This is a genomic window from Rheinheimera soli, from assembly GCF_031457405.1.
GTDB classification, from domain to species: Bacteria; Pseudomonadota; Gammaproteobacteria; order Enterobacterales; family Alteromonadaceae; genus Pararheinheimera; species Pararheinheimera soli_A.
This window is the reverse complement of sequence record NZ_JAVDWR010000001.1, coordinates 692,059-805,505: the sequence shown is the minus strand read 5'-3', so window position 1 is coordinate 805,505 and position 113,447 is coordinate 692,059. Positions and strand designations below refer to the sequence as shown.

Genomic DNA, 113,447 nt, shown 5'->3' with positions numbered 1-113,447 from the left:
CACTTTACGAATAGCGCTGACCATTTCTGCAGGGGCAGCATTTTTGGAGATAAAACCTGAAGCGCCTAATTGCATCACTTTGGTTGGAACCGGCTCTTCGCAGGAGACAGATAACGCCAGAATTTTGATTTCAGGGCAATAATGCAAAATACGTTTAGTCGCCGTCATACCGCCCATACCAGGCATATTCATGTCCATCAGCACCACGTCTGGTTCCTGATGACGACAAAATTGGATTGCAGCTTCACCGGAAATAGCTTCACCTATGACCTTAATGCCACGTTCGTCCATTAGTATACGACTGATGCCGGTCCGAACCAGCTCGTGATCATCCACTAATAACACATTAATCAATTTGATATCTCCGCGACCAGGTTAACTATTCCAGTCTAGCTGGGTTATGTCCGAGCATAAAGCAGAGACAGGATAAAGCTCAAGCACTTCATAAGCGAATGCGATAAGTAACATGGAATTTTTATGTGTGAAACAGAAAAGCTATATAAAGCAATGAGATATAGAGGCTCGTAATATAAAAAAACCACCTTGATGGTGGTTTTAATGGCGGAGGGGGAGAGATTCGAACTCTCGGAAGGCTATTAACCTTCGCCGGTTTTCAAGACCGGTGCATTAAACCGCTCTGCCACCCCTCCGCGTTGGACGTCATATTAGGGGGCCCGCCTTTTTTTGTAAAGTGCTTTTCTATCGCTTTTAATCCGTTTGCTCAGCATTTGTGCAAAGTGGTCAATTTTTCACAATTTTCTTCACCTTTCAGCGGTATTCAAAGCGAAATAACTGCGTGGATACAGATTAAACCGAACAAAACCTGACAGCCCCGCCGCTGTTGATTACAATAGCAACACAACAGATCAGGACCTTCTCTGTCATGAACAAAAAACGAATTTATGTCGCCTACACAGGCGGTACTATAGGTATGCAGCAATCCAGCAATGGTTTTGTACCTGTGCCCGGCTTTTTATCCGATACGGTCAAAAGCATGCCGGAATTTTACCGCTCAGAAATGCCGGAATTTGATATCCACGAATACCATCCGGTGATTGACTCTTCCGATATGACACCAGCGCACTGGCTGGAAATTGCCACTGATATTCAAAGCCATTATGCCGACTACGATGGTTTTGTGGTGTTGCATGGCACTGATACTATGGCCTACACCGCCTCTGCTTTATCTTTTATGCTGGAAGATTTGGCTAAGCCCGTCATAGTCACTGGCTCGCAAATTCCGCTGGCACAATTGCGCTCTGACGGTCAGGTAAATTTATTGAATGCGCTCTATCTGGCGGCTTATTACCCTATAGCCGAAGTGGCGCTGTTTTTTAACAATAAACTCTTTCGCGGTAACAGAGCTACCAAGGCTGATGCCGATGGTTTTGATGCCTTTGCATCTCCGAACTTTTCACCGCTGATTGAAGCTGGTATTCATATCAATTTAGTGGCTGGCCATCTGGCCTCTACTGCTGTGACCAAAGCTTTAAAGATTGCACAAATTACCCCTCAGCCGATCAGCGTCGTGACTTTGTATCCGGGCATCAGTGCGGATGTGATCAGAAACATGGCTGCAGCTCCTATCAAAGCCCTGATTATTAAATCTTATGGTGTCGGCAATGCTCCACAACAACCAGAACTGCTGGAAGCCTTAACAGAAGCCTCTAAGCGTGGCACCATTATTGTCAACTGTACTCAGTGTTTTAAAGGCAAAGTGAATATGGGCGGTTATGCCACAGGCAACGCCCTGCGAGAGTGCGGTGTGATCAGTGGTTACGATATGACACTGGAAGCCACCTTAACTAAACTGCATTATTTACTCAGCCAGCCTTTAAGCACTGAGCAAGTAAGGTTATTTATGCAACAAAGTTTGCGTGGTGAATTGACACTGTAAAAGACCCGTCTTTTACAAAGACAAAAAAAAGCCAGCTTGCGCTGGCTTTTTTTCATCTACATTTTTGTTAAGTTAAACAAGAGTTATGCAAACACCACTCGTAAACGCTCCACTAAGCCCTGCTCTTCTGCTTTGACAGCGCCAAAACTTAACCAGCGTTTTAACAATGCATCCACTGTCAGACTATGACCCGAATTGTGTTTGTCCGATAATAACTGCAACTGCACCTGGGCTTTATCAGCAGCGACACAGTCTTTGCCACTGATCAGTTCTATCGCAGTCGTCAGTTGAGCACGAGTCAACTGGGATTCATTGCCTTTGGCAAAGTCTTCACGAAAACGAGCTGGTATAGATTCAGCCGTTACATCAGACTGAGCCAAAGCGTCAAACAACTGCTGATAACTGGCATTAAAAGCGGATTGCTCTAATGTTTCCAGTTTGTGCTGCAGCTCTGTGAATAACTGCTGTTTTTGCTGCAATAACGCTGACTTAGCCGGCACATCCAACGCTTTTAACGCGCTTTGAGCGGCATGCAGTTCTGCTGCTGTGCTTGCCTGTGCAGCTTGTTGTGTTACTTCAGTGAATTGGGCTTCGGTCTGTTGTTGCTGCTCTGACCATTGCTGGTCTTGCTGCTGTTTTGCCGCAGTTTTATTGGCAAAAATCTGATCGCAAACCACTCGGAATTGTGACCATAACTGCTGGTCAGTTTTACCGGCAAAACCAATCTGTTTCCAGTCTTGTTGTAACTTCTTAGCTCCAGCTACCGCTTCATCCACAGACAAGGTCAGCAGCAACTGCGCTTTTTCAACTAACTGTTGTTTTTCTGCAAGGTTTTGTTCATGTTGACCACGAACCCTGGCCTTGAGCTGATCCACCAGCGTCTTAAACTGAGCAGCCAATTCTTTATAAAGCGCAGATTCTGTTGGACCACTTTCACGCCAGCTTTTTTGCAATGCCGTCAGTTGACTGTCAAAGCCTTTATCCAGAGGTTGATCCAACAAGGCGGTTAAATCGGCCAGAATCTGCTGTTTAATCACAGCATTTTGCTTACGTTGCTCATCCTGTGCAGCGAAATAATCGCGGCATGGTGCAAAAGCCTGCTCACAGGCCAGGTTAAACGCCTGATTCAGCTCCTGCTCTACTGCTTCATCAGCACGGCCTAAGGTCTGCCAGGTGGCACGAGCTAACTTCACCTGCTCTGCTCTTTGTGGTGCTTCAACATCAGTGGCTTCAGCCAAAGCCTGCATTTGTGCGACCAACTCTTGTTTGCGAGGCGTAGCTATATAGTTTTGTAACTCATTGAGTTGCTGCAGTTGCTGCTCTGCGGCCTGGAAATCTTTAGCCAGTTGTTGCTGCTGAGCTGGTGTTAATTCAGCGAAACTTTGTTGAATGCCTTTAAACAATCCAAACAATACTTTATAGCGCCCTGCTTCATATAAACGACGAAACTCAGCAAGTTTAGAACGAACAGATTTCAGATTTTTATCTGCCTGACCGGCAAAACCTGTCATCAGATCCTGCCACTGTGCGTTGAGTTGTTGCTGCGCTTCCGCCAGGCTGTCAGGCAACATAGCACCTAAGGTCTTACGGCCTTTATTCCATTCCTGCTGCCATTGCTGATATTTAGCTTCGATCTGTTGAAACTGGGTCGTATCTGTTGGAAGTGCTGCTGAAGACCAGTCTGCCAATAAACGGGTCAGTTTAAACAGTTGCTCAGCCTGAGCCGGCAGTTGTTGCAACTGGCGCTCAAAAGCCGTCACTGCTTTTTGCAAACTGGTTTTTACTGGTGCCGCTAAATCACTTTGTGAGACGTGCTGTAACAAGCTTGTCGCCTTTGCAGCCAAGGGATCGGTTTCATCCAACCGGCCTTCTGACATCAGTTGTGCTAACTCTTGTTGCAAGGCTTGCAGCTCTGTTTCAAGCTGTTGCTGCTGCTGTTTTAAGGCCGCCAGTTTTTGTTGTTGAGCCAGCTGCTGTTGCTGCTCTTTCAACAAAGGTGCCCAGGCAGCTTCAGTGAGCAATTTTATTTTATTAAACTTTTGCGTCAGTTCAGCTGCATCATCCAACAAAGCGAGATCAGACTGAGCTGAGTCCCATTCCTGTTGGTATTGCTGCCATTTTTGCTGCATCTGGGTTAAATCACCACGTTCACGCACAGCGTTTAATTTTGCCAGCAGCAGGTTGATCACTTTACGTACCTGAACTGGCTTGTCTTTGGCTTGCTGAAGCTCTTGGAGTTGCAGCTTTAATTCACTGGCCAAAGGCTCAGCCAATTGTTTACTGAGCTTTTCCAGTTGTTTTTGATCGGTAATCAAAGCCAATAGCTGACGCTTTTGCTCCAGATTTAACAGGTCTTGCTGCAAGTTGGCTAACACCAGTTCGTTTTTTTTCAGCCGCATCAGCAGCGAAAAACGAATATCAGTATCGACTTCTGTCAGAGCTAATTTTTCTAAAATACTGCTTCTGTGACATTCTTCAATAAACTGACGTTTTAATGGCGCAGAGATGCGATTTTCCAGCACCATTTGTACCAACTGGCTTTCAGCATACTGCTTTAAACGTTCGGCGTTATCCTGCTTGCTGGCTTGCCACCATAAAGAAAACTCATTGAGTTTTTCCAAAGCTGCACGGCGTACCGCTTCATGGCCATCATTAAAAGCCAGCTCGTGCAAAATTTCTTTGTTTTGAGCGTCCACATTTAAGCCGGCAATAGCTTGTTGCCGCACTGCAGCGTCTTTGTGTTGCCATTTAGGTGCAAACCAACGTTTAAAGATCATCATGCGCAAACCTTGCTATCGAAGAGTCCTGAGGGAATTGTTTTTTCATTTCAGCTTTGGATTTAACCACCATCTGACCATCTGCCCCTATGGTATAGGGCTCAGTGGATTTGAGTACATAGGCCTGATAAGCCATCACCAGTTGCTGAGTATGAGCTTTTTGCATATCGGAAAGAGCAACACCATCGGCCCAACGACCCGTGGCTACTGTATCTAACAAGGATTGATAGGTATCAGGCGACATCGCCAGCACAAGAGCTTTGAAATCCATATTACTTTTTTCGCTTCAGATAAATCAGGCGGGCTCTGGCGTAAATATACCAAAGAAAACCACCAGCAATCATGCCTTGGGACACCATGGTTTCGTAACCATCCGGCTCTAAAGCCCAAAAATACAAAAAACAGAAACCAGCTAAAAACAGGATCAAGGCCAGCATGGACTGATTGAGTGCACTCTGAACTTTTTTATCCTGTGCTTCAATGGCTAAGTGATGTTTTCTTTCCGCAGTCATACCGCTTAAATCCAACTGACAATGCTGGCAGGTCTGACTTTTATCCGAAATCTTTTTACCACAACGTGGGCAGGAAATAATTGCCATAGTAAAACCCTCTGAAAGTTATGGCGCACTATAAAGCAAAAGAACAAGTTTGCAAGCCAGCTCAGGCTGACCTGCATCTTCTGTAGACAGGGTTTGTTTACCGCAGTTGGTCAACCACAGCTCGTATCGCCACCAGGCTATCCTGCCCCAGTTTCATTGACCGCACATCAGACCAGCCATAAGCCAGATCTGGCAAATTAGCATTGTCTTTAAATGGCATTTCAAGGGTGTAAGACAAGCACTTAAACTGCTCTGCCACCCAGGTGGACGCTATGGTCAAATTCGCCTGACCCGGTGCATCCAGCTCATAACCAAATTCAGTCTGAAACTCTGGAGTGACTAACAACATTGCATCTTTAAAGCTGGTCTCTAACTGCTGCATTTTGGCATTGTACGAAGGCACACCTTCAGCCCCTGCAACAAAGTTGTACGGCAGATTTTCATCACCATGCACATCCAGCAGCATATCAACCCCAGTCTCCAGCATCTGTTGACGTACTAAATAGACTTCCGGGCTTTTTTCCATACTTGGCGTTTGCCATTCACGGTTTAAGTTCACACCAGCGGCGTTGGTACGCAAATGACCACGAACGCTGCCATCAGGGTTCATATTTGGCACTATGTAAAACACAGCTTTTTCCAGCAAAGTGCGGGCAACGCCGTCATCTTCATCCAGCAGTCTGTCTAATAAACCTTCAACAAACCATTCGGCCATAGACTCGCCGGGATGTTGGCGGGCTGTGATCCATATTTTTTTCTTGCCATCCGCAGGTTCGCCCACCACCAGCATACTCATATCACGACCGTCTAAGGTTTCACCCAACTCAACAATTTGGGCCATACCAGAGCTTTGGGCCTGATGCAGTAAGTCCATATGACGTTCGTAGCTGTAAGGCGCAAAATACGCAAAGTACACTGATTCAGCTTCAGGGTAATGAGTGATCACCAGCTCGTCATTAACCAGTTGGGTTTCCACTCTGAACCAGTTTTCTCTATCGTAAGATGCCACAGCCTGATAGCCTTTCCAGCCATCCGGATAAGCAGAGTCTTTGACATTAACGATGCGAATAGTGTGAGGTTCAGTACTTTGAGAATGCAAACGGAAATGGAACCATTGGTAGAAGTCTGAGTTGTGGTCTTTGCGGATCGCCAGCTGAATATCGGCAGGATGTTCGGCTTTGATCACTTCAATATTACCGCTGTCAAAATTACAGGTAATTTTCATAACATATCCACTTGGTTGAGTGACAGATGCTGCCTCAAGGCAGTCTTAACGGACCGGCATCATAACATTAAATTTCTTACTGTTCAGCCGAAGCTACAGATTTGGCCACCTTAAATAATCAAAAAGGCCGCACTAAGGCGGCCTGCTTTGAGATCAATGTCTACTTGTTGACTGGCAACGTTGGGTATTTTATTCCGGCCATTTCGTTCATAACGCGAATCACCTGAGTGCTGTAGCCAAACTCGTTGTCGTACCATACGTACAGTACACAGCGATCATCCTGCACTATAGTGGCTTGTGAATCGACCACACCAGCGTAACGTGAACCCACCAAATCGCTGGATACAATTTCAGTCGAGCTGGTGAAATCAATCTGATCTTGCAATTCTGAGAACAAGGCTACTTTTTGCAGGTAGTTGTTCAGCTCGTCACGGTTGGTTTCTTTGTTCAGGTTTAATGACAAAATCGCCATAGAGACGTTAGGTGTTGGCACCCGAATGGCATTTCCGGTCAGCTTGCCTTTAAGTTCAGGCAGGGCTTTAGCCACAGCGCTGGCAGCGCCGGTCGACGTAATGACCATATTCAGTGGCGCAGCACGACCACGACGTTCAGCTTTGTGGTAGTTGTCGATTAAGTTCTGATCGTTGGTGTACGAATGCACAGTTTCAACATGACCATTTTTGATGCCAAACTCATCGTTTAAGGCTTTTAATACAGGTGTAATGGCATTGGTCGTACAGCTGGCTGCAGAGACAATACGGTCTTCCGGCTGGATCATGTTATGGTTCACGCCATAGACCACGTTGTGAACGTCACCTTTTGCAGGGGCTGTTAACAGAACTTTGGCTGCACCTTTGGATTTAAAGTGAATAGACAATTCTTTATCGTCTTTCCAAATACCGGTGTTATCCACGACTAAAGCGTCATGAATGCCGTACTGGGTGTAATCCACCAATTCAGGAGAGTCGGCATAAATTACTTTAATAAAAGTACCGTTAGCTTTAATACCAACGTTTTCTTCATCCACCGTAATACTGCCGTTAAATGGGCCATGGATAGAATCACGACGCAGCAGACTGGCGCGTTTTTCTAAATCACCTTTACGGCCGCCACGCACAACAATGGCACGTAAGCGTAACTTGCTGCTTGGACCTGAACGTTCCAGCATCAGACGGGCTAATAAACGGCCAATACGGCCAAAACCGTACAATACGACGTCTACCGGCTTAATTTGATCGCCATGGTGTAATATTTCAGACAGCTGACTATCTAAATACTGCTGTAAAGTCTGACCTTCACCGGCATTTTTGTATAAATAAGCAAAGGCCAGTTTACCAATATCGACGCGGCCTGGAGCCAGTTCCATTTTGGAAATGGCTTCTAAAAGCGGAAAACTTTCTCTTAAACGCAGCTTCTGATGTTCAAAGCGTTCTACTGTTTTATGAGCCTTGATGATATCAATGGTCGTTGCATTGACCAGAGGACGGCCGTAAACCACAACTTCAATGCCTTTATTACGGTACAAACGACCTATAATAGGTTGCATGTTCTCAGCGTATTCCTGACGTTCCTGCCAGCTGCGTTGATACTGTTCTTCGTGTGATAGAGTCATGGTTTCGCCTTTTACGTCTTGTAGGTTCAGAGGTGTGCCTGTGGTCATCGCCACATTGAGGCAGGCGCATTGTAATTGAACATGTAATACTACGACAACAATTACAAAAAGATTTTTTCTGAATTCTTCGTTATGCTGAAGGCAGACAGAACTGATGAGATGTGTATGAAATACCTGTTGTTACTATTAACTGCCCTGTTACTGAGTGCCTGCTCCGAAGGCGAGCTGACCTTGCGTGCTGTCTGCGACAAAGAGCCGGGCTTGTGTACCGACCTGAATGACGACTCCCACTGCAATTTTCAGCGCCGTGATTTGATTATGCAACGCTTTGAAGAAAAGCGCCTGCCGTCGGACAAAAACAAATATCAGTTGCTGCTGGATTTTGAAAAGTATTCAAAATGTATCGAACTGGCTGCTGGTATTGAGCATATTAAACTCAAAGAAAAAACCAGCACCCGCATGGTTGGTTACCTGACAAGCTTGAGAGAAATCAAACGCTTAAGCAACGAGACAGTCAGTTCAGACGATCCACATCTGTTGTATTATCACTGGTCACGCAATAAAAGTGACAGTCATCTGCAACGTTTTTTACTGGCGGAACAAAATAACGAGCTGGAAACCCCACAGCTGCAAATGGCATTGGTCAGTTATTACAGTAAAAGAGACAGAGAAAAAAGCATCCAGTTGTTACATCACGCTTTATCGCTCTATCCACCCAATCCAAAGGTCGATCCGGAGATTTATGCGTCTTTAACCAGTATGTTTTACAAAAAGAAAGACTATGCCAGTTCCTACCATTGGGCCTTGTTGGCACAAAAAAGTGGTGCTTTTAATGTGGAATTGCAGGAGTTGAAAATTTATCTGGAACAAGCACAGCTTGATCACAAAAAAATAAAAGAAACAGCTGAACATACCTTAGCTCAGCTGCAACTTGGGCATTTTACTCCGCCGAAATTTTAAGGTCCGGATTAAATAACAAAGACACAGAATTCACACAATAACGTTGCCCGGTAGGTGCCGGGCCATCATCAAACACATGACCTAAATGTGCGTCACAATGCTGGCATAAAATCTCAATCCGATTCATACCATGGGACAGATCCCTTTCGTATTTGACCTGTCCTTTGATGGCTTTACTGAATGAAGGCCAGCCGCAGCCTGAATCAAATTTATCTGCAGAATCAAACAACGGCTGCTGACAACAGACGCAGTGGTAACAGCCTGTGTCTTTGTTATGCAACAAAGTACCGCTAAAAGGGTATTCAGTGCCTTTTTGTCGTGTCACTCTGTACTGCTCATCAGATAACTGCTCGCGCCACTCTTGCTCAGTTTTATTCATTCGCTCCCCCTGGCTGTCGACCAATTAAAAAGCTCCTTCCGGAGCTTTTTAATTTACTTAACTTTTTGCATCGGCCTGTCGGTATGACTCCAGTCCACATGAAAAGTTTTACCTTTGGCTTTATCTGTACGCTCAAAGGTATGAGCGCCAAAGTAGTCCCGTTGTCCTTGCAGCAGGTTGGCAGGCAACACTGCGGTGCGGTACGAGTCGTAATAACTCAATGCAGAACTTAATGCAGACACAGGAATGCCCGTCATAGCGGCTTCGGCCACAGCACGGCGCCAGTTCATCTGATTCACAGAGATTTGTTTTGCAAAAAACGGGTCCAGCAATAAATTCTGTAAATCGTCATTACGCTCATAAGCGTCGGTAATAGACTGTAAAAACACAGCACGGATAATGCAGCCAGCACGCCAGATCTTGGCTATTTCAGCAAAGTTCAACTGCCAGCCATGTTCTGCCGCCGCTGTTTTCATTAAATCAAAACCCTGGGCATAAACACAGATTTTGGCGCAGTAGAGCGCATCATGCAGCTGTTTAATCATCAGCTCAGCGCTTTGGCTGGTGCAATGCTCACGCACCGGACCTGCCAGCAAAGTAGAAGCCAGCACACGCTGATCTTTTAAGGTTGACATGGACCGGGCAAATACAGCTTCAGCTATAGTAGGCGCAGGGCAACCTAACTCCAGACTACTGACCGCAGTCCAGAGACCTGTGCCTTTCTGACCAGCTTTATCCAGAATGACGTCCACCAAAGGCAAACCTGTTTCTGAATCTTTGGTCGCCAGCACTTCAGCACTGATTTCCATCAGGTAGCTGTTTAAAATGCCCTGATTCCACTCTTTAAACACTTTAGACACTTGTTCTGCACTCATGCCAAGCGCATCACGCATCACCTGATACACTTCACAAATCAGCTGCATATCGGCGTATTCAATGCCGTTGTGTACCATTTTGACGTAATGACCTGAGCCGCCCGGCCCAATATAGGTGGCACAAGGTTCGCCTTCAGTGACAGGGTTGCCTGGTTCATGGCGCTCAAGCGGACGACCTGTTGCAGGATCCACTTTAGCGGCAATAGCACGCCAGATAGGCTCAATACGAGTCCAGGCATATGGATCACCACTTGGCATCAGGGACGGGCCAAAACGGGCGCCCACTTCACCACCAGAAACCGCAGTGCTGAAGAAAATAAATTTCCCTTCGTAATGTTTTTCACGACGCACTGTATCAGTCCACAGACTGTTGCCTGTATCGACAATGATATCGTCCGCCTGAATACCTGCGTCAATCAATTTTAAACAGACATCATCTACAGGTTTGCCAGCTGGCACAGATAAAATAACTAAATGAGGAGAAGATAAACGCGACAGAAGTTCTGTATAAGAGCTGCAGCTGATCACCCGGGCCGGTTTGTCGCCCCGCTCGGCTTTGTCCTGCGCTATAACAGCTTCCAGTTTTTTATGGTCTAAATCAAAAGCGGCAACCCGATAACCGTGATCAGCCAGATTCAAAATGAGGTTTTTCCCCATTACACCTGCGCCGACAAAACCTATATCACATAATACGGATGTCTCAGACATTTGATTTTCCTTTTAAAATCCGGCACTGCAAAAGTGGCCGCGATTATACTGGAAAACTATGGATAAAGAAAAAGCTCAACTGAAAAAACTCAGGTCCAGATGGATAAAGATCGCTCGCTCTGCAGATAACGGGTTCTGGTTGCTGCTTTTTCCAGCATCTCACCGGTTTCAAATTGAGTATCAAGCAACAACTGCCAGCTTTTTTTAGGTAGTTCGACCTGCAGCGGATGATCACTGGCGTTAATAATGACCAGCATGGCCTGATGATCTTTTAAATGCTCTATCACAAACACACAGTTGGTTTTGTACGGATCTGTCCAGTGTTCGTCTTGTTTGACACTGCCATCCGCCAGATACCAGCTGACCTGATGTTTATCGCCATGTAATTGATACTGATCGTCCAGCAAAGACAATTGCTGTAAACAACTGAACGTCTGGCGCAGCTGAATCATCTTTTTAACAAAAATCAGAAACTGCGTGGCCTGATAATCCAGTTGCCAGTGCAGCCAGCTGATCTCATTGTCCTGACAATAAGCATTATTGTTGCCTTGCTGAGTATGGCTGAGTTCGTCCCCGCCTAACCAATGCACTATGCCCTGACTAAGCATCAGGCTGGCGACCAGATTACGTTTATGCTGAAACCGTTTCTGCAAAATGTCGGCATCGCTGCTAGGGCCTTCAACCCCATAATTCAGACTCAAATTATGGCCGTGGCCATCGCGATTTTGCTCCGCATTCAGCCAGTTGTGTTTATCCTGATAACACACCATGTCCTGCAAGGTAAAACCATCGTGGTAACTGATGTAATTTACGCTGCAACAGGCGGGTTTATGATGTTTTTGGAAAATGTCACGTGACCCCAGCAAACGAGTGGCAAATTGGGGCAACTGTCCAGGGTCTTGTCGCCAAAACGAGCGAAACGTATCACGGCATTTGTCGTTCAGTTCTGACCAATGTGCCGGGAATTGTCCCAGCTGGTAACCAAAAGGCCCTAAATCCCAGGGTTCAGCAATCAGCTTCACCTGACTTAACACTGGATCCTGGGCTATTACCTGCAAAAAGGTGGCGTAGGCATCAAAACGTTTATGTTCGCGGGCTAAAGTGACGGCCAAATCAAAGCGGAAACCATCCACCTGCATTTCTGTTGCCCAATAACGCAAGGCATCCAGCACCAGACGTTGAGTGACAGGATGGGCCACATTCAGCGTATTGCCACAGCCGCTGTAATTGCAGTTTTGCTGGTAGTCGGTAATGTCGGCATGATTTTCAAACAGATAGTAATGTCTATTAGCTAAGCCTCTGAAACTTAACCGATAATCCTCAGCTTCTGCGGTATGGTTAAACACCACATCCAGAATAACTTCAAGCCCATTCTGATGATAAGTGCGCACCAGTTCTTTAAATTCAGTGACGGCATCATCCACCTGATAGCGGGCATCAGGTGCAAAAAAGTTAATAGGGTTATAACCCCAATAATTCGTCAGCTTCAGCTTTTCTAAACGGGGTTCACTCATAAAGCTGGCCACAGGCAACAGCTGTACTGTGGTAATACCTAAGTCTTTTAAATGCTGGATCACTGCCGGATGACACATGCCCTGGTATTTGCCACGCAGCGCCTCAGGCACGTCCGGGTGCAATCTGGTCAGCCCTTTGACATGAGCTTCATAAATAATGGTTTTCTCGCGGGGTATCGCGGGTTTTTTACTGTTTTGCCAGTCAAACTGCGGCGATGCCAACACGCCTTTGGGTACCATATAGTGGCTATGAACCTGATACAAGCGCTCATTCCAGACCAAAGCCCGGTTCAGTTGTTTGGCATAAGGGTCTATTAATAATCTGTTACGGTCAAACACCAGACCTGAACTTGCCTGACAGACCCCTGCGGCTCGCAGGCCATACAAAGTACCAGCTTTAATGCCTTCGACGTGCAGATGCCAGACGTCGCCGGTACGGGCAAAAAACTCAATTTCTGCCAAAGGTTCTTCAGTGTCGGGACAAAACAAACATAACCAGAGCGAAGAGGCATCCGGCGCGTAAACTGAGAAATTCCAGCTATGTGCAGCGGTCTGACTTGGACCTGGAGGATAAGCAGTACCTGTACTACTTATCCATTCGGAATGTTGCTCTGGTTTTGTACTCACGATGTTTTACGTCTCAGATAAAGGGTCGACAAAGGCGGTAAGTCCAATTGCACCATATAATTTAAGCCAAAAGCAGCGGCTGGCAACGCTGGTAAATATTCGCCGACCGGATAATTACTACCCCAATAATATTCGCTGTCCGTATTGAGGATCACTTCGTATTCGCCCTGCTCTGCTACAGACAGCAGGAAGCTGCTTCGGGGCACTGGAGTAAAGTTACTGACCACATACACAGCCTGACCTTGTTGGTCCATTCGGTAGAAACTTAAAGTGCTGTGCTCAGCATCCTGATAATTAATCCAGCGGAAGCCTTGTGGGTCATGATCCAGTTGATGCAATGGTGTACAGGCTTTATAGGTCAGGTTTAAATCGCGGAACAGTTGCTGCACCCCTTTGTGTTTTTCAAAAGACAATAAGAACCAGGGCAGTTGTTGATTGTGATCCCACTCAGTGCCCTGACCAAACTCATTGCCCATAAAATTCAGTTTTTTACCAGGATGGGCAAACATAAAGGCGTAATAAGCCCTTAAATTAGCGGCTTGCTGCCATTCATCCCCAGGCATTTTATTGAGAAGACTGCCTTTACCATGCACCACTTCGTCATGGGATAAGGGCAAAATAAAGTTTTCGTTAAAAGCATACACCATAGAAAAAGTTAAATCGTTATGGTGAAACTTGCGATAAGCCGGATCTTTGCTGATATAACGCAGGCTGTCATTCATCCAGCCCATATTCCATTTAAAGCCAAAACCCAAACCGCCCAAATCCACAGGCCGGGTGACGCCGTTAAAAGAAGTCGACTCTTCAGCAATCATCATGGCTTTAGGGTACTGGCTGTACACTTCGTTATTCAGCCAGCGCAATAAACTGATCGCTTCATAATTATGATTGCCGCCATCTATATTGGGCACCCATTCACCTTCGCGGCGGGAATAATCCAGATACAGCATAGAAGCCACTGCATCCACCCTCAGTGCGTCAACATGGAAATAATCCAGCCAAAACAAGGCACTGGCGACCAAAAACTGTCGCACTGGATCTTTGCCGTAGTCGTAAATGCAGGAATTCCAGTCCGGATGCCAGCCACGACGTGGATCTTCGTATTCGTATAAATGGCTGCCATCAAAACGGGCCAGGCCATGGGCATCTTCAGGGAAATGCGCCGGAACCCAATCTAAAATCACGCCTATTCCGGCCTGATGGCAGGCATCAACAAAGGCTTTAAATTGATCGGGGGTACCAAAACGCGAAGTCGCAGCAAATAAGCCCAAAGGCTGGTAACCCCAGGAGCCTGAATACGGATGCTCCATCACAGGGAGCAATTCAATATGGGTATAGCCCATATCCAGCACATAAGGAATAAGTTCAAGCGCCAGTTCGTTGTAGCTCAGAGGCTCGCCATGCTGATTGTGTTTCCACGAACCAGGATGCAACTCATAAATACTCATCGGCTGATGATAAGGGTCAAAATGACGCTCTTGCCATTGCTGATCCAGCCACTGGTATTTACTGTGGTCGTACACTAAAGAAGCATGAGACGGATACTGTTCAGCAGCAAAAGCCAGCGGATCCGCTTTGTGTGGCAATAAATTACCAAAAGCATCTTTGATTTCAAATTTATAGCGTACACCAGCGCCCACTTCCGGCATCACCAGGACCCAATGGCCACATTCAGTGCGCTGCATCGGATGACGACGACCATCCCATTGATTCATGTCACCAATCAGGCTGACACTGGACGCATTAGGCGCAAACACCGCAAAACGGGTCGCATTCAGTTTCTTTTTACCCAGATTGAGTTCAACTAACTGGGCACCCAGCTGTTTATACAGGTTTTCCGGCTTGCTGCTGACAAAATGCACAGCGTAGTAGGCTTCATCCTGGAACTGATAAGGGTCAATCAGCATGTAACTATGATGATGAGGAGTTTCTATCTGAAAATAGTAAGGGCTGGCTTTACGTTTTGTGGGTAACTCCAGCTCAAATAAACCATGTAATGCAGACACAGCTGTCATCACACCTAAAGATTTGCGGCTGGCAAAATCAAACACTTCCACCTTGGCGGCGTCGGGTAAGTAAGCCCGGATCATTAAACCTTTGCTTATCCCCTTCTGCCAGGACAATACAGAAAAGGGAGAAGAGCAACTGACAGAAGCTAACTGAGTTACGGACATGAACTATCCTTTTGATTTTTTTACCGTCTTGGTTTCTAAGATAACAAATTACACTAAAACTGCCACGAGGTTATGACAGTTTTCTCAGTGAATGATATGAAGCCGCAGCTCTGAAGCTTTTCTACGGCTTTCATATCCCTGTTGAAGGCCCGTTAGCTGCGGCGCAAACGGGTCAGCTCTTGCAGCAACTGATTGACGTTCTGTTGCTGTGCAAGTTGCTCCAGCGTCATGGACAATTTGCGTCGCCAGTTCGGGTATTCATCACTGGTACCCGGAATATTTACAGGCTCTGTCATTTCCATCCAGTCTTCCAGCTGCAAACACAACAGCTGGCTGGAGCCTTTAGCGACATGGCGCTGAATGGCATAACTCAGTTCTGTGCTCATTCCCACCTGATCGACATTTTGGCTAAAGTTAGGGTCCAGCATCTGATGACCATGCAAAGAATCTAAAATCTTTTGCTTGTCTTCGTGGCGGGACTGGAACAAAGCCGGTAACTGATGATCCTGATACAAGCCTACTGTTTTACCTAAGTTCAAATCGCCACAATGCCAGTAGCCTATTAAGGTTGGCATGTCATGGGTCGTCAAAGTGGCCATCGCCTGCACCGGATAGTGCGCAGGTGACACAAAACCACCATCTTCTGCTTTTTCAAAGAAAAACACCCGGTACGAATACATACCGTATTCAGCCAGTATTTCACGAATGCCATCCGGTACTGTGCCTAAGTCTTCCCCTATCACCACCACCTGGTGGCGCTGCGACTCCAGCGCCAGAATACCTAACAGCTCCTGAATCGGATAATAGATATAAGCGCCTTCACCTGCACTTTGCGCACCTTTAGGTACCCACCACAAACGCAATAAAGCCATCACGTGGTCAATACGCAAAGCGCCCGAATTTTGCATATTAGCGCGGAACAAATCGATCATAGGGCGATAGGCTTGCTGGAACATCTGGTAAGGCAACATAGGAGGCAAACCCCAGTTTTGGCCTTTAGGTCCTAAAATATCAGGTGGAGCCCCTACGCTGGCATCACGGCAATACAACTCCGGGTTGCCCCAAATTTCAGTAGAAGCTTCACTGACACCTACAGCTAAATCACGGTACAAGCCCAATAACATGCCCTGCTCTTTGGCAAAAGCCTGAGCTTTAGCCAGCTGTTCGCGGGCAATAAATTGCAGATAACAATAAAAATCCAGTTCATGCTCGTGCTCTTTGGCAAAAGCCAGCACTTCTTCACTGTCAGGTCTTTGCCAGGCTTCAGGCCATACAGGCCAGCCCCATGCATTGCTGTCTTTTTGGATCAAATGGGCATGAATTGCATCGTAAAGCGCCAACTGTAATAAACTTTCACCAGATTGTTGTTTAAATACAGAAAAAGCCTGCGCAAGTTCAGGATGTTCAGCCTGATGCTCAGTAAACCATTGATACAATGCTTTGAGCACTGGCAGCTTCAAACGGGTTACGGCAGTGTAATCCACCCAGTCCGCTGCACGGGCAGCTTCGAGTTGTTGCTTAAATCCCGGTGCACTAATCAGTTGTTTTACTTGCTGGCAATGCTCATAACCGACCATTTCCGGTACGGCTAAATAGATAATATTTAACCAGCGGCGAGATGAAGGACTATAAGGACTGGCGGATTCCGGCATAGCAGGATAGAGCGCATGTATTGGGTTTAAGCCAACAAAGTCAGCGCCTTGTTTGGCCAAATGCCCAAGCAGAAACCGCAGATCGGCGAAGTCACCCACACCCCAGTTTTGCTCTGAACGTACGCAATACAATTGGACGGACAGGCCCCACTGCTTTTGTGTTCTGAACTCAGCAGGCTGGAAACAACTGGATGGCGTAATGATCAGTGATTGAACAAACTCCAGCTCGCCTATAGTCAGGCTTAAACTGTGGTAACCCTGTTCCAGTAAAACTGGCAAAGTCCATTGATATTGTTGATATTCTTCACCATCAAACACCATCACCTGATTTAAGTCTGCATCTTCTGTGGCTGTAACGGTAAAATGATGTGTTTTGCCCTGTTCAGTGGTCAGTACCAGCTCTAAAGCGGTATTGGCGAGCACTATAGGCAACTTCAATTGGATTTGTGTATCCTGCCCGGATTTTTGCACCGAGACCGGATCCAATAGTTGCTCCCAATGGTCTTGCTGACGTTCCAATAATTGCTCACGGGCAAGAGCGTCATTATCCACAGCAAAACCCTGGGCTGCCAATAAGGTTAATAAGTTTTGCTCTGCGACTTCTGATTGATTGCCCCATGCGTCGGTAAATTGTGTTTCTATGCCAGTGAAGGCAATCAGATCAGAAAGTAATTGTTTGTCCATAAAGGCTCCAGCGACCGGCTTTTTGCTCAGAAAAGTAAATGGTTAGGGAAAATTAACTACCACAGTCTACTCCAGATTCAAGACCCGGATTAAGAAAATACGAATGCATAACTTTTTTGCACTTGAAAAGAATGACAAAAAATGTAATTTTATTACAGAATTAAATTACAGTCTGGGGATAGGTTATGACAATTCGTGTAGCAATTAATGGTTTTGGCCGCATTGGCCGCAACGTTTTACGCGCTTTATATGAGTCAAAGAAAAATTATGACATCAAAGTTGTAGCCATTAACGATTTAGGCGATGCCGCTATTAATGCTCATTTACTGAAGTACGATACGGCACACGGCATCTTTTTTGCTGACGTAGAGCACTCAGACAAAGCAATTTTTGTAAATAAAGATGAAATTCTGACCTTAAGTGAGCGTAGCCCGGCAAATCTGCCTTGGGACGAACTGAATATTGATGTAGTACTGGAATGTACCGGCCTCTTTACCAATCGTCAGACGGCTGGTGCACATTTAACAGCTGGCGCTAAAAAAGTCATTATCTCTGCTCCGGCCAAAGATGTGGATGCGACTGTAGTCTATGGTGTAAACCATGATGTCATCACCAAAGACATGACTATTATCTCTAACGCTTCATGCACCACCAACTGTTTATCTCCTATAGCCAAGCCGTTAAACGATGCCCTGGGCATTGAATCAGGTTTAATGACCACTATTCACGCTTATACCAACGATCAGCGCTTAAGTGATGTCTATCACACCGACGTACGTCGTGCCCGTGCAGCGGCCATGTCGATGATCCCAACTCAGACTGGCGCAGCAGCAGCAGTAGGTTTAGTAGTACCAGAGCTGAAAGGTAAATTTGACGGTTTAGCGGTACGTGTACCAACACTAAACGTGTCTTTAGTGGATTTATCTTTTATTGCCGGTCGTAATACCACGGTAGAAGAAGTCAATGACATTATCCGTAAGGCTGCAGCGCAAAGCCCTATGAATCAGGTGTTAGCTGTAAACGATTTACCACTGGTGTCCGTCGACTTTAACCACAACCCTATGTCCTCTATTTTTGATGCCAGCGAAACCCGTGTAAACGGCCGCCTGGTGAAAGTAATGGCCTGGTATGACAATGAGTGGGGTTTCAGTAACCGTATGCTGGATAACACTGTTGAACTGATGAAACATAGTCAGTAACCTTGTGCTGAAGATCATTGAGGCGGCTTTTTAGCCGCCTTTTCTTTCCGTCGAATCTGAGGCTATCGAATGAACAGCATTACTGCACAATCAGGTTTTGCCCACTTAGATGACTTACCCTGTTATGTATTAAGCTGTGGTCAGGCTAAAGCTGTGATCAGTAGCTATGGCGCTCATCTGCTTTCTTATCAGCCCAAAGCTGGCACCGAAGTGATGTATCTGTCTCCGGAAGCTGAGTGGCGAAATAACAGCCCTATTCGTGGTGGAGTGCCAGTGTGTTGGCCCTGGTTTGGCCCTGTAGCGACAGAACTTAATCCTGAACAGCAAAAATTACCTAATCATGGTGTAGTGCGTACTGAACTCTGGCAGGTTGTTAAGCAGTCAGTCACTGAAACGGCAGTCAGTATCCAGCTGCAGATAAAAACAGAAGCTTTGCCTTATTCCAACGCCCCTTCTTCTCTAAGCTTAACCTTAGAGTTAACCGAAGCAGCATTATCCCTGACACTAAGTTCAGACCAGGGTTTACAGCAAGCCGCATTACATAGCTATTTTTGCGTGGATTCAGTGCATCAGGTTGCAGTCAGCACTTTGGCCGGAGCTTATCTGGACAAAGTCAGAGGTGGTGCTCTATGTGTACAACAGCAGCCTGAACTGAAGTTCTCTGAAGAAGTAGACAGAGTCTATCTGGATACAGTCGGTGAATTAGCCTTAAAGCAGGGAAACAATACTGTGCTGATCACCCAGCAAGGACAGGACGCCAGCGTATTGTGGAATCCATGGACAGAAAAAGCAGCAGCATTAAAAGATTTACCTGACCTGGCCTATCTGGATTTTGTTTGTGTTGAAACAGCACGCCTGAGCCTGAACAACACAGCGCCTTTGCAACTGGTGCAACAAATCCGTTATCTGGGCTAGTCAGGCCAGCTGGAATAAAAAGGTAATAACAATACTTTTTCACCTTGGGTGGCATGAAGCAATATCAGGTGCAATTGCCATTTCATCCGGGGCTGGCTGCACGCACCCAACACCATTTCGGCCACATACTGCTGCTGTTGCCCCGCCACAGCTTTAAACAGCAGAGGTATAGTGCCCATACTCATCGACACTCCAACCACTTTTGCTTCTTTGATCTGCCAGCCTTCGGACAATTGCACAGACCAGGTGAGTAACTCTTCAACCGGAGCCTGGCCCGGGCTTAAACTCAGGCTGACCTGATCATCCTGATGCAATTGTAAAATAGCAGCAGCTTCAGTCGGTTTTTTATCAGAACAGCCCATCAGGCAAAGTAAATAAACTGCCAGTACCACTAATCTCATCTGACCATTTTCCGTAGATAATCTGTAGCCAGTGTACCTTCAGGCAGCTATCAAACGCAAAACACTGCTGCAATTGGTTATTTTGCGACCAGCAATATTGTTCTACATCATAAAACAGGCTGTTTTGCCTATCTTTTCAGAGGCAAAACTCGTATTATTTCGCCCCAAAATGGTTAAGGGTATAGCCGCTTTGAAACGAGCGAAGGCTGCTACACTGTTAATCAACAAAAAGAAGGGTCACCTAAGGGTGAAATTTTAATCACTAGCAATAAACTGCAGCGGAACTCAACATGAGCCAGACCAAATCGTTAAATGTTGACTACAACTATACCGTTGTCCGCCTCTTTGCCGTCACCACAGTATTGTGGGGTATTGTCGGTATGGTGGTGGGTGTATTACTTGCGGCGCAACTCTATTGGCCCGCACTTAATTTTGACACGGCATGGTTAACATATAGTCGTCTTCGTCCTCTTCACACTAATGCGGTAATCTTCGCATTTGGTACCAGTGCTCTGTTTGCCACCTCTTATTACGTGGTACAGCGGACTTGTCAGGTCAGGCTTTTTGCCGAAAAACTGGCGATGTTTACTTTTGTCGGTTGGCAAATTGTCATTATCGCTGCAGCTATTACTTTGCCTTTGGGCATTAGTCAGAGCAAAGAATATGCCGAGCTGGAATGGCCTATTGATATTCTGATCACCCTGGTTTGGGTTTCTTACGGTATTGTGTTTTTTGGCACTTTAGTCAAACGAAACACCAGCCACATTTACGTAGCGAACTGGTTCTATGGCGCCTTTATTATCACTGTTGCAGCCTTGCATATCGTCAACAGCATGGTGATCCCTGTGTCGCTGTTTAAATCCTACTCTGTGTATGCAGGTGCAGTGGATGCAATGGTGCAGTGGTGGTATGGTCATAACGCTGTAGGTTTCTTATTAACAGCGGGTTTCCTGGGTATGATGTATTACTTCGTACCAAAACAAGCTGGCCGTCCAGTTTACTCCTACCGTTTATCTGTAGTGCATTTTTGGGCACTGATTGCGTTATACATCTGGGCTGGTTCTCACCACTTGCACTACACTGCCCTGCCAGACTGGACTCAGTCTGTAGGTATGGTGATGTCAGTCATTCTGTTTGTTCCAAGCTGGGGTGGCATGATCAACGGTATCATGACGCTGTCTGGTGCCTGGCATAAGCTGAAAACCGACCCTATCTTACGTTTCCTGATTGTGTCCTTGTCTTTCTACGGCATGTCGACTTTCGAAGGTCCGATGATGGCGATTAAGTCCGTAAATGCGCTGTCGCATTACACCGACTGGACTATAGGTCACGTTCACTCTGGTGCTTTAGGCTGGGTTGCAATGATCTCTATAGGTGCTATGTATCACCTGATCCCTGCAGTATTTAATCAGGGCCGGATGTACAGCATTAAGCTGATTAACACCCACTTCTGGTTACATACTATTGGTGTGGTTCTTTACATAGTTGCAATGTGGATCAGCGGTATTATGCAAGGCATGATGTGGCGTGCAGTCAACACTGACGGTACTTTGACCTACAGCTTTGTACAAAGCTTAGAAGCATCCTACCCGTTCTACCTGATGCGCTTTATTGGTGGTTGTTTCGTCGTCGTCGGTATGCTGATTATGGCCTATAACGTTGTGAAAACTATCAGAGCAAAAGATGGCGCTCTGGAACCAATAGCTGAAGCAGCGTAAGGAGCTTATTGTGTCTAAGAACTATCATGAAATATTCGAGAAAAGCGCTGGCTGGTTAGCCATAGGCACTGTGGTTGCCATCAGTTTTGGTACTCTGGTTGAAATCACTCCTTTGCTGTTTTCCAAAGAAACAACCGAACCTGTCGACGGTTTAAAGCCATACACTGCACTGCAGCTGGAAGGTCGGGACATTTTCATTCGTGAAGGTTGCACCAACTGTCACAGCCAGATGATCCGTCCTTTCCGCCATGAAGTGGAACGTTACGGTCACTATTCTGTGGCTGGTGAAAGCGTATGGGAACACCCGTTCCTGTGGGGTTCTAAGCGTACTGGTCCTGATTTGGCCCGTGTGGGTGGTCGTTACAGTGACGACTGGCATCATGCCCATTTAATGGACCCTCGCTCTGTTGTGCCTCAGTCCAACATGCCAGCTTACCCATGGCTGGATGAAAATCTGTTAGATGGTGAGTTAACTCCGAAGAAGATGGAAATCTTTAACAAGTTAACCAAAGGCAAAATGCATGCAGACGATGAAGATGGTGTGATGTATTCAGCCGAAGAAATTGCAGCAGCAACTGATTCAGTCAAGGGTAAAACAGAGATGCAGGCGTTAATTGCATATCTGCAATCCCTTGGCACGGCGTTGAAGTAACCATTATGGATATAGCAACCCTACACAGTATTTTCACCGTGCTAGTGTTTGTAGGTTTTATTGGTCTTTTGGTCTGGCTTTTTGTGTTAAAACGCAGGCCAGACTTTGATGAACAGGCTAATTTGCCTTTTGCAGACGACCAGAAACCAAAACAACAACAGAAACAGGAGTCGGATCATGAGTAGCTTTTGGAGCTATTGGATCATTATCTTAACAATAGCGTGTATCGTATTTTGCGCCGTCATTCTGACCTGGAACTTAAAAAACCATGTTGGTGTGAAAGAAGGCGAATCAACGGGTCATGATTTTGATGGCATTGAGGAGATTAACAACCCGCTGCCAAAATGGTGGACCTATATGTTTTATGCCACCTTAATCTGGTCGGTCTATTACTTTGCGGCCTACCCTGGTCTTGGCAACTACAAAGGCTTTTTAGACTGGACCAGTTCAAATCAGGGCATTAAAAACCTGGCTGAATCCAAAGCCGCTGTGGAGCAAAACAGACTGGAAGGTAAAAACGTACAGCTGGACCGCGAATATGCAGCTGCCAACGAAACATACGCCAAAGAGTTTGCCAAATACACTAACCGCGACATTATGGATTTGGCTTATGATCCGGAAGCCTTGAAAATTGGCCAGCGTTTGTTCCTGCAAAACTGTGCTCAGTGTCATGGTTCAGATGCCCGTGGTCAGCGTGGCTACCCTAACCTGACGGATGATGACTGGCTGTACGGTGGTACACCAGACAAAATCAAGGAAACTCTGCTGTACGGTCGTAAAGCCGCTATGCCAGGTTGGGGTGATGCTTTAGGTGAACAAGGCATTAAAGAAATGACAGCTTATGTGTTAAGCCTGTCAGGTCGTAAGGTAAATGATAAAGACGCTGCTGCAGGTAAAACCAAATTTGGCATGTGTGCGGCTTGTCATGGTGTTGATGGTAAAGGCAGCTTAGCCCATAACCTGCCATTTGGTGCACCTAACCTGACAGACAATGTCTGGTTATACGGTGGTTCAGTTGGCGCAGTGGAAGAAAGTCTGGTCAAAGGCCGAAACGGTGAAATGCCAGCGTTCAAAGAGATTTTAGGTGAAGAGAAAATTCATATTATTTCTGCCTATGTCTACCGTTTATCTCGTCCTGAAGAGAGCAGCAAGTAGTTTATTCTGCTGCTCAACTGTAAAATAAGCCCCGCCTTGTGGGGCTTATTGCTATCTGAAAGAGGAAGACCTGATGTTGCATGATACAAAACCCTGGTACAAACAGTTCTGGCCCTGGTTACTACTGGCCTTCCCCATCGTATCCTTTGTTAAAGGCGGCCATACCATCTATATCATGCAGCAAAGTAATCCGGACTTGGTGGTGGACGACTACTACAAAGAAGGCCGCGCCATTAATATGAATCTGGCGAAGTACCGTGAAGCCGAGTTGCGTAACTTAGATGCCAGTACACTGATTGCCGCCAATCAGGTGATAGTGCGGTTTGAACAAAATAAAACCTTAGGTCAGCATCTGACACTGGAGTTTTTCCACAATACGATAGCGGCCAATGACTTTATTGTGACGGCAGAACGTAGCGGCGAGAATCTTTATGTCGCCACTTTACCCAAACTTATAGAGGGTAAATGGAATCTGGTGGTGTCGGATGAACACAAAGACTGGAAGCTTAGAGCCACAACTATGCTGCCTCAATTGGGTGAATTTAAACTGGGATATTAACAGTGCCGTATTCAGGTTGTTTTCACTGCAATGAAGTTATTCCCAAAGGTTCAGCTTTTAGTCTCGAGATAGAGCAACAACAGAGACAGTTCTGCTGCCCTGGTTGTCTGGCCGTGGCTGAAACTATTATCGATCAGGGGCTGAGCGATTATTATAAATTCCGTACCGCCCCTGCCAGTAAAGCTCAGCTTGTGCCTGATCAGCTGCAACTCGTTAGTTACGACAGTGCCGAAGTGCTCGCTGATCTGACTCAAAACAAAGATGAGCAGACACAAATTGAGTTATCCATCAGCGGTATCAGCTGTGCAGCCTGTGCCTGGCTGATTGAAAAGCAACTGAAAAAAAATCCTGCGGTCAAAACCGTCAGCGTCAATTCCAGTACAGCCCGCTGTACCGTCAGTTGGGATGTGAAGCAGCTTAAACTCAGCGACATTCTTAACAGCATCAACCAGTTAGGCTATCAGGCCGCACCTTTTATGGCGGATCAGGAAGAAGCTGTTCAGCAAGCCGAATTACGCCGGTTTTTAAAACGTCTGGCCGTGTCCGGCATTATGAGTATGCAGGTAATGATGCTGGCCTTTGGCCTGTATTTTGGCGAATACACCGGCATAGAACCCCAATTTGAAGGTTATTTGCGCTGGATCAGCCTGCTGCTAACCACCCCTGTGGTGTTTTACAGCGCCAAACCTTTTACTTTAAGTGCCTGGCGGGCAATCAAAGGGCGCGAGCTGAATATGGATGTGCCAGTAACACTGGCCGTGTTTTATACCTTTATCGCGTCGGCTTACGCCACCTTATTTGGCATAGGTGAAGTTTATTTTGAATCAGTCTGTATGTTTGTGTTTTTGCTGCAGCTCGGTAAATTTTTTGAATTCCGCGCCAGAGCGCAGGCGCGTGCGGCGACCGGAAATTTATTAAAAATCATGCCGGTATCAGCCAGACTAGTGAAAGGTGATGAACTCATTCCTACCTCGGCCCGTCGTTTGGAAGCAGGACAGGTTATTTTAGTGCAGGCCGGTGAAACCATTGCCGCTGACGGTGTTGTATTGTCGGGCGAAAGTTCGGTGGACGAGTCCATGCTCACCGGCGAATACAAGGCGGTCAGCAAGGCTGTTGGCGACACTGTGATGGCCGGCAGCATTAATCATGACGGCGTACTGAAAGTGACAGTGCATCAGGCTCTGGCTTCGTCCCGTTTAGGCCAAATCATTAATCTGCAACAACAGACTCTGAACCAAAAACCACAAATTGTTGAAAAAACCACTCAACTTGCACGCTTTTTTATTCAGCGTTTATTGGTGATTGCGCTTGGTACTTTTTTAGTCTGGTACTTCTGGCTGGATCAGGAAAGAGCCTTTTGGGTCACCTTATCCGTGCTGGTGGCCACCTGCCCTTGCGCTTTAACCCTGGCCACCCCTACTGCAATTACCTGTGCTTTGGCGCGCTTAAACCGCAAAGGCATTTTGATAAAAAACCAGCAAGTGCTGGAAATTTTGCCGCAGCTGACTTCGGTGTTCCTTGATAAAACCGGCAGTCTGACTCAGGGCCGTTTTAGTATTTTACGCTCTCAACTGCATAACACCTTCTATGACGAAGCCAGTTTGTTAGCGCTGATTGCCCGTATTGAAACCTACTCCGAGCACCCTATAGCTCACGCCTTCAGCTCTTATCTGAGCACAGAGATCAAAGTTGAGCAGGTCCAGGTGCATGTCGGCTCTGGTTTATCAGCCTTGTGGCGACAAGATGATGGATCTTCTGTGGAGGTGAAAGTAGGCAGCACGGCTTTTTGTGCTGTTCAGGACCAGACAGCTGCTGCCGTCTGCTGCACTATCAATAATCAGTTGGTGTTATCGGTGGAACTTTCGGATGCGCTTCGCCCCGAAGTGCCTGCCCTTATCAGTGCTTTAAAACAACGGGGTTTAACCTTGTCTATGCTGACAGGTGACTCTTCTGCTCAGGTCGAAGAAGTGCAGCACCAACTGCAGTTTGATCAGGTATTTAAAGGCTGCAGCCCGGAGCAAAAAGTAGAACATATCCAGCAGGCGGTCACTCAGGGTGATAAAGTGCTGATGCTGGGCGACGGTATTAACGACAGCCCTTGTTTTCATGCCGCCCATGTTTCAGTGGCATTAGATTCAGGCACAGATTTATCAAAAAATCAGGCCGATGTGGTCTTGCTGCATAATGATTTACATTTAGTGCAGCAATTGATTGAAGGGGCTGTGCTTGCGCAGCGTATTGTGAAGCAAAATCTGTGGTGGGCTGTGGGTTATAATCTGGTGATTATTCCTTTAGCTGTAGCAGGTTTTGTCTCACCTTATATAGCCGTGATTGGCATGTCATTCAGTTCTATTTTAGTGGTATCTAACTCACTGAGGTTACTCAAACCATGAGTATTATTTATGTACTGATCCCTATCGCCATACTTTTTGTCTGCATTGGCCTTGGCATCTTTTTTTGGGCTGTACGTAGCCGCCAGTTTGATGATTTAAACAAAGAAGGCATGAGCATTTTGTTTGAAGAAAAAAAACAAAACAGCACCCAAACCGATAAGGACAAACAACCTCCACAATGAACGCCGAACTTGCGGTAAACCTTTTTGCCGCTTTGAGCATAGGTTTTTTAGGCAGCAGTCATTGCCTGGTGATGTGTGGTGGTATAGCCAGCGCATTGCAGCTGTCCATGCCAGGGCTGAGTCTGATGCAGCAACTGAAACTGCAACTGATGCTCAGCCTCGGCCGTTTAACCACCTATAGCCTGTTGGGCGCATTGACAGGGGCTTTTGGCGCAGCCCTGTTGGTCAAACTGGGTATTAGTTTATTCTGGCTAAAACTGCTTGCCGGCATACTGTTGCTGCTGATGGCTTTTTATGTGGCCCGCTTGTGGTTTGCTTTGACTGTACTGGAAAAGTTTGGCTCGGCCTTGTGGCGTAAAGTTCAGCCTGTTGCTAAAACCCTGTTACCTCTTGATAGCAGCGCCAAAGCCTTAGCTTATGGTCTATGTTGGGGATTTTTACCTTGTGGTCTGGTGTACAGCAGTTTAGGCTGGAGTCTGGCCAGTGGCAGCGCCGTTCAGGGTGCTTTGCTGATGCTGGCTTTTGGTCTGGGAACTTTACCCGCCATGCTGGCGGTGGGCAGTTTCGCCCGCCAGTTAAGCCAGTTTAAAAACAATACACTGATCAGAGCCAGCGCCGCTTGTCTACTGGCGTTTTATGCGTTGTACACTATAGCTATTGCATTAGCTCCACGACTTTTCTAAGCTGGGAAAGTTGCTACAAAGGAATATGTATGTCCGGTTCAAATTTAAGTTGCCAACATTGCGGTTTTAGTCAGTTATGTCTGCCTTTCAGCCTTAATAACGCTGAACTGGACAGTCTGGACGATATTATCGAACGAAAAAAGCCTTTGCACAAAGGCGACTTTTTGATTGAAGCAGGCACTGCTTTGCATTCTCTGTATGCCGTGCGTAGCGGATCTTTTAAGACTTTTACTTTAACCGAATCAGGCGAAGAACAAATTACCGGCTTTCACCTGCCTGGTGATGTCATAGGTTTTGATGCAATAGGCGAGCAGCAGCATCCCAGCTTTGCTCAGGCGCTTGAGACCGCTATGGTGTGTGAAATCCCTTATAGTCAGATGGACCATCTGATGGGCCAGTTACCGAAGCTGCGTCAGCAAATGATGCGGCTGATGAGTCAGGATATCAGCGGTGATCAGCAAATGTTGTTATTACTGAACCGAAAAAACGCCGAAGAAAAGCTGGCTGCCTTTTTAACCAATCTGGCGCAACGTTTTGCCAACAGAGGTTTTTCGAAAAAAGAGTTCCGTTTAAGCATGACCCGTGGCGAAATAGGCAATTATTTAGGCCTGACTGTTGAAACTATTAGTCGTTTATTAGGTCGATTCCATAAGGACGATTTAATACAGGTGGATGGAAAACTGATTAGCATCAGTGATCCGGACGCTTTAAGCAAACTGGCTGGTGGCTCCGCTATCGCACGCTGATCATACAAATCATTGATCTGGCACAAGGAATTATCAGCCTACCTTCGCTACCTTGGCTACACTTACAGGGTAAGCCTTAGCTTAGCAGGAGCAAGATATGACCTTATATCCCAAAGTATTGGTAGTACTGGACCCATCAGTGCTGGAACAAAAAGCACTGAACCGGGCCGTTGAACTGGCCAAACTACAAGACTGCCAACTGACGGCCTTTTTATCCATTTACGATTTTTCTTACGAAATGACCACCATGTTGTCCGGTGAAGAACGCGAGTCCATGCGTCAGGCCGTGATCAATGACCGCGAACTCTGGATCAGTGAACTGGTAGCCGAACATCAGGAACAAGGCCTGAAGATTGATATTCAGGTGGTGTGGCACAACAGGCCTTTCGAAGCCATAGTGCAGGCTGTTTTAGAAAAAGAATACGACCTGGTGATTAAAGGCACTCATGATCACGATGTGCTGAAATCCATGATATTTACCCCAACCGACTGGCATATTTTGCGTAAATGCCCTTGCCCTGTCTTGCTGGTGAAAGATCATGACTGGCCAGAGCATGGCAATATAGTGGCAGCAGTGAATGCAGGCAGTGAGCAGAGCCATCACAGCTCACTGAATCAACGTATTATTCAGCAATCAAAACAACTGGCCGCTTTGCTAAATGGCAAAGTTCAGTTGGTGAACGCCTTCCCTGGCACTCCGGTGAACATCGCCATTGAAATTCCTGAATTTAATCCACAGGAATACAATCAGACCATGAAAACCCATCATCTGGAGTCAGTGCAAAAATTGGCGCTGGAATTTGAACTGCCCACAATTCAAACTCATGTGCTTGAAGGTATGCCTGAAGATGTGATCCCAAAAATGGCGCAGCAACTTGATGCTGAAATGGTGGTGATTGGCACTATAGGCCGTACCGGATTGTCTGCAGCCATTATCGGCAATACAGCTGAACACGTAATAGACAGGCTCGATTGTGATGTCCTGGCAGTCAAACCTGCTGGTTTTGTTTGCCCACTGGCAAAACATTAAATTCCCACAGCTTCAAAGTTATACCTAAGGCTATAAAGGCGGCGTGTAGTTGGTTATACTACGCGCCATTTTTATTTAGGGTCGTTGTTTTATGTCACATGCAGAGCAAGCCAAAGCACAATATAACCTGAACAAATTACACAAACGCCTGCGCCGTGGCGTAGGTCAGGCTATTGCCGACTTTAATATGATTGAAGAAGGCGACAAAGTGATGGTGTGTTTGTCCGGTGGCAAAGACAGCTACACTCTGCTGGACATACTGCTGAATCTGCAACAATCCGCCCCTATCCATTTTTCTATAGTGGCAGTGAATCTGGATCAGAAACAACCTGGCTTTCCTGCTGATGTATTACCCAATTATTTAAGCCATATTGGCGTTGATTTTCAGATAGTGACTGAAGACACCTACTCCATAGTGAAAGACAAAATTCCGGAAGGAAAAACCACCTGCTCTTTATGTTCCCGCCTGCGTCGTGGCATTTTATACCGCACAGCCAAAGAGTTAGGCGCTACTAAAATTGCATTAGGCCATCACCGTGACGACATGATTGAAACTATGTTTCTGAATATGTTCTACGGCGGAAAAATGAAGTCTATGCCGGCTAAACTTATCAGTGACAACGGCGAGCATATCGTCATTCGTCCTTTGGCCTATTGCCGCGAAAAAGACATTGAAAAATACTCTGTAGCCCGTCAGTTCCCCATCATTCCTTGTAACTTATGTGGCTCGCAGGATGGTTTACAGCGTCAGGTGGTCAAAGAAATGCTGCAGGACTGGGACAAACGTTTCCCTGGCCGTATCGAAACCATGTTCCAGGCCATGCAGAACATTGTGCCTTCTCATATGATTGACAAAAACTTGTTTGATTTTGCCGGCATCAGCAAAGACAGCCCTTTGCCTGCAGAAGGTGATATGGCGTTTGATAAACCTGAAGTACCTAAAGTACCAGTAGGTTTAATCCAGGATGAAGACGAAACAGCAACTGCTACGGTGCAATTTGTCGAACTACTGTAGGGGATGGGCTTGTCCCATCCCGTCTCAAATTCCAAACCAATACCAAACGGAGCTTGCCCCGCCCGTCTAAAACATTTAGCGCTTATTAAATTCATCAAAGAGCAGCATCAGTTGCTCTTTTTCATTCGGGTAACCACTTTGTAGTAACAGCTCCATCACCACTTCAGCTGTGCATAAAGCCCCTTCTTTTTGATTGCGTCTGAGTCTGTAGGCGGAAGGCGTATCCGGTTTGATGCCAAGCCGATAACAAGAGCGCAGATAAGGGCTTTGCCTGAGCATTTTGGCGGCTTCCTGCCAGGTTGCGTCCAGCAACAGCCAATGTTTGACAGCTTCAGAGCGACGCAAGGCAAGACGTTCAAGCCCAGCTGTATTCACAGCATGATACTGACCTTGTTGCAGCAAATAACAGGCCACTGGCGCTTCAGGCTTCATGAGGTCCGGTGATAATGGATAAACTAAGCCAAGTTCTTGCTGAGCTGATAAATCCAACAGCAGTGCATTGGGCTCTTTACGCTGCCACTCAATCAATTCAACCCTGATCTTCACAGATGCGGCTAAAGCCTGGATCACTAAAGCACCGGTATTGGTCGTTTTATGCATCTCCCTGCTGTGGGTCAGCAGATAAAGTACCAGCTCCGGCATCTGATTTAAGGTTGCTGTAATAAAGGCGTGGCGTGATCCGGCACTTTAGAAAACTCTACTGTTGCATTGTCAGCCAAACTGGCTGCTAATTGAATACGACAACGATGTTGTTCACACAGCAGTTGCTGCTGAACAGTTGCATCTGCACTTTGCGCCATCACTTCGGTGGTAAAATGCAGGGTTAAACCACGAACATCAGGTAACCAGTATTTACCCAGTCCGGCCAATGAATCCAGAAGCTCGTCAAACTGACTTTGTAACTTACGCAGTTGCGCAACAGTCGCCTGTTGTGGCACCGGTATTTTGCTGCGCAGCTTAAAGTTTAAATCGCAGGACTCGGCGCCTTCTGGTTGCTTCAATATAATTAAAGCTTTACGGCGATTGAGCAGATCATCATAAGGTAAAATCAGCTCGCCATTGTTGGCGATAGTTAAAGGTGCCTCTGAAATGTCTGTAGTAATCATCGCTTTATCTACCACACAAGTTTCATTGGTTCCTGCTTTTTGCAGCATAAAGGCCAGTGTAATATCACTGAACTCCACCTTTTCGCTTTTTTTCATCCGGGCATAAAAGCCATCGTAATTAAATACGGTATCAGCTAAAGCTGAACCACTAAAAATAACCAGCGCGCTGGCCAGAACATAAAATTTCATTATTAGCTGTCGATATGTTTAGTATTGGCTTTGAGCATGGTATGGATTTCGTTGACATAATCCTGACCACGCTCTGAATACCGGATCAACCCTGTCACCAGATGGTGTCCGGCTACTTCGCCTTCAGCGCGGCGTTTTGCCCTGATTTGACGTAAATCTTCATACACATAAAAGGTGTTGAGGTTGTAAAAGTAACTGTTAATAGCTGCAGCGACATCAGGAAATACCGCTACCTCATGGTATTTACCTGCACTGCGCTTTTGCGGCACCACACCACAGCCCGCTCTGAAACACCACTGACCAAAAAAATTATAGGCTTCCAGAGCAAAGCGGCTTGTGCCCCAACCTGATTCTTTGGCCGCCTGAATAAGCACTAAATCTGCCGGTATGGCATCCACCCGGCTTAACAACAAACGAAAGCCTTCGGCATCAACCTCGGGGTAATCCAGCTTAAATTCGTCGTACAGGCTGTAAATAAAAGCATATTCTTCAACTGTAAGTTCTTGCTGCTGATGTTTTTGTTGCACATCCTGAATATGCTGGCGAATATGCAGCAAACGGGCGTTTTCTCGCTCAATAAAAGGCATTAAATAGTCAAAAAAAGCTTTTTTCTTTTTGACCACATCTTTGTACTGTTCAAAGTCTGGCACCGGCAACAATTCAGGCATAGCCACAGGATAAGCCAGTCGTTTTAACAGCTTGCGTTGATCAGCTGCATCCAGAGCCTCTAACTTTGACGGCATTTGCCAGTCGGCTAAAGCAGCTATATCTTCAACAGGAGCTGGTTTTAGCCATGGGTAAGCGGCGGCATACAGCACGACAGCCCATAACACTAACCAAAAACTCAATTCTGTTTTTTTCATGCGATACCCTGATTTCGCCTTTATCCGATCCTGTCACTGAGTGAGCAAAACCATAATGGTGCGTATTCTAACCAGATCCGTTGGTAGTTTCGACCACAAAATGGCCTGCATAATTAGACAACCCACAGAGATAAAACATAATTCATTGTTTTTATAGGAAAATTTAGTTGGCAAGAAAACTGCATAATCCGCTACAACTATGAAAAAAGGAGAATAACATGCGTCAACTTACTTTAATTTCTGCTCTGGTTATGGCTTTATCTGCAACAACAGCAATGGCTGATGATGTCAAAGTGCTGGAAAAAACTATAGATGCAAAACACTTGACCAGGCTGGTACTGGACGTTCCTGTCGGCGAAATTAATGTCAAAGTAGCGGAAGGAACTGAAATCAGCTTAGTGGTAGAGGTAGAAGCTGACAAAAACTGGTTAGGCCGCAGCAGCGATATATCAGACGCCAGCATCAACCTGCGTGAAAAAGGTTCAACGCTGCAACTGAAGGTCGATCTGGAAGATGACGACAATGTAAAACAAAGCTGGACAGTAAAAATGCCGGCTGAAATGGCGGCAGCATTCAATTTAGGTGTAGGTTCAGTGGACCTGAAGGATCTGACTTCGGATATCAAAGTGGATGTCGGTGTAGGTGATATAGACATCAAAGTTGACACCAGCTTATACGCGTCCATCAAACTGGATGCCGGTGTAGGTGACACCTCGATCAAAGGTGGTAAAGGCCGCTATCAGCAGGAACGCGTATTGATCACCAGTTCAAGCAAGCTGGATGGTTCAGGCAAAGCTAAACTCGAAGCTAATGTAGGTGTGGGTGATATTGACGTGCGCGACAACCAATAATTGCTCCGCTAAGGCGCTTTATCTACCCTAAGTAATTGGAGTTGCAGCAAGGCAGCAAGTGACAGAGACCCCAGGAGCATAGTTGTTCCTATGTGTCTATGGATTGAGGCGGATGCTCGCCAGAAGGCAAAGTTCATCCGCTAAAACATGTGACTGGGGCGAGGAGCGCAGCCAACACAGCTGCGGCTTCAAGTACAACGGGTATGGATCCAATTGGGTGTAAAGTGCCAATATGTTGCAAGAGCCTGCTTGAAATCAAAAAAACTGGTTAAAGGCAAAGAGTCACCGCTGATACAAGCGTAAGTAAAGCGGTGACAGTTGTTCTTCAATAAGTCGTACTGCTGATAACTGTAAATCTGTTCAATAGCCCTGTTGGCCGCTATTTCTGAGCCTATGATCTCACCTGAAGTTGTGGTGGCGAAAATCAGTTCGGCGCCAGAGCGGTCAGCTAAAAATCGCTGAAAAGATAAAGAACGCACTAAACCAGAGCCTGCCAGTTCAACAATCTGCCCTTCCCCTATATAAATACCTGTGTGCTCAAAAAACTGAAAAATTTCGCAGCCAACCACAGCACCAACGGGGATAGTTCGAAGACTTGTCATAAAGCTCCTGATTTTGCCGCTTTTTTTTGCAATCATACTTGCAAAAGACGTCTGGGCGTGTAAAAAGGTGTAAGCAAAGATATTCAATGAAAACAATAGACGGAGACACAAGGATAGCGGTATGAAACCAATAGAGCGCTCGACAAAATTAGATGGGGTTTGTTATGACATTCGGGGTCCGGTGGCTCGTGAAGCCAAACGGATGGAAGAAGAAGGTCAGCGTATTTTAAAGCTCAATATTGGTAATCCCGCGCCTTTTGGTTTTGAAGCGCCGGATGAAATTTTAAAACACGTGATCCACAACCTGCCCACAGCTCAGGGCTATAGCGACTCACAGGGTATTTATCCTGCCCGTGTTGCAGTGGCGCAGTATTATCAGCAGCGTGGCATTTTAGGTGCAGATGCGGATGACGTGTATATAGGCAATGGCGTGTCAGAGCTTATTCTGATGTCGTTACAGGCACTTTTAAACAATGGCGATGAGGTGTTGATCCCCTCCCCTGATTACCCGCTCTGGACTGCCGCTGTGAATCTGGCCGGCGGCAACGCTGTGCATTACCGCTGTGATGAACAATCAGACTGGTTTCCTGATTTAGCCGACATTCGCGCCAAAATCAGTAAAAAAACCAAAGCTCTGGTGTTGATTAACCCAAATAACCCGACAGGTGCTGTGTATTCCAAAGCCTTTTTGTTGGATCTGCTGGCTATTGCCCGTGAGCATAAGCTGGTGGTATTGAGTGATGAAATTTACGACAAGATTTTGTACGACGGTGCAGAGCATGTCACTACAGCTTCGTTAGCAGACGACTTATTTATGCTGACTTTTGGTGGCTTATCGAAAAACTACCGTATTGCTGGTTTTAGAGTCGGCTGGATTTTATTATCCGGTGCTAAACATTTAGCCAAACACTATGTGGAAGGCTTAAATATTCTGGCGTCTATGCGCCTCTGTGCCAACGTGCCTTGCCAGCATGCAGTACAAACGGCCTTAGGTGGCTATCAGAGCATCAACGAGCTGATCATACCGGGCGGTCGCTTGTACGACCAGATGGATTTAGCCCACAAACTGGTGACCAGTATTGATGGCATTAGCTGTGTACGACCTAAAGGCGCTATGTACTTGTTTCCTAAACTGGATCGTAAAAAGTTTAAAATTAAAGACGATGAGTTACTGGTGCTGGATTTTTTACGTCAGCATAAAGTATTGCTGGTGCATGGCCGCGCTTTTAACTGGCCAGAACCGGATCATTTCCGCATTGTGTTTTTACCCCATAAAGAACAGCTGGAAATGGCGATTGGCCGCTTAGCACAGTTTTTACCGGGCTATCAACAGTAGTAAAAGGCAATAATGATTACCGATAAAAATACCAGCCACTTTTTCGCTCATCTGTTCCGGATGAAGCTGATTAACAGATGGCCGCTGATGCGTAACGTCAACACCGAAAATGTAGCAGAACACAGCCATCAGGTGGCTGTGGTGGCTCATATGCTGGCGCTGATCCGCCGTGAAGTATTTGCAGGTGAAGTGCAACCCGAACGCGTGGCGACACTGGCGTTGTTTCACGATGCCAGTGAAGTGCTGACCGGTGATTTACCTACACCTGTGAAGTACTTTAACGCCCAAATTGCACAGGAATACAAAAAGATAGAACGTATTGCCGAGCAGAAGCTGCTGTCGATGTTGCCGGAGAAATTACAGCCTTTTTATCAGTCTTTGCTGCTGTCAGAGCAGTATTCGGCGGATGAAAAGCTGCTGGTCAAAGCGGCTGATACGCTTTGCGCTTATGTCAAAACTCTGGAAGAACTGTCCGCAGGTAATCATGAGTTTGTGCTGGCGAAAAAGCGACTTGAGAGCGTACTTGAAGGCTACGCTTTACCAGAGGTTAACTACTTCCTTGAGGTGTTTATTCCAAGCTTTTCGCTGTCGCTGGATGAAATCAGCCTGCAGGATGGCAATCTGTAGGGGTGGAGTTTATCCCCACCCGTCGTAACGATACGCGGTGCAGATGGACGGGCCGGGACAAGCCACGGCCCCTACGACCACCCCGACTTTAATGCTGGTCCCGACACACTTCCTGATTAAACTCAAACTCTATGGTGGTATGTTCCAGCTGATAAGGCTGGAGCAACTGCCGTATTTGTTCTTTATGCGCTTTTAACTGCTCTGTAGCTGTCTCGGCCTTTAACACCAGATGGGCTGTTAATACGTGTTTTTCACCATCGAGCGACCATAAATGCAGATGATGCACATCCTGCACAAACTCAAGGTGCTGCAACTGGTGCTCTATTTTGGCCGCCAGTTTTGGATCCGGACTGACCTGTAAAAAAAGTGCCAGAGTGCGGCGCAAATTACGCCAGACATTGATCAGAATAAAACAGGTAAAACCTATACTTAATACCGGGTCAACCCAGGCCCAGTCGGTAAAATAAATCAGAATAGAGCCGACCAGCACAGCAACCCAACCTAAAACATCTTCCAGCAAATGCCAGGTGAGAATTTTTTCGTTTTGGGTTTTACCACCTCTTAACTTAAGTACAGCTGCACCGTTTACCAGTACACCTAACACCGCCAGCCCCATCATGCCTAAGGCATGGGGTAACTGCGGCTCCCATAAACGAGGTATAGCTTCATATAAAATCCAGCAGGAGCCCAACACTAAAATCACACTGTTGACCAAAGCACTCAACAAGGACCAGCGTCTGTAGCCATAACTGTAACGAGGATTAGCTTCTTTGCCCGCGATTTTAGCAGCAAACCAGGCAAAAGCGATCGCCAGTGTATCGCCTAAATCGTGCATCGCATCGGCCATAATAGCAACGCTGTTGGTCAACCAGCCGCCGATAAATTCAATAATGGTAAAACTGAAGTTCAGCCAAAAAGCGGTGGCTATATTGCCTGACTCAGAACCATGATGATGGTGATGATGACCAAAAAGGCCATGGGAATGCTCGTTGTCATCTTTATGATCATGGTCATGATCACAAGCTACACTATGCTGATGAGTTTTATGATCTGGCTTTGAATGGTCGTGTGGCATGCTACACCTGAAAAAAATGCCGTAATATGAGTACCATATCTGGTTTTACCCTGCGCTGCCAGAGCGCAAAGTGCCTTGGCAGAGAGAATTTAAACTATTCACTGCTTCAGGCAAAAAAAGCTTGAGCCTAAGCCAACAAAACACTAGTCTGAAACTGAAGTTTGGCTGAACGCTGCCGATACAAAAGCATTCACCAGGAAGAACAAAAACAACAGATGCCATTAAATCTCCCCCTGCTTATGCTCACAGCTATTTGTGCTTTATTGGCAACATCTGCCATGGCGGGCAGTATCAGCCATCAAAAAAGCTCAGATTACGCCGCCTGGTCAGAAAAAAACCGCGATGGCAGTTGGACCCGGATCACAGAGCAAGCTGTGGCACAATCACCATTAGTGAAGCTGGTGCCAGCCGATGTGCAAAACTTCTGCCCTCTTTATGCCAGTTTAGCGCAACAACAGCGCAGCAAATTCTGGGTCGCTTTGTTTTCCGCTATGGCTAAACCTGAAAGTAACTTTAAACCCCAGTCTTTTTATCAGGAAAAGTTTAAAGATGGCAAAGGCCGTCCTGTGATCAGCCGGGGGTTATTGCAAATCTCCCACGAAAGCGCTAATCAGCCCCGTTATGCCTGTGATATAAAACAGCCCCACCAACTGCACGACCCCAAAGTGAATTTAAGCTGTGGCGTAAAAATAATGAGCAAATGGGTTCAAACCGATGGCGTGATTAGCCAATCACACTGGAGCAAAGATCCTAAAGGTGGCGCCCGTTACTGGTCCACCTTGCGGCCACAACGCGGCAAAGTACAACAAATCGCTAACTTCACCCGCCAACTACCCTTTTGTGATCCTTATGCCAATCAACGGGATAAACAGAAAGTACGGACTGCAATTTAATGCTTAACGATTTACTTTAAAGGCTTGTTTCACGAGTCTATAGAAAGTGTTTCTACTCACATCATCCACACTCAAAAAACGGCTCGAAAGCCCGGCCTTTAGAAGTTGCTCTAAAGATAGGAAACACAAAAAGGTCTGGAACCTTTTTGAACAACGCGTCAGCGTTGGCCCGGAGGGCATTTTACAGGATAGAAAAATGTACAAAAAGGTCTGGAACCTTTTTGTACAACGCGTCAGCGTTGGCCCGGTAGGGGTTGCGCCAGGGGGGCGCAAATAAAAAAGCCACCCGGAGGTGGCCTTTTACTCTGCTCAAAGAATTAAGCAGTTAAAGCTTCTTTTGCCTTAGCGACTAAAGCAGCAAATGCGCCTTTGTCGTATACAGCGATATCAGCCAGGATCTTACGGTCGATTTCAACAGATGCTCTTTTCAGACCATCGATGAAGCGGCTGTAAGATAAACCGTTCTGACGAGATGCAGCGTTGATACGCGCGATCCACAGTTGACGGAATTGACGTTTACGTTGACGACGGTCGCGGTAAGCGTATTGGCCAGCTTTAATAACTGCCTGGAAAGCGACACGATAAACACGACTGCGGGCACCGTAGTAACCTTTAGCCTGGTTTAAGACCTTCTTGTGACGAGCGCGAGCTGTCACACCACGTTTTACTCTTGGCATTTAAAATCTCCTAATATTATGCGTATGGCAGACAACGAGCGATACCAGCCACGTCAACTTTTGCAACTAACGTTTTTGGACCTAACTGACGCTTACGCTTAGAAGACTTCTTCGTCAAAATGTGGCGAAGATGTGATTGCTTACGTTTAAAACCGCCTGAGCCGGTTTTTTTAAAGCGCTTTGCAGCACCTTTGTTGGTTTTCATCTTTGGCATAGTTAAATAACTCGCATTGTTTAAATTACAACGAATAATAAGGCGATAAAAAACGCCGCTTTATTCAAGCGGCGTATCTTATGCTTGAAAGCTCTTATTACTTCTTATTTGGGGCCAGCATCATGACCATCTGGCGACCCTCAACGCGGCTTGGGAAAGATTCACAGATAGCGATATCTGTCATATCTTCTTTAATCCGGTTAAGCATCTCAATGCCGATGTCCAAGTGCGCCATTTCACGACCACGGTAGCGGAGCGTTACTTTAGCTTTGTCACCCTCTTCAATGAAGCGACGCAGGTTGCGTAGTTTTACCTGGTAATCGCCTTCATCAGTTCCAGGCCGGAATTTTATTTCCTTAATCTGGATCTGTTTTTGCTTTTTCTTCTGCTCTTTAGCAGCTTTGCCTTTCTCAAACAGGAACTTACCATAGTCCATCAACTTACAAACAGGTGGTTCAGCGGTTGGGCTGATCTCTACCAAGTCAGCGCCTGCTTCTTCTGCTAAACGAATAGCTTCTGAAGTGATTACTACACCTAATTGCTCACCTTCCAGACCTAACAAGCGTACTTCTTTAACGTTGATTTCTTCGTTAATACGGTTTGGTCTGTTCGCTGGTAAAGTTTTCTTTCCTACTTTAATAGTATGTTCCTCCAAGAGTGAAAATAATTAGACCCGGTTTTTAATTTCAGTGGTCAACTTAGTTACAAAGTCGCTTACACTCATTTTTCCGAGGTCTTCGCCCTTCCGTGTTCTTAACGCGATATCACCGGCTTCAACTTCTTTGTCACCGACTACCACTAAATAAGGAACACGCTGTAGCGTGTGCTCGCGGATTTTAAAGCCTATCTTCTCATTTCTCAAGTCAGAAATTGCTCTAATACCATGAGATTTGAAAGTTTTTACTAAATCCTGCACATATTCGGCCTGATTATCGGTAATATTCATCACCACAACCTGAGTTGGGGCCAACCAGGCTGGAAAAAAGCCTGCATATTCTTCAATCAGAATTCCGATAAAACGCTCCAGCGAGCCCAAAATCGCACGGTGGATCATCACTGGTACTTGTCTGTCGTTGCCTTCAGCAACAAAACTTGCACCTAAACGACCCGGTAAAGCGAAATCGAGCTGCACTGTACCACATTGCCAGGCGCGGCCTAAGCAATCGTGTAAAGTAAATTCAATTTTAGGGCCATAAAAGGCGCCTTCACCAGGTTGCAGGTCAAAAGCTATGCCATTGGCTTCTAAAGCTTCTGCTAACCCCTGCTCAGCACGGTGCCACATTTCGTCAGTACCAATGCGTTTTTCCGGACGAGTGGATAATTTCACTTGCACGTCTTTAAAACCAAAAGTGCTGTACACGTCAAATACCATTTTGATACAGGCAGATACTTCAGCCTGCACCTGATCTTCAGTACAGAAGATATGGGCGTCATCCTGAGTAAAACCACGCACCCGCATCAGGCCATGTAAACCACCTGATGGCTCATTACGGTGACAACAACCAAACTCAGCCATACGCAATGGTAAATCGCGGTACGACTTTAAGCCCTGGTTAAAAATCTGCACATGGCCAGGACAGTTCATTGGCTTGATGGCGTAATCACGGTTTTCAGAACTGGTGACAAACATATTGTCTGAGTACTTTTCCCAGTGACCGGATTTTTCCCACAGCACTTTGTCCATCATAAATGGACCTTTGACTTCCTGATAATCGTATTCGCCCAGCTTTTCACGGACAAAAGTTTCCAGCTCGCGGAAAATAGTCCAGCCGTCGTTGTGCCAGAACACCATGCCTGGTGCTTCTTCCTGCCAGTGGAATAAACCTAAAGCTTTACCAATTTTACGGTGGTCACGCTTTTCCGCTTCTTCCAGTTGCAGTAAATAAGCCGCTAATTGCTTTTTATCTGCCCAGGCTGTGCCGTATACACGTTGCAGCATTTTGTTTTTCGCATCACCGCGCCAGTACGCGCCCGCTACTTTCATCACTTTAAAGTGTTGGCAGAAACGCATATTGGGCACGTGTGGGCCACGGCACATGTCGATGTATTCTTCGTGATGGTATAAACCCGGCTGGTCGTCTTTGGCGACGTTCTGATCGAGGATTTCCATCTTGTAGCTTTCGCCACGCGCAGCGAAGGTGTCATAAGCCTGTTGCCAGCTTACTTTTTTCTTCACTACGTCATATTCGGTTTTGGCCAGTTGCAGCATGCGCTCTTCAAGTTGCGCTAAATCTTCAGTGCTGATTGGACGGTCTAAATCAACGTCATAATAAAAGCCGTTGTCGATGACAGGGCCAATTGCCATTTTGGTATTAGGCCATAACTGCTTAATCGCATGACCTAATAAGTGAGCGCAGGAGTGGCGGATAATTTCCAGGCCTTCCTGATCTTTGGCGGTGACTATGCTTAATGAAGCGTCTTCAGTGATCAGCTCGCAAGCATCAACCAATTGACCATTAATTTTGCCGGCTATGGTGGCTTTCGCCAGACCTGGGCCTATGTCTTTGGCTACGTCTAATACAGATAAAGGGGCGTCAAATGAACGCTGACTACCGTCAGGTAAAGTAATAACTGGCATGATAAGTCCTCACAGTGGTGGCCCATACCAAGGGTCACGTTGATGGATGGTATTTTGCAGGTTTTGCGCGCCTTGCGTGCCAGTAGATGACCCCCACTAAGAGCCATTTGGTACACAGCTTGGTACACAAAAATTAATCCCGCGTGGGGATAGTACCATTCATGGCTATTTGCATAAAGCAGAGACGCTTAATTTTTGGATCGGAGAGGGATTCGAACCCTCTCTTATGTATTGCTGTGTCCGCCACAGTCCTTTGCTGACTGGGTTCTGCAGCTTAGCGTTTGGACAGAAAAGGACTAAAGCGGACTCAGTTCCGCCCCAATTTTGTCCCATCACAGCGATACTCATCGCTTTCGTGATATTGTTTTTCTGGATCGTAGCAGGTAAAAGGTAGAAGCTTGGTGCGATCAATTATCACGTGTTATAAACTCTAAAGTGCTGGCAAAATCTAATGATCCATTAGATGTTAAATTCAGAGAAAAAAATGACTAATAAAGACGTAGCTGATTCTCAAAGAAAACAACACATCGAACAGCTTCTAATGCCTGCGTGGATCAATCAGATGAATGCAATTTGGTCAATACATCAACATGTTGTTGTGATTGAGATTGCAACATTGTCAGCCTTCTATTTTTTACTTTTCTCTCACGAAAAAGATTATCAGTTTTATATAGTAGGCGCCTTAACTTTTATCGTTAACATTTTGCTTCACTTATGTCTTATGGCAGTTAGAAGGCATGCACAACTCCTTTGCAGCTATGAAAGAACCCTTGAGGCCGGTAAAATATTTCCTGATATTGATAAACCATCCTCTATATCTCCCTGGCCTAACTCAAATTTATTGAAGTTCGCAAATCACTCCATATCCAGACTATCTATATTCTTGGTTATATGGATAAATTTACTAATATTTTCTGCGTCTGGATTTATATTTCTCAGTTCCTTTCCTGATATTTATTCGCTATTTGTCATAGTTTTAAACTGTATAATACCAGTTGGTCTCTTAAGCAATTTCTCCTTCAAAATAAAATCCACGGATACTTAAATTGTTAATTGTTAATTGTTAATTGGCCAATAGTCATTGGATCTGAAGTTAATATCTAACAGATCTCCACGTGACAATAATGCGTTGCATGCATCTATATGGTCAGATACCCATTGAACACAATTCGTTTTCTCGGACTGACCATAGATGCCGAGAGCTGCATTCAGTTGACCTACAGCATTCCATTTTGACTCTATGCGCTTTGTGCATTCATTTTTTACAGATTCTTTGGCGGCGCAATAGTCAAAATCCCGCTGCCGCAAAATGGCCTCTATATTTTCCGGACTTAAACCTAGTGCTACCATGTAGTCAGTAGTGCAATTTGAATGAATGTTGCCGCCTACCAAATAAGTGTACATATGTTAATACCTCACATAAAATAAAAATCAACCCACGAAAGCCGCTCTGAAACCAATCAATGTCCCAGTATCTGCACGGGTAAAATTTAATCTCAATGACCCGAGACCAGCATCCGATCCGTCAATCCAACGCCCGCCGCGGCATGGCAACCGCTCTCCTGAATTCTGCTGGTAAATACGGCCAGTCAGCGCGCTGCCAGCTGGCTCTACTAAGAGCCGTTTCAGCAGCTGATTCGTCACATAGCCGCCTGATTTTGGCATGGTGGCCCACGGTGTATTTGTCGATGCTGTGGTGGTTAAAGCGTCACTCAACGTAACACCGGCAACGGCGTTCAGGTAGGCAGCTTGAAGTGCCCAACTCGCCTCTGCCTGGGTGTTAAATGTTGAAGCCTTAATCCGGCCATCGACCAGTGAAAGTCCGTCTTGCCACTCCCAAACGTTACCAACCAGATCAGATATGCCAGCTAATGTGCCATCGTGTCGCCATGTGGCAGGACCAGAACCAGCTCGGATCCGTGCAGTACCAGTCGCATCACCTGGTAAGCCGCCATCCTGACGGCGGCCGTATTCAACCACCCGGTCATGTGCTCTGCCATAGTTGGTATTTCCGCGAGGCACAAAACCATTAGCCTCACACCACAGCGCTATAGCGGCCCACTCGTGCATTGTCATCAAGTGCCATCCAGTGCCTTTTGATGTACAAGCCGTTTTTGCGTTGTCGAAGTTGATAGAGGCAGCAGCATCAGCAAATGGTACTGAGCACGCTTTGCCACTCACCAGGCTTGCATGGTATGCACCAATGAACACTTCCGGTTTGTGGCTGCCAGTACCAACATCAAACGCACTTGCTATACCTGTGCCCATGCTTGCGGTTAAACCCAACTCCTCATAACGAAACACGGGCAAGACATACATCACTGAAGCATTGCCGCTGTTGTCGTAAATAACGGTTTGGCGACCACCTGATGCGCGTTCAACAGCTCGGCGCTCAGCATCTAACACGTAGATACGAGGGGTTGCCTCATCGTCAGCTGCTGGGGTAGCTGTTTTTAGACTGCCAGTTGCTGTGCGTTTAGGTATCGTATTCGCTGTAGCAGCTGACACAGCATTGATATCAATCGCCTGCTTTGTTTTCAGAGATGTCATAAAACCGTTATCATCAGTACCAGCTTGGGCCTGTACTGTTGAAGCTTTATAAAAGTTATCTATCAATGCTTTTAGCACAGCAGTTGCAGCAGCCAAATCGCCATCTGTTGGAAAAGCTACCGCCGGTTGCCCGGATTGAGTCGCGTATGGCCACGGAGAAATGAGTTCCAGCATTTTTACTGAAGCATTTAGGTAGCTACGCTTCACCTCCACAGGAGGCTGGTTTCCAATCACCAGGCCTTCCGCCCCTTTGATCATGCCTACATCGTCACCTGTATTTACAGTAACAGTCGACTGTCCAGCGGTAACAGTTACGCTGGATGCTTTCCACCATGTCATAAGATTTTCCTCAGCTTGCGAGTTTGTTTTCGAAGGTTTTAATAGTTCCTGACCGCGCGATCAGTGTGAATGGACTGGCGGTGCCTACCATTGATATTTCTGCTGTATAGTTTCGTAGTCCAGACGTAGAGGCCGTATCGATTACCGTGCCGCCCACATTGCCAGACCAGTACGTTTCAGCTTCCAGAGCTTCATATGTACCGGAAAGGCGAGTATCAAACACGCCAATTTGCAAACCGTTTCGCTTAATTACGACACGGACAGTAAAACTTTTTGATGTTTGGTTGCCTGCTGCAAATGCAGATACATAGCCAGTTGCCGCGACCTCGACGGCGAATCCAGATGAGTTGTGGTTTGATGCTGTTAAAGTTAGAGTTGCACCCGTTGTGCTGGACCCTGAACCCATTTTACTTTCAACGATTTGACCTTGAAAAAACTGACTTTTGATAAAGCCGGTTCCATTCTTTTTAATCCAATAAATTCCATTGGCATCATTTTTAACGCCGTCACCAGCCCATATTAAATAATCACCATCATTTGTCGTTTCAACGCGCATCCCGCTTGCAGCTGTCCTTAGTAGCCCCCCCGTGACGATTGGGCCGGATATTTCTGTGCCAGCTAAAATCTTGTCACCAGCTATTGACCCCGTCGCTATCAAACTGCCGTTTATGAGCAGAGTTGGCGCAACCCAAGACCCACCAGAATACATTTTGGCACTGGATACTGTACCCGCCGAGTTACGGTAAACCAGATGGTCTTGATTAACTGGATTGCGGCCGATGTAATTTAAGAAGTCAGCGGAGGCGTTGGCGTTACTTGGAAACACCCCTTCACGCAATGTTAATGTGTAAAAACCTGCACCGTTTGATCCATTGGTGCCATTGGTGCCATTAGTGCCTGGAACCCCCTGATCGCCCTTGAACTTCGACCAGACATAGTCAGTTTTTACATTCGACTCGGCCTGAACTGACTTGTTCGCCGCAATACCGATGTATTGAGTTGATGCTGTCGGTGTATCGTACAGCCCTGTGCCGTCTGAAGCGTCTGAATACTTGATCCAAGTGTACGTTGGCTGCCCATCAGCTCCAGGCGGCCCAACAACACCTTGATTACCCTGAGGCCCCTGGATCAGTGACCAGGTGTAATCACCCGCATTGTTTGATTCTGTCGGCGTGGCTTTGTTATATGCAAACCCGACATAGGTTTTCCCTGTCGGGTTGTCACTTAAACCAGCTCCAACCGCTGAATCTGCATATTTAATCCACGTGTAAAGCACCTGACCTGGCACGCCCTGAGGGCCGGGAGGTCCCTGCTCTCCGTCCCTTGCTCGGATATCCTCCTCAGAGTTAATGACCGTATTGTCATTCAACACCATTTTACCTGCGAAAACCCACGTGTTTTCGGTGTTATCCCAGTACAGCTTTTTCACGCCTTCGGTATTTGTCAGGATAAGTCTATCGCCGCTTAACTCAAGGGCAAAAAATTCTCCATCAATCACAATACCGGTGATTTTTTTAGCGCCAGCGTTATTTGTAGTTGTTGTACCTAGAAACGCACGTGCAAACGCTTGACCAGCTTTATTTACTGTAGATTGCAAGATCAGTTCTGTTTGTGCCTGGTTATCAGTACCAGTAACCGCCGTTCGTATGCCGGCCAAAGCTTCGGCAGCTCCATCTGCGTCACTCTGCGCTTGCTGGATCAATAAGCTTTGCGCGTTAAACTGTCCATTGACGTTAGTTTGTAAGTTGGTAATTGCTGAGGTTCTGGCCGAGGTTTCGTTGCTGATAGCCAAGTTTGTTTGTGTCAGCTGGGCATTTATTTGGCCGAACTGAGTGCCAGAGCTTGCCTGCAAATTTAGTATTTCTTGAGCAAGAGCGCTTTGGTCGGTTGCTAATGCCTGTATAGTTCTGTCGGCTAATGCTATGTTGCTGCCATCTTCCAACAGATTGTTACGTAATTTATAGAGTTCGTACTCGGCAAAAAATTGTAACCGCGCTAAATCTCCACCTTCCAACCTTAACCGACTGATGCTCAATAACTGTTCGCGGGATTGACCTAACACCGCATCAATACTTTCTTGCACGGCATTAAATCGGCCATCTACCTGGCCATCGATAGCATCATCTAAGCCACCATTAGCAACGAAGCTGGTTACCGCAGAGGTAATGTTTGCATCAGCCGCAGACACCCATTGTGCTGCAGTATTTGCTTTGGTCAGGGTGCCATTTTCGTCAAACGCATTCAGCCTTGCCAACACACTGTATGTGCTATCCCAGCCGCTGATCGTGGTTTGTACGTCAGTTTGTGTCAGTGTCTTATCGTTAAAATATGCCGTTGTTACGTAGTTTGTTAGACTGGCCTCTATGGCGTTGATCTGAATGCCAACATCTACAACCTGAGCTGATAAACCTTCAAGCTGCAATAATGCTGCAGTCGGTTTGCCTAGAGTTATAGCCCGGATAACAAACGTATCCGCTGTAGTGTCTCCGAGCAGCAGGCGTACTGAAGTTACTGTGCCGGTAAATAGTTCGTTTGCAGATAGATTTAGCGTTCTTACTACAGATCCAATTTCAACAGGCTCAATTACGCCCGCAAATAAGCGCGTAACGCCGTCGATCACAAACTCAAGATCACCTTGCCAGCCAGTACCCGCTGTGCGCTCAATGCTGATAGTCACTATTGGATTATCGTCAGCACTGTAATTCAGTGATGAATTTCGAATATCACCTAACGTTAAACTGATCTGGCTCATGCCAGGCGTTAAAGTGCCTGTTACAGCAGCCCAACCTTCGGCGCTGTCAAAGAAGCCAAAGCTATAGGCTGGCTGGATGGCCTCGAGCGCGCCTGCGATTTGTTCAGTAACGTCTGTATAAGTAGCACGTAGTTCAATTTGACCAGCCTGCAGAGTTATTTGGCTTTCTGCATTTGTGATCCGGTCTTCTGATACGGTTAAGCGCTGCGTAGCAACATCAACCCGGGCATTTACCCCATCGATCAGTAAACTGGCCTGCGTAAAAGTGTTGTCAGTGTAGGCAAAAGCCCGGTTACGGATTTGCCCTGTCGCTGGGTCGACTTCAAAAACAGCGCTGGTTAAATCCCCTAAATCAGCACTTAATCGCATGCGCAGTCTTACTGCTGCAGCTGCTGTATCGAATAACTGTTTGTCGGTGTTCTGCCGGCTAATTTGCTCTTGCTTAATACGCAAGGCTAAATCGTTGGTTTGCTGACCAACGGTTTCAATCACCTCGTCTATTTGCTCCTGCAGGTCTTCAGCTACGGGCTGAAAAATGCTTTCAATTTCCGGACGTATCAGGTCCATGATCACTGTCGGATCTTTCAGTGTTGTTGCTGTGCCACTGATCCAGCCTGATACACCAAGGGCATTCACAGTACGGGCAAAAACCGTATATTCAGTATCTGAATTTAGCCCTGCGATTATCATGCTGATGCCGCGGGCTTTTACATCGTCAGTTGTATTTAGTGCAAACTCAAACTCGGTACCAAGGCCTATCCCAGCAAGTTGCGGAAGCACCTCTAACTGAAAATTGCCAGGGTTAATAACCAGGCTGGTTGGTACAACAGGTTGCACGACACTGAAAGCCAATACAGCTGCTGGGGAAAACGTGCCTAAAGAGCTGACTGCATAAATTCTGATCACATAGTCATTCGGCGCCAGCAATGGTAAATCGATTGAACGGCTTTGAACCTCAGAATTAAATACTTCGGTTTCACCAGCGACTATTTGAACCCGGTAACGGCGGATAAAAGCGTTATTTTCAGCTGACCAGGTTAACCTACCGCCCGTGGCAAAGGTTGGATCCTGAACGATAGAAAGCCCAGTAGGTGCCGGAATGTTAGTGGGGTCACCAAGGTTAGTGCCGCCCACGCGATCGGAGTAGGCCACGCCGGACCATGGATAAATAGCGTTCTGGTGCTCAACAAATTCAAAGTCAACGTCACCATCTTCACGAAGCTTGCACTGCTCTACTCTGAATGGCTTTTCATCCCAGCCCCGAGTGTCGTCACTAATGCCAACAATATCGCCTGGCTCTACAACGATGGCTGGAGGTGAGGCTGTAAAGCTACAATCCATTCGGTTGCGGCTTCGCTTCGCCACAATCTCTGCCATTTGATAGGCTTCAGCTTTGTTGGTAATGGTGTCGAATTCAAAGGGTTGTTCTAACAGTACGCCGTTATCTTCGGCCAGCCATTCTACAAATAAAGGATCGTTAGCATCTGGAAAATGAACTTCATCACGTTCATAGTTGGTCAGCTTGTTAGGAAATCGGATAATAACGCGGTTGTAACGATCGTTTTTACGGCCGGCTTTACTCTTCACCGGGGATGTAATGAGGGCGTAGTTTTGTCTTTCGCTTTTGTTGTGGCCGAAGAAAAAAACCGGATCGCCTTCTTTTTCGCACACCAGCCGCAACTGGCCACTACCGATCGGCATCATGCCGCGCATACCAGCCAGCATTTGCTTCACATTGCTAAAAACTGACTTACCAGTGTCTATCACATGATTGCCACTGATCCGCGCATGGGTAACAGATGAAGTTTCACCATTAATTGTTACGTCACTGATGATTTGTTCGTCGGCCCAGTGCGCGGATTCAATAAACGATTGTTGCATCAGCCGACTTAGGCTTAATCCTTTGCCGTACCTGGTGTTTGTCAGATAATCCAGCAAATGCAAAGGCAGGTTTTCACTGTAAGAGGTCTGGCCGTTACGTGGGTCGTAAATTTTGCGACCGGCTATCCGTGCAGTGACCTCAGGCTCACCGCGCCAAACGCTCTGACTTTCGTCCATCTGCAGGCGCAAGTGGATATAGGCGAGGCCCTGCAACCGGTGTGCAGCTGTCCAGTTCGGTATACCAGTGCTTAATGCTGCCTGTTCATCGGTACCGTTGCAGCGCTGTACAGTAAACCACTTACCACCACCATCTTTATTCCAGCGCGGATCAACTTCGGATACGCCATCAAAAAACAACTCAGAAATTGCCTCAATAGGCCCTTCGCAGAACACAATGATCAGGTGTAAGAACTCATTCTTAGCGCCGCCATCAGCATCAGTGACGTACTTATGCACCTTAATGCCACCTATCCTCCGCGTACCGTAAACAATAGGTATCGCATGATCACTACCCTGCTTTTCTACTGTTACAGCTTGCGCACCTGGAGTATCTGGAGTAGGCACCAGCCAACTGAGTATTTTTTTAAATGGTTTGGTGACAGCTTTCCAAATGCCACTAAATAAACCCATTATTCACCGCCCCATTTCAAGTCTTTCTTAACCTGAGCTGCGAACTCAAGTCCTTTATCGTTTGGGTAAAATCTGCGCTGGCTGGAGTCAGTAGAACGCCGGCCACGTGGCGCTTCAAAGTCAGCCCATTCACTGGTCAATGGCGTGGTTATTTGTGATTCACCTTTTGAGTCAGAAACGTCTGGAGCATTGAGAAGCCATGTATGGAGTAAAATTGGATTAGGTATGACCTGGCCTTCGTCTGTCAGGTAAGCGCGGAAAATGTAGGCGTAACGGTTGATTTGGTTCACACCCAACATAAGGGCGACCATGCTTTGATCAGCAGCTGTGAATGCCAGGCCTATTTCGCCTATGCGCAGCTCAGCATTAAAAGTTGGTGCATCCATACCGAGTAGCAAACCATTGGCTTCAAAGATCTCCCCCTGCCAGTCAACCGGATAACCGCAATCCGTCATGCGCAAAGTGACGTTATTGGCCAGTTCCAACCTTATTAAATGGCAATAGCTATGCTCGCCGGCAATTGCTGCAGCGACCTGTGGCGTTACTTGAAGCATGGGGTTATAGAACCTCGATTACATCTAATTCGAAGGAGGAAAAACCAGATCCGGATACTGCGGAGTCGAATTCTTGGGCGTCACGAACAAGGCGAACAGTGAATGGAACATCCTTCACAATAGCTGCAGTCCCGAGCGGAATATCAGCGCGCAACTGCGGGAAAATAGACAGAGTTAACTGGCCAGAAACATTGCTGTTTACATCTCCCATTAGTTGATACACCTTACTGTGATTAGCGAAACGAATAAAATCCCCCGCCAGCAGTTGTCCATTCACAGGGCCTGAAAAACCCTGCATTTGGACCTGTGTTGCGCCGGCCGTTGCTGCAGTCCTTACCGTAGGACTGCCGCTGGCAACTCCACGCGGTTTGCTATAAACGGGCAACGTTGTATCGAACACACTATAACGGCCGTTTTGACTGAACACCCACGCCATTAACTTCCGTATCTCAGTTTTATTAAGTGGCACAGTAGTCAAAGTAAACTCCCAGCGCTGAGCTGGAATTTTACGAACATGCTGGATCAAAGCTTTGCTTTCAGTGGCAGTGGTTGGGCTGTTTGATACGAGCGTTGACTTATTGAATCGTAGGAATGCAGGTACATTAGCCATCAGTAAAGTTTCACTCCCTGCTCTTCCAGTGATTGAACTAGCATCCCAGATATCGCGCCTCGGTTGCTCAAAAGCATTTCAATCAGGCCTTCATTGTTTAAAGCAGACATGTTGAAATGCACATCCAATTTTTTTACACCCGGCTCAGCCGAAGAACGGCTGCTGGTTTGTGGAGTGCCACGCAAGAAATTGGTTAAATCTTGGTTTTGGCGTGGGCTTAGAACCCGCTCCCCTTTATCAAGCAACCATGTGCCTTCTTTTGGAATGTAATCAAGGCCGCTGTGAGCCATACCTGCCAGAGTGGAGCCTGCGGCGCTAATTGCATTCATTGCTAGCGGGCTTGTTGCTGCTATTGCTGCTGACATTGCACCTGGTGCGAGGCCGGGGCCGACCACAGGTATTGCTGCTGTTGATGCAAAAGCATTTATCGCAGCTAAATTCACACCAGCTATTGATTGACCTGATACCTGAGCAATATATCCAGCAGCAGCTGAAGCTCCCATAGTCTTTTCCAAGACCCAATTCACCATTTTCTGAGCGCCAACCCTGATCAACATCCGGATGGTTTCTTCTGCCATGTTCCTGAGCATGTCAGAAAGGCTAAAGTTGCCAGTAGTAACGAAGTCGTACAGCGCATCTTCAAGGCCACCAAATGCAGATGTAAAAATGTCTTCCATTTGGCCTGCTATGTTGCTGACCTGATCACTCCAGTTTGCCCAGGCTTCATCCCAGCCTTTGGTCCAATCGCCGCGCATTTCGTCTTCGCGGGCGTAGTAGTCTTCCATCATTTGCAGGCGAGCACTTAGCTGCTCGTCCAGCATTTCGATTTGGCTGTCGTATTCTTCCTGAGAGATAGAACCACTGGTAAAATCGGATGTTGAGCGGTCGCGGCCACGCTGAACATCACGTTCAATACTGTTGCGTTCGCCCTGCCTTTCACGCGCACGGTCACCCATGCCAAAGTTGGCCAATGCATCGCCGTATTGCTCTTGCTGGGCTTGGATTTCACTCTGCAGGTTTTGCTGATAGGCAGTTAAGCGGTTGATCTGTTCGCGGCTTTTTATTTCGCGTTCCAACTCTACGTTGCGTTGCAACTGAGTGCGAATAGCGCTTTCTTCGGCTAACAAGCTTTTTTGCTGTGCAGTAAGGATTTTCTTTTCTTTGATGTCGGATAGTTGCTGCTCGAACTTGATCAACTGCTTTTGTGCTTCGCCCAACTTTTGGTTGGTACCCAACTGCTCACGAAGCGTTGCTTCCTGTTGAGCTAGCTGCATCATGTAAACTTTGGCTGAGTCGTCAGTGACCTTTTTCGTAGTTTCTTTAAACTTTTCTTCTATAACCGCTAAGCCTTTAGCAACAGATTCTGGTGATAAAAGAGAATCGTTCGGATCGCTCTTACGAATATTATCCAAATCGGCATAATAGGCTTTGATTTCTGCGGCTTTCTTCTGTTCTTTGGTAGCGCCTTCATCCAACAGCTTGTTTATTTTTTGCTGTGAAGCTATCGATTCTTTGTTTAGTACTGCCTTTCTCTGCTGTTCTTCTGCACCAAGTTCCTCTAGAACAATTTGCTCAAGCAATAAGCGGCGCCCTGCCTCTAACGAGGAGATATCAGCACCTGCTAACGGCTTTCCGCGCAAAGTTCTGGGGCCCTGCTGCCTTGCCTTCTCTATCTGAGCATCCATTTCTTGCAGACGTTCATAGAGAGTGTCTTTCCTGCCAACGTCCAGCACAGCATCCCACGCCTCTGTACTGCTTTCCTTAATCGATTTCCACGCCCGCTCAATGATGCCCAGGTTATTCACGATCTCTTGTGTGCGCTGCTCGGTCGCATCCGCATAAGCATTCATTGCCAAAGTGGCAGCGTCTTGGGTTTTACCCTGCTCTTGCAGTGCGGCTATTTGCTTGTAGATATCGGCAGTAAGGAAGTTGTATTTTTCATTGAGTTCAGCAACAGACTTAGCTGGATCCTTAGCCAGCGATTCAAATTCTTTTATTGTGTCGGAAATAGCTTTACCAACCGTGTTTTCCATCAGAACCGCTGAGCGGCTGACCATTTCAAGTTGTTCAGAGGTGAATTTGCCTGTGGTTGCCGCTTCTGCAATGGCTTTTGATGCCTGCCGCTGCGTACCGGACACATCATCAATACGCTTTGCCATTTCGGCAAGTTCGTCGGTAGTTACACCAGCCACATTGCCTGTGAATACGATGGCCTGACGGAATTTGTCAGCCTCGATGCTGCCTTGGTAGTACGCTAGGGCTAAAACACCTGCGCCTGCAGCTGCAACTGCCAGAGGATTTATAAGGCCTACTATGTAGCCGGTTAAAGCGCGTGCTGCAGGACCTACACCGCCAAACATATCTTTTAGTTGCCCGCCCTGCTGCAAGAATACTAACATTGGATTTTGGCCAGCAGCCAAAGATACAAAAATGTCAGTAAACTGAGCGGGGACGCCTCTTAGTGCAAAATTTAGCTGCTTTTGACTTAGCTCTGTAGCTTTAGCTGTCTCATTGAGAGATCCGAGGGCATTTCTTGATTTTGTAACTTGTGCAGACAATTTATCATATTCGGCCTGGTCAATTAGACCTGCAGATAAGCCTGCCTTTAGCTGATCTTGTGCTCTATCGAGTTCTTTTATTTCATGAGTTATAGGGTCAAATATTCTGGCTATTCGTTGCAGCTCAGCCTCTTGAGATTTTATAGCTGCAGTGGATTTGTTTTGAGCATCAGTAGTACCGTCTACAGCCTCGCGCATCTGGCTTATTTTTTGTACAGACTGATCATATTGAGACTGATCTATTAATCCTAATTTTAGGCCGTCTGCTAATTTACGATTTTGTGCATCCAGATCAGCGAGTTTCGCAGTCACTGGATCGAGCTGCCTTAAAATAGTATAGAGCTCAGTTTGCTGTTGCTTTAATTCAGCATTTGCTTTGTTTTGAGCGTTTGCAGTGCCGTCTATCGCTTCTCTGGATTTCCCCAGGACACTATTCAATCTATTGAACTCGGCTTCATCAATAAGTCCAGACTTGAAGCCTTGCTGCAACTGATCCTGCATCCTGTCTAGTTCGGCCAACTTGCTAATAGCTGGGTCAATTTTATTGATCAGGTTGGAAAACTCGCGTTGCTGTACAGCAAATGCAGAATTTGTCTCTATAACCTCGCGCTGCATAGCCTTAAGCTGTTCGGTGTAATTGGTGTATGCATTTTCATCAATTAACCCGTTTGTACGGTTTTTTTCCAGTTGAGTTTGCATTTTATCGAGCTTGTTTAGCTCTGCGACTACTGGATCTATTTTATCAATAAGGCTTTCAAGTTCATTCTTCTGCCGCTGCACAGCTTTATTCATTTTGTCTAACGCGCGCTCAGTTCTGTTGGCTCCTTCTTCAAAACTGCCGGTATTGGCAATGACGTTTAACGTCAGACTACCCATGCTGCGTGTCGACATATTTACCCCATAAAAAAACCCGCCGAAGCGGGTTGGTTTGTTTAACCTAAAACTAATTAACTTTTACAGATCCCGGCAGAGCACTTTCTGTGTATGCGTAATTTACTACAACGCCATCTTTCAATAAGACATCAAGCATTTTTGTGATGCCAGTGCTCTCAACCTGCATACTGAACACATAGTTAGTTGCTTTTGCGTTTGCTACTGTATGGCTGTATATCCACTTCTGCTCTGTTTCTGAAATAACCGTTTTCATAAACGGCTGACCGATCAGTAAAACCAGTTGGCTATCAGTGGTTACACCTTTCTCTATTTTAGCCACATTTTCAGAGGCGAATTCATTACCAGTCTTATAGGTAGATGTGGCGCACCCTGTCAGCAATAATATCAGCGAGATCAACCCTAAACGTTTCATCAATATTTCCTTGTTTTAGAAAAACCGTATTGAATATAACTCGCTTTTTTTGAGATGCACAGCTTTGCGATTTTTACAATTAATCCCAAGAAGTCATCGCTTCTTCGAGTGTCAGTTCTTCTTCAAATTTAGGTGTTGCTACCATAAAGTGATCGAGCGGCTTTTCACTGCCGCCAGCACTGTGGTGCGTTAGTGCCATTTGGTGCGCGGCGATCAGCTCCATGCGGTGTTGCATAGCTAAGCGGCCGTACTTTTCCTTGTACGATGCCCAGATGATAGTTTCTTCATAACTCAGGTTGTTCTGAGCTTCTTCTATTGTTTTTCCGCCAACTCCGGCGAGGACGATTTCGCACCAGAATTCATCCTCTTCCGTGAGCGCTTTGGGTCAGGCTTTTTAGATAGGCCATTTACCTCCCAAATTGCAGCCAGCAATGCCATGCCCAGGCTTTCGCAGATTGGGCCGTGCTCTTCTTCGTCTTCTGCCAGTTCGCGGCCAGAGTTTCCCATCAGGTCTTCTGGTGTGAATAGTGGTTGGCTTTGCTCGTTTACGATGCAGGCACAAATACGAGCCACCATCACACCGTCATTGGCCTGAAACCTTGCTTCTGTGTTCACAGTGGCAAATGATTTTTTACGCACATAAACGGTGGCTGAAAGCTCTGTTTCATTACCTTCGTCGTCTACCACATACCATTTAATTTCACGCTGTACAGGCGCAGCTGCAGTAAAACTGCGGCTGCTGGCCAGCAAATCTTTAGTTAAAAGAGACATACACTGATCACCTTATTAAGCGGCTGGGGTGTATGCATCTACTGCACGTCCTTTTTTCAGCCATTTGCCTTTACCTGAGCGCTGGATAGATAAAGCTGTTTGAACTACAGCATTAATTGCAAAATCAAATGGGAAGTCGGCAACATAGCCTTCAAAAATATACCAGGTGCGGGTGTTTGGTAGTTTTAATGCTCCTGCAACTACTGTAGGTGGGATATCTTTACCATCTGCCCAGCCAACTACAAACTGAATATTTCTTTCAGTTTCCTCGTCAGCTAATTCCGCTAATCGGATATGAGCCGCAACTTCAGGATCTGCCTTTACAGAGCCTGATGCTTGACCAGGTGTAGGCATACCCTTTTTATAGCGCATGGCTGTATCTTCTAAATCGGTATCATCAACTTGGCCAGCCGGAGCTCCACCGGGATTAAACTGAGTAAGCCCGTTTATTTTTACGACTTCTTGGCCCGCCGTAGCATCAGGGTCAATAAAATAAACCTGAGTGCCTTTTGTTAACTGAGACATAGTGGTAACTCCTTTATTGCTTTATTGCTTTAAGGCTTTATCAAGCTCTTTATTGAGCTCGGTGCTGAAACGGTTAATAACCTGGTTAACATTTGCGCTGAAAACAGGGCGCATATATGGTTGTTCACGCACGAATTTCGTGCCGTACTCCATGAAGTGCCAATGAGGCGTGTTTCCTTTAGGCCCAGTATCTGGGTTGCCTTTAGGGATGTTTTTAAAATTTGTTGCTACACCAATTCGGTATAGATGTTTACCCGTTTGACGGTAAACCTTACTGCCAAACTGGAGGCGGATATTGTCGGCAATTCTGCGGCCTGTTTTTGGATCATCGATGGCTAAAGCTCTTTGCTTTACAGCTCTAACAATGATGCCTGAGGCCCTGCGCAACGCAGACCGTGTGGCTTTGCCCCGAATTTCTGATTTTACTAAGGCGAGTTTGCGCCTCGCTTCATCAAAACCGATGAGCGAAAATGTGATTTTGTTTGCCATAGTTAACTCATGTATTTGAAGGTGATTTCGCTAACCAAATCCGAAGACACCCAACCTTGTTCTGGGTCTCCGTCTTGATCGAGCTCTTCAACATCTACATTAATGAAAGCGTAATGTTCGTTTGCATCGTTACAGTCTTCGAGTGCTGTGGTCACCTCCTTCACCAGCAGTTTTAGCTGAACAAAGTTTTTAGCAACCAACTTGAATGTCATTATGAAATCGCCGATATCAGACTTTTCACCGTCTAAATCGCGCTGCCGTTTCGGTTTACTAGCCTGGTAAATAATGTATGGAAATTCGGCATCTTCATCCGGATAAACAGGTGTGATTCTGTCGACAACCGACGCCTGTATTTCTGGCTGGGCCAGCAGGTAATCCCGTATGGTGAACTCTATAGGTACTGCATCAGGCACGCGGCACCTCCAGCACTAAGATCAACTCTCTATTTTGATTTTTTGTGTTGTCGACCTTGGTTATTTTGTACATACCACCCTGATAGCCAGCTAATAAATTCGCCAGTACTTGCGGGTAGTACCTGGTGCGCAGCATGATCTGCCCTGCCACAGCTATTCCTGCAGCAATCTTTTTCGCTGACTCAGTAGCTGATAATGGCTCACACTTTAATTCGCCAATTTTTGTGGGTGCTTTGGTCTTTTGGCCGCTGGCATCACGAGCGCCTGCCTCGCTGTAAATTTCCAACTTGTGCCTTAAGCCGCCGCTGCGCATTAGCCTATCCTTGGTATGCAGTAATGGTTTAACAGCATGCTGACCCCCATTGGCAACTCACCAACATTTACAGCTGTGCTGGCTTCTCTGTTTTCATACAGATGGCCGATGATCAATAACGCTGCACTTCGGACAGTAGCCGGCAATGCTTCGAAGCCAACTTCTGCGGTTATAGTTACAGACTCAGGCTCGGCAATAGTTCGCGGCCAGCTTTGACCAAACGGCGGAAATAGCACAGGATAAACTAGCTTGCGGCTATCTAACCTGAGCGTTTCAGCATCCAGTTCTTGGCTAACACCATCTGCATCGATGTACTCAACCAACGTAATGTTTTGTACTGGTGTCCAATCTAGCTCGATAGCTGCCGCCGCTGGTGGAAAACCATCAAGGACGAGAATTTCTTCTCTTGATGTAAAACAGGTCCCTGTCATTTCTTCAGCCAGTTTCAGAGCGGCTTCGGCCAGACCAAGCAAAAAAGCATCATCACTGCCATCATCAAAGCTTGAATCAAGACGCAGGTGTTTTTTTATCAGCGCCAGATCAATCATTGGTAATTCCTAATGTCAGTGAGCATGTTTTTCGAATAAAAAACCGGAGCAGTTGCCCCGGCTTCGGTTTGTACTTTTTCAGATATTATTCAGCTGCTTTTTCTTTCAACTCTGAACCTAAAACTGCAACCTTAATCCCTTCTACTAACTTAGTTGCCTGATCCTGCGGGAAACCGGCAACATCACCGCGACTATAACGGCCCCAGGGTTTGGTAAAAGTGACGGTTACGTTTTTGGTTTCTGCTTTATCAGCTGCTTTATCTTCAGTTTTTGTAGTGGCCATGATGACTACCTATTTTGAGTAAATTTAAAGACGGCACTTAAGCCGCCTATTCGTTTTCGATTACCAGGTAACAGCAGTACCCAGAGCTAAGCCGGTGGCATGACGGAAACCTACGTCGTGGTTTGCTACTACACGGATCAGGGATTGATTGCGAGCATAAGCTGAAACCATTACTCCACCAGCATCCAAATATGTAGCTTCACGGCTAAAATCCATTGTCATATTGTCCATTTCACCGATTACAACGTCGTTCCAGTCTGCAAAGTAAATCTCTGACTCGTTGGTGCCAGTTCCTAAATTAACCGGAATAGTAGTGCTATGGTAAAATGGGTAGCCTTTCAGTGTACCCTTTGCCATTTCCGGATAAACCTTATTGCCATTGCCATCGCGCAGACCTTGCAAATAAACAAAAGTTCTTGGAGACATTGCCCAACCAGGTCTAATCAGCAAGCTATCGCTTTGGATAACCATTAACATTAGTTGATCCAAGTAAGCATCTACTGTTGCTAAGCTTGCTGTGCCAGACCAAGGCAGGGTCCGACTCGCATCAGCGGCTCGCTTTTTAAAGCCGATTGGTGTATCACTGGTGCCATCGTCACGCAAAAACGCTTTGTCTTCACGAACCTGCATTGAAGCAAGAATGTCTCCCAAAATAATCCGCTCTACTTTCGGGCCTGCGTAGCCAATTAACTGATTGCTCATTGGTACAAGAGTGATCATGGTTTTCGCTGCTAACTTAACATCACCAATTTCAGCTCCTGTTGCCAAGACATCATTGCCTTCACCAACATAAGACGATACCGCACCAGATGCCATTTTTGGCATTGACATGTTGCCATTTGGCAGCGGAATTTCTTGCGCTCCCAACTTGCGGACTACGGTACGAGCCCGCAATAACTCAATGACTTCTTCCTGAATATTGATTGGAACCAAAGCGCCGCCGCTGCCGGATGATGTTTCGATAGCCATAGCTACATCTGCATCACGGATTTCGTTACGGGCAAATTGGGCGGCAATTTGCATATCACCCTTACCTGCAGCAACAGCCATCGCAAAACGCGCCACTTTGGCTCCTGCATACTGCTTAGCTTCTTCCTTAACGTGAACTGCGGCTGATTTATTGCCAAAGCTGGCAACCTGAGTAGCAGTGGAAGCTGCCATTTGTTCAGCTTGCTCTAAACGGCCTAACTGTTCACCCAGTTGTTTAAACTCGGCTGACAGTTGATCAAACTCTGTCAATTGCTCGGCATTTAACTGGCCGTCAGCTTGTTCAATGGCCGCAATAGCCTGAATTTTGGCGTTGATTTCAGCGCGCTTGCGGCGGAGTTCTAATACTTTAGACATGGTATTTCACCTTTTTTAGTTACAAAAAAAGCGCCTTAAGGCGCTTGGTTATGCTGCTCCGCCGCGTGGCTAGAGCGTCAAACTTGAGTTAATGGCAGAGGCCTGAGCACGGATACTGCGGCCGCTACTTTTCGGAACGTGTGACATTGCAATGGCGTTAATTGCATCCTGTGCAGGCGCAATTTCATCAATCAGTTTTAACTGCAGGGCATCTTCAGCACTGAATAACTTGGCTTGAGTGGCTATTACATCGTCAGCCTTCATGTTGCGGTGTTTTGCCACTGAATTTACGAAAACACTGTAGGCCTGATCTAACCGCTTTTCAATTTCTAACACTGCCTGATCGGTAATTTCTTCGTGAGGTGAAAAGTCGTTTTTGTGGCTACCGCGATAGAACGTATTGTATTTGATGCCAACTTCCGCTTCCCACTTGCTCACTTCGTAGGTTTCGATGATCACGCCCACAGAGCCTACACCAGCAGTAGGACTGGCAATAATTTTGCTACAGGCCGCTGCTAACATATAACCAGCGCTGTAAGCCGCAAAGTTAACCAGAGCTGTAATGGGCTTAGTTTTTGTGCAGGCCCGTATAAAGTCCGCCAGCTCCGCACAACCAATAGCCTGACCGCCACCAGTGTGAAAATCTAAAACCACTTCTTTGACCAACTCATGGTTTACAGAAGCGGTGATCTGTTCTCTTAAACGCTCATACGAAAGCAATTCTTCACAGGTCGCTGTGATAGCGCCGCGACGTGCTACCAAAATGCCGTGAATCGGGATTATCGCGATGTTTCCTGCAATGGTAACGCCGCGTAACTGTCGTTCTTCGTCACGGCCCATTGCAACACCGGAAATTTCTTCAGCCAACTCTACGTCTGTGGTTGTTCGTCCGAGTAATCGTGGTTCTAAAACAGCTTTTACTGCGGTTACCAGTTCTGAGGTTGCATACAGTGGAGCACCAAAAACCATGGCCGCTATATGCGGAAAGTTGATCATACGCGGCATAAGATTTCCTCTATGTCTTTCATTTGCTCTGGTGTGGCATTCAGTGAACTTTGCACTTTGGCTGAATCCACCATGTTGAGCGGAGTTAGGTAACGATCACCACCAGGTATTGGCGGCATATTTTCCAATCGGCGAATGTCATTCACTGACAACCAGCCCCAGTTCCGGCCGATGGCATAGGCTTCATAACGTGACTTCTGATCACCGCGAAGCAAGCCTGAGATGTTGAATTCTATGTAGTAGTTGCTACGCTCGTCTGGCAGCAGAAGATCACGCATCATTGCAGCTTCGTGGCGTTTTACCCATGGCAACAGCGTATAGATAACGTACTGCAAGCCCTGATGCTCTATGTTATTGAAAGATGCTTTTTCCAGGTGCTGCACCATGTGCGGCGGGATCTTGTACAAACGGCATATTTCGATTACGCCAAAACCACGACTTTCAATCAGTTGGGCTTTTTCATTATCCATAGCCAACTGTTTGTACTGCATGCCCTCTTGTAATAATGCAACACTAAAGGCGTTGCGCAGGCCACCGCCATGGCGTTCTGTAAATTTGTTTAGCAGCCCATCAACCTTTGTTTGGTCACTTATGGCTGCTGACGTGGCTGGTCGTTCAATCACGCCGGACATAGTTGCACCGCGCTGAAAGACAGCTGCTGCGTGTTGTTCTGTGGCTATGGTTAAGCCAATGGTGTCGGTGTTGGTTTGCAGCGGTGATAAGCCAACATAGCCATCCAAGCTGAAGTACTTAATGTGGTGGATCATGTGCATAGGCACAGTTTCATTCAGATCCAGCAGCCGGTAATACGGCATACCATCAGAACCTTTGAGTACCTTCACTTTGCTGTAGTTAATCGGGATCAGTTCTTTTGGATAGCCGTAACTATCGCGGTCGATTAACGCAATATGATTGCCTTCAATACCAAGTGAGCCCTGAGCTTGTTCGTAGTACTCAAAGCTAGTGTCCTTTTTGTTCGGTGTGCTGTGGATTAAGTTATAAACCGGATGATCTGTTGCACGCTCACGGCCACCGTCAGCTGTTCGGCGATATAGCTCACAAGGCAGCTGGGCAATACTTTCTGCAAGAAGAGTTACGCACGCTCGAAAAGCGGCAACCCCCATAGCAGATTCAGTGTTAACCATGACACCGGCACTACTTTGGCGACTTCCCATAGAGCTGATCCAGCTTGTGAAGTTCTGCCGGGCAGTAACGCCCTTATCTGTGCCGAACAGGTTAGGTAAAAACATTATTCCGCCTTAGGTTGCGACTTCTTATTTTGCTGATAAGCCAACTGCCTGGTGTACAGGTAACTGGCAACCATGCAAAACGTACCAATGCAGATGTATCCGGCTGCGCTGTTCAGCAGCCAAACACCAAAGCTAATCAGGCCAGCACCTACAAGGCCCAGCACAAACAAAAAAATGGGTATCAGCATGTTACGTCCGAGGTGTCGTAAATTGATTCTTTCGGCATTTCAACAGCTCTATTCAAGATCCGCCCTATAGCCATCAACGTGGCCACAATGCCGTCTATTTTGTATTCATTGCGCTCTTTGCGCGGGTAGATGTTTTCTTTTGCATCAGCCTTTGCTGTCACGTTGCTGGCCATCCATGTGAGCAACGGGTCTGCATCATGGTTAAAGCGTTTGCCAGTGATAGCCGCTTCCATTTCCCGCATCGGTGGGCTCATGTTTTGCACCGTGTTGCGGTACTCAACAATTTCAGCGCCGTCTTTCATCAACTGGTGGGCTAACTGGGTCGCTCGCCAAGGGTCGTAAGCAACTTCCGTGATATCAAATATTTCGCTGAGGTCTTTGATTTCTTCCCTTATCAGGTCGAAGTCAATTTCTTCACCATCAGTGAGCGTCAATCGACCTTCATTCACCCACTTCTCATAGGCTGATCGGTTATTACCAGCCCGATCCAGGGCGCCTTCAGGCAAGTAATTCCGGGTAAATACGGTGTATTTAATGCGGCCTGATTCCAATACTTCGTCAAAAACTAAAGACAAGCTGGCTATATCTGTTTTACTGGCCAAATCCACGCCAAGCGTACAACGCTTACCTGCAAAATCCTGCAAAGTCAGACTTGTATCACCACACGCATGCCAATCTGCCATGTTTAACCAGGCTGATCGTGCTGAAACCCAAACATTCAGATGCTTAGTTAAAAAGCTATTCGTTCGGCTTGGGTAACGAATGGCATCCCGCAGCTGCTTATTCAGGTAATCAGCGCTTACCGATATCCCAAAGTTAGGGTTTGCCTTGCGTAAATTCGCTGGGTCTTTCCAGTCGTCGCCAGCATCCTGCGTCCAGATAATGCCGAACAGTTCTTCGTTGGGCATAACACCATCAAGCATTTGCTGAACTTGACGGCGCTTTTCATAACAGGGTCCAGCCAGATTAAAACCTGCTGTTGTGATGATAAATGCGAGGGCCTGCTCTCGTGAGCCCATGCCTGTGATCATCGTTTCGTAAAGCTCTGGCCCGTCATGCTCGTGGAATTCGTCAATCAACGCACAACTTGGCGAACTACCATCACCAGGGTTACCTATCAATGGCTCAAACCTTGAACCATCGCCTGGGATACTGATATTTTTCGCCCAGATCTCTATTCCCAACAAGCTGGTGAGCTGTGGCGACTTTTCTAGCATTATTTTTGCTGGCCTGAACACTTCCCACGCTTGTTTCTCTGTGGCTGCACCACAGTAAATTTCTGCGCCATATTCACCATCGGCGCACAGCATGTAGTTGCCAACACCTGCAGCAATAACCGACTTGCCGTTTTTACGCGGTATTTCGCAGTAAGCTTCAGAAAAACGCCGTAAACCATCTTTCTTTTTCAGCCAGCCAAATACAGCGCAAAATATAAACTTTTGCCATGGCTCCAGTTTTATCAGTTGCCGTTCTCTGGCCCACTTACCCTTTGTGTGCGGTAGCAGTTGCACAAAGTCACAAACATGCTCTGCAGCGTCTCTATCGAACTTGTAAGGAAAAGCCCGTTTTTCTGAGGCTTTTAGATCATCAATGTGCCGCTGGCAGGCCTGACGAACTTCCTTGCAAGCAGAGATCTTGTCTGTTATCACATCCCGGGCATATTTGTTCGCCGCATTGACGTTTGGATAACTGGCCATTCATTCTCTACTTACCGCCTCGTTTTCTAAGCAGTGCTGCAAAAGGGTTATCTGCTGGCTGCTTAGCGCCAACACCAAAGCGGCCCCTACTTGCTGGATCCAACCCTAATGCTGCTCCATAAGTTGCCATCTGTTTCAGGCATTCGTTTATTACTGTGGCTGACGGGTTTTTAATCGGGCCACCAGTTGCACCTGGCACAACTGGACCATGTTCAGCGTAATGTTCTTCAGCCTGCCGCCATCTTTTGTAAGCACTGCAGAAGGCTTCAAGGTTGTGAATATCAGTAGCCGTCAGGATCTTGGATTTAACCAACCATTCTGCCAAAGCGTTCCACATATCAACGGCTATACCTGTCAACCAAATTGGGCAATCAGGTACTGCCCCCAGTGGTTCACCTTCTGGAGCATCTGTATTAAGTTGGCGCTTTCCAGCATTACCTTGAATAACTTTCAAACTGACTGGTTTTGGCTTTCTGCCACTGCGGCCTGCGACTCCCGGCATTCTCAGTGACCTCCAGTTTTAATTTCATTTTTCGCGAAAATAAAAATCTTATGCGGGGATCGGTGTCCGACGTAAAAGGCTGTAGAGATTTGATCCCCCCTCCCCATGCCACGCCATTCGTGGGCTGCAGGGCATTCAGCGCCGACGTCCACGCTCGGCCTCTTGCTTTGTCTTATCGTCATGACATGGCTTGCAAATCGCCTGCAGGTTGTCGTCAGTGTCGGTACCGCCAACAGCCAGCGGCTTGATGTGGTCGACCTGAGTTGCAGGGGTTAACCGATCGGCTTGAAGGCATGGTTGGCACAGGCCATTGTCACGCCTTAGAATTCTTTCCCGAGTTGTTTGCCACTTGCGGCCTCGAGTCCGCTTTTCACTGTGGCGATTGCTTTGCCACTTGACAGCCTTGTCTTTGTGCTGCTCGCAGTAGCCATGCGCTTCAACAGTCTTGTGTGGGCAAAACGGCTGTCTGCACGGTCTCGGTGGCTTGGGTGGCATAGGTTTAACCTGGTAAACGAAAAGACTTAGAAGTTACGAACCGATCAATGTACGAAAGCCTGCGCGCTTCGCACCCGCAGCGATCGAGGGGGTGCGGCACAGTACCTTTTTTAAGTCGTTGACTTTACTGAACTTCATGGCTTGCCCTTCTCAAGCTGCGCCATGCGGGCCTGGTGCTCGCGCTCTTCCATCTTCAAGCGACGAGTCTGCACCCAGTAGTTGAGGCCCCACGTTGCCGCAGCAAACAGTAGACCACCTATTGCTGCCCACTCAGATACTCCAAAGGCGCCGATAACAAATGTGCCTCCTGCAGCGGTATAGCTTGCACCTGAAGTTACTTGATCTGGCATTTGTCTTTGTCCTGTTTGCATGCTTGAGCCTCCCGCCACTGCTGAACGCGCTGAATGTCCGAGTTGCATAACTTCAAGTCGGTTATCAGCTGCAGCGTGTAGCGATGATGATCGAGATTGGTCTTGCCGTTAAAGGGCTGCAGCTCGCAGCCCGAGTTTAGAAAATTTGCTGGGGGTAACAGTGTGACGGTCTTTGTCACGGTAACCGTGCGGACTTCGGCTGGCGGTGTGGAGCAGCTGCAAAGCGTCAGGAGGCAAATCAGAGTTAGCCCAAGTTCGCGTGTATTCATGTGGTGATACCTGGAGTTGATTGGAGTTGGTTAGCCAGTCTTGTTTCTGTGCTAACAGAAACTGAGTTTGCTGTTCGTGCTCAGTGTTCAGGCCGGCTAGCAGTTCAGCCTGAACAATCAGCTCGGCAGCCTGATCATTCAGGAATTGAACATCAGCGGTCAGGCCGTTCACTTCCAGCTGCTTATTGGCCAGCTGAATGACTTGTTTATCAACAACAGCTTTCTGTGCTGTCAGCTCTGAATCCAGAGCGACGACCGTGAAACCCAAGCCAGCTAAAGCAAGTGCTGCAATACCTAATAACGAACCAGTTAAACTAATTTTCATGGTTGAATATCCTTGAGGCACATCTTTCGCTCAGCTGCACGGCGTGTGCGTAATCCGTTGGACTCTTTGCCTTTGATGTAGATCCAGCGTGATAGCTGGTTACATGCAGATACCCGAAAACCTTCATTAAGATTTCCAAGCATTGTTGATTTGCGGAACTGGCCAATGCCCACGTTATACACAAAAGATAAATAGGCGGCGTGCTCACCTTCAGAGAGCGGTACCTTAACAACTGATAGTAGTTGCCTGTTATGTTCGGACAGGTCGACCACTAACTGATCTAAGCATTCGTCATCACTGAATTTCATACCTGGCTTTAAGTCTTTGCCAGTATGGCCATAACAACTTGTTAAGATGTTTGCCGGGTCTAAATAGACCTCATTAACTTTGCCTTCGTGGGGAGCAATAAGGACAGCACCTGACAGAGCAACAGCACCAGTAATACCAGCAGCTAACAATGCACCTTTCAGATTCTTCATCGCTTCCACCAATAAAAAAGCCCCAGGCAATAAGCGTGGGGCGAATGCAACAGGCAACGTTTGGGCAACAAAAAACCCGCCTTTTGAGCGGGTTCTTGCTCAGCCATTTCTGACCAGCTTAGATAAAAGTAACTGATTTTTACTGTGAAAAACACGCCATAAATGGCGGGTTTGAAAATAAACTATAAAAAAATGCGAAATCCTCTTGCTTAATACATCCATTGGATATAAATTTAATCACATCAGCAGCGCGCTGATACTGACCCAGCAGAACTGGGAATGTCACGAATTGATAGGTGATGAAAATGAACGAATTATATGAAAAAGCCCTGCAAAGCGACGAAGCCTTAGTCTCACTGAAAAACATTATTTCTTTCACTGATGGCACTGAAAAAGTTATTGAATTCACTTACGAAAACGCACTGCTGCATAGTCATCCATCAGAATTGGCAACTTTGCGGGATTCAATACGCCAGCGTTTTGGCAAATGTGAAGTTTCTCACGTTACCGAATGGAGCAAAGAAGAAAGCCATATCATTGCAAAAAAAGAATCAATCATCGCTCGTAGAAAATATGTAGATGAAATGATGAGTATTGGCGGTTGAAAAACGTGATCATATCAAGCTCTTGGTACGGTGGCGTGCCAAGAGTTACCATATCCAGAAATGGCGATACGGCTGTAATTAAATTGCTAGTCAATCGCCAACCATCAAGCAGTCGTCAATATAGAGCAAATATCGCTGGGATAAAGTCTTTACAAACATTGAGGCTGCCATTAGACGATACCTCGAAAATATTGGAATCTGCATTGGATATGGCTAAATCTATACCTGACTGCTGGGTGTGGGATTCGTGCAATATCGGTGTTGCAGACCTATACAATAAACCATTCAATGATGAGATTAGTTTCTAATGCTACTCCCAAACGAACACTTGATCGGCGCAGGCAAAATGTACCCCGACGCATGGAAACAGGTTGATGTATTCCGTCAGGACAAAGGCCGTGACCTGCCTGACTGGCCAGCTTGGTGCTTTATGCCGATGGCTGCCTGGTATGCAATTGTATCTGGCGGCGGTGCAAACCGGCTCGGCTTAGATATGATAGGCGATGTTGCCAAACTGGCTGCAATTGGCACCTGGCGTTATAGTCAGGGCATTTACCAATTTGATCCAGATTTTTACAACGCCATCATCGACACGGTGCCAAGCGGCGATCTGCCCTCAGAAGTGCTATACCGGCTGCCAGAGTGGAGCCTTTATATAGAAACGCCGTGCGGCAAATGGTTTGACACTGACATGCACGGTTTTTGGGTGCATTTAGAGTGGGACGCAAACACCAATCGCCACGAATTGCGCTTATTGCTGAATACTGATGGCACTCTGGCGCCAGTGCCAATACACATCGGCAAATGGACGCTGACAGAGGCTATTGATAGGGCTATATCAGAAGCCAAAGCACAATCCAGAATTGCGGGTATAGATGCAAACTTACCAGCAAATCTCCCTGAACTAATGGCTAAACAACTTTACGGCATTGTGTCGCTGGTGCTGTATGTATGCTCTGAAGAGCCGGAAATAGACGACGAACGTCAGCCAGGGACAGGCCCTCGGCGGCCAACCCCAAAACGCACTAAACAAGGTTGGCGACTTTTCCCTGCAGAAAAACCACGGATCTGGAGAGTCGGGCATGAGACAGGAAAAAACTTGCGCCAGCCTGATATTTACGAATCAGACGGCAGAACTGTACGTCCTCACCTGCGCAGAGCGCACTGGCACGGTTACTGGACGGGCCCACGCGAAGGTGATCGCAAATTTAAATACAAATGGCTACCGCCAATGCTGATTGTCTCGAAAAATAGTTAAATTAATTCGAAAACCAACTTGCATTATATATCCATTGGATATATATTTGGTCACATCAGCGGTGCGCTGATACTGACCCAGCAGAACTGGTAATATCACGAATAGATAGGTGATGAAAATGAACGAAGAAAAAAAAGGATTAATGGCAATTGTAGAAAACAGCTCTGGTACTACAACAATAAAAGATTGGGCAACTGCAGCTAAAAAATTAGCTGATGTTATCCACAGCGTTGATGAATCAGAAAAAATTCGCCTGATGAGATTTGAGTTGTCCCACAAAAGCATGGCAATAATTCAAATGTGGAAAGATGGCCTGAATGAAAATACTCCATACAAAGCTATTGAAAAAATATTGCATTCAGACTGGATGCTTAGACATTCCATGGAAAAGAACGAAAACAAAGCAATATTCACATTTAATTTATTTGATTTTAGCTGATAGGCTAAAAAAGCCCCTTACGGTTTTTTTAACGAGGCATATATGGAAAAAGTAACACCAGATCAGGTGAAAAAAGCCAGAGAAACAGCTGGGCACACCCAAACCCAGGCTGCTGCAGTAATCTACAAGAAACTTCTCGCATGGCAGCGCTATGAGTCTGGTGGTCGTGAAATGGATCAGGCTTTTTACGAACTTTATCTGATTAAAACAGGGCAATCAGTATAGTGACAAAACAGCAGCCTGAGCCTGCCAAAGTTTGGGCCATTCTGTTTTTAATAGCTTGGCCTTCTTTATATAAAACCGATTAATTATTTGACGCTCATGTACCTCAAGTTGTTCAACCACTTTGTCTATCTGCCCTACCCACTCCGGTACAAAGATGCTTTCGGCATGGTGGCTAAATAAATGCTTATCTGAACTAACCCAAATGCCAGTTCGCATAACCTCACAGCAGCGTTCTGTAACTGATGTATTTGCATAGCCTTGCAAAGCCTCCTTACCTGCCCAGAAACAACCCCAGCTTTGCAACAACCTATCCAGCTCTTTTATGTTCATCAATGGCCTCCTGAGCAATTACTATCGCGTCTATTAATTCTATTTTGAATACGCACTCACAAAACGCCATCACTATACCAAACGCGGGTTCGGCCTTTTCAGCTTCCCACCGCTGATACGTCCGCAATGGAAAATCCATGATCGCTGCAACCTGTTCCTGAGTAAAACCAATCTTCTTTCTGTTGGTTTTCAGAATAAATCCGCCATGCAATTTCCAGTACGGATCATTGCTATGCATCGCGCTTACCCCTCGCCTGATACCAGCGATAAAACAGAATGCTGGCCACTATGCCGAGTGAGCCGCCCCAACCACTAACGAACAGGGCAAGATCAGCGTCTGTCGTGTTAGCTGATATCCGGGCGAACAAAAACTGGCACCAGGTGATACCCCAACTGATAGTAAAGGCCTGTGCAATTTTCTGATCACGAACGAACTGGCTGCTTAAACCCAACAGGAACACATTGCCAAAGCTGGCTATAAATAGCAGGGCCAACTGCTGAAAATCATTTGCCAGTAAAAATGCCACTGATCCCTCCTTTCGGCTGACCATACAGCGCTATCATGGCCGCATCACGATTGTCAGCGTTGCTTTTTCCATTCCAGCCCGTTAGCCGGTTAAAGGCTTCTGCTTTATACTTCTTGCCACTTCTGGCGCCTTGCAGTGGCAAAACCATTTCGACGGTAAAACCAGCTGCAGCCAGTTCCTGCACCAACACCTCGGCCGCATACTTAACTGCACCAATGTTCTGGGCAATCTTCATCATCTGATTCCGGCTTTGCCCTGGACGCTGGATCACTGGTTTAAAAGCGTTAATATCTTCCAGCTTAATTCTCAATTGGTACTGGCCAGATAGGTCGTTCAGAAGCTCTATCAGCGACTTATTGCCCAGCGTGTAAAGCTGCTGAATGATGCCGTCTTTTACTAAAGCAACACCGTGCTTTTTGGTGTCGGGATCAATGCCAACGATTAACATTTGGTCCACCCAGAAAAGTCAAAACTCCCCCTTTCCCTCTTTTCTTCAGGATCACTTTCAGTAGGCAGAGCAAAACGGATCATTTCATCGAGATTAGTCGTAGCTTCTTGCATTTTCTCGAAGTAATACTTCTCTATAGCAGAGTGGTCAAAAACGAGTCTGTGATGCCTGGCTCTATCCATCCATCTGTGGTGATCGGATATCCGAGCGACAGTTGTCAAAATCTTGATACCGCGACGAGCAGCTAATTGCTGAACTCGCTTCGCCTCGGCTGCATTATCAAAAACGACAAAATCACCGGACTTCAGCGAGTCGAGCATTTCAGCAGTGCGGCCTGTACGCCGAGATCTAGCAAAGAATATTTCAGCCAGCGAACCCAGAGCGGCATGAACAGTGTGATGGTACATAAAGACCCCTTTTGCAATTTAATAATGTTCAGGTATTACAATTCTTAATTACGCTGCAAGCCTTGCTGCATATCGCATTAAGCTGCCTTGCTCTGAGCGCCAGTGCCTGTACTTGGCCTACATGAAAACAGCCAGTTGTGATACACATTCAGCGCTGCCAACTTCACATCAATAGCTCCGGCTTTAATGTACACAGCATCTAAACCCTTTGGTTTGTGGTTCAATAAGCGTTCGCCAACCCAGTAATCGATACCCAATTCTGCCCAGCTGCTTCTGGCAAATTTACGTAAATCGTGAGCACTCCAGTTGCCCTTACCTGCTTGCCTTACCCACTTCTGTCCCTGACCTGCTGTGAGTGGATAGCCTTTATGCTCAAACAGGTTTCCTGAACGGCTGCCAAAGTGCTGCTGATACTCTGTCAGCAACTCAAACACTGCATCAGTAATTGGCAGCACGTGGCTATCTTCGGTTTTGGTTAACTCAGCAGGAATGACTATGCGGCGTTCCTTAAGTTGAATATGCGACCACTGCAGGTTTCTGGTTTCACCAATACGAGTCCCAAACATGATCATAAACAGCAAGAACATGCGTAACGGGTTCGGCTGATTAAACAGCTGCTCCATCACCTGATCTCTATCAGACACATGTAGCTTTGCCTCTTTTGGCTTGATGCGTTTTGTCACATGCTCGCCAAATACAATGCCTAACATCGGGTTTCTAGTTATATATCCAAGATCCGCAGCACGTTTAAAGGCCGGCTTTAACGTGTAGAACATATGCTTAATCGTCGACGCTTTTAACGCTTCAGCCTGCAGTGGTAAAAACAACTTTTCATCAATCAGCTTTTTATCCAGATCACACAATCTGATGCTGCCAAGCTTCGGGATCAGATGGCAGTCCATGTGGCTTTTAATAGCCCTCTTGCGGCTCAGCGCTTTAAACTTCTCAGCCTGGCATCTGTCGCGGTACCAGGCCAAAAGCTCCCCTACTGTGTCGAACTTATCAGCGGAAACAACTTCAGAGCGGTTAATTCGTTGAAGGGTATCTGGCACCATAGCCACTGCATCTTTCGTTTTCAGCGTGGGCCAGTAGCCAAGGCGGTGGCGTATTTTCGTGCGCTTCTCATAGCGGACTAAATACCACGTACCCTTCTGACGGCTTTTATGGAAACGAAACGCCAAAGGGTTACGCTGATCACGCAGTTCGCCCACATCAGCATCAGCTGAATGCCGAGTGATGGCTGCATCAGATATAACGACAGATAACGACTGCATTACGCCCCCTGCTTAAATAGCTTTTTATTCCGGTTTAACGCTTCAACCATGCGGCCGCGCTCTGGCTCTGGCATAGCCGCCAACTTTCGGTCTATCTCCGGCTTGGTCATAAGGTTGGTTCGCCAGTTATGAAGCCAGAGGCAAGCCACCTTGTTGACCGCCTCAACTTCAGCCAAAACCGGATCTGCCGCCAAATTAACAAATGTCATACAGACACGTTTTGGCCGCGACCAGCAGAGTGATTAATCCCTGTTCTGTGTGATGGCCAGTTAAAATTCACTACAAAGCAACTTTGAAAAATACGGTCGTAAATCCGAGCCTGCAGCACGTCGTGTAGATCAGCTGTATTCAGGTTAGAGATCAAAATGGTGCGGCCTAAGTTGGTGATCCGTTTGTCGAGGAGCAAGTTCAGGGCGCCTTCTGCAAAGGCACTTTTTGAACCTAAATCCACTTCATCCAAAACCAACAGGTCTAGCTGGGTAAACTCTTCAAGGATCTGCTCCTCGGTTTGTTTGGCATTTTTGTTCATAGTTGCACGAAGCTTTGCCTGGTATTCGGCAACGCTAATCACAGCTGCCGATAAACCACGGGCAATAATTTCTTTACATACGGCTGATGCTAAATGGTTTTTTCCAGTGCCGGTTTCACCACAAAAAACCATATGACGCACACCGTCACGTCTATGGAAGTCCTGCAAGTACGCATTGCATGAGAAAACAGCCTGCTGCTGCTCTGGCAGCTTTACTTCAAAATTAACTAAGCTGCATTGCTGGTGAAGTGGACGAATACCATCACGCTTCAGCAGGTTTTCAATACGTTGCTGGCGTTGCTTCGCCATAACCACTTCAGTGGCCGCAGCCTGTTCCTTACGCTGAAATTCCAGATATTGATCCGGGGAAAAAGCAGGTTTTAAACCACGTTCTTTCATGATCTGCTGCACTTTAGCGCTGATTGTTGCGGTGTATTGCTGTGAATTACGCATGACTGATCAACTCCCCTTTTTCGTTAAACTGAGGAACGCAATTCTGTTGGATGTGCTTATTCCAATCCTCCGCAGTTCTAACCATCCCATCTGCGCCAATGGTTTTTGGGTGTGGCTTCTGCTGCATTGATTTCTTGAGGTCGTTCCGGATATCGACCAGAGTTGCCCAGTGCTTCCGAACAGAACTAGGAGCCATACAGTTTTTTCGCCAAAACCTATCTGCCTGGGCAATTTTGAAAAGAGTCAGGATGTGTTCTGGCTTGCGTTCGTCAACAGTGCGCATCATGCGAACGTCGTTACATTTTTTGGCCAATGCAGCTGGCTTAGGTGGCCTGTAATCCTCACCCTGCCATCCAGCTAAAATCGACTCCATCTGGTTGACTACATCAAGGTCTTCCTGCGTACCCCAATTAGTCCCTTTCTGAATAACAGCATTTGGCTTAGTGATCGTCTCGTCGTCCGCTTGCGGCGACGAAGGTAGATCTATTTCTTTAGTTCTTTCTTTAGTTCTTTCTTTAATGCTGGAGCAATTGTTCCCATCAACTGGAGCATTTGTTCCATCTAACTGGAGCATTTGTTCCACCTGCTGGAGCAATTGTTCCCGCATCGAATTTGCGGCTTTTGCTCTTTTTTCTGACTTGCCGTCAGTCATCACCCAATCACTGATCACTGGATTAGGACCAACTAAACCCTGTTCGTCTTCCCATATCATCTTTCTGTCGATCAACGACTTCTTAGCCTTACTAATCGACTTAACGCAGTAGACAGATTTGGCTGCAAGATAGGTGTTTGTAAGTCCCCATACTTTGCGTTTAAAGCCATAGGTGTGACGAATAATCAAAAGCAACACACTTAACTCAGAGCCAGACAGATCTGTGGCGCCGGCTGCATCCATTAAGGTGTTAGAAATCATCGTGTAGCCATCTTCAATCTGAGCTACCACAGGACGCTCCTTCTGCTTGCGATATTTAGTTAAATCAGCTACATTTTGCGACATGGACATTAAAACCTCGTCGTAGTGGTTAGTGTTCTGGATAGGCCTGTTGACGCAGGCCTTTCGCTTTTCTGGCAGTTGTACCTGCCGCCGTTCTGCAGGTTGCCCCCAAATGCACACTGGAGGCGCACATGGACCGCAAACCCTATTACCTTGACCTTTACCGCCAAATGCTTGAACAAGCCCGTATCGGCTATACGCTGGCTATTTTTGGCGATCATCTTGCAGCCCAGCAGGAATACGAAAAGCACACTGGCCTTGATGCCGTGCACTACTTCCTGATGCAAAAACACCATTGGACCCGCGGTCAAATTCAGGCCATGACGCAGGCCGATATACTCTTTGCCATGTCGGAAGAATTTGACTTGTGGACTATGCCGGACGAAGCCAGGCAGGTTTTGGCAGATATGACTGAGCATCAGTTTTCACCCTCAAATGCTTCAGCGCTAAAATGAAGTATCAAAGCCCAAGCAGCAGTAACGGCTAACAATATGAGGGTGATAGTTATCACTGCGATGGCTTGTGGCTTTGTATCTGTCGGCAGCCAAGGCATGAAGCAAAACAGACAGAGCCAATAACAGCACCAGTCTGAGAATGCACTGCAGCTTTGGCAGTGCTTTTCCAATTTAGCCTGCCGTGACATGGTTCAACTCGCTCAGTGCTATTCTGAAACCAGCAGCGTTTTTATGCCCACCACCGCCGAACTTGGCTGCAATAAGCGAAACGTCCGCGCCATCCGGTTGTGATCGCAAGCTATAAACACGGTTATCAGCTGTATCGTAGTAACAAGCTGCAAATGCTTCGCCCTGGCTCATTTGGTCTCCAGCATCAGAACTGTAGAAGTACGGGGCGTTTAAAGTGGGTACGTCATGGCCAGCGATGACAGAACGGTAAGCAGCAGCGCGAATAAGCTCATTCACGTCTTTGAAGTGTTTGCGCTCAATCGCCTCACCTTCACCTATAAAGCTGTTGTACAAATATGAGTTTTCGCAAATCTCTGCAACCCGGTCCCAGTTTTCAAAGGTGTATTCAAGGCTGAATAAATTGGCCTGAAATGCGCGGGTATGTTCCATTTTGAATAACCATAAATCACGGTCTTCAACATGGCGGATCAAATCGCTTGGAACTACGTCAGGGTGGTAATGATTCCAGGCCATCATGGCGCCACTGCGATGCATATCAAAAATGGCGGTTACATTAGCCGGCAGGTCGACCAAATCACCAGCGGCACTTTTGTGGTGATCCAGTATCAGCACAGTGTTGGCTACAGCAGCTATTTGCAGTAGCACGTCACGCTTATAACTAAAGTCGACCATCACCACATCACGGCCAGCGCAATCAGGTGGCTCTTTGCCATAGGTGCCCGGGTGAAACTCAGTATCAGGGTGTTTTTTACGAACGGCCCATGCTGCGGTAAATCCATCTGCACAGTTAGCGTGGTAAATGCAAAGAAGTGGTTGTTTCATAGTTATCTGCCTGTTTGTTGTCGTAGTTTTGCCGGTTACTGCCATCCGGTGGCTAGCCCTGTTCCCAGGCTAGTCAGCTAAGCGCCCACAACTGGGTTTGGCTGTGCGAAATTGCCGAGGATCAGCGCACACGTTTACTTCTCGCCTCGGTTGAATCTGGTACACCAAGCAGGGATCGAACCTGCAACCTACGGATTAGAAATCCGTTGCTCTTTCCAATTGAGCTATTGGCGTATTCAGTTCATTGGCTTTGGTGTTTGCCCGACTCGTATCGTTCAGGGCGCTTTTGGGTCGGCACCGGCACAGGGTTACCCCATAGGTCAAATGACGAAAACACCAAACCAATAAACTGAACCCTGCTTACCATCGTACAGGGCCGCTCTATTGGCGGCGGGTGCAACGTAATTACGCTGATCAGCATCGTCATTGCCTACCAATCAACCAGCTGATGCTCCAGTATCATGGCTCCATAAACTTCATGGGCGGCTGCTCTCTTTAAGGTATTCAGCTCATTGGTTTGGTGTTTGGCCTCCTTTCAGCTGGCTGTGTGCGCGTTTCCCTCCAGTCCCACACCTGACTGTTCCCCCTGCACCCTTCAGAGGCCGGGCTTTAATCAAACACCAAACCAATAAACTGAAACTAACCAGCACTCCGCCACGCACCCGCAACGCTTATCTGGCTTATCAGCTTTCGCCGAAGTGTTTGTTATTCGCGACCCTGGGTGCCTCCCAGTGACTGGTTACATCATTACCAGTCGGGTAGTCGGCCATCTAATGACCCCCGTGCGCTTAGCCGGATTAGTGGCGAATAACGTGCTGTCTTCCCAGCTGCCAACACAAATTCACACCCGCTGTTACCCGGGTTAATACAACACGATGCAGCACCGAAGGTTTGACTGGCAGAGGCATCTGTTATCAGTCCCCCAGCACCAGCATCGGTAAGCACTCTTACAAAAGCGCTTACCGATGACGCTGATCAAAAACCTCCGTTCAGCCGATCTTGCTGCGCGTTTTCATTCCTGCAGGTTTCGTTACAAAACATCGTAGATTCCGGCACAGGCTTACCGCACCAGTTGCAGGTGCACTGCTGAATTACATCCAAAGTGAAGCTTTGGAGAGGCACTTGCAGATCAGGTGCTTGTGAATTGGAGTTCATGCTGCCTCCTCGCTTTTGGGTAGGCACTTGATGACATTCTGTGCAAAGTCATGACCAGGTGACTTTATTTTTCCGTGAGTAAACTTGAGTAAAGTGTTGTATTTGACACTCGACTGTTCAGCTAAGGCCTTTAATGCCCCCCTCTTTGACAAGAGCTTTTTTAATACTATTCGCAGATCTTCAGTTGGCATAGACAATTTTAGTCACCTTAAAGTGATTATATGCAACTTAGAATAAGATCAATGATGCCTATATGCAACCTGTAATTTTGCTTCGAGTATTGGTGGTGGTATTTTGGACGTAAAAAAACCCACAAAATCGTGGGCTTTTAGAGTTGAGATGTTCTAAGAATAGATCGCTGCTAAATTAGGATTTGAAGCTTCCCCAGTATGTCAGAATCAGTTTTCAGCACTATTGTGTATGCTGATAACCTTTTCGGCGTCCTCGAAAAATGACTCCTGGTTGAAACGAAGTTCATAAGTTGGGTCTAAAGACCGAATCTCAGCAAGCAGATCTGTAGCTTTCAAGATATCTGGCAGCATATCTGGCATTTTTTTAGACATAGCTGTTATGTATTTTTCGAAGGTGATGTTTTTGTCAGCGTTAAGCTTTATCATGCTAAATATTGAGTTGTATCTATCCGCAATCTTATTGAGTCCTTCTAAAAGTGGCTTGGTTTTTTTCGCTATTTCTAGCTCTGCTTTCATAGCTTTTGCGTCGACGAATACGCCATCTTCTAATATTGATATCTCCCGTTCACTGGTTGAATAGCTTATGTCTTCTGGATTAAATTCGGAACTCTCAATTGCCTTGGTAAAATTGATAGCCTTTTCTCTAAACTCTCTGTTTTTACTATCCCAAGTCTTATAACTATAGAGTTCGCTGATAAATGTTGGATACTTCCACTCAACCAAAACCACAGTTTTACCATCAACCTTAGTCACTTTTTTAGCATTAAAAGTAATGCGTTCTAGCAGGTACTTGTCTAACTTGTAAAACTCATCTGTTGGTTTTGGTGAGTCTTGTTCATCAACCAACTCATTAAACTCGGCGATAGTTAAAATGGCCTTTTCACTGGTTGCGAGCAGTTCATAACTTGGCTTTTCAGCAAATTTCACAGCGATTTCCTCTGGTGACTCTCGGGAGCAACTAGATAAACCAGCTATCAAAATAATTACTAATAAAAAATTCGTTACGATGCCGTTCATTACATTCCCTCGTAGCTGTTTAAACTAATATCAGTATAACCAAACACATATAGCGGTCTAGCAATTTTCTAAAAATCAAATTTCCGAATTACTTTTATGTAAATTAATCCAAAAACACCCCTAATAGGATTGTATTGCACAATACAAGCTGACTATAATCACTTTACTGATTATGGGAAAGACTAAAAAATGAGCGAACAGGCAAGGCAAGCTTTTTCAGATAATTACCAGTTCTTACTGGATCAGCGGAAACTAGACGTTAAGTCTTTGGTGAAAAAAGCGAAAGACTTAAATGAAGAGTTTGACTACAGCTATTTCAACAGGGTTTTGCAGCTTAAATCAAACCCTACAATTGAGAAAGTTGAGCAAATGGTTCGTATTGCCAGGATGCTTGAAGGTTGCAGCAATGTAGAAATGTGGATGTTTTTCATTCCAAATTATTTCAAGAATTTAAATAACTCTGAAGTATCTGCAACGCTATTATCTGAATCAGCGCTGAAAAGTTTTTTACATGACATACTTTACGGCGTTAAGCAGCTAAAAATTATCGACTTATCACCAGATCAGTACGAACAGATAATGAATTTTTCCAGCTATCTACTTAAGAAGAATAAAGGCCATACAGATCCTCTACTCGTTAAGCAGTCTAGCTAGTAGGGACAAGAATGGTCTATCTTACATTCCTGATGAGGCGGGCCACGTTCTTGTATAAACTCAACATCCTGATCTCATCCTCTTGAACTTGTATTGCAGCTCTTTCGCTTAACACTCTATTCATGTCGTCTATCCATGAGTCATAAGCAATGATCTGATTAACATCTTTTGGCATGTCCTGAATCTCACCCCAGCGCAATATAAGCAACTCGTACCTTGCATACAGATTAACAGCTGAGCCAGGTTCGCTGGCCGTTGCTTTGCTGATCTGAGTCATTCTGAAATGAACCACAACAGCAAATATGGCAATAGATATTATAAGCAACAGAAAGATGAAGTTGATATTCAAAACAGTTCCCTCGTTTTAAGTATGTTTTTAAAATATTTAGAATAAAACTCAAAAATCACAAACGGCACTACCGCGACGTAAATAGTAATAATCCCGTATTGGTAGACCACATCTAAAGATCTGTCGTGCAAAACAGCCCTTAGATAAAAGCCGAAACACTGCAAAAAAATAACAGTGACTAGAGAAACTGATAAAAACAATGCAAGCCTGGTTGGAACCATATTCCACTTCAAATGAGCATAATAAATGCAGTAGATAGAGGCAGCCGCCGCAAGCGACCAACTGCCATACCAGATCCCATAGCCAATATCAGGGTAACTTGTTGCCAAACCCATTATAGTGCCATTCAACAACTGACAACTCACATCATGCATCACCCAAATAAATAGTGATGCAGTCGATGAACCATCTATTTTCACTGCGTAAAACAACAGAAGGAAAAATGCAGTTACTGCTAACTGCATTGAATCAAGTGATAGGAAACCCTCTGGCCACATATCTTCGACCTGCTTTACTTAGGTAAATCTGGCACACCGCCAGAACCACTACCGAAAGTTTGAGCTTCAGGTTCCTTAACTGGCAAATCAGGCACACCACCAGAGCCACTACCCATAGTTTCTGAGTCAGACTCTTCATCCTGCTGTAAAAGAGCCAAAGCTTCAGCCGACAATGTCACTTTATCAGCATTGCTAACAACAGGTTCTTCTGTGCCCAAATCAGTGGTTGAGTTTAAAGCTACGGCTCCAGTTGACACTGCGCCAGTTGAGTTACTTCCGGTTTGCGAAATGTTCATAGACAACTCCAAGTTGATTATTCGCTATAACAGATTGTTGATGAACCAAATCTAACACGACTAAACACATCTTATAAGTCCCAACTTTCGATAATTTTTTTATATGTGAAAAATATGAAAGTCCACTAAAGTGGAAAACCCCGTTTAAAAACCATTTAACAACCCACCAAAATGTATATGCGCAACCTCAGAGTGCATATTGTCATTTTTTGTGTTTACAAGCAACACAAAGATGATTATAGTCATTTTACACAAGACAAAAAATGACTGAAAGGACGATAAGATGACTGCATTAGAAAAAACCACCCAAACCGAACAAGCACCAGCACCGTTTGCAACAGTGACCATGACAACACCAGCCAAAACTCTGGAGTGGAGCCCTACTTTACTGGATGGCCGCAGAGTGGATTACAAAACTGCTGTTGAAGCAGTTGAGGCTTTAGGCGAAGGCTGGCGCATGCCAACCCGCGCTGAACTGGTTTCACTGGTTGACGATACCAGCCTTGGCCCCGCCATCAATACAGATTTATTCCCTGACACCAAAAGCACCTGGTACTGGACCGGCACACCATGCAAATGGGACGAAGATTCAGGCGAAGAGTCTGCCCGCTGGGTGGTCCTTTTCGGCCACGGCGGTGTCGACGGCAACGACATCGGCGACGAGGCCTGTGTGCGGGCCGTTCGCGGCGGTCAGTAGTTCTTTGCCTTTTTGCTTTTAACAATCAAGTGAGGGTTTAACAAATGTCGGTATTAACAAAAACCACCCACCGCCGCAAACACGCTATGGAAGAGCTGCTTTTGTTAAGCCTGCGCTTCCGCTGCTTTATGAGTACTGCTGAGGATTTAAATACAGATCCAGCCGTTTTGGCATCAGCTCACAGGCTGCTACGCCGCATCAAAGCTTACTTGCCTTCGATAGAGTTCCAGCGCACCTATATGGACCAAATGAACACTATTGGTTCTGATGGCCGCTTTGCTCTGCACATCGATCACAACATGAACGGCGTCACCGTGGTACGAACTAGCACGCTGGCCAACGTTCACCAGTTCTTAAGAGGTGGTGCATGAGCGCAGTTCAAACAGCACAGATATGCCCGAATTCAGTGTTCACAGTAGGTGAATTTTTAGAATTGACTACGCAGCAAATGGTAGTGCTTCACCTGATAGACCAGCACTGCATCGGTGCCGAGAGTGTGATCAGCATCGGTGCAATAAAGAGGTCAGGGGTTTTCCACAGTCATGCACAGGCCGTTTACCAGGTGAACGAACTTGCTGATAAAGGCTGGCTGTTAGCACACGAAGGCACTTACAGGCCATCACCTAAAACTATTAACTGGCTGAAAGACCACCGCGCAAGAGTTGGCTTATCTGCCGCTACACAGGAGCAGAACCATGTGGTTTAAAAACGCCAGGCTGTACGCCATTACCGAAGCCTTAGCTACCGATGCTGAGCAAATTGAACAGGCCCTAGCCGCTTTCAAGTTTACGCCCTGCACTTCTCAGGAAGCGTTAAAGCTGGGCTTTTGCTTTGCCATGCACCCGGGCACTGGTGAGTATTGCCACCAGGTGGGTGATTTGATGGTGTTCAGCATTAAAAAGCAGGAAAAGCTGTTGCCAGCCCCTGTAGTGAATGAAGAACTGGCGCCGAAAGTTGAAGCCATGGAGCAAGAGAAAGGTCGGCCATTAAGCCGTAAAGAAAAGCGGGCCTTAAAAGAAGAGTTGATCCAGACGCTTTTGCCACGCGCTTTCAGTAAGTCGACTGTGACCACTGCGTACTACGACCGCAGCACCAGCATGCTGATAGTCGACACAGCCAGCGCTTCAACAGCTGAAGATTTTCTGGCACTGCTGCGTAAGGCCTTTGGTTCACTGCCAGCAATGCCTCTGCTGGACAATCACCAGTTAAACCAACAAATGCACTTCTGGCTGCAGGGTAAAGAGTTGCCGGCTGGTATTGCGCTAGGTAGTTCTGCCGTACTGAAAGCCCCAGATGAAGAAGGCGCTCAGGCCAAGTTTATCAACCACCTGTTATCTGCTGACGAAGTGCAAAGCCACTTGCAAGACAAACTGGTTACTCAGCTGCAGTTAGAGCAGGACGAAAAAATCAGCTTCACCGTGCGCGATGACGGCAGCTTAACCGGTATTAAATTCCACGACCTGCTTTGCAACGACAACGAAGAACTGGGTTGGGATGACGCCATTGGCCGCTTAGATGCTGACTTTATTCTGATGTCCGGTCAGTTCAAGCAAACCCTTACCAGCCTGCTGGCCAACTTAAAACCGGAGGCCTAACCATGTTCGCTGTATTCGGTGTCGACCCTAAAAAAGTGAAAGAGAAGGCCCATAAGCAGGCTCTGGCTGTTGTCGGTAAAGCGAAGAAAAAGGCCATTGATACTAAGGGTAAAACCAAGGTTCCGGCCGTTGAAGTGGTAGAGGCAGAGCTTTTAGCAAAACTGCTTGAGTCTACCCCCCCCATTCGCGTCAGCCCCGAATACAGCATGCCGGCTACGTGCGAACAGTACATAGCCATGGCAGAGAAACAGGGCTTCATCCGGTGCAGCGTGTTTATCAAAGCACCAGCCGTATCGAAAGACAAAAAAGGTCGCAGCAAAACCGTGCAGCGTTATGTGCAGTTTTTGCCGGGCAATGATTATCAACTGAAAGGTCAAACGCTATGAACTTACATATCACATGCGCCAAAGGTGCAACGTTAAACATTCACTTAACTGCTATCGGTTCTGCAGCTACTGAGGCCGCTACTGACACTGCAACAGTACTTGAGCCAGCCACAGGCCTTGAGTGGAGCAAAACACTACTGGACGGCGAGAAGGTGAACTTCGAAAAAGCTGAAAAGGCAGTAGCTGAATTAGGCGAAGGCTGGCGCCTGCCTACCCGTGAAGAACTGCTGACGCTGGTCGATTTAGAGCGCCACGACCCATGCATTGATACAGATAAGTATCCGGATACCAAAAGCACCTGGTACTGGACGTCAACGCCATGCGCATGGAACAAAGAGTCTGCCCGCTGGGTGGTCTATTTCAACGACGGCCTTGTCGACGGCAGCGCCGTCGGCAACGGGGCCTGTGTGCGGGCCGTTCGCGGCGGTCAGTAGTTTCTGTTTTTTGATTTAACCAACCCAGAAGGAAAAACCAATGTCACGTTTTACTAAAAGCGAAGACGGCAAAACAGTAACAGACACCTTAACAGGTCTGGTGTGGAGCCAAAACACAGTGGCAAGTGATGTCACTTTTGAAGATGCGGTAAAGGCAGTAGCGGAATTAGGCGAAGGCTGGCGTTTACCTACAGTCGACGAGCTGCAAACCATTGTCGACCGCACAAAATACGACCCTGCAATCGATACAGACGCTTTTCCGGATACAGAAAGCGACTGGTATTGGACAAGTACTCCGTGGGCCAGACGTCCTGAGTCTGCCCGCTGGGTGGTCCATTTCTACAACGGCAATGTCAACAGCGACGTCATCTACGGCGAGGCCTGTGTGCGGGCCGTTCGCGGCGGTCAGTAACTTTTTGTCTTTTTGATTTGTGAGTGAATGCTATGACGGCTAACAGAAACGGATTACCAGAAATTGCTCGTAAGGCGGAAAGCCTGGCTGTTGCTATTGAAAACGCAGTCAAGGGTTTTGCCCGGTACAACAAGTACGCGATCGGGGCTAACTTGAGAACAGCAGTGATGCTGGTTGTTCAGTTATGCAACCGCGCCTGGCGTGACCGTAGCCGTCAAATTCACTGGGTAAACGAATTGGTTTGGGCGATTGACGAACTGAAAGTAGTTGTTCAGCTGGCTAAGCAGCTGCATGCGTTTAAAAGCTTCAATCAGTTTGAAGTTATTGTTCGTGCAGCTGATGATTTGGGCCGGTGTGCTGGTGGGTGGAAACGCGCATTGCATGATAAGAGCCAGAATTCTGCTGTGTCACAGCAGGAGCGTGCTCAGATACTGAGTGACCGTTACGCCTCTCAATCGGGGCCAAAACATCGGCAACATTGTGCTACCCAAGGGGATGTGCAATGAAGCTTCAAGCTAACGGTAACAAGTCTGCCCGCTGGGTGGTCAATTTCAACAACGGCAATGTCAACAACAACGACATCAACAACGAGGCCTGTGTGCGGGCCGTTCGCGGCGGTGAGTGTCAGTGCAATCAAGTCGTTTCGCTCCAGCAAATTTACGATGCGTGGGTTAAGGCCCGTAAAGGCAAAAAACCAAGCGCAAACCAGTTACATTTCGATACCAGCTGGTCAATTGGCCTGCTGGAATTACATCACAGCATTAACGACTGTTCGTGGCTACCAAAGCCAAGTACGTGCTTTATTGCTGCTCGACCAAAAGCCAGAGAGATTCACGCACCTGACTTTTCAGACCGTGTTGTACATCATTGGTTAGTGCCTCAGTTAGAAAAACTGTGGCAGCCAGCATTTATCTTCGACAGCTATGCAAACCAAAAAGGCAAAGGCTCACACAAAGCGGTGGAGCGTTTGCAGCAGTTTATCCGGCAGGTGCCGACTGCTTTTTACCTGCAGCTGGATATTCATAATTTCTTTAACTCAATCCATCGCCCGACGCTGTGGGGCCAGTTAAAAACGAAACTGGTTAAATCAGGTGCATCTAACCAGGTGATGCATGCAACTCATGCCTTGCTGAAAAACCACCCGTTGCAACAGGGTGTGAAATATCTGTGCAGCGATGCAGAACGCTCAATCGTGCCAATGCATAAGCGCCTTGAGAACTCAGCACCAGCTTGCGGCTTACCAATCGGCAACCTGAGCTCACAGTTTTTCGCCAACGTGTATCTGAACGCGCTGGACCAATTCGTTAAGCACACTTTAAAAGCAAAGCGCTATCTGCGTTATGTGGATGACTTTGTGCTTATTTACCACGACAAAGAACAGCTGCAGAGCTGGCAGGCTGATATAGAGCAGTTTATTGCCCAGCAATTACGGTTGAAGTTAAAGCCGGATATCAAGTTGCGCCCACTTTCAGACGGTATCGACTTTCTGGGTTATGTCGTAAGACCAACCCACACACAAACACGCCGCCGTGTAGTCACCCACTTTCAGGATGCGCTGGCCAGCTTTGAAAGCCAGTTCGTTACGCCTGATTCAATCACAGCAACGCCTGATGATATCCGGCATATCCGCTCTGTGGTTGCAAGCTACACAGGCCACATCAAGCAATCTAATAGCACCAGGCTGATGGGAAAGATTCTGGACCGTTATCCGTGGATGAACTCCGTCACAGTAAACCGTAAGTTTGATTTCCGGTTGGAAGGTCAGCTGGTTGAAATAAAGACAAATAACAATTTTAGAGAGGTGCGGGCATGACCGACTTTTCAACAAAAACCACCAGAAAGGCAATGAAGCCTCACAGATGCGAGTTCTGCGGTAAAGAAATCGCCAAAGGTGAAACTTATGAGCGTGTTTTCATTGTGGATGGCAAGGCTAGTGACTATGCACTGCACACCTTCTGCGATTCGATTATTCAGTCAGAGCTGGCAGAAGGTGGTTATGAAGACTCCACTTTGGATCTGCTGCTCGACTGCGCCAGAGACAAAGTATTTGGAGAAAAAAATAACGTAGTGATGGCTGATTTTTACGGTGTAACGGTTGAGCAAATCACCTTCGTTTTTGGCGAGGTGGCAGCATGAGCGACGGATTTTTATTACGCGACACCAGAAGCAACACAGGTAGTAACGCTTCGTTTTGGGCCTACGCTGGCGGCTATACAACAAACTTACGTGATGCAGAAGTATTTGACCGCGAGATAGCTTTACGCCAACACAACTCACGCGAAACCGATTTACCTGTGCCTGTCGAGTTGGCATTTCCAAATGGTAGGCAGCGCGTTGATATGCAAATGCTTGGTTCCGTTGAAGTCGTCGACGGGGAGTTTTATGTACTGGTGGTACAAGGTGAATATGACGGCAACGACTGTTTGTTTGTCGGTGAAAAAGGCAACTCCTACAACTTAAACCAGGCCATTCGCTTAGAAGCTGAAGCGGCCTGCCAGCGCTGCACAAAACAGAGCAATCTTCGCCCATATCATGCCGGAGAAATGGAACATATAGCCAGGCTAACAATTGCTGCTGAATTAGTGCGTCCGGATATCTGTGCAAAAGTTGGTGGTTTTAAGCTGAAAAAGCCCCAGCGGATCACCAAGCCTACATACAGATGCCATGGCTGTGGCCGTTTCATCACTGAGTTGCAGAACTATACAACTTGCCCTCACTGCGAAGCGGAGAACCGCCCATGAAACGCCCTGAACTATTAACAGCCATCGGTATTGCCGGATTCGCCGCGGTGATAGTGATCGCCGTCTACCCTCGCTCCGCAACCACACAGGCCGAGTACTGCGCTGAAGAAATAGTAACCCGCCGTGTGAATGATGGTCTTTTAATCGAATCCCGTAGCTGTGTGAGCTGGGTCGGTTGGCCTATTGAAGTTATGGAGGTGGCGAAGTGAGCATCAACAGAGCAAGCCTTATAAACCAGACCAGCGCAGAGCAAGGTTTTGAATACTACACACCGCAAACTTGGACTGATGCAGCTCAAGAGCTGATGGGTGGTATTGACCTTGACCCTGCCAGCTGTGAGTTCGCCAACAACTGGATCCAGGCTAAACAGATATTCACCAAAGAAAACGATGGCCTAAGCAAGCAATGGTTTGGCCGAGTGTGGATGAATCACCCGTTCCACCGCGGCGAAGCGCCATGCAAAGCCAAGTGCTGCAAGAAGACCTGCGTCAACCGTGGGTACCACATCACTGAAGCTATACCTGGCAACCTTGTCTGGATCAACAAAGTATGTGGCGAATACTGTGCTGGCCGTGTTACAGAAGCTGTGATCATAACGTTCTGCAATTCATCAGAGGCATGGTTTCGACCACTGCTTGATTACCCTCAGTGCTTCCCTCGTACCCGGGTGCATTACGTGGGGCCAGATGGCAAGAAGGTTAAGGGCTGCACCAAAGGCAGTGTGATCACCTATATGGGTCCAAATGTCGACGGCTTCGCCAAGGTGTTTGGCAAGCTCGGAAAAATCAAAGTTCAGTATCAGCATTCAGGAGAAGCGGCATGAAAAACAAATTAACTGACTTAAACAATCATCTATTTGCTGCACTGGAACGCCTGGCCGATGAAAGCCTCGAGGGCGAAAAGCTTCTTGCTGAAATTGAACGAAGCAAAGCCGTTACCTTTGTAGCAAGAGAAGTGATCCTTAACGGTAAGTTGGTGCTGGAAGCACAGAAAGCATTTGATGATGGCCTGGTAAAGAGAACTCACGAAATGCTCGAGGTGAAATCATGAGCCGCGTCATATACACACCAGAAATGCTGGAATTCATTGCGGCTCAATACAAGCTGAAAGGTTTGCCGGAAGTTACTGCGGCTTTCAATAAAAAATTTGGAAGTGACAAAACAGTGCAGCAAATTCGCGCCACTCTCAAAAACCACAAAATCACCTGTGGCCGGAAGACTGGCGAATTGAATAAGGGTGTGCTGCGAACGTTCACCGATAAGCAGGCCGAATTCATCAAGCAAAAGTATACCGAATTATCTCTGGTAGAGCTTACCGCGGCATTCAACTCAGAGTTTGGTACTGATAAAACCATCAAGCAGATCCGCTCATTTACCAGAAACCACAATGTTAAATCTGGTAGGACTGGCCGATTCGATAAAGGGCAGCAGTCGTGGAATTCTGGCATGAAAGGCTGGTGTGCTGGTGGCAGGTCCGCTGAAACAAGATTCAAAAAAGGCCAGGCACTTAACACCATGCCTTTGGGTTCAGAGCGGCTCTGCAGTAAAGACGGTTATGTGATGATCAAGGTGGCTATGCCCAATAAGTGGCGCATGAAGCACGTTGTTGAGTGGGAGAAGCATAACGGCCCTATCCCTAAAGGTTACCGCATTTGGTTCAAAGATAATGTCCGGACGAACTGGGCAATTGAAAACCTGATGCTGATAACCCGGGCTCAAGGTGCAGTGATCAACAAAATGGGTATGGGCACAGTGCCGGCTGAATTAAAGACTGCGGCTGTGACCATGGCAGACATTTCTATGAAGCGAAGAAAACTGAGCACCAGTAAACAGGAGCAAGCAGCATGACAACAACTATTCATCCAGACGATATCGCTGTCGACAACTTTGCCGCGGCTATGAAACTGAAACTTGCTGCTGCTCGGGACAAAGGCCGCAGTGGTTGGGATAATAAAGATCTGCGCTCAACTGGAGAGCACTTAGCTCAGCAGCTAATAATCCATTTAAGCAAAGCCAACGCCGGCACGTTTGAAGACATTGCCAACTTCGCCATGATGCTGCACCAGCGCGGCGAAGATCCAGCTCTGCTGAAAACTCAGTTCGACTGGTATGCCAGAGTATTAGCCCAAACCGTCCTGAACAAAGTTGCTGATAAGTGGCTTGAAGAACTCACGGAAAAGGCGGGTGCAGCATGAAATCAGCAGATGTAAAAGCAGCCATCCGCAAACGCTGGTCCGGTCAGGAATGGGCTGTTTTCTTTGAAGTAGCAGATGGAACTGGCGGCAGTAAACGCCGATATGCTGATGCTGTTGCAATGAATCTGTGGCCATCACGCGGGCTGGAAGTACATGGTTTTGAAATAAAAGTCAGTCGCTCGGACTGGTTAAGTGAACTGAAAAAACCAGAGAAATCAGCAGCTATTCAACAGTACTGTGATCGCTGGTGGATTATAACGCCTGCCGGAATCATTAAGCCTGGTGAACTACCACCTACTTGGGGGCAATATCAGGTTTCAGAGTCTGGCCAGATCACTCAAGTAGTCGCAGCGCCAGCACTTCAACCAATGCCGGTCGACCGTGCCTTTGTTGCAGCCCTACTTCGTCGGGCTGGAGCTGTTGATCAGGACGAAGTGTATTCAATCGTCCAAAAGCAAGTTCAGGATCAGACAGACCAAATTAGGAAGAGTGCCAACTATGAGGTTGAGCGTTTAACCGAACAGTACCAAAAGCTTCGTGAAAAGCTGGATACCATTAATAAAATGACTGGTATCGACTTAACCAGGTTCACGCCAGAACCAGAAGTAGCTTCATGCATAAATTTAGTTATGAAGCTTGGGGTATTCCGCACCTACGGAACTTTGCAGCAGCTGTTAGAGCAGTCACAGAAATTTACTCAGGAAGTGCAAACAGCGCTGTTGGGTATGCAACCTAAAGAAAGTGATTTGGCCGGCGAACTTACAGACCTCTTCAAAAAGACTGGAGCAGCATAATGGTAAATAATCAAAGTACTGTACTTACCACAGATCAGGTTTGCACCAGGTATGGCTGGAGCGCTACTACTTTGTGGCGCAAACAACGATCTAAAGAACCCGGCGCTTTAGCTTTCCCACTGCCTGATTTTGAGGGTAATCCAAATAAATGGCTGATTAGCACATTGGAAGCTTGGGAAAAGGAAAATCGGCAATTAAAACGCGACAGGCAAGAGGCCCTAATTAAGCATACTGCGGCTTAGTCACGCAGTATGCTTTTTGAAAGATAGAACGTTGCTTGCTGATGAATTAACCTGAAGATGGTTATACCAGGTGATGTAAGCGTGTTCCTGATCCTTCAGATAATCGTGTTTATTGTAAACAGCCATAACGCCAGCCAGTTTGTGACCTAGCATTTTTTCGATGATATACGGCGGGATCCCAAGCTCTGATAGTGAAGTGTCCAGAGTACGGCGGCAGTCATGCAGGCCCCATGTAGTTAAACCAAGGTGATCTGAAATCCGGTTTGTGATGTTCACCAGGCTCTGGCCGCTAACAGGTTTATCTTTGCCTTTGTTGTAAGCGTCCTCAACTGGTACCAGATATTGCGAGTTCGGGAAAAAATCAATTAAACGCTGAATGTAGTGCACAAAAGGATCCGGAATTGGCCGCCGAACAGTATGGCCAGCTTTTGTATCGGTCGCTGTCCAAACTCGGTTTTTAAGGTCCCAATCTGTTTTTAATGATGTTCTAATTTCTACTGTACGGCAACCGTACAGTAGAACCAGAATAGTTACCAGCCTGTTTCTGGCACCGATTAAATTCGTTTCGTGTAGGTATGGCCAAAGCAGCTTAAGTTCAGAATCGACCAGCCGGCGCTCCCCTACACTTTCCTTTTTGCCAATGTCTGCAACTCGAAGATCATCTACGGCCCTGCAGTCGGCAAAACGGTGAACCCGGCAAAACCGTAGTGCCTGTTTCAACTTGCTAAGTAATATGCCAGCCTGTACTGGCGCATGCTCACCATCAGCACCTTTCACCTGTTTAAACATTGCGATCCAGTGCCTAGTTTCTGTTTGCTCTAACGGCAAATCGCCCATAAACGGATAAACATGGTTTGTAAAAAGCTTCTTTACTTTGCCAGCTGATTTCAAGTTTTTATCTACATACTCAGTCAGCCAATAGTCTATGGCCACTTGCACAGTCACAGGGCCTAGATTCAGTTGTGTACCAATTTTCTTTTCGAAGCGTGGATCGATACCTTTGTCTGCATTTCGCTTTGCAGCATCGTTTAGCTCTCTGGCTGCGCTTAAACTCAGTTCAGGGTAATTACCCAAGCGGATCCGCACAGGCTTGCCCTGCCACCGATAACGGCGCTGGAACGTGATCAGGCCCTTGGGTGATATCCGAACAGACAAACCATCACGGTCAGCTATTTCTGCTGGTCCACTGTAAGGCTTGCCGCTAATGCTTCGCAGTTTGGTGTCGCTGAGTGCCATGTTAAAGCCGATTTGGTACACATTTGGTACACAGTTTGTCTGATAGTAAGTGATAGATCAATGAAAAGGTGTGAAATGATAAAGCGTGAAAACCCCTGAAAACACCAGCACTGGCGCGGCCTTTATGGATAATTATGAACTGATGCGAAAACAGGTGAAATACAGATGGGGACTTATACCAAGGGTCACGTGTTGATTCAATTAAATTAAGGGAATGCTTTTTGCGGTTCAACCTTACGAGCGGTAGAACAAAGCAGTACAACACGTAGTTGTGACTGTTTTTAACAAAAAGCGGCTGCATCATAACCGATACGGCGCTTTATCGGCAACAAGAGGCTAAACCTCAGCCACAAAACTGCAATTTTTCGCCTACACTGAATACAGGTTGAGGAGCATTATTCAGAAGGATCTGCCGATAGTCAGTCGCTTGCCCCTGTTCAACAGGAGCCAGCAAACGGAGGATCTATGGATTTATTACATAAAACTATTCTTTGCCCTTTCTGTGGTCATCCCACTCATATCACCCTGGATATTAGCGGAGAAGATCAGGACGACATTGAAGATTGCAGCAACTGCTGCAACCCTATTCATGTGCAAACCCATAAAGATGAACTGCACAACAAAGTGCAGGTGTTTATTGACGCTGAAGATGAGCAGTATTATTAAGCCGTTCTAACGCAATTGTCGTTAAGCGTTTTTAGCAGCAAGCACCCGTTCTACTGTGTCCACTATGGTCACGGTTTGCTGATCCAGTTCGATATTCACCCTGTCGCCTGCTTTGCGTTGGCCCAAGGTGGTCACTTCCAGAGTTTCAGGTATTAAATGCAGGCTAAAACTGCTGGCTGTGACTTCGCCCACCGTCAGGCTGATGCCATCAATACTGATAAAGCCCTTACTTAATACGTAGTTTTTAAACTCTGGCTTGAGCTCAATATCCACCCGCCAGTTCGCACCACTTTGTTCTACCGCTAAAATCAAAGCAGAGCCATGCACATGGCCTGATACTAAATGGCCGCCAATTTCACGGCCAAAAGTTAAAGAGCGTTCAAAGTTCACCAGTGAGCCACAAGTTAAAGCACCTAAATTGGTTTTGGCTAAGGTTTCGTCTATTACATCAAAACTAACCTGACCTAATGGCGGTAGCTGATTAAATTCGGTGGCCGTTAAACAAGTGCCATTCACAGAGATACTGGCGCCCCGCTCCAGGTTTTGCAGTAACTGCGAAGGGACTTCAAGACTGAGCCTGCGAAACTGCTGCTGGTCGCTGATTTCACTGACTTTAACTTTTGCCTGTACTATTCCGGTAAACATAAAGCCTCTGCTGTGCTATCTTTACGGCGTTTTTTCGCCTGTCTGACAAGAGTCGTTATGTTACCTTTTTCCCGCTTTGAAGCCAAAACCATTCTGAAGTTATCCGGCCCTATAATGCTGGCCCAGCTGACGCAAACCATGATGTTTGTTATCGATACCATTATGGCGGGTCGTGTCAGTGCGCTGGATATGGCGGCTATTGCTGTGGCTTCTGCCATCTGGTTGCCTATTATTCTGACCTTACAAGGTTTATTGCTGGCCTTAACCCCTATTATTTCTCAGCTGTACGGTGCAAAAAACCATAAGGCCATTCCGCATAATGCGCTGCAAGGCTTTTATCTGGCGATGGTACTGGCCACTGTCATTGTCATAGCTATGCAGTATATCCACCTGCCGTTGCAGTATCTGTCGATGGAAGAAAACCTGCGCGACAAAGCCATAGATTATCTGGTCTATGTCAGCTACGGCGTTTATCCGGCCGCTGGTTATATGATCTTCCGTAACCTGTTTGAAGGCATAGGCAATACCAAAGCGACCATGTGGATAGCCTTCGTTGGTATTCTGGTGAATATCCCAGCCAACTATGTATTTATTTATGGCAAGTTGGGTATGCCTGCTTTAGGCGGCGCTGGTTGTGGTGTAGCGACTTCTTTAGTTTTTCTGGCGATGTTTATTGCTATCACCATTTATGCCTTCAGAAGCCGTAGTACAGCGCTTTATATGAAAAAGCCTGACACAATGAAACCCAACCGCAAAGACTTATGGCAGATCATCGCCATAGGCACCCCTATTGCCTTTTCGCTGTTTTTTGAAGTGACGCTGTTTTCTTCCATTCCACTGATGATTGTGCATTTAGGCCCCATAGTGGTGGCCGGTCATCAAATTGCAAATAACTACAGCGCTTTGGTCTTTATGTTGCCAATGAGTATGGGTATGGCAACCACTATACGGGTCGGCCATTTGGTCGGCAGTAACGATGTGCAGGAGCTGAAAAAAGCCGTCTCGACCGCAGTGCAGCTGGCAATGATGATGGCGGTGGGTATAGCGCTGGTGACTTATTTTGGCCGTTTTTTTGTGGCGTCGCTTTACTCTACTGATCCTGCCGTATTGGCAGTTGCAACTTCTATTCTGGTTCTGGCCTGCTTTTACCAGATCTCAGATGCAATTCAGGTGGTGTCAGCCTGCGCCTTACGTGGACTAAAACACACCAAACCTATCTTTTTTATCACCTTTATCGCCTACTGGCCGATCGGTTTTGGTTTGGGCACTGTATTAGGATTAACCGACTGGATAACACCCAAAATGGGCGCTCATGGCTTTTGGATTGGTATTATAGTGGGCTTGTCCTGCGCTGCTGTACTGCTGGCGCTTATCTTAAAAAACCAAATCAGGCGACTGGAAGATGGCAAAATTTTACAGCAGCAACAGGCAGCAGCCTTTCACTAAAGCTCACATCCTGGTTGCTGTGGTTTTTGTGTTAAGCGGCTGTAGCGATCCTGCCCTATCTCTCATGAACGACTATGCTGCTCGTCTTGGCCGGACTTTGGCGCTGGAGATCCAGGACCCAGCGCCGCTGGATTTACAGCCTTTGCCATCCATTACAGAAACCAGAGCAAAGATTGTTGAAAGCCGAATCACTATGGTGGAGCTAGTCGCCACACGAGCTTGTGGCCTGGATTTATTGCTGGGTGAACGTAATAGCAGCCTGGGCAAAGTGATGAGCCCAAGCCAGCGTCTGAAGTATGAATTAGAGTTCTTAAAACAAGTGCAGCCTTGTTTAACCAATCCGGATATTGCACCGGAGTTACAACAAAAACTTTCAGGGCTTGCCTTAGAGAAAACCGCCCAAATCGATCAACACTGGCGGAATTTCCTGCAGCAGGACGAAACCTTACGCCAGCAACTGCATCCTTCCCGCTCCTTATCAGCACCCAATTCAGTGGCTGGTGTGGTTGAGACTATGCAGGCTTTGCATTCGTTGCTTGGGCTCAAACAACATATTCTTGAGCAGAACTGGCAAAAAGCCAGTCAGATTGACCCTGAACTGGCTTTAGAAGCGTTATACAAGGCCAATACGCTAAGCCAAATGCAACAAAGCTTACGCTTCAGCCAGAACTGGCTACAAAGCCTGAATCAGCAGTTAGAGCAGGTTGATTTAAATTTGATATGCCCAGCAGCTAAACACTCCGGCAAAGCAGATATTTTAAACACCATTTTGCTGCAGTATTTTATTGCCAAAGTGCAGGTCTATTTCGCTCAGACAGACGGCGCTTATCAGCAATTGTATCCGCTATTGCAGCAGCTGTATCAGGGCACGGCCTTGTCACACAGCATTCAGCAGCGCTTAGAAGCATCGAATACCGCATTAAAAGCAGAATTAAAACGGCATGTCAGTTGGTGGAAAGCAGTACAGCAGCACTGCCCAAAAACTTAAAAAATGCATTATAAGACACCATATCCCCTAAGTAATTGATGTTGCAGCGAGGCGGCATGTAGGGGCGCGGTTTATCCGCGCCCGTCCATATGTAAAACTGATACCCAGAGCCCGTAGCCAACAAAGCGGCAGCTTCAAGTACGACGGGGATTACATTTCGATATATTGAGGCCAGCCTAACAATGGATTCAACATACCTTGTTTATGCTCATAAGCATCACGGCGCTCTGGCGATGCATTCTCTGCCAACAGCTTTTTATAGCCTTTGGCAAACTGCAAAGTACGAACCAAAGCAGCGTGGAAGTTTTCACCCAGCTCTACTGATACAGCTTCAGAGAAACCGGCAGGCAATAAGCTAAGCACTTCACTGGTATGAGCTTTGATAAAGGTTACGTCAAACCATTCATCGGCTAAATCGATATCGCGTAACCGCTGTTTTAAGTCTTGCTTCACCTTGCCGCCTTTGGTGCAAAGACGATACAGCACCACTTCAGCCAGCATATCTTCCAGGTTAAAGTGCTCAAAGGGGTCCAGCTGCGTATGGTAAAAATAAGTTTGTTTCACCACGCTGATGGCCTGACGACGACGTGATTCGCGCACTGCCTGCTGATATACAGCCACACCCTGCCACTCTTCAATGTCCGGAGGACTGGCGATATCCTGCAGCAACTGTTCTTCCACTTCACCGTACAAGGATTTGCGGTTAGGCGTCAGTAAACTCACCTGCGACAACATGCTCCAGCCTTTCTGGAAAGGTTTAACTATGCCTTCAGGGCTGACCAGCAAAGCCAGGGCTTTGTCCACATCATGATCAGACAGTTCTGCCAAACCTAAACTCGCCACACCAATAATGTCGTGCGCTGCTTGTTCTAACAGATGCATTTTGTATTTATTGTAAAACTTGTCAGCAAACTTCAGGCTCATCAGCACAGCTTTGCTTTTGACCTGCTCCAGCTGTGCCTCTGACAGTTTTTGCTCTGCCATGGCGTAATTTAACACTCTGGTTAAAAACGGCCCCTGATTGGCATCCCGCACCATTAACTGCATAACTGATCCTTTACTCACCCTTCGCCTTAATCAAGGAAGCTGAACATATCGTCCACTTCAGCGTATTCGTCTGTGGATTGGTTTTTCTCTTTGGCTTGCATCACCAGCTCTGCGGCAAACTTATTGATAATATGTTCCCAACCCGAGTTTTCGTTACGCACCAGATTTTTAATCGCTTGTTCAACCTGTGGCGTCAACTGGCGGATCAGCGCCAATAAACTGCGTGGGTCGTCATAACCTAAGCCATGCACTTCTTCGTTCAGATGACGTTCGGTGTAACTGACCGCTTCTTCTAAATCTTCTTCTTCCTCGTGCAATAAATCATGCACTTCGTCTTCATCTTCTACTTCTTCGCCGCGATACAGCTCGATAAAAGGAATAGACAAATAAAATAAACCCGCCGGATCTTCTGCTATGGCTTCGAGAATCTCAGCCTGCTTGGTTTCACTGTCCTGTGTACGAATCAGGTAGGTCAAAAAATCAAAGGTATGCTGCTTTAAATCTTCCGCATTATTTTTGATTTTTTCTTCCCAGTACAAAGGCTGCTGGCAAACGATGTCGCGGATTTTTTCCGGTGTCATCAGCTCAGAAATAATGGATGGAAAGGAAATATCGTGCTGACTGTTAATTTGGGTCAGAGTCACAATATCAATATTTTCAATCACTTCAACCAATTGCGCGTCCGACATGGTGTTGGCCATCAGCTCAAACTTTTTGCTGGCCTGTTTGGGCTCAACAATGGCGAGTTCTTTAATTTCCGCAACGGCAATTTCAATCAGATTATTCATCAACGCCCTTCCCGGTTAAAAGTGATTTCATCGTATTGGTTATCGTACCCTTCTTCTTCGTCTTCATTGCCTTCGTAATCATCATCAGCGTCATTTCGGAAAGAAGACTCGTCTGAATCTTCGTCTTCGTCGTCATCTGTGTTACGTGGCCCTGGCGCTGCAGCTATATGATTATTCAACATAAAAAGCACAGCACAGCTTTCTATCAGTAAATCTTCGTTAAATTCGCGAATGGTTTTTACCAGCGGCAAATCGGCATTATTAAAAGCCACAGAAGTTTTAAAATCATCCCAGGCTGGCATGGTATTTTTGGCAAGCCAGCCGGACCATTTCAGATTGGCTTCAGGAGTGAATTTCACCCGGCCAAATAAAGCCACAGGCAAATATTCAGGCACTGAATGCAACATCTTTGGGTCGGCCTGTAAAATGCTTTTGATTTGGCTGGTAAATTTTTCCAGCGCTTTTGGGGTATCCGGGTCGTTGTAGGATTCAATATTTTCGTAAGCGTCTGTTTTTAACGCTTCTAAACGGTTTTTGTCGAATGTTTTGCTCATGAGGTTTAACCTTTTACGGACGGGTAATAACTATCCCACAGCTCTTTCATCGCTGCGGTCGGGTCCGGCACTATCACATTATTAAAATCTTTAATAAAAGCCGCGCGTTTTTTAGCGTCAGACAATACATCATAGGCTTCTTTTACCCGTTGTAATTGTGCGCCAGCCTGTTCTTTTTCATCATCGCTTAAATTCAGCAGTTTATCCGGATGGTATTTATTGGATAAACGTTTGTAGGCTTTTTTAATCTCGTCTTCATTGGCGCTGGATTTCACGCCCAAAATGCGAAAATAATTAATCATTCAAAGTCCATTGAGTTAAAAACATAAGCGCCGGAGGTATCAATTAAACAGAGCGCTAAAGTGAGGCGATTCTAACAGAAAATCCGATCTCTGCATCAACAAGCTATGCACCAGAGCCTCTTTTATACTGAACTGGATCTGGTGATCTGGAGTGAAAGCCTGGCAGGAGACAAAAGGAAAATAGAAAAGGCGTAGCTGAGGGGCTAATAGAGGTTGCAGCACAAAAAACCAGTGTCCTGCAGCCTCATGCCCTAAGCCACGCCTTCCATTGTTTTCTTCGTTGAAGATGTTGTCTTAACCAGCAACAGCCACTTTCTTATCTGACGCCAGCAACAAGACTACGCCGATAAGCGGAGTAAATAACATGGAGGCGAATAAATAGCCCCAAAAACCTAACTTACGATCTCTGCCCATATAAGCAACTGCGGCACACAACAACAAATAAAATAACACGTACATAGTTCTCTCCTTTTAGTTAACTACCTTTCAGAAGATCTCCCAGTCTGTGGATTTTCATTTCCTCAACCAGAATATCGCCTTCAGTGATGCCATGGCTGTTACAACTAAACATTAGCCCTTTATCGGCAAATTCGCTATTACCCTTGTACAGCAATGTATCTGCTATCACCTCAGGCTCGAATGTATGGGAGGCCCTGAGTGTTTCCTGAATCATACTGGCGGCAAGATAGCCCTGAATGGCCCAATTGTCCGGCTCAATGCCATACCTTTGTTGGTAAGCCGTAGCAAAACCCTGAAATCTTGTATAGGCCGTTTTAAAATGTGGACAGGCATAACGCTCAGGCAAGCAGTTTTCTTCGCCCTCAGCACAAACTTCCGTGGGTACCACACCTTGCAATGTGGCGTTGTACGCCATCCTGTATTCGTTCACATCATGAGTTTCCAGAGCATAGACGTCACCATAGCTGGCACAGTTATTCTGTGTCTTACAGTGATTTTTTAGCTCGATCAGCGGATGACCACCAAAAATCGGCAGATCAATGTTCAGACCTCTGGCTTGTGAAATAGCCAGAGCGACTTCTGGCGTAAAGCCGGCAATAAATATGGCATCTACCTTACCTGATTTAATTTTGCTGACCCGTTTCTGCATTTGTTCTAATTTAAGCAGCACATCACCGGCATCTAAGTCGATCACTTTTCTGATGGTCAGGCGTTCGTTTGCCAGGAGAGGTGGTGCGGATGTTGGGGAAATACTATGGGCCTGTACTGACTTCACCCTATCAATCCACATCTGCAATTCAGCATCCACCTGTTCAAGTTTTACATATTGCTCCTCTCTGGCGAGTGAGCTCAGCTCTTTCTGATGACTGTGAAACAAGGCTTCCAGATAAGCAGTTGACGAGCTTTGCTCCAGCTCCTGTTGCAAATACTGCAACAGCTTCACTCTGGGCATGGAATCAAAGAACCTGTTGTTACCATTTTTCTGTTTTTGCTCAAAGGTAAGAAACTGAATGATACTGGCATCGTCCCCCGTCGCAGACAGTTGCGCAATCTGTAGAATACGTTTTGCTCTTTGCAACTTGGCCTGTAATAAAGCAATTTCATCTGTCAGATTAATGGGCCTGATTTTACTGCGTAGCGACGACAACACTGGTAAAAAGTCTTTGGTATTTTCTTCGTAAAAGGTATGAGTCGGCACTCTCAGGCCGATAGCAATGGCATGTTCTATAAAATAATTTGAAAAATCTGTGCCGTATAAATCCCGCTCATAGATCACATAAACATTGATATAACCCTGGTCGTGAATATATTTTGCCAGTATTTCCGCATTGCTATCGTCATTTGCCGCATTGCGAAAGATGTGTTTGAAATCGTATTGGGTCAATTTAACGTTAGTGGAGCCCGATGAAAGCATCAGCACCCCTTTATATTCATAAACGGCTGCGGCAGGAATTGCTGCATCTGAACGATAGTACCCCAATACAGCCAGTGTATTCAGATTGCCAGCTATCTTCTTCGCTTGTTTCACGGCCGCCTTTCGATCCGCTGGCTCGGCATAGATGTTCAGCTTCAGAGTTTTAGTTTTGCATTCCTGATTGCCCACCAGCGCCAATGTGTCCTGATCCAGTATCTGGCAACGCCCCAATCCTTCTGCATTCATGGCTTCAACAACCAATTTTACCGCTTTGACATAACCGGCCTTGTCATCGCCTTCAGGCCAGACCACCGCTAAATCAAGCTTGTCAGTTTGCACCATATGGTATTGCCTGAGATCAATAGCGGTGACAGGTTGAGAATGCATATAAAATCTGTAGGCGACAAAAAGCAGGTAGCCAAACAGCAGCGTACAGAACAATCGCCACATCATTTAGCCCCTCCGGCAACAGGATCAAAAGATACACTCCACTGCTTTTTCATGGCTGATTCGCCTTTGCAGCAGGCGCATTGTCCTGTGATCCTTCCGCCGACTCTGCAGAGGCTTGCGGGGATTGTTTGCGGAAATTTTCATTTTCGGCATTGAGGATAATAGGCAATGAATTTCTGTCCGGGCCTATCAGAATAACTTTGGAGTTTTCCGACTTAGCAATATCTTTTGTTGCTTCAATCCCCTTCCATAACAAGACGTTACCACTAAGGCTTGAATTCACTATGGTGTTATATCTGCTGACACCCTCGGCTTCCACTCGTTTACGCTCTGCTTCTTTTTCTTCTCTGATGATCCTGAAATCATAAGCAAAAGCTAATTGTTGTTGTGTTAGCTTTTCCTGGATAGCCATATCGACTTGCTCTGGCAACACAATATCTGTAATCATCACTTCATCCACAGTAACGAACTTTCTGGCGACCCGGCCTATGGCTTCGTTGACAGCTTCCTGAAAGGTAGATTTTGTCGCCAGAGTGGCGTAAATGTTAGTTAAGTCATCGTCTACCACATAAGAACGCACTGTCGCTTCGATTTCCGGCAGCACCACAATTTTAAAATAATCCTGGCCTACATATTTGTGCAGCACCCCCACCATATTGCGGTCCGGATGATAACGAATGGCCATTTTGATGGTGATTTTTAAACCTTCTTTGGTGAGTACATCTAAATCGTGCAACTCATTTTGTACCCGTAAGTTGTAAATTGCCATGATGTTCCAGGGGTAAATTAAATGCAGCCCCTCACCGTAGAGTTCATCCACCACAGTACCGCCCGAAAATCGCTTATACAGCACCCCACCTTCACCGGCCTGAACAGTAATAAAAATGCGGTTCCAGAATAAAATCAATAAAAACAGCAATACAAAACAGGTGATAATAATATTAGGTAAATACTCTTCTATTTTGGCGCTGACACTGTTAAAAAAAGCTTTTATCTTGAGTCTCATTTGTGCTCCTGCCTGGTTATACTGGCAATTTTTCCATATTCAAGCTTGATTAATGTGTCGGCCATATCAAAATATCTGTCGTCATGACTGACCAGAATAATGGTTTTGTTTTGTTTTTTCAGTTCAGGCAGTATGACCCGGTAATACTCTTCCCTGAATTCAGGATCCTGATCCGCCGCCACTTCATCAAACACCATAATAGGTTTGTCTTCGAGCAGGGAGACTATTAATGCGATACGTTTACGCTGGCCTGTGGATAAATCCAGGCTGCTGAAGCGTCCATTTTTAAAGTGGGTTTTGTTTTCAATCTGCATCCGTGCCAGTAAATCGTTGACATCTTTTTCTTCGTATTTGTCCAGACCATACAACTTTTCAAATAAGTGGAAATCAGTTAATACGATAGAAAACAAATTACGAAAATCGTCATAGCTATCGTGCTGCAATGTACGATCATCAATATGAATGGAGCCGGATGAAGGGCTGTATAAACCACAGAGGTTTTTCAGCAAAGTGGTTTTTCCACTGCCATTACCGCCCACCAGAAAAATAATTTCACCGCGATTCAGCGTCAGATCAACAGGCCCTATGCTGAACATCTTATTTTTAGTTTCGTCCAGATAGTTGTAGCTTAAATCACTTAACCTGATGCTGGAGAAATCATTAAAGTAACCGGGTCTGTTCTGCTGTTCGCATTCCAGAGCCTGATTGATCCTGCTCTCCATTTTATCCAGATTACTCAGGGCAATATCTGCTTTCATCACAAGCGGCATTGCCTCAACTAACAGCCCTATAGCGCCAGACATAAAAAGCACCACTGCAGTGATAGACATCAGCACGCTGGGCTCTGCTTCATCCAACTGAGGTAATAAAAACACAATGCTGGCCATTAAGACGTAAAACAGGCTTTGGATAAAGGTGGTATTGGTCACCACTTTTTTCTCAGATTTCAGCTTTAGCTCTACCGATTGATGAAGGTTGGCACTGAATTCATTAATATAAATATCGTTGCTTTTTTCTCTGGAAATTTTCAGCTCTTTAAAGCCGTCGAGAAAATGATTCAAAGCGTTAAAAAACTCGGCATCTTTAGCCTGAAACTGATGATAAAGCTCTACCACCTGACGTTGTGCTCTTTTATAGGTGAAAATGCCTATCGTCAGGATCACAGCACACATCCAAAATGCGATAGTCGACAGCCAGGCTATATAGCCAAAACAGAAAATCAGCATCACACCAGCAGTACTGACGTGGACTAAAATACGGGTGGATTCATAAATAATCTGGGAGTTGTCGAGCAGGTTACTGATCACGCTCATTTTGCCGATTTTTTCATACTGGCTCAGCGAGCTTTTTCGCAACTTATCTATGATGGTTAAATGGCGCTCAGAAATGGCGGACTGTATACAGGCCTGAGTATTGTATTCAGAGTAGCGCCTTGCATACATAAAACCAAAAATGCACAAGGCAAAAAATAACAAGTTTCTGACATTGATTTCATTAAAGTCTTTTGCAACATCATTAATCACCAGCATCACCATACCATTGGTAATACCGGCGAAAATGACGGAGGCCACAATTTTGTTTCTTTTGCTGCCCAGCCTACTCAGGATAAAACTAACCAGATTAAACTTCATTTTTTATTATATCCATGACGTCTCTCTTATCCACTGTCGATACTTCATTACTGGAAGCGCGCTCTGACACTCAGATTATTACTTTTATCTGTCCCCTCAACCCCAGCCCATGGCATGTTGTCCTTTTCGTAACTGAAATTGTAAAGCAATGAAATATAAGCATTAATTTGATACTCAAGCCCAAGAATAAACTCAAGCTTAGATTTACTGCCGCTCCCAACAACGCAATAATCTGAACCTGCAACTACAGGGCTGATGCACTGAGGATTAGCCAGGCCACCACTGGTCTTTGACGGCCCTAAATCAGGTAGCGATTCTAAGCTATGCAGCCAGCTGACACTCTGATTAATGCTGATGGACTGGCTGATATGCCAGGACAACTGCTCGACAAAATAAGCCACTGAATAATCCAGTGAACCAATACCCACAGCTTCTGCGTTGATAAATTTGTCGTGCTGTTTACCCAAAGCCAGCATGGTGCTCAGGTTCACTTTGTCTGTATCGAGGATATGAATACCGCCACCTGCATAGACCACCTGCTGACGGTCCAGAGACTGGCTGGTATCCTGTTCAATAATGTAGCCGCCTTGTCCAAACCAGGTCTGGTTAAAATCGTAACGGCCACCGTAGTTAAAGGCATAATGTTTTTTGTCCAGCGCCACAACACCTGACTGCTTGACGTCATCTTTTTCGTAGATCAGCGTCAGGTAGTTAGTCCAGGTATTAACGCGGGAAAAGTAGTCCACTTCAACATGGAATTGCTCGCCATCAAGATTTCCGCTCATCTCTTCCAGATCAACTGTCACTTGCACTGCATGTTGCCACTGATCATCGGGACCATCCTGATCATAAGAGCTGTCATACCACCATTTACCTGGCGGTCTGGCAGCTTCAGGCTCGGCTTTAGTGTGCTGTTCAGTGACTATGGCTGCATTCTTTTTCGGCAAACCAGCCTGACAGGAGCTGTTTTCCGGCTCTTTACGACACAACTCCACAGCCATTAACTGCTGGTATAACTCTGGATTTGTTGTTTTCAGGTAGTCGATATCTATAGTCTGAGCTGCTAAGGGTGAGCTTAAAAAGGCACTGGCCCCCAGTGTTGCTGCATAAAAAAAATGTAGTTTTGCCATCTGGTTTGTCCACAAGAGCGATTGATGAAATCAAAAATGAACGCAAAACAGCAACATACAAGAGCGCAATGGAACAGCAGCTGTTTTTATTGCTTCATCAGAAATAAACAAGACAAAGCGAAGATCCTGAAGTAGCGACCAAGCTTTGTCCGGGTTTAATTAAAGACGTAAAAAAGCTATTCGACGTCTTTTTTTGCTGCCTGAGTGACTTTTCTGCCTACTTCAAACTGTTCCTTAAAGTAAGCCTTTACCTTTGATGGGTCCAAATCCAGGAAAGTACCACCAGATGCAAAATGTTGGTTAAAAACCCGGCCAATAGCATAGGTTGTTGAACCACCCAAAATAGACATAGTAATGGCGCCTGTGGTCTGGCCAATTAAAGGAATTGCTTTAATAAAGCTGGCTACAGGTTGTGCTATAGCAACAGGCAGGAAACCACTGATTAAAGAACCTATGATTGCTTTACCACGGTCTTCAGAGAACTCAATTTTATAAGTCTCAGACAGCTGGTGCAGCATTTTGATTTGAATGGCGGTTAAACCAATAAAATCTACCCATGGAATAGGAATTAAACCTACACCGGCCGCTGCATAACTATGTTTGCGGATTAACTCTTCGGCTTCAGCTGATTTATCTTCAACTACAACCTGCTCAGTCTGCCCCTTTTGTTCGGCTTCAGTTCCGGTTTGCGCCGGCGTCTCGCCTGTATCAGGTGTAGCTGTTTTTGTGTTTGCCATCTTGATCTCCCTCGTAGTCGTAAGCCTAAAAACTTAAATGAAACAAAGAGTTCTACTGACTGCTTAACTAATATACACTCTCCAGCGATTAATTTATGAACTTTTTGTGATTTTTTTTTCAGCCTTTGACATCAGGCCATCAGGCTGTACTAAGATGGAGTGAAATAGTGACAACCTTGTGTCAATGTCACAAACAGCTACCCCAACCTGGTACTAAAGGGGACGGATCATCACCCATATCCGTGTACCACTTTGTGCCAGAAACAGAGAATGTTCACCTATATGAAACATTCATGCAATAGATTATCATCAAAACAGAAGTTAGTATGTACCAAAACAGAAACTAATTAGAAAGGCTTTTTCCTTGTTCCAGCCATTTATGGTACAGCCTTTATGATCCAGTTCACTTAACGGGAAGACATCACATGGCATTAAACAGTAGTACTGAGGAATTGTTTTTTCAATGGTTTGTTAGTCCGATTGAACAACGTAATAACGCCACGCTCGTTTTTGAAATTTCCGGTCTGCTTGATGTAGATCAGTTTCTGCAGGCCTGCTACTGTTATTTGCAGCAAAATATGAACGACCGTCTTGGTATTGACTATGCCTATCGCACAGACCAAAGTGCAATCACCGCAGAAAACTACGTAGAACTGCTTAGATTCGATGATCAACACTCCTGTATTTACGATTTTATCAAGCAATTGGTGAACCGCCCTTACGACTTATCTTCACCAGCCCAACCTCACTTGTTCCTGATCCAGTATTCCGATTGCAGCTACTACTTTGTGATCAATACCTTCCATCTGGAAGTTAATAACGGCCTGGCCGAACAGCTGATGCAACAGATATGGAGCTACAGCAAAGACAGAGGCTTTCTGATCACAGCTGATCAGCAAGAGCTGGCCGGGCCTGTGCAAATCCAGACTAACGACCAAGAGCTTGAGTCCGCCCGTTGTTACTGGCGTGAGCAGCTCAAAAACATGCCACTTTTTACACCACTGCCTGTGAAACAAGTCGACGCAGCACGTTACCAGTCACAGCAGTTTTTATGGGATGCTGAACGTGTCACTTTGGCAAATAGCATAGCTCAACAGCTTGAACTGGACAGTTATCAGTTGCTGGCAGCGGCTTATTCCACCAGTCTGGCCTTGCTCATTGGCCAATCCAGGCTGGTGTTGTCCGCCCGTAAACTGAACCTTTGTGATATTCCATCCCGTTTAAGTGCCCTGCCCTTGTGCTGCGATTTACGTCTTGGTTCTATGCAACAGGTGCTGCAGTCATTCAGCACGCAGTATCTCAATGCACAGCAGCACAGTGCTTTAAGTTTTTACGACATTATTTATGATCAGCAGCAGTTAACAGGCACAACCCGTTGCCTGAATCTCGATTTTGCTGAAGCGTCTTTGACAGAAGTGGCTTTAGACGCTGATGATCTGGCGATCATCCCTTTACCTATGCCCTGGAATACTGCAGATGACTATGATCTGTCACTGCAATTTGATCGCAGTGACAACCACCACTGGTTATTCAGATTTACCTACAACAACCTGCATTTATCGGATGAAGAAGCGCTGTGGTTACAACAAAACATGGCCCGTTATCTGGATGCATTAGATCTTCAGTTGCAAGAAAACGCTGCAACAGCGACAGCCTGTATCCATCAGGTGTTTCAGCAAACAGCAGCTTTGTATCCGGCCACAACGGCTTTAGTGGCAGGTGATAAAAAACTCAGCTATCAGCAGCTTGACCAGCTAACCGATCAACTGGCAAGGCTGATCCGCCAGCATTACTTTAATACAGAGCAAAGCACTATGCCGCTGGAAACTCCTGTGGTCATTATGCTGGAGCGCAGCTGGTATGGCGTTGTTGCTATGCTTGCTGTACTGAAAAGTGGCGGCTGTTATGTACCGGTGGACCCGGATTTTCCAGAGCAGCGCATTGATTACATACTGAAAGATTGCCAGGCATCTTTGCTGATCAGTCAACACAGTGTGCAACATAAATGCCCGGCCAATGGTGCCAGCTTGTTATGTATCGAAGATTTATTACAGCAACTACCAGCGGGTCAAAGTACAGCACAGCCTCTGCCACAAGCTGCAGACAGTCTGGCTTATATTCTGTATACCTCCGGCACTACAGGCTCTCCCAAAGGCGTAATGGTGGAGCATCGTAGTGCGCTCAACACCATCTATGGGCTCAAAGAGCTGTATGGTGTACCGGGTTATCGTATCGCTGCTTTTACCAATTTTGTGTTTGATGTTTCAGTCACAGAAATTTTTGCGACTTTGCTTTATGGCAACGAATTACATCTGCTGCAAAACGACATCAGACAAGATGCACACGGCTTGTCGCTTTACCTGAATCAACAGCAGATCAATCTGGTCTACCTGCCCCCTGCTGTGCTGGCCATAGTACCCAGAGTCAATTACCCGGCGTTAAATTGCATTATTTTTGCCGGCGAGCCCTGTGATCAAACGGTCGGTCGTTATTTTGCAGAACGTTTTGCCTTGTACAACTACTATGGCCCTACTGAGGCCAGTATTTATGTGACAGGCAAAAGAGTAGACACAGAGGATGTCAACGACATTGGTTATGCCTTACCTAATATGCGATCCTATGTGCTGGATGAAACCATGCAACAGGTTTCGGACGGCGAGACCGGAGAATTGTATGTGTCAGGTGTAGGTCTGGCCCGGGGTTATCTGAACAAGCCAGAGCAAACAGCGGGCAGCTTTTTAGCCAACCCTTTTGTCACTGAGGCTGAAAAACAACAAGGTTTTGGCCGGCTTTATAAAACCGGCGATCTGGTCAAGCTGACCACACAAGGCAGTCTGAAGTATTTAGGCCGCAATGATTTTCAGGTCAAAATTCAGGGCTTCAGGGTGGAGCTGGGTGAAATCGAAGCGGCTTTATCCACTATAGAAGAAATTGGCCAGTCTCTGGTTGTGGTGAAAGAACGAAATCAGTTGAAGCGTTTAGTGGCTTATTATCAGGCGCTGGCCCCTATGGATGATAAGAGTCTGAAAGCCCGGCTGGCTGAACTTTTACCGGGTTATATGCTGCCGCATTATTTTGTCGGTTTGCAGTCTTTCCCTTTAAACACCAATGGCAAAATAGACAGACAACGTTTGCCTGAACCTGAATGGCAACAGCACGTGGGTGCTGTGCCCAAAGATCCGACTGAACAGCTGGTTTTAGCCATTTGGCAACAGGTACTGGGTTCAGATCAGTTTGGCGTTACAGATGATTTTTTCCTGATCGGCGGCGATTCGCTGGCCGCCATGAAAGTGGTGTTGTTGTTACAACAGCAGCAACTGGATTGCAGTACCAAATTGCTGTACCAGCACAGCACAGTGCGTAAACTGGCGCCTCAACTTCGCTCCTTACAGCGCCAAAGCCAGCAGTTTATTGCGTCAGACAGCACAGAACTGAATGAAATGCAGCGACTGATCCTCAATCACCAGTTGATCACCAGCCCGGTGCTTTATAACGAAAATATCACTATTGATTTTCAGGGCATGGCATTGACTGAGCCGCAACTGAGCCAGGCCCTGGCACGTTTTATCAACCATCATGCTTCGATGCGAATGAAAGTTCTGGAGGATTATCAGCATTTTGTCGTAGCGGCTGCGCTGGAACAAGGTCCACAGCTCCACACAGAGCATTTTTCAGCCACTGAATTTGAACAGAAATACAAAGCCAGTTTAAAACACTGGGTCAATTTACCTTTTTCTTTGCTACAAGGGCCTTTATACCGGTTTGTGCTGTTTTATCGTGATGAAAAACCGGTGAAGCTGGCCTTTATTCACCATCACCTGATCAGTGACGGTGATGCTATGTATAACCTTTTTGTGCCTCAGTTGTATGCTTTGCTCAAAGATGGCAATACCAGTTTAGCGCCTTATCCGGCCCAGGTTGCATGGCCTTTGCCTATGACGGATCTGTCTGAATTGATCCAGGACATGCACAGAGTGGATTTGTTTAACAGCCGCCCTGCTGTGGACTGTCAGGGCGACTATCTCTGCAGCAGTTTTAGTGAAGCTCAAACCAGACAATTAGAAAGCCTGGCCCGCCAGCACAATGTCAGTTTGTATGCTGTATTGCAGAGTCTGCTCGCTGTGCTTATCTGGAAATTTTCAGGCCAGCAGCAGATGAGCATTGGTGGTGTGAAGTCATTACGTGGACATGACGCAGAAGCTGTGTATGGCAATTTCCTTGCCAATGACATCAGCAATTGTCAGGTTAATGCCACAGAGCCTTTTATTGAGCTGGTGAAACAACGTTTTGCCGATATACAGCAAAACCTGGACCAAATTATTCCTTATCAGCAATTGCTGGAGCTATTGCGCCAGCAGTCCGGTTTAGATGAAAAGCTGCCTGGCATTTATATGACGCTGGAGCCCAAAGCCAAAGTGCAATTGCTGTGGCAGGTTACACAAAATGATACCTTGCCACACAGCGTTAAATATCCGCTGTATTTTGAATTTGATCATCAAAAACAGCTGCTAGTGCGACTGGAATATCGCAGCGCTATGTACAGCAAAACACAAGCACAGCAGTTGACCACAGCCTTGCAATTGCTGGCAGAGCAATGCCTGCAGCATCCTGAAACAAAGATCCACCAACTCAAGGTCATGCCAGCCCAACAGATCCAGCAGTTGTTGCATCCGACCCCCTCTGAGCAAAGCATACAGCAGGAACACACTCTGGTGCAGCTGTTTGAGCGTTCAGTGCAGCAGTTCCCCACTCATGTAGCGCTGAACTTTGGTGATGAAGCCTGGACTTATCAGCAACTGGATCACAAGGCCAATCAACTGGCCCATTTCATCCGGCAACAGATTGACGTCAAAGCCGATACGCTGATTGCATTACTGCTGCCCCGTTCTCTGGATACTGTGCTGGCGATACTGGCGGTGTTAAAAGCAGGTGCGGCTTATGTGCCAATCGACATCAGCTATCCGGCCGACAGAGTCAGTTTTATCCTGCAGGACACAAAAGCACCTCTGCTGCTGACTTATCAGAGCTATTCAGAGCTAATCGGCAAATTTTCCGGCCAGAGGCTGTTTTTAGATCAAAACAGCTGGCAACAGCAAGATACTAAAGCGCCAGATGTCAGCATAGATCCACATCAGTTGGCTTATGTAATTTACACCTCAGGCAGCACAGGTCAACCTAAAGGGGTGTTGTTAGAGCACCAGAATGTCTGTCGTTTACTCAGTGCAACAGAAACCGACTATCAGTTTAACCAGCAGGATGTCTGGTGTTTATTCCACTCCTACGTCTTTGATTTTAGTGTATGGGAGATCTGGGGTGCATTCGCTTACGGCGGCCGGCTTTTTGTGCCCACCAAAGAACAAGCGCAAGACACTGAAGCTTTTGTCGCTTTATGTCAGCAGCAACAACTGACGGTGCTAAACCAAACCCCATCGGCTTTTTATAATTTTAGCGACAGGGCTTTGCTGTTGCCCCGCATTCATTCTTTACGTTATGTGATTTTTGGTGGCGAAGCGCTGAACCTGAATCAGCTCAAGGCCTGGTTTGGCTATTACGGCGATCAACAGCCCTTGCTGGTGAATATGTACGGCATCACAGAAACCACAGTGCATGTGACCTATAAAGTATTGCAGCAGCAGGACATCAGCGATCAATCCACCATAGGCAAACCGCTGAACGACTTGCAGGCTTATGTGCTGGATGATTATTTACAACCTGTGCCTGTGGGAGTAACCGCCGAGCTTTATATCAGTGGTGCGGGTTTAGCCCGTGGTTATCTGAACCGGCCTGAACTGACGAAAGAGCGTTTTATCCCTAATCCTTATGCAAGGCCTGGTCATGAGTTTTTATACAAAAGCGGTGATTTGGTCTGTCTGACAGCACAAGGCGAACTGGACTATATAGGCCGTATTGACACTCAAGTGAAAATTCGCGGTTATCGTATTGAATTGGGCGAAATTGAAGCGGCTTTATCTGCGTATCCAAGGGTACGCCAGTCGCTGGTCATTGCCAAAGAAACCCAAAACAGCAAAGTATTAGTGGCTTATTATCTGGCTGATTCAGCGCTGGATCAAAACCAGCTGTCTGCCGCTTTAGCCAGCCAGCTACCGCCTCATATGGTGCCTGTGCATTATATTCATGTCGAAGAATTTAAGTTAACAGTTAATGGCAAACTGGACAAAAAAGCCCTGCCGCAACCAGATTTCAGCTCACAAGAGTACAGCGCACCACAAAATGAGTTGGAACAACAAGCCTGTCTGATTTGGCAGCAGGTGTTAGGGGTTGAAAAAGTCGGCATGCAGGATGACTTTTTCCGTCTGGGTGGTGATTCCATCACCAGCATTCGTGTCGTGGCACGGCTGAAAGATCTTCGGCTGGATATTTCAGTGCGGGATATTTTTGAGCACAGAACGCTAAGCGCTTTATTCAGACATACCGGCAAATACAGTAGTCATCAAACAAGCTACCAGGCCTTTGAGTTAGTCGATCCCGCGCTGCTGAGCCAACTGCCTGTCGACGCCTCAGCTTTAGAAGACGCCTACCCTGCCACCTGGTTACAGCAAGGCATGTTTGTTGAGTCTGATAAAAATCAGCAGGTCTATCACAATATCGAAGTGAACCACATTCCTGCCGTTTTTGAGATGCAGACTTTTGTGTCTATCTGGCAGCAACTGATGCAAAAACACGAGTTGTTGCGCGCCAGTTACCTGAAACAGGACGGCTTGGGTTATCTGACCCTGATCCATAAAGCGGTCAGCTGTGAAGATAAAGTGGTGTTTTACCCGCAGTATGCAGAGGCTTATCAGCAAGAACTGGCCACGCCGTTGCCGATAGACACCCCTGGCTTATTCCGTCTGGCGATAGTGCCACAGCCTGACTCCTTTCAGTTGTTGTTTACCTCCCATCATTCCATCGAAGATGGCTGGAGTGTGGCGTCTTTACTCAGCGAATTTATTCAGGCTTATATGCATCAGCAGCCGGTGCAAAAAGATCACCAATTGCTGTTTGCCCATTACGTAAAACAGGAAACAGAAGCACTTAACGATCAGGCGCATAGCCGCTTCTGGCAAAACTATTTAGCCGATTACAGCATGCCCACAGTGCAGTTTACAGAGCGGGCACAGCAGTCAGACAGCCCCTTGCTGCTGGAATCGGCTCTGGCTTTAGATCCGGAACTCAGTCAGGCTTTATCCCAACTGGCATTCCAGCAGTCTGTCTCTGTCGATACCGTCTATTTGTCTGCTTATCTGTATTTGCTCAGCGTGTTTTTTAATCAAGACGATATCACGCTGGGTCTGGTGGTGAATAACAGACTGGAACTGGATGGCGGCGATCAGCAATTTGGTTTGCATCTCAATACTATACCGCTGCGGCTCAAAATTGCAGACAGCGCCAATTTGCTGAAAGAAACTCATCAGCAACGGCTGAAACTGCTGCGCCACAAAATTTACCCTTACGGTAAAATCAAAGCTGATTTGGGCTTGCAACAAGACATTTATCAGGCCGCTTTTAATTACATTCACTTTTATCAGAAACACGCCACTTTAGAAAAAACCGGCTCTGAGCTGGTGGATGTATTGGCTATTACCAATATTCCGCTGGCGTTGGTGGTCAGTCGTCAGGACGATAGTTTTGAGATTGCTTTTCAGGGTCACAGCGCCTTTATTGATCAGTCCTATTTGCAGCTAATGACAGAACATTATCTGTTTTATCTGCAGCAACTGGCCAGACAACAGCATATCGATCAGCGCTTAACTTTGGCACATCAGCAGCAGGTGCTGCTGGAACATAACCAGACAGAAAGCACTGTTGCCCAAAAAGATCTGCTGCAGTGGTGGTATCAGTCTGCCACACAACACGCCTTAGAGTGTGCAGTCACAGATCCAACAGCCAGCCTGAGCTATCAGCAACTCAACACCGAGTCGAACCAACTGGCACACCATCTGCTGCAACTGCTGCCTGTTGTCTCGGCCAACCAGCCAGCGCCACTGGTGGCGATCATGGTGGAACGTTCAACAGAGATGCTGGTTGCTATACTGGCGGTCCTGAAAGCCGGAGCAGCTTATGTACCAGTCGATCCGGCCTACCCGGAGCAGCGTATACGCTATATGCTGCAGGACTGTGAAGCCCGGCTGGTTTTAACCCAGCGCCATGTACTGAATTCTGCTAATCCTTTATCTGGCCTGGACTTAGCTGTGTATTGTATTGATGAGCAGCAACATCTGACAGCGGCAGAAACTGATTTGCCGTTACCTGACGATCTGAACAGGCTGGTCAATGTCATTTACACTTCAGGCACCACAGGTAAACCCAAAGGAGTGATGATTAACCAGGCTGCAGTGGTGAATCTTGCCGCTGCACAACACCAACTGCTGCATATGGTCAAAGAAGATAAAGTGCTGCAATTTGCCTCCTTTAGCTTTGACGCCGCCACCTGGGAAATTTTTGCGACCTTGTTGCAAGGCGCCACTCTGGTCATTTGCCCAAATTCGTACAAAGAAAATGTGGGCGCCTTAGTCAGCTTGCTGGAGCAACAAAAGATCAGTGTCGCCACTTTGCCTCCGGCGCTGTTGAATCTGATGGAAGCTGCGCTCTTACCAAAACTGCGGCTGCTGATCGTTGCAGGTGAAGCCACTCCTTTAGCCACAATGCAGCGCTGGTCTGAAGGCAGAAGCCTGATCAATGCGTATGGCCCTACTGAAACCACAGTCTGTACCAGCCTGCATTATTATCAAGAGGGTGATTTGGCCAGCACTATAGGCAGGCCTTTACCTAACCTGAAATGTTATGTGCTGGACACCCATTTACAACCCGTGCCTTGTGGTGTGCCAGGTGAGTTGTACGTCTCTGGTGCTGGTGTTGCGGCAGGATATCTGCATCAGGCGGAACTCAGCAGTCAGCGTTTTATTGCCAATCCTTATGGCAAAGGGCTGGACCCGTCGCAGCAGCGACTGTATCGCACAGGTGACAGTGTGCGCAGATTACTCAATGGCGAGCTGGATTATCTGGGCCGGGTGGATCATCAGGTTAAAATTCGCGGTAACAGAGTAGAGCTGGCAGAAATTGAAGCTGTACTGACAGAATTCCCTCAAGTGAAACAAGCTACGGCCGTGATCCGTGAACGCGATGGACAAGCTTATATAGCGGCTTATTTTACGGCTATGTCTTTAGGACAGAGCACTGATCTGTCTCTGGTTGCGGACTGGAATAAAATCTACGACAGCGAATACGGCAAAAAATCGGCGGAAGACTTTAACCCCGCCGATTTTGACGGCTGGAACAGCTCTTTCGATGGCAAGCCTATTGCGCTTGAAAGCATGCAGGAATGGCGTGACGCCACTCTGGAACGTATTTTACAACTGAAGCCAAAACGTATACTGGAAATAGGCAGCGGTGCAGGTTTATTGTTTTATCCGTTGCTGGCCCAGTGTGACTACTACTTTGCGACAGACTTTTCAGCCCAGGCCGTGGCGAAATTACGCTTTGGCGCAACAGTGCTGAAGGTCGAACATAAAACCCGCTTTGCCTTATGTGATGCAGCGTCCATTCTGCAGGCAGTCGAAGGTTATCAGCCTGATCTGATTATTATCAATTCAGTGATCCAGTATTTCCCGTCCGCTGACTATCTGCTGGATGTAGTTCAGCAAGCCATGACCTTGCTGAATGGTCAGGGCCAACTGTTTATTGGTGATGTCAGGGACGCCCGCTTGCTGGATATTCTGCATTACGATATCCAAAAACATCTGCAACCTGATGCGCCTTTTCCGGCCTTAGTGGAGGCCACCAAACAAGCCAGAGTGCAGGATAAAGAACTATTAGTGAGTCCGGACTTTTTCCTGACTTTTGCCCAAAAGTACCAACAGGGTGATATTGCGTTGCCAGTGGATCTGCTGATTAAAAAAGGCCACTACAGCAATGAAATGCTGGATTACCGGTACGACGTGATAGTGGATTGCTCTGCAGGCTCAGCGTCACACCCCGTGCCACAAGCTCAAATCGAAACAGAGTTCCACTTCTCTGCCAACCTGGCTGTTGAACACTGCTGCCAGCAGAACTTGCAAAGTTTTGTGATCCGTAACTACCCTAACAGCCGTGTGTACCAAAGTTATATTGAGTTTCATAATGTGCCGGGCAAACTGGCGGCAAACCAGGTGTTGAGCTATCTGCAACTGGCAGAGATGGCAACAAGCCATGGTTATCAGTTTAAAGCCAGTGTGCAACCTGATGATCCTGCCCTGCTCAGCCTGATATTCAGCCGATCTGATCAAAGGCTGTTCAGTTCACAACTGGTGAGCGCCAGACCACGACCACTCACTTATGCAGTGCGCGAACCTTTTATGCCACTGGACACCAAAGCGCTGCGCTCTTATCTGGAGCAGAGACTGCCTGCTTTTATGTTGCCTAATGTGCTGGTGCAGTTAGAGGCTATGCCACTGACCCCCAATGGCAAAGTCGATCGCAAGGCCCTGCCTGAGCCTGAGCAGGACCAACGCAACTACGTCGCGCCACGAAATGAGCTGGAACAGGCCTTGTGTCTGATTTGGCAGGATATT

119 protein-coding genes and 2 tRNA genes (2 of these 121 only partly in view) are annotated in these 113,447 nt (G+C 46.5%); 46 read left to right on the top strand and 75 right to left on the bottom strand.

Annotated elements, in window-relative coordinates:
- Window positions 1–345, bottom strand: the 5' portion of a protein-coding gene (uvrY, locus tag J2W69_RS03635) for a UvrY/SirA/GacA family response regulator transcription factor (RefSeq protein WP_473091919.1). Its footprint begins 291 nt before the window's first position; only the first 345 of its 636 coding nucleotides appear in the window; it begins with the start codon at window positions 343–345; its stop codon lies off the left edge, out of view.
- A gap of 214 nt (window positions 346–559) precedes the next feature.
- Window positions 560–650, bottom strand: a tRNA-Ser gene (locus J2W69_RS03630).
- A gap of 233 nt (window positions 651–883) precedes the next feature.
- Between J2W69_RS03630 and ansA the strand changes: the two genes are divergently transcribed.
- On the top strand, window positions 884–1,897 hold the full coding sequence (gene ansA, locus J2W69_RS03625) for an asparaginase (protein ID WP_310274661.1): 1,014 nt from the start codon (window positions 884–886) through the stop codon (window positions 1,895–1,897).
- Window positions 1,898–1,980: 83 nt separating this feature from the next.
- On the opposite strand, the gene J2W69_RS03620 is transcribed toward ansA, so the two are convergent.
- The 5 genes from J2W69_RS03620 to J2W69_RS03600 all read right to left on the bottom strand — a co-directional run bounded on the left by J2W69_RS03620 (window position 1,981) and on the right by J2W69_RS03600 (window position 8,110).
- Window positions 1,981–4,677, bottom strand: coding sequence for a DUF349 domain-containing protein (locus J2W69_RS03620; protein WP_310274659.1), 2,697 nt, complete (start codon window positions 4,675–4,677; stop codon window positions 1,981–1,983).
- The gene (locus J2W69_RS03615; protein WP_310274657.1) at window positions 4,664–4,945 is read right to left on the bottom strand and encodes a YeaC family protein; all 282 of its coding nucleotides are present in this window, start codon (window positions 4,943–4,945) and stop codon (window positions 4,664–4,666) included. The genes J2W69_RS03620 and J2W69_RS03615 overlap by 14 nt, the downstream gene beginning before the upstream one ends.
- A 1-nt stretch (window position 4,946) precedes the next feature.
- Window positions 4,947–5,273, bottom strand: coding sequence for a zinc ribbon domain-containing protein (locus J2W69_RS03610; RefSeq protein WP_008898738.1), 327 nt, complete (start codon window positions 5,271–5,273; stop codon window positions 4,947–4,949).
- A 97-nt stretch (window positions 5,274–5,370) separates the two neighbouring features.
- Window positions 5,371–6,498 (bottom strand): M14 family metallopeptidase, encoded by a 1,128-nt coding sequence (locus J2W69_RS03605; RefSeq protein ID WP_310274655.1) that lies wholly within the window; start codon window positions 6,496–6,498, stop codon window positions 5,371–5,373.
- Window positions 6,499–6,658: 160 nt separating this feature from the next.
- On the bottom strand, window positions 6,659–8,110 hold the full coding sequence (locus J2W69_RS03600; RefSeq protein ID WP_310274653.1) for a glyceraldehyde-3-phosphate dehydrogenase: 1,452 nt from the start codon (window positions 8,108–8,110) through the stop codon (window positions 6,659–6,661).
- 165 nt (window positions 8,111–8,275) lie between these two features.
- On the opposite strand from J2W69_RS03600, the gene J2W69_RS03595 reads away from it, so the two are divergent.
- Entirely contained in the window at window positions 8,276–9,070 is a 795-nt protein-coding gene (locus tag J2W69_RS03595; protein WP_310274651.1) for a DUF2989 domain-containing protein, read from the top strand.
- On the opposite strand, the gene msrB is transcribed toward J2W69_RS03595, so the two are convergent.
- The 5 genes from msrB to malQ all read right to left on the bottom strand — a co-directional run bounded on the left by msrB (window position 9,051) and on the right by malQ (window position 17,683).
- A complete protein-coding gene (gene msrB, locus J2W69_RS03590; protein ID WP_310274649.1) occupies window positions 9,051–9,449 on the bottom strand; it encodes a peptide-methionine (R)-S-oxide reductase MsrB in 399 nt (132 codons plus the stop codon). The two genes, J2W69_RS03595 and msrB, sit on opposite strands and share 20 nt — an antisense overlap.
- 53 nt (window positions 9,450–9,502) lie before the next feature.
- Window positions 9,503–11,032: an NADP-dependent phosphogluconate dehydrogenase gene (gene gndA / locus J2W69_RS03585; RefSeq protein WP_310274647.1), complete on the bottom strand. Its 1,530-nt coding sequence runs from the start codon at window positions 11,030–11,032 to the stop codon at window positions 9,503–9,505.
- Window positions 11,033–11,121: 89 nt separating this feature from the next.
- Window positions 11,122–13,173 (bottom strand): glycogen debranching protein GlgX, encoded by a 2,052-nt coding sequence (gene glgX / locus J2W69_RS03580; protein ID WP_310274644.1) that lies wholly within the window; start codon window positions 13,171–13,173, stop codon window positions 11,122–11,124.
- On the bottom strand, window positions 13,170–15,347 hold the full coding sequence (gene glgB, locus J2W69_RS03575) for a 1,4-alpha-glucan branching protein GlgB (protein WP_310274643.1): 2,178 nt from the start codon (window positions 15,345–15,347) through the stop codon (window positions 13,170–13,172). The genes glgX and glgB overlap by 4 nt, the downstream gene beginning before the upstream one ends.
- A 152-nt stretch (window positions 15,348–15,499) precedes the next feature.
- Window positions 15,500–17,683, bottom strand: coding sequence for a 4-alpha-glucanotransferase (malQ, locus tag J2W69_RS03570; RefSeq protein ID WP_310274641.1), 2,184 nt, complete (start codon window positions 17,681–17,683; stop codon window positions 15,500–15,502).
- Between the two features lie 185 nt (window positions 17,684–17,868).
- Here malQ and gap point away from each other — a divergent pair, with 185 nt between their 5' ends.
- Window positions 17,869–18,882 carry a type I glyceraldehyde-3-phosphate dehydrogenase gene (gap, locus tag J2W69_RS03565; RefSeq protein ID WP_008898729.1) on the top strand — a complete coding sequence of 338 codons (1,014 nt, stop codon included), beginning with the start codon at window positions 17,869–17,871 and terminating at the stop codon, window positions 18,880–18,882.
- A 69-nt stretch (window positions 18,883–18,951) separates the two neighbouring features.
- Window positions 18,952–19,797: a D-hexose-6-phosphate mutarotase gene (locus J2W69_RS03560; RefSeq protein ID WP_310274638.1), complete on the top strand. Its 846-nt coding sequence runs from the start codon at window positions 18,952–18,954 to the stop codon at window positions 19,795–19,797.
- Here J2W69_RS03560 and J2W69_RS03555 read toward each other — a convergent pair.
- A complete protein-coding gene (locus J2W69_RS03555; RefSeq protein ID WP_310274636.1) occupies window positions 19,794–20,198 on the bottom strand; it encodes a hypothetical protein in 405 nt (134 codons plus the stop codon). The two genes, J2W69_RS03560 and J2W69_RS03555, sit on opposite strands and share 4 nt — an antisense overlap.
- 290 nt (window positions 20,199–20,488) lie before the next feature.
- On the opposite strand from J2W69_RS03555, the gene ccoN reads away from it, so the two are divergent.
- The 11 genes from ccoN (at window position 20,489) to ttcA (ending at window position 30,331) form a co-directional block, all read left to right on the top strand.
- Window positions 20,489–21,916 carry a cytochrome-c oxidase, cbb3-type subunit I gene (ccoN, locus tag J2W69_RS03550; protein ID WP_310274634.1) on the top strand — a complete coding sequence of 476 codons (1,428 nt, stop codon included), beginning with the start codon at window positions 20,489–20,491 and terminating at the stop codon, window positions 21,914–21,916.
- Window positions 21,917–21,926: 10 nt separating this feature from the next.
- Complete coding sequence (gene ccoO / locus J2W69_RS03545; protein WP_310274632.1) at window positions 21,927–22,568, top strand: cytochrome-c oxidase, cbb3-type subunit II; 642 nt, start codon at window positions 21,927–21,929, stop codon at window positions 22,566–22,568.
- A 5-nt stretch (window positions 22,569–22,573) separates the two neighbouring features.
- On the top strand, window positions 22,574–22,753 hold the full coding sequence (locus J2W69_RS03540; RefSeq protein WP_310274630.1) for a cbb3-type cytochrome oxidase subunit 3: 180 nt from the start codon (window positions 22,574–22,576) through the stop codon (window positions 22,751–22,753).
- Window positions 22,746–23,723 carry a cytochrome-c oxidase, cbb3-type subunit III gene (gene ccoP / locus J2W69_RS03535; protein ID WP_310274628.1) on the top strand — a complete coding sequence of 326 codons (978 nt, stop codon included), beginning with the start codon at window positions 22,746–22,748 and terminating at the stop codon, window positions 23,721–23,723. The genes J2W69_RS03540 and ccoP overlap by 8 nt, the downstream gene beginning before the upstream one ends.
- A 73-nt stretch (window positions 23,724–23,796) precedes the next feature.
- Window positions 23,797–24,282, top strand: a complete 486-nt coding sequence (locus J2W69_RS03530; protein ID WP_310274625.1) for a FixH family protein — start codon at window positions 23,797–23,799, stop codon at window positions 24,280–24,282.
- Window positions 24,283–24,284: 2 nt separating this feature from the next.
- Window positions 24,285–26,675, top strand: a complete 2,391-nt coding sequence (locus J2W69_RS03525) for a heavy metal translocating P-type ATPase (RefSeq protein WP_310274623.1) — start codon at window positions 24,285–24,287, stop codon at window positions 26,673–26,675.
- Window positions 26,672–26,857: a cbb3-type cytochrome oxidase assembly protein CcoS gene (ccoS, locus tag J2W69_RS03520; RefSeq protein WP_310274621.1), complete on the top strand. Its 186-nt coding sequence runs from the start codon at window positions 26,672–26,674 to the stop codon at window positions 26,855–26,857. The genes J2W69_RS03525 and ccoS overlap by 4 nt, the downstream gene beginning before the upstream one ends.
- Window positions 26,854–27,540, top strand: a complete 687-nt coding sequence (locus J2W69_RS03515; RefSeq protein ID WP_310274619.1) for a sulfite exporter TauE/SafE family protein — start codon at window positions 26,854–26,856, stop codon at window positions 27,538–27,540. The genes ccoS and J2W69_RS03515 overlap by 4 nt, the downstream gene beginning before the upstream one ends.
- A 29-nt stretch (window positions 27,541–27,569) precedes the next feature.
- The gene (fnr, locus tag J2W69_RS03510) at window positions 27,570–28,286 is read left to right on the top strand and encodes a fumarate/nitrate reduction transcriptional regulator Fnr (RefSeq protein WP_310274617.1); all 717 of its coding nucleotides are present in this window, start codon (window positions 27,570–27,572) and stop codon (window positions 28,284–28,286) included.
- Between the two features lie 97 nt (window positions 28,287–28,383).
- The gene (uspE, locus tag J2W69_RS03505) at window positions 28,384–29,316 is read left to right on the top strand and encodes a universal stress protein UspE (protein ID WP_310274615.1); all 933 of its coding nucleotides are present in this window, start codon (window positions 28,384–28,386) and stop codon (window positions 29,314–29,316) included.
- Window positions 29,317–29,407: 91 nt separating this feature from the next.
- Entirely contained in the window at window positions 29,408–30,331 is a 924-nt protein-coding gene (ttcA, locus tag J2W69_RS03500; RefSeq protein ID WP_310274614.1) for a tRNA 2-thiocytidine(32) synthetase TtcA, read from the top strand.
- 75 nt (window positions 30,332–30,406) lie between these two features.
- Here the strand turns inward: ttcA and J2W69_RS03495 are convergent, their stop codons facing one another.
- Genes J2W69_RS03495 through J2W69_RS03485 form a run of 3 tightly spaced genes read right to left on the bottom strand, consistent with a single transcriptional unit; the run spans window position 30,407 to window position 32,489 of the window.
- Window positions 30,407–30,973, bottom strand: a complete 567-nt coding sequence (locus J2W69_RS03495) for a DTW domain-containing protein (protein ID WP_310274612.1) — start codon at window positions 30,971–30,973, stop codon at window positions 30,407–30,409.
- 5 nt (window positions 30,974–30,978) lie between these two features.
- Complete coding sequence (locus J2W69_RS03490) at window positions 30,979–31,626, bottom strand: DUF2987 domain-containing protein (protein WP_310274609.1); 648 nt, start codon at window positions 31,624–31,626, stop codon at window positions 30,979–30,981.
- A 2-nt stretch (window positions 31,627–31,628) separates the two neighbouring features.
- Window positions 31,629–32,489 carry a glucosaminidase domain-containing protein gene (locus tag J2W69_RS03485; RefSeq protein ID WP_310274607.1) on the bottom strand — a complete coding sequence of 287 codons (861 nt, stop codon included), beginning with the start codon at window positions 32,487–32,489 and terminating at the stop codon, window positions 31,629–31,631.
- A gap of 218 nt (window positions 32,490–32,707) precedes the next feature.
- Here J2W69_RS03485 and J2W69_RS03480 point away from each other — a divergent pair, with 218 nt between their 5' ends.
- Window positions 32,708–33,340, top strand: a complete 633-nt coding sequence (locus J2W69_RS03480) for a hypothetical protein (RefSeq protein WP_310274606.1) — start codon at window positions 32,708–32,710, stop codon at window positions 33,338–33,340.
- A 188-nt stretch (window positions 33,341–33,528) separates the two neighbouring features.
- On the opposite strand, the gene J2W69_RS03475 is transcribed toward J2W69_RS03480, so the two are convergent.
- Window positions 33,529–33,942 carry a C40 family peptidase gene (locus J2W69_RS03475; RefSeq protein ID WP_310274604.1) on the bottom strand — a complete coding sequence of 138 codons (414 nt, stop codon included), beginning with the start codon at window positions 33,940–33,942 and terminating at the stop codon, window positions 33,529–33,531.
- Between the two features lie 121 nt (window positions 33,943–34,063).
- Here J2W69_RS03475 and J2W69_RS03470 point away from each other — a divergent pair, with 121 nt between their 5' ends.
- Both J2W69_RS03470 and yfbR read left to right on the top strand, forming a co-directional pair.
- Window positions 34,064–35,278, top strand: a complete 1,215-nt coding sequence (locus tag J2W69_RS03470) for a pyridoxal phosphate-dependent aminotransferase (RefSeq protein WP_310274602.1) — start codon at window positions 34,064–34,066, stop codon at window positions 35,276–35,278.
- Between the two features lie 12 nt (window positions 35,279–35,290).
- Complete coding sequence (gene yfbR / locus J2W69_RS03465) at window positions 35,291–35,905, top strand: 5'-deoxynucleotidase (RefSeq protein WP_310274600.1); 615 nt, start codon at window positions 35,291–35,293, stop codon at window positions 35,903–35,905.
- Between the two features lie 88 nt (window positions 35,906–35,993).
- Here the strand turns inward: yfbR and J2W69_RS03460 are convergent, their stop codons facing one another.
- A complete protein-coding gene (locus J2W69_RS03460; protein WP_310274598.1) occupies window positions 35,994–36,980 on the bottom strand; it encodes a cation diffusion facilitator family transporter in 987 nt (328 codons plus the stop codon).
- 215 nt (window positions 36,981–37,195) lie between these two features.
- Between J2W69_RS03460 and J2W69_RS03455 the strand changes: the two genes are divergently transcribed.
- Window positions 37,196–37,873: a transglycosylase SLT domain-containing protein gene (locus tag J2W69_RS03455; protein ID WP_310274596.1), complete on the top strand. Its 678-nt coding sequence runs from the start codon at window positions 37,196–37,198 to the stop codon at window positions 37,871–37,873.
- A gap of 317 nt (window positions 37,874–38,190) precedes the next feature.
- On the opposite strand, the gene rplT is transcribed toward J2W69_RS03455, so the two are convergent.
- The 30 genes from rplT to J2W69_RS03315 form a co-directional block, all read right to left on the bottom strand.
- Complete coding sequence (gene rplT, locus J2W69_RS03450) at window positions 38,191–38,550, bottom strand: 50S ribosomal protein L20 (RefSeq protein WP_008898705.1); 360 nt, start codon at window positions 38,548–38,550, stop codon at window positions 38,191–38,193.
- Between the two features lie 16 nt (window positions 38,551–38,566).
- Complete coding sequence (rpmI, locus tag J2W69_RS03445; RefSeq protein ID WP_040554869.1) at window positions 38,567–38,764, bottom strand: 50S ribosomal protein L35; 198 nt, start codon at window positions 38,762–38,764, stop codon at window positions 38,567–38,569.
- A 97-nt stretch (window positions 38,765–38,861) separates the two neighbouring features.
- Window positions 38,862–39,419, bottom strand: a complete 558-nt coding sequence (infC, locus tag J2W69_RS03440; RefSeq protein ID WP_086003567.1) for a translation initiation factor IF-3 — start codon at window positions 39,417–39,419, stop codon at window positions 38,862–38,864.
- A 12-nt stretch (window positions 39,420–39,431) separates the two neighbouring features.
- Entirely contained in the window at window positions 39,432–41,342 is a 1,911-nt protein-coding gene (thrS, locus tag J2W69_RS03435; RefSeq protein WP_310274590.1) for a threonine--tRNA ligase, read from the bottom strand.
- Between the two features lie 1,056 nt (window positions 41,343–42,398).
- Window positions 42,399–42,746: a hypothetical protein gene (locus tag J2W69_RS03430; RefSeq protein WP_310274588.1), complete on the bottom strand. Its 348-nt coding sequence runs from the start codon at window positions 42,744–42,746 to the stop codon at window positions 42,399–42,401.
- Between the two features lie 27 nt (window positions 42,747–42,773).
- Window positions 42,774–44,231 (bottom strand): hypothetical protein, encoded by a 1,458-nt coding sequence (locus J2W69_RS03425; protein WP_310274586.1) that lies wholly within the window; start codon window positions 44,229–44,231, stop codon window positions 42,774–42,776.
- A gap of 10 nt (window positions 44,232–44,241) precedes the next feature.
- Window positions 44,242–49,494 carry a phage tail tip protein J-related protein gene (locus J2W69_RS03420; protein WP_310274584.1) on the bottom strand — a complete coding sequence of 1,751 codons (5,253 nt, stop codon included), beginning with the start codon at window positions 49,492–49,494 and terminating at the stop codon, window positions 44,242–44,244.
- Window positions 49,494–50,048, bottom strand: a complete 555-nt coding sequence (locus J2W69_RS03415; RefSeq protein WP_310274581.1) for a hypothetical protein — start codon at window positions 50,046–50,048, stop codon at window positions 49,494–49,496. Before J2W69_RS03415 ends, J2W69_RS03420 begins: the two co-directional genes overlap by 1 nt.
- Before the next feature lie 4 nt (window positions 50,049–50,052).
- A complete protein-coding gene (locus J2W69_RS03410; RefSeq protein WP_310274579.1) occupies window positions 50,053–50,658 on the bottom strand; it encodes a hypothetical protein in 606 nt (201 codons plus the stop codon).
- Complete coding sequence (locus J2W69_RS03405) at window positions 50,658–54,107, bottom strand: phage tail tape measure protein (RefSeq protein ID WP_310274577.1); 3,450 nt, start codon at window positions 54,105–54,107, stop codon at window positions 50,658–50,660. Before J2W69_RS03405 ends, J2W69_RS03410 begins: the two co-directional genes overlap by 1 nt.
- A gap of 52 nt (window positions 54,108–54,159) precedes the next feature.
- Window positions 54,160–54,522: a hypothetical protein gene (locus tag J2W69_RS03400; RefSeq protein ID WP_310274575.1), complete on the bottom strand. Its 363-nt coding sequence runs from the start codon at window positions 54,520–54,522 to the stop codon at window positions 54,160–54,162.
- Between the two features lie 79 nt (window positions 54,523–54,601).
- Entirely contained in the window at window positions 54,602–54,757 is a 156-nt protein-coding gene (locus tag J2W69_RS03395; protein ID WP_310274573.1) for a hypothetical protein, read from the bottom strand.
- Between the two features lie 77 nt (window positions 54,758–54,834).
- A complete protein-coding gene (locus J2W69_RS03390) occupies window positions 54,835–55,293 on the bottom strand; it encodes a phage tail assembly chaperone family protein, TAC (protein ID WP_310274571.1) in 459 nt (152 codons plus the stop codon).
- A gap of 15 nt (window positions 55,294–55,308) precedes the next feature.
- Window positions 55,309–55,818: a phage tail tube protein gene (locus J2W69_RS03385; RefSeq protein ID WP_310274569.1), complete on the bottom strand. Its 510-nt coding sequence runs from the start codon at window positions 55,816–55,818 to the stop codon at window positions 55,309–55,311.
- A gap of 21 nt (window positions 55,819–55,839) precedes the next feature.
- Complete coding sequence (locus tag J2W69_RS03380; protein ID WP_310274567.1) at window positions 55,840–56,307, bottom strand: HK97-gp10 family putative phage morphogenesis protein; 468 nt, start codon at window positions 56,305–56,307, stop codon at window positions 55,840–55,842.
- A 2-nt stretch (window positions 56,308–56,309) separates the two neighbouring features.
- Window positions 56,310–56,720: a tail completion protein gp17 gene (gp17, locus tag J2W69_RS03375; protein ID WP_310274565.1), complete on the bottom strand. Its 411-nt coding sequence runs from the start codon at window positions 56,718–56,720 to the stop codon at window positions 56,310–56,312.
- Window positions 56,713–57,033: a phage head completion protein gene (locus tag J2W69_RS03370; protein WP_310274563.1), complete on the bottom strand. Its 321-nt coding sequence runs from the start codon at window positions 57,031–57,033 to the stop codon at window positions 56,713–56,715. The genes gp17 and J2W69_RS03370 overlap by 8 nt, the downstream gene beginning before the upstream one ends.
- Window positions 57,033–57,581 carry a head-tail connector protein gene (locus tag J2W69_RS03365; RefSeq protein ID WP_310274561.1) on the bottom strand — a complete coding sequence of 183 codons (549 nt, stop codon included), beginning with the start codon at window positions 57,579–57,581 and terminating at the stop codon, window positions 57,033–57,035. Before J2W69_RS03365 ends, J2W69_RS03370 begins: the two co-directional genes overlap by 1 nt.
- A gap of 85 nt (window positions 57,582–57,666) precedes the next feature.
- Window positions 57,667–57,864, bottom strand: a complete 198-nt coding sequence (locus tag J2W69_RS03360; protein ID WP_310274559.1) for a hypothetical protein — start codon at window positions 57,862–57,864, stop codon at window positions 57,667–57,669.
- Between the two features lie 60 nt (window positions 57,865–57,924).
- On the bottom strand, window positions 57,925–59,208 hold the full coding sequence (locus tag J2W69_RS03355) for a phage major capsid protein (protein ID WP_310274558.1): 1,284 nt from the start codon (window positions 59,206–59,208) through the stop codon (window positions 57,925–57,927).
- Window positions 59,209–59,277: 69 nt separating this feature from the next.
- A complete protein-coding gene (locus J2W69_RS03350) occupies window positions 59,278–60,213 on the bottom strand; it encodes a S49 family peptidase (protein WP_310274556.1) in 936 nt (311 codons plus the stop codon).
- Window positions 60,201–61,463 carry a phage portal protein gene (locus tag J2W69_RS03345; protein ID WP_310274555.1) on the bottom strand — a complete coding sequence of 421 codons (1,263 nt, stop codon included), beginning with the start codon at window positions 61,461–61,463 and terminating at the stop codon, window positions 60,201–60,203. The genes J2W69_RS03350 and J2W69_RS03345 overlap by 13 nt, the downstream gene beginning before the upstream one ends.
- Entirely contained in the window at window positions 61,463–61,651 is a 189-nt protein-coding gene (locus tag J2W69_RS03340; protein WP_310274553.1) for a hypothetical protein, read from the bottom strand. The genes J2W69_RS03345 and J2W69_RS03340 overlap by 1 nt, the downstream gene beginning before the upstream one ends.
- Window positions 61,645–63,348, bottom strand: a complete 1,704-nt coding sequence (locus tag J2W69_RS03335; protein WP_310274551.1) for a terminase large subunit — start codon at window positions 63,346–63,348, stop codon at window positions 61,645–61,647. Before J2W69_RS03335 ends, J2W69_RS03340 begins: the two co-directional genes overlap by 7 nt.
- Window positions 63,349–63,355: 7 nt before the next feature.
- Window positions 63,356–63,850, bottom strand: coding sequence for a phage terminase small subunit P27 family (locus J2W69_RS03330; RefSeq protein WP_310274549.1), 495 nt, complete (start codon window positions 63,848–63,850; stop codon window positions 63,356–63,358).
- A gap of 135 nt (window positions 63,851–63,985) precedes the next feature.
- Complete coding sequence (locus J2W69_RS20625; RefSeq protein ID WP_405047865.1) at window positions 63,986–64,345, bottom strand: HNH endonuclease; 360 nt, start codon at window positions 64,343–64,345, stop codon at window positions 63,986–63,988.
- A 134-nt stretch (window positions 64,346–64,479) separates the two neighbouring features.
- Entirely contained in the window at window positions 64,480–64,716 is a 237-nt protein-coding gene (locus tag J2W69_RS03325) for an HP1 family phage holin (protein WP_310274547.1), read from the bottom strand.
- Window positions 64,680–64,895, bottom strand: a complete 216-nt coding sequence (gene lysC / locus J2W69_RS20690) for an Rz1-like lysis system protein LysC (protein ID WP_473091918.1) — start codon at window positions 64,893–64,895, stop codon at window positions 64,680–64,682. Before lysC ends, J2W69_RS03325 begins: the two co-directional genes overlap by 37 nt.
- A complete protein-coding gene (locus tag J2W69_RS03320) occupies window positions 64,825–65,310 on the bottom strand; it encodes a hypothetical protein (protein ID WP_310274545.1) in 486 nt (161 codons plus the stop codon). Before J2W69_RS03320 ends, lysC begins: the two co-directional genes overlap by 71 nt.
- Window positions 65,307–65,789 (bottom strand): lysozyme, encoded by a 483-nt coding sequence (locus J2W69_RS03315; RefSeq protein ID WP_310274543.1) that lies wholly within the window; start codon window positions 65,787–65,789, stop codon window positions 65,307–65,309. The genes J2W69_RS03320 and J2W69_RS03315 overlap by 4 nt, the downstream gene beginning before the upstream one ends.
- Window positions 65,790–66,094: 305 nt before the next feature.
- On the opposite strand from J2W69_RS03315, the gene J2W69_RS03310 reads away from it, so the two are divergent.
- The 4 genes from J2W69_RS03310 to J2W69_RS03295 all read left to right on the top strand — a co-directional run bounded on the left by J2W69_RS03310 (window position 66,095) and on the right by J2W69_RS03295 (window position 68,316).
- Window positions 66,095–66,394 (top strand): hypothetical protein, encoded by a 300-nt coding sequence (locus J2W69_RS03310; RefSeq protein ID WP_310274541.1) that lies wholly within the window; start codon window positions 66,095–66,097, stop codon window positions 66,392–66,394.
- A gap of 307 nt (window positions 66,395–66,701) precedes the next feature.
- On the top strand, window positions 66,702–67,652 hold the full coding sequence (locus tag J2W69_RS03305) for an AcrVA2 family anti-CRISPR protein (RefSeq protein WP_310274539.1): 951 nt from the start codon (window positions 66,702–66,704) through the stop codon (window positions 67,650–67,652).
- A gap of 118 nt (window positions 67,653–67,770) precedes the next feature.
- On the top strand, window positions 67,771–68,091 hold the full coding sequence (locus tag J2W69_RS03300) for a hypothetical protein (RefSeq protein ID WP_310274537.1): 321 nt from the start codon (window positions 67,771–67,773) through the stop codon (window positions 68,089–68,091).
- Window positions 68,092–68,133: 42 nt separating this feature from the next.
- Window positions 68,134–68,316: a hypothetical protein gene (locus tag J2W69_RS03295; protein WP_310274535.1), complete on the top strand. Its 183-nt coding sequence runs from the start codon at window positions 68,134–68,136 to the stop codon at window positions 68,314–68,316.
- Here J2W69_RS03295 and J2W69_RS03290 read toward each other — a convergent pair.
- The 9 genes from J2W69_RS03290 to J2W69_RS03250 all read right to left on the bottom strand — a co-directional run bounded on the left by J2W69_RS03290 (window position 68,308) and on the right by J2W69_RS03250 (window position 73,281).
- Window positions 68,308–68,646 (bottom strand): hypothetical protein, encoded by a 339-nt coding sequence (locus tag J2W69_RS03290; protein ID WP_310274533.1) that lies wholly within the window; start codon window positions 68,644–68,646, stop codon window positions 68,308–68,310. The genes J2W69_RS03295 and J2W69_RS03290 overlap by 9 nt on opposite strands.
- Window positions 68,624–68,884 (bottom strand): helix-turn-helix domain-containing protein, encoded by a 261-nt coding sequence (locus tag J2W69_RS03285; protein WP_310274531.1) that lies wholly within the window; start codon window positions 68,882–68,884, stop codon window positions 68,624–68,626. The genes J2W69_RS03290 and J2W69_RS03285 overlap by 23 nt, the downstream gene beginning before the upstream one ends.
- Window positions 68,877–69,173 carry a hypothetical protein gene (locus J2W69_RS03280; RefSeq protein ID WP_310274530.1) on the bottom strand — a complete coding sequence of 99 codons (297 nt, stop codon included), beginning with the start codon at window positions 69,171–69,173 and terminating at the stop codon, window positions 68,877–68,879. Before J2W69_RS03280 ends, J2W69_RS03285 begins: the two co-directional genes overlap by 8 nt.
- Window positions 69,151–69,621 carry a hypothetical protein gene (locus J2W69_RS03275; RefSeq protein WP_310274527.1) on the bottom strand — a complete coding sequence of 157 codons (471 nt, stop codon included), beginning with the start codon at window positions 69,619–69,621 and terminating at the stop codon, window positions 69,151–69,153. Before J2W69_RS03275 ends, J2W69_RS03280 begins: the two co-directional genes overlap by 23 nt.
- The gene (locus tag J2W69_RS03270; protein ID WP_310274525.1) at window positions 69,615–70,028 is read right to left on the bottom strand and encodes a hypothetical protein; all 414 of its coding nucleotides are present in this window, start codon (window positions 70,026–70,028) and stop codon (window positions 69,615–69,617) included. Before J2W69_RS03270 ends, J2W69_RS03275 begins: the two co-directional genes overlap by 7 nt.
- 77 nt (window positions 70,029–70,105) lie before the next feature.
- Window positions 70,106–71,302, bottom strand: coding sequence for a tyrosine-type recombinase/integrase (locus tag J2W69_RS03265; RefSeq protein ID WP_310274524.1), 1,197 nt, complete (start codon window positions 71,300–71,302; stop codon window positions 70,106–70,108).
- Window positions 71,302–71,511 carry a hypothetical protein gene (locus J2W69_RS03260; RefSeq protein ID WP_310274522.1) on the bottom strand — a complete coding sequence of 70 codons (210 nt, stop codon included), beginning with the start codon at window positions 71,509–71,511 and terminating at the stop codon, window positions 71,302–71,304. Before J2W69_RS03260 ends, J2W69_RS03265 begins: the two co-directional genes overlap by 1 nt.
- Window positions 71,508–72,284, bottom strand: a complete 777-nt coding sequence (locus tag J2W69_RS03255; RefSeq protein ID WP_310274520.1) for an ATP-binding protein — start codon at window positions 72,282–72,284, stop codon at window positions 71,508–71,510. Before J2W69_RS03255 ends, J2W69_RS03260 begins: the two co-directional genes overlap by 4 nt.
- On the bottom strand, window positions 72,277–73,281 hold the full coding sequence (locus J2W69_RS03250) for a replication protein (RefSeq protein WP_310274517.1): 1,005 nt from the start codon (window positions 73,279–73,281) through the stop codon (window positions 72,277–72,279). The genes J2W69_RS03255 and J2W69_RS03250 overlap by 8 nt, the downstream gene beginning before the upstream one ends.
- Before the next feature lie 128 nt (window positions 73,282–73,409).
- Here J2W69_RS03250 and J2W69_RS03245 point away from each other — a divergent pair, with 128 nt between their 5' ends.
- Window positions 73,410–73,733 (top strand): hypothetical protein, encoded by a 324-nt coding sequence (locus tag J2W69_RS03245; RefSeq protein WP_310274515.1) that lies wholly within the window; start codon window positions 73,410–73,412, stop codon window positions 73,731–73,733.
- Window positions 73,734–73,904: 171 nt separating this feature from the next.
- Here J2W69_RS03245 and J2W69_RS03240 read toward each other — a convergent pair whose 3' ends face one another.
- From J2W69_RS03240 to J2W69_RS03230, 3 genes are all read right to left on the bottom strand, one after another.
- A complete protein-coding gene (locus J2W69_RS03240) occupies window positions 73,905–74,744 on the bottom strand; it encodes a hypothetical protein (RefSeq protein WP_310274513.1) in 840 nt (279 codons plus the stop codon).
- A gap of 157 nt (window positions 74,745–74,901) precedes the next feature.
- Window positions 74,902–74,978, bottom strand: a tRNA-Arg gene (locus J2W69_RS03235).
- A 1,319-nt stretch (window positions 74,979–76,297) separates the two neighbouring features.
- A complete protein-coding gene (locus tag J2W69_RS03230) occupies window positions 76,298–77,107 on the bottom strand; it encodes a hypothetical protein (protein WP_310274511.1) in 810 nt (269 codons plus the stop codon).
- Window positions 77,108–77,296: 189 nt separating this feature from the next.
- Here J2W69_RS03230 and J2W69_RS03225 point away from each other — a divergent pair, with 189 nt between their 5' ends.
- On the top strand, window positions 77,297–77,761 hold the full coding sequence (locus tag J2W69_RS03225; RefSeq protein ID WP_310274509.1) for a hypothetical protein: 465 nt from the start codon (window positions 77,297–77,299) through the stop codon (window positions 77,759–77,761).
- A 16-nt stretch (window positions 77,762–77,777) separates the two neighbouring features.
- On the opposite strand, the gene J2W69_RS03220 is transcribed toward J2W69_RS03225, so the two are convergent.
- From J2W69_RS03220 to J2W69_RS03210, 3 genes are read right to left on the bottom strand one after another with little or no spacing between them, the layout of a single operon-like run.
- Complete coding sequence (locus J2W69_RS03220; protein WP_310274507.1) at window positions 77,778–78,110, bottom strand: hypothetical protein; 333 nt, start codon at window positions 78,108–78,110, stop codon at window positions 77,778–77,780.
- Window positions 78,107–78,607, bottom strand: a complete 501-nt coding sequence (locus J2W69_RS03215; protein WP_310274505.1) for a hypothetical protein — start codon at window positions 78,605–78,607, stop codon at window positions 78,107–78,109. The genes J2W69_RS03220 and J2W69_RS03215 overlap by 4 nt, the downstream gene beginning before the upstream one ends.
- Before the next feature lie 14 nt (window positions 78,608–78,621).
- Window positions 78,622–78,903 carry a hypothetical protein gene (locus J2W69_RS03210; RefSeq protein ID WP_310274503.1) on the bottom strand — a complete coding sequence of 94 codons (282 nt, stop codon included), beginning with the start codon at window positions 78,901–78,903 and terminating at the stop codon, window positions 78,622–78,624.
- Between the two features lie 283 nt (window positions 78,904–79,186).
- Here J2W69_RS03210 and J2W69_RS03205 point away from each other — a divergent pair, with 283 nt between their 5' ends.
- The 17 genes from J2W69_RS03205 to J2W69_RS03125 are packed head-to-tail and all read left to right on the top strand — an operon-like array spanning window position 79,187 to window position 88,156.
- The gene (locus J2W69_RS03205) at window positions 79,187–79,600 is read left to right on the top strand and encodes an Lcl C-terminal domain-containing protein (protein ID WP_310274502.1); all 414 of its coding nucleotides are present in this window, start codon (window positions 79,187–79,189) and stop codon (window positions 79,598–79,600) included.
- A 44-nt stretch (window positions 79,601–79,644) separates the two neighbouring features.
- The gene (locus J2W69_RS03200) at window positions 79,645–79,971 is read left to right on the top strand and encodes a hypothetical protein (protein ID WP_046521155.1); all 327 of its coding nucleotides are present in this window, start codon (window positions 79,645–79,647) and stop codon (window positions 79,969–79,971) included.
- The gene (locus J2W69_RS03195) at window positions 79,968–80,306 is read left to right on the top strand and encodes a hypothetical protein (protein ID WP_310274498.1); all 339 of its coding nucleotides are present in this window, start codon (window positions 79,968–79,970) and stop codon (window positions 80,304–80,306) included. The genes J2W69_RS03200 and J2W69_RS03195 overlap by 4 nt, the downstream gene beginning before the upstream one ends.
- Window positions 80,296–81,195, top strand: a complete 900-nt coding sequence (locus J2W69_RS03190; protein ID WP_310274496.1) for a recombination-associated protein RdgC — start codon at window positions 80,296–80,298, stop codon at window positions 81,193–81,195. Before J2W69_RS03195 ends, J2W69_RS03190 begins: the two co-directional genes overlap by 11 nt.
- 2 nt (window positions 81,196–81,197) lie before the next feature.
- Window positions 81,198–81,581: a hypothetical protein gene (locus J2W69_RS03185; protein ID WP_310274494.1), complete on the top strand. Its 384-nt coding sequence runs from the start codon at window positions 81,198–81,200 to the stop codon at window positions 81,579–81,581.
- A complete protein-coding gene (locus J2W69_RS03180; protein ID WP_310274492.1) occupies window positions 81,578–82,015 on the top strand; it encodes an Lcl C-terminal domain-containing protein in 438 nt (145 codons plus the stop codon). The genes J2W69_RS03185 and J2W69_RS03180 overlap by 4 nt, the downstream gene beginning before the upstream one ends.
- Before the next feature lie 40 nt (window positions 82,016–82,055).
- Window positions 82,056–82,427, top strand: coding sequence for an Lcl C-terminal domain-containing protein (locus J2W69_RS03175; RefSeq protein WP_310274490.1), 372 nt, complete (start codon window positions 82,056–82,058; stop codon window positions 82,425–82,427).
- A gap of 32 nt (window positions 82,428–82,459) precedes the next feature.
- Entirely contained in the window at window positions 82,460–82,933 is a 474-nt protein-coding gene (locus J2W69_RS03170) for a four helix bundle protein (protein WP_310274488.1), read from the top strand.
- Window positions 82,930–84,240 carry an RNA-directed DNA polymerase gene (locus tag J2W69_RS03165; RefSeq protein WP_310274486.1) on the top strand — a complete coding sequence of 437 codons (1,311 nt, stop codon included), beginning with the start codon at window positions 82,930–82,932 and terminating at the stop codon, window positions 84,238–84,240. Before J2W69_RS03170 ends, J2W69_RS03165 begins: the two co-directional genes overlap by 4 nt.
- Window positions 84,237–84,563 (top strand): hypothetical protein, encoded by a 327-nt coding sequence (locus tag J2W69_RS03160; protein ID WP_310274484.1) that lies wholly within the window; start codon window positions 84,237–84,239, stop codon window positions 84,561–84,563. The genes J2W69_RS03165 and J2W69_RS03160 overlap by 4 nt, the downstream gene beginning before the upstream one ends.
- Window positions 84,560–85,168, top strand: a complete 609-nt coding sequence (locus J2W69_RS03155) for a hypothetical protein (RefSeq protein WP_310274482.1) — start codon at window positions 84,560–84,562, stop codon at window positions 85,166–85,168. The genes J2W69_RS03160 and J2W69_RS03155 overlap by 4 nt, the downstream gene beginning before the upstream one ends.
- Complete coding sequence (locus J2W69_RS03150; RefSeq protein ID WP_310274480.1) at window positions 85,165–85,377, top strand: hypothetical protein; 213 nt, start codon at window positions 85,165–85,167, stop codon at window positions 85,375–85,377. Before J2W69_RS03155 ends, J2W69_RS03150 begins: the two co-directional genes overlap by 4 nt.
- Window positions 85,374–85,991, top strand: coding sequence for a hypothetical protein (locus tag J2W69_RS03145; RefSeq protein WP_310274478.1), 618 nt, complete (start codon window positions 85,374–85,376; stop codon window positions 85,989–85,991). The genes J2W69_RS03150 and J2W69_RS03145 overlap by 4 nt, the downstream gene beginning before the upstream one ends.
- Entirely contained in the window at window positions 85,988–86,218 is a 231-nt protein-coding gene (locus J2W69_RS03140) for a hypothetical protein (protein ID WP_310274476.1), read from the top strand. Before J2W69_RS03145 ends, J2W69_RS03140 begins: the two co-directional genes overlap by 4 nt.
- Complete coding sequence (locus J2W69_RS03135) at window positions 86,215–87,015, top strand: HNH endonuclease signature motif containing protein (RefSeq protein WP_310274474.1); 801 nt, start codon at window positions 86,215–86,217, stop codon at window positions 87,013–87,015. Before J2W69_RS03140 ends, J2W69_RS03135 begins: the two co-directional genes overlap by 4 nt.
- Window positions 87,012–87,362: a hypothetical protein gene (locus J2W69_RS03130; protein ID WP_310274472.1), complete on the top strand. Its 351-nt coding sequence runs from the start codon at window positions 87,012–87,014 to the stop codon at window positions 87,360–87,362. Before J2W69_RS03135 ends, J2W69_RS03130 begins: the two co-directional genes overlap by 4 nt.
- Window positions 87,359–88,156, top strand: coding sequence for a hypothetical protein (locus J2W69_RS03125; RefSeq protein WP_310274470.1), 798 nt, complete (start codon window positions 87,359–87,361; stop codon window positions 88,154–88,156). The genes J2W69_RS03130 and J2W69_RS03125 overlap by 4 nt, the downstream gene beginning before the upstream one ends.
- Window positions 88,157–88,398: 242 nt before the next feature.
- Here J2W69_RS03125 and J2W69_RS03120 read toward each other — a convergent pair whose 3' ends face one another.
- Complete coding sequence (locus J2W69_RS03120; RefSeq protein ID WP_310274468.1) at window positions 88,399–89,634, bottom strand: tyrosine-type recombinase/integrase; 1,236 nt, start codon at window positions 89,632–89,634, stop codon at window positions 88,399–88,401.
- Between the two features lie 465 nt (window positions 89,635–90,099).
- Here J2W69_RS03120 and J2W69_RS03115 point away from each other — a divergent pair, with 465 nt between their 5' ends.
- Window positions 90,100–90,300, top strand: coding sequence for a CPXCG motif-containing cysteine-rich protein (locus tag J2W69_RS03115; RefSeq protein ID WP_008898703.1), 201 nt, complete (start codon window positions 90,100–90,102; stop codon window positions 90,298–90,300).
- A 21-nt stretch (window positions 90,301–90,321) separates the two neighbouring features.
- Here J2W69_RS03115 and J2W69_RS03110 read toward each other — a convergent pair whose 3' ends face one another.
- A complete protein-coding gene (locus J2W69_RS03110; protein WP_310274465.1) occupies window positions 90,322–90,945 on the bottom strand; it encodes a riboflavin synthase subunit alpha in 624 nt (207 codons plus the stop codon).
- A gap of 57 nt (window positions 90,946–91,002) precedes the next feature.
- Between J2W69_RS03110 and J2W69_RS03105 the strand changes: the two genes are divergently transcribed.
- The gene (locus tag J2W69_RS03105) at window positions 91,003–92,391 is read left to right on the top strand and encodes an MATE family efflux transporter (RefSeq protein ID WP_310274463.1); all 1,389 of its coding nucleotides are present in this window, start codon (window positions 91,003–91,005) and stop codon (window positions 92,389–92,391) included.
- Complete coding sequence (locus tag J2W69_RS03100) at window positions 92,348–93,379, top strand: DUF3080 family protein (protein WP_310274461.1); 1,032 nt, start codon at window positions 92,348–92,350, stop codon at window positions 93,377–93,379. The genes J2W69_RS03105 and J2W69_RS03100 overlap by 44 nt, the downstream gene beginning before the upstream one ends.
- A 150-nt stretch (window positions 93,380–93,529) precedes the next feature.
- Here J2W69_RS03100 and atcC read toward each other — a convergent pair whose 3' ends face one another.
- From atcC to J2W69_RS03050, 10 genes are all read right to left on the bottom strand, one after another.
- On the bottom strand, window positions 93,530–94,426 hold the full coding sequence (gene atcC, locus J2W69_RS03095) for a cold adaptation protein AtcC (RefSeq protein ID WP_310274459.1): 897 nt from the start codon (window positions 94,424–94,426) through the stop codon (window positions 93,530–93,532).
- Window positions 94,427–94,452: 26 nt separating this feature from the next.
- Complete coding sequence (gene atcB, locus J2W69_RS03090; RefSeq protein WP_310274457.1) at window positions 94,453–95,214, bottom strand: cold adaptation protein AtcB; 762 nt, start codon at window positions 95,212–95,214, stop codon at window positions 94,453–94,455.
- On the bottom strand, window positions 95,214–95,768 hold the full coding sequence (atcA, locus tag J2W69_RS03085; protein WP_310274455.1) for a cold adaptation protein AtcA: 555 nt from the start codon (window positions 95,766–95,768) through the stop codon (window positions 95,214–95,216). Before atcA ends, atcB begins: the two co-directional genes overlap by 1 nt.
- Window positions 95,769–95,773: 5 nt before the next feature.
- Complete coding sequence (gene atcJ / locus J2W69_RS03080; protein ID WP_008898696.1) at window positions 95,774–96,070, bottom strand: cold adaptation protein ActJcold adaptation protein ActJ; 297 nt, start codon at window positions 96,068–96,070, stop codon at window positions 95,774–95,776.
- 294 nt (window positions 96,071–96,364) lie between these two features.
- Window positions 96,365–96,529 carry a hypothetical protein gene (locus J2W69_RS03075; protein ID WP_310274452.1) on the bottom strand — a complete coding sequence of 55 codons (165 nt, stop codon included), beginning with the start codon at window positions 96,527–96,529 and terminating at the stop codon, window positions 96,365–96,367.
- A 16-nt stretch (window positions 96,530–96,545) separates the two neighbouring features.
- A complete protein-coding gene (locus J2W69_RS03070) occupies window positions 96,546–98,396 on the bottom strand; it encodes an ABC transporter substrate-binding protein (RefSeq protein ID WP_310274450.1) in 1,851 nt (616 codons plus the stop codon).
- A 46-nt stretch (window positions 98,397–98,442) separates the two neighbouring features.
- On the bottom strand, window positions 98,443–99,399 hold the full coding sequence (locus J2W69_RS03065) for a prohibitin family protein (RefSeq protein ID WP_310274448.1): 957 nt from the start codon (window positions 99,397–99,399) through the stop codon (window positions 98,443–98,445).
- Window positions 99,396–101,030, bottom strand: a complete 1,635-nt coding sequence (locus tag J2W69_RS03060) for a cyclic peptide export ABC transporter (RefSeq protein WP_310274447.1) — start codon at window positions 101,028–101,030, stop codon at window positions 99,396–99,398. Before J2W69_RS03060 ends, J2W69_RS03065 begins: the two co-directional genes overlap by 4 nt.
- A 47-nt stretch (window positions 101,031–101,077) precedes the next feature.
- Window positions 101,078–102,160 carry a DUF481 domain-containing protein gene (locus tag J2W69_RS03055; protein ID WP_310274444.1) on the bottom strand — a complete coding sequence of 361 codons (1,083 nt, stop codon included), beginning with the start codon at window positions 102,158–102,160 and terminating at the stop codon, window positions 101,078–101,080.
- Window positions 102,161–102,336: 176 nt separating this feature from the next.
- Window positions 102,337–102,897 (bottom strand): YcjF family protein, encoded by a 561-nt coding sequence (locus tag J2W69_RS03050; RefSeq protein ID WP_310274442.1) that lies wholly within the window; start codon window positions 102,895–102,897, stop codon window positions 102,337–102,339.
- A 425-nt stretch (window positions 102,898–103,322) separates the two neighbouring features.
- On the opposite strand from J2W69_RS03050, the gene J2W69_RS03045 reads away from it, so the two are divergent.
- Window positions 103,323–113,447 carry the 5' portion of a non-ribosomal peptide synthetase gene (locus J2W69_RS03045; RefSeq protein ID WP_310274440.1) on the top strand. Its footprint extends 7,674 nt past the window's final position, so the window shows 10,125 of its 17,799 coding nt (coding positions 1–10,125); it begins with the start codon at window positions 103,323–103,325; its stop codon lies off the right edge, out of view.

Coding starts and splice junctions, on each gene's coding strand:
- ansA (WP_310274661.1), top strand. CDS start 884: ATGAACAAAAAACGAATTTATGTCGCCTACACAGGCGGTACTATAGGT.
- J2W69_RS03620 (WP_310274659.1), bottom strand. CDS start 4,677: ATGATGATCTTTAAACGTTGGTTTGCACCTAAATGGCAACACAAAGAC.
- J2W69_RS03615 (WP_310274657.1), bottom strand. CDS start 4,945: ATGGATTTCAAAGCTCTTGTGCTGGCGATGTCGCCTGATACCTATCAA.
- J2W69_RS03610 (WP_008898738.1), bottom strand. CDS start 5,273: ATGGCAATTATTTCCTGCCCACGTTGTGGTAAAAAGATTTCGGATAAA.
- J2W69_RS03605 (WP_310274655.1), bottom strand. CDS start 6,498: ATGAAAATTACCTGTAATTTTGACAGCGGTAATATTGAAGTGATCAAA.
- J2W69_RS03600 (WP_310274653.1), bottom strand. CDS start 8,110: ATGACTCTATCACACGAAGAACAGTATCAACGCAGCTGGCAGGAACGT.
- J2W69_RS03595 (WP_310274651.1), top strand. CDS start 8,276: ATGAAATACCTGTTGTTACTATTAACTGCCCTGTTACTGAGTGCCTGC.
- msrB (WP_310274649.1), bottom strand. CDS start 9,449: ATGAATAAAACTGAGCAAGAGTGGCGCGAGCAGTTATCTGATGAGCAG.
- gndA (WP_310274647.1), bottom strand. CDS start 11,032: ATGTCTGAGACATCCGTATTATGTGATATAGGTTTTGTCGGCGCAGGT.
- glgB (WP_310274643.1), bottom strand. CDS start 15,347: ATGTCCGTAACTCAGTTAGCTTCTGTCAGTTGCTCTTCTCCCTTTTCT.
- malQ (WP_310274641.1), bottom strand. CDS start 17,683: ATGGACAAACAATTACTTTCTGATCTGATTGCCTTCACTGGCATAGAA.
- gap (WP_008898729.1), top strand. CDS start 17,869: ATGACAATTCGTGTAGCAATTAATGGTTTTGGCCGCATTGGCCGCAAC.
- J2W69_RS03560 (WP_310274638.1), top strand. CDS start 18,952: ATGAACAGCATTACTGCACAATCAGGTTTTGCCCACTTAGATGACTTA.
- J2W69_RS03555 (WP_310274636.1), bottom strand. CDS start 20,198: ATGAGATTAGTGGTACTGGCAGTTTATTTACTTTGCCTGATGGGCTGT.
- ccoN (WP_310274634.1), top strand. CDS start 20,489: ATGAGCCAGACCAAATCGTTAAATGTTGACTACAACTATACCGTTGTC.
- J2W69_RS03540 (WP_310274630.1), top strand. CDS start 22,574: ATGGATATAGCAACCCTACACAGTATTTTCACCGTGCTAGTGTTTGTA.
- ccoP (WP_310274628.1), top strand. CDS start 22,746: ATGAGTAGCTTTTGGAGCTATTGGATCATTATCTTAACAATAGCGTGT.
- J2W69_RS03530 (WP_310274625.1), top strand. CDS start 23,797: ATGTTGCATGATACAAAACCCTGGTACAAACAGTTCTGGCCCTGGTTA.
- ccoS (WP_310274621.1), top strand. CDS start 26,672: ATGAGTATTATTTATGTACTGATCCCTATCGCCATACTTTTTGTCTGC.
- J2W69_RS03515 (WP_310274619.1), top strand. CDS start 26,854: ATGAACGCCGAACTTGCGGTAAACCTTTTTGCCGCTTTGAGCATAGGT.
- fnr (WP_310274617.1), top strand. CDS start 27,570: ATGTCCGGTTCAAATTTAAGTTGCCAACATTGCGGTTTTAGTCAGTTA.
- uspE (WP_310274615.1), top strand. CDS start 28,384: ATGACCTTATATCCCAAAGTATTGGTAGTACTGGACCCATCAGTGCTG.
- ttcA (WP_310274614.1), top strand. CDS start 29,408: ATGTCACATGCAGAGCAAGCCAAAGCACAATATAACCTGAACAAATTA.
- J2W69_RS03495 (WP_310274612.1), bottom strand. CDS start 30,973: ATGCCGGAGCTGGTACTTTATCTGCTGACCCACAGCAGGGAGATGCAT.
- J2W69_RS03490 (WP_310274609.1), bottom strand. CDS start 31,626: ATGAAATTTTATGTTCTGGCCAGCGCGCTGGTTATTTTTAGTGGTTCA.
- J2W69_RS03485 (WP_310274607.1), bottom strand. CDS start 32,489: ATGAAAAAAACAGAATTGAGTTTTTGGTTAGTGTTATGGGCTGTCGTG.
- J2W69_RS03480 (WP_310274606.1), top strand. CDS start 32,708: ATGCGTCAACTTACTTTAATTTCTGCTCTGGTTATGGCTTTATCTGCA.
- J2W69_RS03475 (WP_310274604.1), bottom strand. CDS start 33,942: ATGACAAGTCTTCGAACTATCCCCGTTGGTGCTGTGGTTGGCTGCGAA.
- J2W69_RS03470 (WP_310274602.1), top strand. CDS start 34,064: ATGAAACCAATAGAGCGCTCGACAAAATTAGATGGGGTTTGTTATGAC.
- yfbR (WP_310274600.1), top strand. CDS start 35,291: ATGATTACCGATAAAAATACCAGCCACTTTTTCGCTCATCTGTTCCGG.
- J2W69_RS03460 (WP_310274598.1), bottom strand. CDS start 36,980: ATGCCACACGACCATTCAAAGCCAGATCATAAAACTCATCAGCATAGT.
- J2W69_RS03455 (WP_310274596.1), top strand. CDS start 37,196: ATGCCATTAAATCTCCCCCTGCTTATGCTCACAGCTATTTGTGCTTTA.
- rplT (WP_008898705.1), bottom strand. CDS start 38,550: ATGCCAAGAGTAAAACGTGGTGTGACAGCTCGCGCTCGTCACAAGAAG.
- rpmI (WP_040554869.1), bottom strand. CDS start 38,764: ATGCCAAAGATGAAAACCAACAAAGGTGCTGCAAAGCGCTTTAAAAAA.
- thrS (WP_310274590.1), bottom strand. CDS start 41,342: ATGCCAGTTATTACTTTACCTGACGGTAGTCAGCGTTCATTTGACGCC.
- J2W69_RS03430 (WP_310274588.1), bottom strand. CDS start 42,746: ATGTACACTTATTTGGTAGGCGGCAACATTCATTCAAATTGCACTACT.
- J2W69_RS03425 (WP_310274586.1), bottom strand. CDS start 44,231: ATGACATGGTGGAAAGCATCCAGCGTAACTGTTACCGCTGGACAGTCG.
- J2W69_RS03420 (WP_310274584.1), bottom strand. CDS start 49,494: ATGGGTTTATTTAGTGGCATTTGGAAAGCTGTCACCAAACCATTTAAA.
- J2W69_RS03415 (WP_310274581.1), bottom strand. CDS start 50,048: ATGCTTCAAGTAACGCCACAGGTCGCTGCAGCAATTGCCGGCGAGCAT.
- J2W69_RS03410 (WP_310274579.1), bottom strand. CDS start 50,658: ATGGCTAATGTACCTGCATTCCTACGATTCAATAAGTCAACGCTCGTA.
- J2W69_RS03405 (WP_310274577.1), bottom strand. CDS start 54,107: ATGTCGACACGCAGCATGGGTAGTCTGACGTTAAACGTCATTGCCAAT.
- J2W69_RS03400 (WP_310274575.1), bottom strand. CDS start 54,522: ATGAAACGTTTAGGGTTGATCTCGCTGATATTATTGCTGACAGGGTGC.
- J2W69_RS03395 (WP_310274573.1), bottom strand. CDS start 54,757: ATGCAACACCGCATGGAGCTGATCGCCGCGCACCAAATGGCACTAACG.
- J2W69_RS03390 (WP_310274571.1), bottom strand. CDS start 55,293: ATGTCTCTTTTAACTAAAGATTTGCTGGCCAGCAGCCGCAGTTTTACT.
- J2W69_RS03385 (WP_310274569.1), bottom strand. CDS start 55,818: ATGTCTCAGTTAACAAAAGGCACTCAGGTTTATTTTATTGACCCTGAT.
- J2W69_RS03380 (WP_310274567.1), bottom strand. CDS start 56,307: ATGGCAAACAAAATCACATTTTCGCTCATCGGTTTTGATGAAGCGAGG.
- J2W69_RS03370 (WP_310274563.1), bottom strand. CDS start 57,033: ATGCGCAGCGGCGGCTTAAGGCACAAGTTGGAAATTTACAGCGAGGCA.
- J2W69_RS03365 (WP_310274561.1), bottom strand. CDS start 57,581: ATGATTGATCTGGCGCTGATAAAAAAACACCTGCGTCTTGATTCAAGC.
- J2W69_RS03360 (WP_310274559.1), bottom strand. CDS start 57,864: ATGGCCACTACAAAAACTGAAGATAAAGCAGCTGATAAAGCAGAAACC.
- J2W69_RS03355 (WP_310274558.1), bottom strand. CDS start 59,208: ATGTCTAAAGTATTAGAACTCCGCCGCAAGCGCGCTGAAATCAACGCC.
- J2W69_RS03350 (WP_310274556.1), bottom strand. CDS start 60,213: ATGCCGCGTATGATCAACTTTCCGCATATAGCGGCCATGGTTTTTGGT.
- J2W69_RS03345 (WP_310274555.1), bottom strand. CDS start 61,463: ATGTTTTTACCTAACCTGTTCGGCACAGATAAGGGCGTTACTGCCCGG.
- J2W69_RS03340 (WP_310274553.1), bottom strand. CDS start 61,651: ATGCTGATACCCATTTTTTTGTTTGTGCTGGGCCTTGTAGGTGCTGGC.
- J2W69_RS03335 (WP_310274551.1), bottom strand. CDS start 63,348: ATGGCCAGTTATCCAAACGTCAATGCGGCGAACAAATATGCCCGGGAT.
- J2W69_RS03330 (WP_310274549.1), bottom strand. CDS start 63,850: ATGCCGGGAGTCGCAGGCCGCAGTGGCAGAAAGCCAAAACCAGTCAGT.
- J2W69_RS20625 (WP_405047865.1), bottom strand. CDS start 64,345: ATGCCACCCAAGCCACCGAGACCGTGCAGACAGCCGTTTTGCCCACAC.
- J2W69_RS03325 (WP_310274547.1), bottom strand. CDS start 64,716: ATGCAAACAGGACAAAGACAAATGCCAGATCAAGTAACTTCAGGTGCA.
- J2W69_RS03320 (WP_310274545.1), bottom strand. CDS start 65,310: ATGAAAATTAGTTTAACTGGTTCGTTATTAGGTATTGCAGCACTTGCT.
- J2W69_RS03315 (WP_310274543.1), bottom strand. CDS start 65,789: ATGAAGAATCTGAAAGGTGCATTGTTAGCTGCTGGTATTACTGGTGCT.
- J2W69_RS03310 (WP_310274541.1), top strand. CDS start 66,095: ATGAACGAATTATATGAAAAAGCCCTGCAAAGCGACGAAGCCTTAGTC.
- J2W69_RS03305 (WP_310274539.1), top strand. CDS start 66,702: ATGCTACTCCCAAACGAACACTTGATCGGCGCAGGCAAAATGTACCCC.
- J2W69_RS03300 (WP_310274537.1), top strand. CDS start 67,771: ATGAACGAAGAAAAAAAAGGATTAATGGCAATTGTAGAAAACAGCTCT.
- J2W69_RS03295 (WP_310274535.1), top strand. CDS start 68,134: ATGGAAAAAGTAACACCAGATCAGGTGAAAAAAGCCAGAGAAACAGCT.
- J2W69_RS03290 (WP_310274533.1), bottom strand. CDS start 68,646: ATGAACATAAAAGAGCTGGATAGGTTGTTGCAAAGCTGGGGTTGTTTC.
- J2W69_RS03285 (WP_310274531.1), bottom strand. CDS start 68,884: ATGCATAGCAATGATCCGTACTGGAAATTGCATGGCGGATTTATTCTG.
- J2W69_RS03275 (WP_310274527.1), bottom strand. CDS start 69,621: ATGTTAATCGTTGGCATTGATCCCGACACCAAAAAGCACGGTGTTGCT.
- J2W69_RS03270 (WP_310274525.1), bottom strand. CDS start 70,028: ATGTACCATCACACTGTTCATGCCGCTCTGGGTTCGCTGGCTGAAATA.
- J2W69_RS03265 (WP_310274524.1), bottom strand. CDS start 71,302: ATGCAGTCGTTATCTGTCGTTATATCTGATGCAGCCATCACTCGGCAT.
- J2W69_RS03260 (WP_310274522.1), bottom strand. CDS start 71,511: ATGACATTTGTTAATTTGGCGGCAGATCCGGTTTTGGCTGAAGTTGAG.
- J2W69_RS03255 (WP_310274520.1), bottom strand. CDS start 72,284: ATGCGTAATTCACAGCAATACACCGCAACAATCAGCGCTAAAGTGCAG.
- J2W69_RS03250 (WP_310274517.1), bottom strand. CDS start 73,281: ATGTCGCAAAATGTAGCTGATTTAACTAAATATCGCAAGCAGAAGGAG.
- J2W69_RS03245 (WP_310274515.1), top strand. CDS start 73,410: ATGGACCGCAAACCCTATTACCTTGACCTTTACCGCCAAATGCTTGAA.
- J2W69_RS03240 (WP_310274513.1), bottom strand. CDS start 74,744: ATGAAACAACCACTTCTTTGCATTTACCACGCTAACTGTGCAGATGGA.
- J2W69_RS03230 (WP_310274511.1), bottom strand. CDS start 77,107: ATGAACGGCATCGTAACGAATTTTTTATTAGTAATTATTTTGATAGCT.
- J2W69_RS03225 (WP_310274509.1), top strand. CDS start 77,297: ATGAGCGAACAGGCAAGGCAAGCTTTTTCAGATAATTACCAGTTCTTA.
- J2W69_RS03215 (WP_310274505.1), bottom strand. CDS start 78,607: ATGTGGCCAGAGGGTTTCCTATCACTTGATTCAATGCAGTTAGCAGTA.
- J2W69_RS03210 (WP_310274503.1), bottom strand. CDS start 78,903: ATGAACATTTCGCAAACCGGAAGTAACTCAACTGGCGCAGTGTCAACT.
- J2W69_RS03205 (WP_310274502.1), top strand. CDS start 79,187: ATGACTGCATTAGAAAAAACCACCCAAACCGAACAAGCACCAGCACCG.
- J2W69_RS03200 (WP_046521155.1), top strand. CDS start 79,645: ATGTCGGTATTAACAAAAACCACCCACCGCCGCAAACACGCTATGGAA.
- J2W69_RS03195 (WP_310274498.1), top strand. CDS start 79,968: ATGAGCGCAGTTCAAACAGCACAGATATGCCCGAATTCAGTGTTCACA.
- J2W69_RS03190 (WP_310274496.1), top strand. CDS start 80,296: ATGTGGTTTAAAAACGCCAGGCTGTACGCCATTACCGAAGCCTTAGCT.
- J2W69_RS03185 (WP_310274494.1), top strand. CDS start 81,198: ATGTTCGCTGTATTCGGTGTCGACCCTAAAAAAGTGAAAGAGAAGGCC.
- J2W69_RS03180 (WP_310274492.1), top strand. CDS start 81,578: ATGAACTTACATATCACATGCGCCAAAGGTGCAACGTTAAACATTCAC.
- J2W69_RS03175 (WP_310274490.1), top strand. CDS start 82,056: ATGTCACGTTTTACTAAAAGCGAAGACGGCAAAACAGTAACAGACACC.
- J2W69_RS03170 (WP_310274488.1), top strand. CDS start 82,460: ATGACGGCTAACAGAAACGGATTACCAGAAATTGCTCGTAAGGCGGAA.
- J2W69_RS03165 (WP_310274486.1), top strand. CDS start 82,930: ATGAAGCTTCAAGCTAACGGTAACAAGTCTGCCCGCTGGGTGGTCAAT.
- J2W69_RS03160 (WP_310274484.1), top strand. CDS start 84,237: ATGACCGACTTTTCAACAAAAACCACCAGAAAGGCAATGAAGCCTCAC.
- J2W69_RS03155 (WP_310274482.1), top strand. CDS start 84,560: ATGAGCGACGGATTTTTATTACGCGACACCAGAAGCAACACAGGTAGT.
- J2W69_RS03150 (WP_310274480.1), top strand. CDS start 85,165: ATGAAACGCCCTGAACTATTAACAGCCATCGGTATTGCCGGATTCGCC.
- J2W69_RS03140 (WP_310274476.1), top strand. CDS start 85,988: ATGAAAAACAAATTAACTGACTTAAACAATCATCTATTTGCTGCACTG.
- J2W69_RS03135 (WP_310274474.1), top strand. CDS start 86,215: ATGAGCCGCGTCATATACACACCAGAAATGCTGGAATTCATTGCGGCT.
- J2W69_RS03130 (WP_310274472.1), top strand. CDS start 87,012: ATGACAACAACTATTCATCCAGACGATATCGCTGTCGACAACTTTGCC.
- J2W69_RS03125 (WP_310274470.1), top strand. CDS start 87,359: ATGAAATCAGCAGATGTAAAAGCAGCCATCCGCAAACGCTGGTCCGGT.
- J2W69_RS03120 (WP_310274468.1), bottom strand. CDS start 89,634: ATGGCACTCAGCGACACCAAACTGCGAAGCATTAGCGGCAAGCCTTAC.
- J2W69_RS03115 (WP_008898703.1), top strand. CDS start 90,100: ATGGATTTATTACATAAAACTATTCTTTGCCCTTTCTGTGGTCATCCC.
- J2W69_RS03110 (WP_310274465.1), bottom strand. CDS start 90,945: ATGTTTACCGGAATAGTACAGGCAAAAGTTAAAGTCAGTGAAATCAGC.
- J2W69_RS03105 (WP_310274463.1), top strand. CDS start 91,003: ATGTTACCTTTTTCCCGCTTTGAAGCCAAAACCATTCTGAAGTTATCC.
- J2W69_RS03100 (WP_310274461.1), top strand. CDS start 92,348: ATGGCAAAATTTTACAGCAGCAACAGGCAGCAGCCTTTCACTAAAGCT.
- atcC (WP_310274459.1), bottom strand. CDS start 94,426: ATGCAGTTAATGGTGCGGGATGCCAATCAGGGGCCGTTTTTAACCAGA.
- atcB (WP_310274457.1), bottom strand. CDS start 95,214: ATGAATAATCTGATTGAAATTGCCGTTGCGGAAATTAAAGAACTCGCC.
- atcA (WP_310274455.1), bottom strand. CDS start 95,768: ATGAGCAAAACATTCGACAAAAACCGTTTAGAAGCGTTAAAAACAGAC.
- atcJ (WP_008898696.1), bottom strand. CDS start 96,070: ATGATTAATTATTTTCGCATTTTGGGCGTGAAATCCAGCGCCAATGAA.
- J2W69_RS03075 (WP_310274452.1), bottom strand. CDS start 96,529: ATGTACGTGTTATTTTATTTGTTGTTGTGTGCCGCAGTTGCTTATATG.
- J2W69_RS03070 (WP_310274450.1), bottom strand. CDS start 98,396: ATGATGTGGCGATTGTTCTGTACGCTGCTGTTTGGCTACCTGCTTTTT.
- J2W69_RS03065 (WP_310274448.1), bottom strand. CDS start 99,399: ATGAGACTCAAGATAAAAGCTTTTTTTAACAGTGTCAGCGCCAAAATA.
- J2W69_RS03060 (WP_310274447.1), bottom strand. CDS start 101,030: ATGAAGTTTAATCTGGTTAGTTTTATCCTGAGTAGGCTGGGCAGCAAA.
- J2W69_RS03055 (WP_310274444.1), bottom strand. CDS start 102,160: ATGGCAAAACTACATTTTTTTTATGCAGCAACACTGGGGGCCAGTGCC.
- J2W69_RS03050 (WP_310274442.1), bottom strand. CDS start 102,897: ATGGCAAACACAAAAACAGCTACACCTGATACAGGCGAGACGCCGGCG.